Here is a 115343-nt window from a genome sequence, read left to right on the forward strand (position 1 = left end):
AGTTAACGACGGTACTAATGCTGATGTTATCTTCTATTTTTTTCTTCTTCTTTTGTTATTTATCGTTCCAAGGTATCGTCGCTAACTTCGTTAACTTCTCTAACTTCGTTAACTTCTCTAACTTCGTTAACTTCTCTAACTTCGTTTAACTTCTTTAATTCCCGATAACTTCTTTAATTCCCGATAACTTCAGGAAGTTGAGTTTCTTTGCGGGACCAGGCATTTATTTCAGCAACACCGACATGCCCGGACGCAAGCCTTCTATCTTTTCGATGGGCTTTGCTTTCACTTCAAAGGTCTTCATGTCGTATTGCCCGGTGGTTTTCGTGGCTTTCCATGCAGCATAACTGCCAAGGTCCTTCATGTAGAACACCTTGAACTTGTATGCCTTTTCTCCGAGTGCCGGGACGGTGGCTTCCACTATCTTGTTGATACTGAACTTGGACAGGTGGTCTTCACGCACATTGAAAGTTACCCAAATGTCGTTCATCAACGCCACGTTCATGATCGGTGCCCCCGTGCCTACGAGTTCGCCTACAGAGGGGAAGACGTCGGTTACTTCGCCGTCCTGCGTGGCGCGCAGGATGGTTTCGCGCTTGTACGACTGCACTTCCTGCACAGCACCGCGAGCCCGCTTCACTTGCGCATGGGCGGCGGCTTTGTCTTCCTGTCGGGCACCATTCACCGCCATGTCATATTGCGACTTAGCGGCACGTTCGTCGGCGATGGCGGCATCGAGTTTTGCTTTCACTTCGTCGCGCTTCTGCTCGGTCACGACGCCTTCGTTGAAGAGGTTGTCCATGCGCTGAAACGACTTTTGCGCAATGTCAACGCCCACCTTCGACTTTTCCCAAAGTTCCTTTGCACCGCGAATCTGTTCTTCACGTGCACCGTTGTCGGCTTTGTTTTCCACGGCTTGTGCGGCTTCCACGGCGGCTTCTGCCTGTGCCTGTTTCGCTTCCACTTCAGGCGCTTCCATCACGGCTAGCACATCGCCCGCATGAACAATGTCGCCCGCCTTCACACGCAGTTCCATCACACGCGACGGCACCTTGCTCGACACGCGGTATTCCGTCACGTCAGCCTGTCCCTGAATGGTCTCTGTCTGTTCGCGGAAGGCGAAATAACTGCCTGCTGCCACGAGCCCGATAATGCCGGCAAAGATGATGAGCGGCAGGAATATGTTGGGGCGGTTTTCTATATTTTTCTTCTTAGCCATATTATATATATTACCTCTTTTTCTTTGAATTTAACGAAGTTATTGAAGTTATCGCTGCGCTTGAAGTTAACGACATTTCGTTATGCTGATTTATTTGTCCAACGTATCGTCATTAACTTCATTAACTTCGTTAACTTCTTTAACTTCGAAAATCTTTTTCCTCTCTGTTATTTATCGGTCTAAAGTATCGTCGCTAACTTCGCTAACTTCATTAACTTCATTAACTTCGATAACTTAAGAAAGTTGTATTATTCTGTTAATAGTCCATGTTTGTAAGTCCGAGCGACTTGTCGAGCACGGCATGTGCCAGGCGCACTTCTATCTGTGCATCGATGATGTCGCTTTTAGCCTGCATCCATGCCGTGTGGGCAGCGAGCACATCGCTTGTGGCAATGACGCCTTCGCGGTGGCCCAGATTGGCAATGCGGAGGTTTTCGGCGGCTTTCTCCATGTTCTTTTTGCTCAGTTTCAGGCGCTTATTGGCTTCGTTGAGGCGGAAAGTGGACTGATTCACTTGCAGTTCTATTTTTTCCTTCGCTTCGTCGAGTCTGTACTCCTGTATCTTCGCCTCAGCCTTTGCCGCCTTTATCTTGCTGCGTCCCTCGCCCCAGTTCCAGATGGGCATAGTGCACGTAATGCCGAGCGCCCAGTTGCCGCGCAGTTTGCTCTCAAAACCGTTGTAGAGCGATGGTGTGGTGAGACCCGCACCACCAATGAGCGCCACGTGCGGCAGATAGTCGGAACGCTGAATGTTGACTTTTTCCTTGTAGATGTTCGTAGCGAGTTCCAACTGCTGAATTTCCGGGCGGTTGGCAAATGCCGTTTCTATATTAACCTGTGTTTCTGCGTTCTCAATGGGTATGTTATCGAGATTTTCGTCTTCGAGCACGATGGGCGCGTTGAGCGGCAGGCCTATGAGTTGGCACAGCAACATGCGCGAGAGCGACAGGCCGTCCTCTACCTTTGTCTGCATCATCTCCGCCTCGTTCACTTTTACATTCACCGTGAGCAGGTTGGCTTTTGTTGCCACACCATTCTTGAGCATGAGGTCCACGTCGTGTTCCAAGTGCTGGAGCATACCGAGGTAGTCGTCGGCGAGTTGCTTCTTGCTCACGAGCGACACCACCTGCCAATATGCCTTGTCCACATCAAGCAGTATTTCTTGTTCCTCAAGTCGCAGTTTCTCGCCGCTGAGTTGCTCGAGATATTTCGTAATGCGCTCGTATGCCATGATTTTTCCGCCCATGTAGAGCGGCTGTTTTAGTATCAGCATGGCACCGCCCATGTTGCGGTTGTCGGAGTCAAAGGCATCCACCACGCGCTGACCTGCAGCATTGAGTGCATCGGCTCCGGCGAGTCCCTGTCCGGAAAATTGTGTGAGCAGGTTCGTAAATTCGGGATATTTCTCGATGATAGGCTGCACCGCCTGCGAGAAGTTGCCCATATTGGCGCTCATGGCGTTATACACATTCGTTCCGAGGTTCGACAGCGCATTCTTCTGATCGTTGCTCAAGAGCGAAATCTCGCGCCCCAGCCTGACGTATGACACACTGCCCGACACCTTCGGCAGTTTGTTCGTCTCAGCCGCCTCGCGCTCGTAGGTGGCTTTGTTCACCTCCTCGCGGCTGATGGCAAGCGTCTTGTTGTTGCGCAATGCCATCTCGCGACACTCACTGAGCGAATACACCGTCTGTGCCTGCACTGCCACGCCTGCCAAAAAGACCATCAATAAAAGGAGTTTCTTGTTCATCCTTGTCCGTTATGCTTTATTACAAATGCAAAGTTATGTTTTTTTCAAAATTGTGGCAAAAAATATTGAACAGTGATTTACCTGAACTTCAAATAAACCAGAAAAAATGCTTATTTTTGCACCAATGGCACCATTCCTGTCCCCTCATGGATTATCCCGAACTGAAAAAACACATAGAGGCGAACATCCTGCCGCAGTATGCGCACTTTGATGCAGCACACCGTCTTGACCATGCTGATGCGGTGATAGCAGCCAGCCTGCGATATGCCCGTTCTTGCGGTGCCGATGAGCAGATGGCTTACGTCATTGCAGCATACCACGACGTGGGGCTGTCGGAGGGACGCGAGATGCACCACTTAGCGAGTGCGCGCATCCTGCTCTCCGACGAGGTGCTCCGCCGTTGGTTCAGCGAGGAGCAACTGCGCGTGATGGCAGAGGCTGTGGAGGACCACCGCGCCAGTGCCACTCACCCACCCCGCAGCATCTACGGCCGCATAGTGGCAGAAGCCGACCGACAGATTGATGCCGACACGGTGATACGCCGCACAGTGCAATACGGACTGACGCACTATCCCGACATGAGTCGCGAAGAGCACTTCGAGCGCATGTGTGCCCACCTCCGCGAAAAATACGGCGACGGCGGCTATCTGAAACTCTGGATTAGCGATAGCGATAACGTAGCAAAACTCGAGGAACTGCGAAAAATCATCCGCAACGAAGACATCTTGCACCGGAAATTTGAGGAGATAATGGCAGAGAGTACAGGGCTGCTACAACCGCTATAGTATCTATAGTTTCTATAGTTTCTATAGCTGCTATAACTATCTATTTCAAAAAAAAACATACCTTTGCGAAAACATTGTAAAAACTAAAAAACAGACACCATGAAAAAAATCATCTTATTATTATTGTTGGCAGTGGCACTGCCTACGATGCTTTTGGCTCAGATTAAGCCCACAGAAGCACAGTTTGCTGCCCTCAAATATAAAGCGCAGCAAGGCGACCCCGAGGCACAGTACAACCTGGGCTACTGCTACGAGAAAGGCTGGTTCGTAGGGCAACATTATGCCGAAGCCCTCGAATGGTACATGAAATCTGCCAAACAAGGCTATGCCGTGGCACAATGGAACGTAGGCTACTACTATGCCGAAGGTATCAGCGTGGAGCAGAACTACATCGAGGCCGTGAAGTGGTATAAATTGGCTGCCGACCAAGGCGACCACCGCGCCATGCACAACCTCGCCGTGTGCTACGAATGGGGACGCGGCGTAGGCGGCCCCAACGTGGAGAAAGCAGTGGAACTCTACAAGAAAGCCGCTGCATTGGGCGATATTCAAGCCATATACAACATGGGTGTGTGCTACGAAACGGGTACCAACGTGCCACAGGACTACTACAAGGCTGTGGAATACTACGAAAAGGGCGCAAAACTGGGACACGGCGCATCGCAGTACAACCTCGCTTGCTGCTACTACGACGGCACAGGTGTGGCAAAGGATAAGAAAAAAGCCAAAGAACTCTTCAAACTCGCCAAGAAAAACGGCATAGAAGAGGCCAAAGCAGCGCTGAAGAAAATAAAGTAGTGTTCTCCCTGCCACGCCTCAATAATGAATAAAAATAGTATAGAAAACTTCGGAAAAGTACTTTCGCGAACGTTGATTTTGGATTTGCGCCAGATTATTGAGCAGGCGCGAAACCATATTGCCGCCACAGCCAACTATGAGTTGACAATGATGTATTGGCATATAGGAGAGAGAATAAATAGAGACATACTTGACAAAAAGCGTGCAGAATATGGAAAACAAATTATCGAATCGCTTTCACAACAATTACAAGTTGAGTATGGGAAGAAAGGGTTTGAGACACGAAACATCAGGAGAATGATGCAGTTTGCTACACTTTTCCCTGAAGAACAAATTGTGTCGCAGGTGGCGACACAATTGACTTGGTCCCATTTTATAGAGGTTTTACATATCAAGAACGACATTCAACGTGAATTTTACATCACTTTGGCTGCCTCTGAAAGATGGGGACGGAATCGACTTCGCAAGGAGATAGACAGCATGCTCTTCGAGCGCACTGCCATCAGCGACAAACCCGAAGAATACATCAAGAAAGAACTATCTAATTTGCGAGATAACAACAAGATAAGTCCAGACCTTATATTTAAGAGTCCTTACTTTCTGGAGTTCACAGGCTTAACAGGAATGTATAGCGAAAAGGACCTGGAGGAAAGCCTTGTCGCTCATTTAGAACAATTTATCATTGAGTTGGGTAATGGTTTCAGTTTTATTGCCAGGCAGAAAAGAATGATTATTGACGGAGAGGACTTCTATCTCGACTTACTATTTTATCATCGTCGTTTACATCGTTTAATAGCCATCGACTTAAAATTAGGTCGCTTTAAAGCGCAATATAAAGGACAAATGGAACTATATCTACGCTGGCTTGAGAAAAACGAAATGGAGAAAGGAGAAGAAACTCCACTTGGGTTGTTGCTTTGCACTGAAGGTGGAGAAGAACAGATAGAACTTCTGCAACTTGACAAGTCGGGCATCAAAGTAGCACAATACATGACCGAGTTGCCTCCGCGAGAAATACTGATGCGCCAAATCCGGGAATCTCTTAAAGCGACAAAAGCGCGATTGGAAAACTATGAATAGACATTAGGAAGGAAGTAATCTGCCCTATAGTTAAAAAATGCAAGTTCCACTTTGCATTTTGCCATATCAAAAGTAGTTCGTATCTTTGCCCCGATGTGCGCTCGTTTTGAGCACCATCGGGGCAGTTTTCGCCACTAAAAAAGGAAAAGGATCTACATTTTTTCGATATGGCATCACGCAAAGAACATTACACGCGATGTACGAAAAAGGCGCTTGTCCTTGTTGCACTCCTGCTGTGTAGCATCTTCCCAAGTGCCGTTAGCATCAACTACTCCGCTAACGGTATCAACATCTCCGGAAAAGACATTCCCCGCGCTGCCGTGAACAAGATTGTCAGGATGACAGGTTATCAGGGCAACATCGTCATCAGCAGCGTGGCGCGTACCCCCGAGCAACAGGCACGTTGCATGCTCAACAACATCAAGAGCAACGGCATGGACGAGCAGCGCAAGACTTACAAGTACGAAGGTCAGCAAGTGCTCAATGCCTACAACCCTAACCTCTCCGACGAAGAGAACATCTGTCGTATGACGCAGAAAATCAAGGAAGTGGGGCCGCACCGCGTGTCGCGCCACTGTGTGGCATCGGGCAACCTGTGTGTCTTCGATGTAGAGAAAAGCAGCCTCTCGAATGTAGCCACTTTCAAGCAAAGCATACGCACGATAGCCGAGTTGGTGCTCGACGAGAACAACTGCGTGCACGTAGAAATGCGTCTATAAACAAAAACACAACATCAAAAGATATAAATGAAGAAAACCTTTCTTTTTGCTTTTGCGCTTATAGCAACAACCGCCTTTGCACAGACCGACATCGACGATATCGAGGTGATAAACATAGAGAACAAGGCTGTGCAGGACTACATGGCAGACAAGACCTACGAGACGAATTCCAACTATGCCCAGACGGTCATCAACAAGTATAACAAGACTGCCATCTATGGCAAGAAACTCTATTGGCCCAACGGCAAGGAAGTACGTTGGGAACCCTCTACTTCGGCAGCAAACATAGCCGAGATACGCATCACGGTCAGCGAGAACGTGAATTTCACCGACTCCGTTACCCACAACCCCGACAGCAAGGATGTCAGTTCCTTCGTCATCCGCAACACCATCCCCAACCGTATCTACTACTACAAGGTTGAGGAAATACTGAACAGCGGCGAAGTGAGATACCGCACCGACGGTGTGTTCCGCACCATCGGTCAGGTGCGCATGATTCAGGTGCGCAACTGCGGCAACGTGCGCGACCTCGGCGGTTGGCCCACACAGTACGGCAAGCCCGTCAAATACGGCTACCTCTACCGCAGCGCGAGCCTCGACCGCATCACACCCGAAGGGCGCCACGACTTTGCCGGTAACCTCAACGTAGGCGCAGAACTCGACCTGCGCTCCGAATCGCGCCTGAAGCAATCACGTTTGGGCAGCGACAAGGGACTACTCGTCCTGCCGCACAATGCCGGACTTGCCGGACTGAGAGACAAGAAGTACGTTTACGTGAAAGATCTGCGCTTCCTGAGCGAATACCTCAAGAAGGGTGTGGCAGTGAACTGGCACTGCGCCATAGGCTGCGACCGCTGCGGCGCCGTGAGTTTCCTCATCGAGGGACTGCTCGGCATGAGCGAGATAGACCTCTGCCGCGACTTCGAACTCTCCACACTGAGCCTCTCGGAGAAAAACCTGCGTCCGAGGAGCCACATCAGCAGCATGATGAAATACATCAAGAACTTCGGAGAGCCCGACAACCTGGCACAGTGTTTCTACAACTACTGGCTCAGCCTCGGTGTGGATAAGGAAGAACTCAACTGGTTCATACGCACCATCCTCGACGTGGACGACGAACAGATTGCAGCCACACTGCAACTCTACGAACCGAAGGACGCTGAAGAAGAAGCAGACTACGACGAAGTGAGATAAACCCTACACACAAAGACCAACTTTAGGTATGTTCTATTAATTATGTTGAGACGTTTTATAGAGTTGTTTTCAGTAGGTTGCTATTTTGAATGAGGGAGCGTAGCGGGCTACGTAACCGAGTGAAAAAGAGCAAGATACGGAAACAAAACATAACAACGACCAACATGTAACATATCTGAAGAATACAAACAAATATCAGAATTAATAGAACATACCTTTAATCACCAATCTTTAATATAACCATGTCATTCTTCTCTCTACGCCATACGGCCATAAGCCTTTCCACACTGACTTTGCTGGCTGCCCTGCTCCTTTCCTCGTGCGATGAAGCAGGCACCATCGACCTCACGCGCAGCGACGACTTCGACAAGGAAATTGTCATCAACGAAGTCATGGCATCCAACCGGACAGGTCTGCTCGCTGCCGATGGCAACCTCTACGACTGGGTAGAGGTAAAGAACGTGTCCGACAAGGCCATTTCCCTCGCCGACTATGCTCTTGCCACAGTGAAATACCCGAAAGACAAGAGCGCCAAGAAAAAGAAGAAAGGCGAGAAAGGAGAAGAGGCTGCCGACAGTGTCTCCAACGAGAATACTGAAAAGCACCACATGACCGATGCCAAAGGCAAAAAGGACAAGAAAGACAAGAAAGACAAGAAGGACAAAGCGAACGCCCCCGTTGTGGACAGCCTGGGCGGTGTGCTACTGACATGGGATTTCCCCAAAATGGAATTGGCACCGGGCGAATGTATGCTCGTCTTTGCATCAAAACTGCCCGAAAACAGTACGGATAAAGAATTGCATGCCTCTTTCAAATTAGGTTCGAAGAATGGCGTGGTACAACTCATCAAGAAAGGTAAGTACATCATGTCGGAAGCGAAATTCGGCGACCTCAATGGCGACCAATGCCTGCGCCGACTTACCGACGGTTCATACGAAAAGAGTTACATGCAGACACCTGGTACGGACAACGATGCGAAAGGTTACGAAGCCTACAATGTAACCATTGAGAAACAGCGCAAAAGTCCGCTCCGTATCTGGGAACTTCAGGCTAAAGGGAAAAAGCACGAAACATGGATTGAACTTCAGAACACGTCCAACACCCCCATCAACCTGCAGGAATACTGCCTCACCACCAAGCCCACGAAGGCAGACCGTTGGCAGTTTCCTAACCGGACATTGCAGCCTGGTGAAAGATATGTTGTCGATTGCGGCAAAGCGAATTTCAAGATTAAAGGCTCCTGTTGTGTGCTCTTGCTCAAGGGCGAACAGTTTATGGACGGTCTGTGCTCCCACCATGCCCCCTACGGCGTCACCATGGGGCGCGTGGAAGGCAAACAAGGTTTTTTCTACTTCACCTCGCCCACACGCAACGAAGTCAACACCTCAAAGGCATACCGCTTCATAGCCGACAAACCCCTATTCAGCGAACTGCCTGGCGTATATGCTGAGAAGAAAAGCCTGCAACTGAAAATCAACACCCACGGCTATACCGTACACTACACGCTCGACGGCAGTGAGCCTACAAAGGACTCACCCATCTACAAGGATGCCATCCGCATCGACTCATCGTGCGTGGTACGCGCCTTCTGCGAAGGCGACTCCACGAGCATGAGCAGCCACATCGCCACAGCCACCTATCTCATCGGTCAGGAACACGACCTGGCGGTGATGTGTATTTCCGTCAACCATAACGACCTCTACGACTATCGTAGCGGCATCTATGTGTCCGGTCCGGGCGGCGGTGGCCCCTACCCCCACGAAGGTGCCAACTATTGGAAACAATGGTGGAAAAAGGCGCATGTGGAATTCTTCGACGGCAAAGAAGGTTTCCAGGCTGACTGCGGACTCGCCATCTTCGGCGGATTCTCACGCACATTGGAAAAGAAATCATTCAAAATAAAGTTCAACGACAAGTTCGGGCCATCGAAAGTAACCTACGACTTCTTTGGCGACGGACAACCGCTTGAATTCAAAAACTTAGTACTGCGTTCCGGCTCACAGGACATGGGCGGAGTAATGGTGCGCGACGAGTTCTTCACCAGCCTCATGCAGCCAGAATGTCCCACATTGCTCACACAGAAGTATCGCCCCGTAGCGCTCTACATCAACGGATCCTACTTCGGGCTCTACTACATCCGCGAGAAAATAGACAAGCATTTCGTGGCACGCAAACTCAACACCACGAACGATTCCATCTCCATCATCATGTCGAAAGGCTACTGCGAAGAAGGCACCAAGACGAAGTTTACGGAACTCATGAACTTTGCACGCAACAACGACCTCTCGAAGAAGGAGAACTATGACCGCATCTGCCAGATGATTGACATCAACAGTGTCATCGACCAGAAAATTGGTGAAATCTATTCAAGCAATGTCGATGTAGGCAACATACGTTATGTCCGCTCCGATGATGCAAACAGCGATAAGAAATGGTACATCGTCTATTACGACCTCGACCTCACATGGTCCAGCAGCGGCACAAAGCCAGCGTCATTCTACCTCCGCCCGGGCGATTCCGAATCGGGCATACACAATGTGCTCGTAGGCAACTTACTCAAGAACAGCGACTTCCGACAACTCTTCCTGCAACGCCTCTCACACCATCTCCACAAGACTATCTCTGCCAATAATGCCACCAAAGTGTTCGACGGCATCACCGGCACCATCAAGCAGGAAATGAAACTCAACTGCAAGCGATGGCCCAAACTCCTCGTCTATGAGAAGTGGGAAAAGAATCTCGCCGATTTCAAGGAAAAAATCAACAAGAGAGACAAAGAAGTGCTCGACGACCTGCGCAAAGAACTCGCCATCACACCCGAAGAAAACAAAAAATACTTCGGCGACCTGGAATAGTCCTCACCTGTCCCCTTTGCTGCAACACTCTTGCAGCAAAGAATACAATAAAGGAAGAAAAAAGAAAGAAAAAAAGATGAACTGGGAGGAATTCGAGAAGCACAAGCCATTTGCCGGCGAGAAGAAATCCTCGATGCTTCGCAGACGTGTAGGCCACGACTACGAGAGCCGCCGCATCTACCTCATTACCATGACTACAGAGGGGCGCCGCCCGCTACTCGGCAAATTAGTGGGCAATGCCGATGCACCAAAAGGTTCTATTGATGCACCAAAGATAGTCTTAACACCTCTTGGCGAGGAAGTGCGCTCCTGTTGGCTTTCCATAGAGAAGCACTATCCTGACATCCGCGTCCTCGCCACAACCATCATGCCTGACCACCTCCATGGCATCCTTTTCGTAACACGAAAGATGGAGCAGCACCTCGGCATGGTCATCAAGGGCTTCAAAGCAGGCTGCAACAAAGCCTACCGCCGGTTGCAGAATCCCCTGTCCCCTATGCTGCAACACTGTTGCAGCAAAGAAAACAGAGGGGATAGCCGCAGCCATGGCCTCCTCTGGAGCCGCAACTACAACGACCACATCCTGGAGGGGCGTGGAGAACTGAACCGGTGGTTCCAATACCTGCACGACAACCCGCGACGTCTGGCATTGCGGCGAGCCCACCCCGACTTCTTCCGCGTTGTCTTCGACATCAATATAGCCGGTCAGACCTATGCAGCCATAGGCAACCGCTTTCTCCTCTCCTACCCGGAAAAGCAGCAGGTGCAATGTTCCAGAAGCCTCACCGATGAACAGATTGAAGACACCGTGAAGCAGATGCTGGCAAAAGCCCGTCGCGGCGCAGTGCTCGTATCGCCTGCCATTTCCAAGGGCGAGCAAGCCGTTATGCGAGCCGCGCTCGAAGCACACCTGCCACTCATCTTTCTCACACCATGGGGGTTCAACACTTTCAGCCGACCTGACCATCAATACTATGCTGCCTGCGCCGAAGGGCATTTCCTTATCCTTGCACCATGGCCTCACGAAAACCGCCGTATTCCGCTCTCACGCGAAATGTGCCTGACACTGAATGCCATGACCGCCATCATCTGCCAACAATAATATCATTTTTAAGATGCAGTTTGCATTTGTGACAGATGAAAAAATGAATCTAATATCCGTCCGATTTTAAACTCAAAAAACACACATACGGGATTTTTTCAGTATTTTTGCCTTTTGAAATTGGGTTATTGCGCCTTTTGCACAAATCTGCCGATTGGGACAAATAAATCGGTTTGACCCACACAACAGTTATGGAACTGAAAATTTTACCGAACATCAACACGCCTGAAGACCTCCGCCAACTGCCAGAGGAGCAACTTTCTGCGCTCTGCGAAGAACTGCGGTCGGACATTGTCAGTGAACTCTCTGTCAATCCCGGACACTTGGCGTCGAGCCTCGGTGTGATAGAACTCACCGTGGCCCTGCACTATGTGTTCAGCACGCCCTACGACCGCATCGTGTGGGACGTGGGGCATCAGGCATACGCCCACAAAATCCTCACCGGACGCCGCGACCTTTTCAAGACAAACCGCAAGTTTGGCGGGCTGCGCCCTTTCCCCTCGCCCGATGAGAGCGAGTACGACACGTTTGCCTGCGGTCATGCCAGCAACTCCATCTCGGCTGCGCTCGGCATGTCGGTGGCTGCCATGCAGAAGAAGGAAGAAGACAGGCACATCGTGGCTGTCATCGGCGATGGTGCCATGAGTGGCGGTCTGGCTTTCGAGGGACTGAACAATGCCTCCGACAAGCCCAATAACATGCTCATCATCCTCAACGACAACAACATGAGCATCGACCAGAGTGTGGGCGGCATGAAACAATACTTGCTTAATCTCCACACCAGCAGTACCTACAACCGCCTGCGCTTCCGTGCAGCGCGCACACTGCAGAAGTGGGGCATCATCGATGAAAACCGTCGCAGAACCATCCTTCGCTTCAACAATGCCATGAAATCCCTCATCACCCGTCAGAAGAACATTTTTGAGGGCATGGACATCCGCTATTTCGGACCCATGGATGGCCACGACATCAAGCAACTGGTGCGTGTGCTGAAGGAAATAAAGGACATGAAAGGGCCGAAGTTGCTCCACATCAAGACCACAAAAGGTAAGGGCTATCAACCTGCCGAAGAAGAAGCCACCATCTGGCACGCACCAGGCAAATTCGATGCCGAAACGGGTGAGCGCAAGGTGGATGAAACACCGAAGCCTCCAAAGTTTCAGGACGTGTTTGGTGAGACCATTCTCGAACTGGCACGTCGCAACCCGCGCATCGTGGGCATCACACCTGCCATGCCCACTGGTTGCTCGCTGAGTCTGATGATGAAAGAAATGCCCGAGCGCACCTACGATGTGGGCATAGCCGAAGGACATGCAGCCACCTTTGCCGGCGGACTCGCCAAAGAAGGCATGCAGCCCTTCTGCAACATCTATTCCGCCTTCTCGCAGCGCGCCTACGACAACATCATTCACGATGTGGCGCTCCTCGACCTGCCCGTCGTGTTCTGTCTTGACCGCGCCGGACTTGTGGGCGAAGACGGTCCGACCCATCACGGCGCATTCGACCTCGCTGCCCTGCGCCCCATACCCAACGTAACCATCGCCTCGCCCTACGACGAGCACGAACTGCGACGGCTGATGTACACCGCGCAACTGCCCGGCAAGGGCACTTTCGTGATTCGCTATCCTCGCGGGCGCGGCGAACTGCTCGACTGGCAATGTCCGCTCGAAGAAGTGCCCGTAGGCAAGGGGCGCACCATCAAGGAAGGCACCGACCTCGCCGTCATCTCGCTCGGACCCATCGGAAAGGACGCAACGAGAGCCATTGCAGAGGCAGAGCGCACACTCGGGTGCAGCATAGCCCACTATGACCTGCGCTTCCTCAAACCAATAGACGAGGAAATGCTTAGCGAAATAGGTAGCAAATTCAGCAAAGTCATCACCATTGAGGACGGTGTGAAAGCAGGAGGAATGGGTAGCGCTGTGCTCGAATACTTCAGCGACAAAGGCACAGTGCCGCACCTCGTGCGCCTCGGACTGCCCGACTCGTTTGTACCTCACGGCAGTGTGGCAGAAGAGCGTCGGCTCGTGGGACTCGACAACGATAGCATCGTTCAGACCATCTCCTCTTTGCTCAAAGCATAAGCATCATTGCGGCACATCAAAAACAGTAAGAAATACAACATTAGGACAACAAGTTTTTCATCATGAAAATCGTCATAGCAGGAGCAGGAGCAGTAGGAAAACACCTCGCCCGTCTCCTCGTAAAGGAACAGCACGACATTACCATCATCGACGAGAGCCAAGAGAAGTTGGAAAGCATCTCGAGCAATCTTGATTTGCGCCAACTACAAGGCAACCCCATGTCCATCGGAGTGCTTAAGACTGCCAATGTGCAGAATTCGGACCTCTTCATCGCCGTAACACCCGATGAGGCACACAACCTCACCTGCTGTATGCTGGCAGCAAAGATGGGGGCGGAAAAGACCGTGGCACGGGTGGACAATCCGGAATTCACACTCGAGGCTGAAACCACTTTCTTCAAGAAGATGGGAGTGGGCAGCATCATCTACCCCGAACTCCTCGCCGGCAAGGAAATCGTGTCGAACCTCAAGAGGAGTTGGATCAGGCAATGGACAGAGTTCCAGAACGGCAAACTCATCATGCTTGGCATCAAGGTCAGAGCCAATGCCAGCATAGTAACCGAAGACAAGCCCATCAAGGAAATCTGTGGTTCCGATGCACCATTCCACATCGTAGCCATCAAGCGCGGCAATGATACCATCATTCCGCACGGCGACGACTTCGTTTGCCACGACGACATCGCCTTCTTCATGACCACACCCGAACACACGGCGCACATCCGCCAAATCACGGGTAAGGAAGACTATCCCGAAGTAAAAACACTTATGATTCTCGGCGGCAGCGACACCACGAAACAGACCGTTTCTCTCCTGCCCAAAAGCATATCCACACGCATCTTCGAGAAGAGCCAGAAGCGTTGCGAAGAGTTCAACAGGGTGATAGACACCGACCACATCATGATGATTCACGGCGACGGTACCGACACCGACCTTCTGGAAGAAGAAAACATCGACAAATGCGATGCCTTTGCCGCCCTGACCGACAATTCGGAAAAGAACATACTCGCCTGCGTCATGGCAAAGCAGAAAGGGGTGCGCAAGACGGTGGCTATCGTGGAAAATACCGACTATATCAGCATGGCTGAAAATCTCGGCATCGGCACCATACTCAACAAAAAGACAATCGCCGCCAGCCACATCTACCGCATGCTGCTCAAGGCGGACACCACATCGGTGAAGAGCCTCACCGTGGCGAATGCCGACGTGGCGGAATTCCCCGTGATGGAGAACGCGAAAGTAACCAGGCACCCTATCAAGGACCTCAACCTGCCAGCAAGCATCAACATCGGTGGCATCGTGCGCAACGGACGGGGCATACTGCCAAACGGCAACACACAGATTCTGCCCGGAGACACGGTGGTGGCATTCTGCCTTGAAAGCAACATCAAGAAACTGGAACAGTACTTCAAATGATCAATTATAAAATCATTGCAAGAATTCTGTGTTCGATGGCGGTTTTGGAGACCATCCTACTCATTGTGGCTCTCGCCGTGGGCATCTTCTACGGCGAGTCAGGATTGAGTAATTTCTATTGGTCGGTCGCCATCTCATCAGCAATAGCCATCGCTTTGCATCTTTTCGGAAAAGACTCACAGGGAAGGATGACACGTCGCGAAGGCTACCTGTCCGTAGCAGCCACATGGACACTGTTCACCATTATCGGTGCACTCCCTTTCATCTTCGGTTGCTCCACAGAACGCATTTCAGTGGCATTTTTCGAAGCGGTGTCGGGTTTCACCACCACAGGTGCCACAGCACTCGGCAACCTCGACACACTGCCCCACTCCATCCTGTTCTGGCGGTCGCTGATGCACTGGCTCGGCGGTTTGGGCATCGTGTTCTTCACCGTGGCAGTACTTCCCTCGCTCGGCACGGGTGCCACAAAACTCTTTGCAGCCGAAGCCACGGGGGTATCGGTCGGCAAACTGCACCCGCGTGTGCAGACCACAGCCCGCTACATCTGGGGCATCTACATCTCGCTATTTGTGGCTTGCATGTTCTCGCTGAAAATAGCAGGCATGGGATGGTTCGATGCCATCAATCACGCCATGTCTACAGTGTCAAGTGGTGGTTTCTCCACACATCAGGAAAGCATTGGCTACTTCCACTCGCCTGCCATAGAATACGTGCTCATCCTCTTTATGTTCCTCTCGGGTGTGAGTTTCACGATGCTGTTCTTCTTATTCATCAAGCACAATTTCAAGTATGTGTTCCGCGATGGAGAATTGCGCACATATATCTATATCCTGTTGGGCAGCACGGCTCTCATCACTGTTTGTCTACTCTTCGATGGCGACAAGGTCTTTTCCGACTTCCGCAACGCCTTATTCCATGTGGTGTCGATTCAGACCACAACAGGTTTCACAACAAACGACTTCATGGTATGGCCGCGCCTAACATGGGTCATCCTTCTCGTCATCTCGGTGATAGGTTCCTGCTCGGGATCCACGGCAGGTGGTGTGAAGTGTGTCAGGCTTGTTGCGGCACTGAAAATCCTGCAGAACGAGTTCAAGCGTATTCTCCACCCTAAGGCAGTACTACCGGTGAGGATAGGTAGCCATACCATTGCAGAGGACATCATCCGCACCATCTTCGCCTTCTTCACGATATACATCATCATCGCCATAGCAGGCACCATGTGCTACACACTCATGGACATGCCGCTGCTCGATGCCTTCGGTGTAACAATAGCCCTTCTGGGTAACATAGGACCCGCCCTCGGACACACCATAGGCGCCGTGAATCCTATGGGCCTACTGCCCGACGAAGGGCTGTGGCTCGGCAGTTTCCTGATGCTCGCCGGACGCCTCGAAATCTTCGTCTTTATCCTGCCATTCATACCCAGATTCTGGAAAAAAGACTGAGAACAAAGGGCTGTCCCGACAAAACAGCAACCTTAACGCATTCAGCACCTTATGAGAGAAAAGATTTTCACCTTCCTTCGCCACATAGCAGCACACAACGACCGCGAATGGTTTAAGGCTCACCGCGCAGAATACGATGAAGCGCGATCCATCTTCGAGGACATGGCGCAGACGCTCATCAACCGCATCAGTGCCTTCGACCCCGAAGTGGCAAACGTACCGCTAAAAAGCACGCTCTACCGCTTCTATCGCGACACACGCTTCTCGCCCGACAAATCACCCTACAAACGCCACTTCGGCACATACATCAACACGATGGGCAAAAAGTCCTTCCACGGCGGCTACTATTTCCACATCGAGCCTGGCAACAGCATGGTGGCATGCGGATCCTACTGGTTGCCGGCGGATGTACTGAATGCCGTGCGAAACAGCATCATAGTGGACATCGACCGCTTCCGCAGCATCGTGGAAGACCCGGAATTCAAGAGCCTGTATCCCGTCATAGGCCTCGACACGCTGAAAACCCTGCCTAAAGGCTTCCCGCGCGACTTCCCGTACCCCCAGTATCTCCGCCCGAAGGACTATGCCACATGGACCGCCATGACGGAGGAAGAAATCCTCTCCGACGACTGGGCAGACATCGCCACATACCGGTTCAAGGTGGTGAAACCGCTCATCGACTTCATCAACGAGACCGTAGACGACTATCTATAGTATCTATAGCATCTATAACTTCTATAAAAACTAAGACAAAGTAAAAACCAAATGAAAAAAATACTGACAACAATGCTTATAGCAACTTCTGCGGTGGGAGCCACTGCACAGACAGACAATTTCAAGTACACCGACGAACAGTTTGCCGACATCCAGATGCTGCGCTACAAGGTGGAAGATTTCGACAAACTCACGCTGAAACAGAAGACCTACGTCTATTACCTCACGGAAGCCGCTCTCCAGGGGCGCGACATCCTTTTCGACCAGAACGGCCGTTATAACCTGCGCCTGCGCCGCGCATTTGAAGCGATTTATACCGACTGGCAGGGCGACCGCACGAGCAAGGACTTCGAGGCGTTTGCCGTATATCTCAAGCGTCTGTGGTTTTCCAGCGGCATTCACCACCACTATGGCTGCGAGAAGTTCCAGGCCGATTTCTCTGAAGCGTGGCTGAAAGATGCCCTGATGCAGGTGTGGCAGAAAAAAGGTCTTCAGTCGCTCTGCACGGCTGACAACGCCGAAGCCTTGAGTGCCGAAGCAGCCTGCACACATTTCTTCAACGAGATCCGCCCCGTCATCTTCGACCCCGCTGTCATGCCGATGCGTGTGAACCAAAAAGATGGCGACGACCTCATCCTGACCTCTGCCGAGAACTACTACGGCGAAGGCATCACGCAGGCTGAAGCAGAAGAATTCTACACACAGCGCAAACCTGCCAACGACCCGCGCCCCGTCATGATGGGGCTAAACAGCCGCTTAGTGAAAGAAGACGGCGTGTTGCGCGAAAGAGTGTGGCGCGAATATGGGCTCTATGGCACAGCCATCACTAAAATCATAGAGAACCTCGAAAAAGCAAAACCCTTTGCCGACCGTCCGGAACAGGTCAAGGTGATAGACCGGCTCATAGAATACTACCGCACGGGCGACCTGCGCACATTCGACGAATACTGCATCCTCTGGCTCAAGGACACAGAGAGTCTCGTTGACTTTGTAAATGGCTTCACAGAGAGTTACGGCGACCCGCTCGGCATGAAAGCCTCATGGGAATCCATCGTCAACTACAAAGACCTCGAAGCCACCGAGCGCACGAAGAAACTTTCAGAGAACGCACAATGGTTCGAAGACAACTCACCAGCCGACCCACGCTTCAAGAAGGAGAAGGTGAAAGGCATTTCTGCAAAGGTCATTACCGCCGCCATCCTCGGTGGCGATCTCTACCCCAGCACAGCCATCGGCATCAACCTGCCGAACTCCGACTGGGTGCGCCGCGAGCACGGATCGAAGAGTGTAACCATCAGCAACCTCACTGGCGCATACGCCAAGGCTTCGCACGGCAGTGGATTCGACGAGGAATTCGTCATCGACCAAGCCACACGCGACCTCATCAACAAGTATGGCGACAACTGCGACGACTTGCACACCGACCTGCACGAATGTCTCGGACATGGTAGCGGAAAACTCCTGCCGGGCACAGACCCCGACACGCTGAAGGCATACGGCAGCACCATCGAAGAAGGCAGGGCAGACATCTTCGCACTCTACTACCTTGCCGACCAGAAACTCGTGGACCTCGGGCTGACACCCGACCTCGAAGCCTACAAGTCGCAGTACTACACCTACATGATGAACGGCCTCATGACACAACTCGTGCGCATCAAGCCGGGCAACACCATCGAAGAAGCACACATGCGCAACCGCGCCTTCATAGCCCACTGGGCATACGAACACGGCAAGAAAGACAAGGTGGTGGAACTCGTAAAGAAAAAAGGCAAGACCTACGTCAGAATCAACGACTACGCCAAATTGCGCGACCTCTTCGCAGAACTTTTGGCTGAAGTGCAGCGCATCAAGAGCGAAGGCGACTACGAAGCAGCACGCAGACTGGTGGAAGACTATGGTGTAAAAGTGGATCCCGAACTCCATAAGGAAGTGCTCGACCGCTATGCACGCCTCAACCTGAAACCTTACAAGGGCTTCATCAATCCCGTCTATACAGCCGTAAAGGATGCCAAAGGCAACATCACCGATGTGAAGATTTCCTACGATGAGTCCTACGATGCACAGATGCTACGCTATAGTCGCGACTACAACACCCTGCCCGACATCAATGACTAAGACGACAGAAGAACAGATAATACAGATCCACCGCGAGTTCCACAGCATGATGAACGGTCCCGTGAGCCAGTCGATGCGCGAAAAGGGACTGAAATACAAGGTAATTTTCGGTGTGGAACTACCGCGGTTGATGGCATTTGCCGCTACCCTGCCCCACACGCGCGAATTGGCACAGGCGCTATGGAAGGAAAACATCCGCGAGAGCCGCATCATAGCCCCCATGCTCATGCCAACCGAAGAATTCTGCCCCGAAATGGCAGATATCTGGCTCGAACAGGCGAACTATGCCGAGGAGGTGCAGTGCTGCGTGATGTACCTCTTCCAACGTCTGCCCTACGCCCCGCAAAAGGCATTCGAATGGATGGCAGACGAACGCTCCATGTTCCAGATGTGCGGATTCCAACTCATCGCCCGGCTCTTCGCCAACGGCACGGAGGCATCGCCACGCGGAGAGGACGAATTTCTCGACCAGGCAGCAACAGCCCTCAACAGCAACGATTTCCATGTGCGCAAGGCAGCACACACCGCCATACTGAAATTCATGGACCTCAACCTGCGATGCGAACGACGCGGAGACAGCCTGCTCACTGACGCAGGGCTGTGATAACAAGGACATATCGTTACATATATATATGGCCGGTTTTATAAATGATAAACATGGAAAACAAATTGATGCCTAATGAAAATGGCAATATACTAATATATCAAAGTGAAGATGGCAAGACGCACATCGATGTGCGCATCGAACAGGAAACTGTATGGCTCACACAAGCACAACTGTGCGAACTTTATCAATCAAGTAAGTCGAATGTGAGCGAACACATCAAACACATTTTTGAGAACGGCGAACTTGAAGAAAATGCAGTTGTTCGGAAATTCCGAACAACTGCCGCTGATGGAAAATCATACGAAGTCAATCATTACAATTTAGATGCGAACGACGCGGCGACAGCCTGCTCACTGACGCAGGGCTGTGATTTTCAACAAAAAAAACAGTAAAAGTTCTTCCTCATGACCAACCGCCACATCCTCCCCCTGCTCACCCTCTCTGCCCTCCCCGTATCGCTCTGCGCACAGAGCCGCCCGAACATCGTGCTTTTCCTTGTGGACGATATGGGGTGGCAGGAGACATCTGTGCCATTCTGGATCGAGCGCACACCGCTCAACGACCGTTATCGCACACCAAACATGGAACGCCTCGCGCAGATGGGGGTAAAATTCACTAATGCCTACGCCTGTGCCGTGTCGTCGCCTTCGCGTTGCTCACTAATGTCTGGCATGAACGCCGCACGCCACCGCGTAACGAACTGGACACTCAGTTACGACAAACAGACTGACTCGAAGAGCAAGGTAATAAACGTTCCGGACTGGAACTACAACGGCATACAGCCTGCTAATGCCGACGCACACGACAGCAAGAACGCCACACGCATCACACCGCTGCCGCAAGTACTCCACGACAATGGCTACTACACCATCCACTGCGGCAAGGCACATTTCGCTGCAGAAGGCACGGCTGGCGAAGATCCATTGCGCATGGGGTTCGATGTGAACATAGCAGGAGCGGCAAACGGGGCACCAGCGAGTTATCTTGCTGAGAACGAATACGGCAGCGGACCGTTCCATGTGAAAGGCCTGGAAAAATACTACGGCACAGGCGTTTTCCTAACCGAGGCACTTACTCGCGAGGCTCTCGCTGCCATGCAGAAACCCATTGCCGAAAAGCAGCCGTTCTTCCTCTACATGTCGCACTATGCCATCCACGTGCCTTACGACGCCGACCCGCGCTTTACAGGCAACTACCGGCAGGCAGATGGGCAGGGTGTGTTCGACAATCAACTGCAAGCCCATCTCAGCGAGCCGGAAATAAACCATGCAGCGCTCGTGGAAGGCATGGACAAGAGCCTGGGCGACATCCTCGACTTCCTTCAGACGCAACCGGAAGTGGCGCAAAACACCATCATCCTCTTTACGAGCGACAACGGCGGACAAGCCATCTGGCCGCGTCAGGGTCGCCGGAACATCGACCAGAACTGGCCCGCACATGCCGGAAAAGGGAGCGCATACGAGGGAGGCATACACGAACCGATGATAGCCTACGTGCCGGGGCAGACCGAGGGCGGCACAGTTAACGACAACCGCATCATCATAGAAGATTTCTACCCCACCATCCTCGACATGGCAGGCATCAAGCAGACACAGGTCATACAGCACATCGACGGTGTGAGTTTTGCAGACCTGCTGAAAAAGCCCAGGAAGCACCGCGCACGCACTCTGATTTGGCACTATCCCAACATCTGGACCGACGGTGTAAAAATTGAGGACGGATACGGCGCCTACTCTGCCATTATGCACGGCGACTACCACCTCATCTACTTCTGGGAAACACAGGAGTACCACCTCTTCAACATCCGCACCGACATCGGCGAACAGCACAACCTCGCTGCATCGCACCCTCGCCTTGCCCGAAAACTCGCCAAGCGCCTCACTCGCCTCCTCAAATCTTCCAATGCCCAACGCCCCACACTCAAAGCCACTGGGCAACCCGTACCGTGGCCTGACGAGGCATACAGCACCTTTCTCAACTCATTATCATAAATATTGTCCCACGCCTTCTTGATTTTCAAAAAAACACTATTTATACACTAAAAGGAAAATTGGGAAGCACTTTCTTAAATTGTTTGGTCTATATTGCAAAAGCCGGCAACAGATTTTGCAATATAAATATATTAACATTTTTTAACATATAAGGGAGGGAAATATATAATCATGCAGTAATTTTGTACATCCGTTATCTGCTGGTTGTTTCCTATAATCTGTCCGCTTAACACCGCAGGTTCCTTCGAATACTGAAACGCAGGCAGATGCTTTTGCGCCAGTCCCGTCATTGCGACGAGGGCGAGCAGGAGGGTGATGATGGTTTTCTTATTCATCGTCTATTCAATATTCAGTGCTTTCTTGATGATGGGTTCCAGTTCTTCAGCATCCGTAGAGGTGGAGAGAATGGTGCCGTCACGGTCGATGAGGAACATGGCACCTCCGCCATTGCCGGCTCCGTTTTTGCGCCACACATCGTTTTCGTCGTTCAGTTCCAAGAGGCTCTGCCAAGGATATCCGTCTTTCTTCGCTGCGTTTTCCATATCCTCTCGCTTGCGTTCACGGGCAATGGCAACGACCGTGAATCCCTTATCCTTATATCGTTCATAGACGGGAATCATGGCCTTGCTGTGCCGACGGCAGGGACCACACCACGATGCCCAGAGGTCAATGAGAGCAACCTTTCCTCGGATGAGTGAGGAAATGGGAACGATTTGACCATCGGTGTTGCGGACATTGTAGTCGATATAGGGCTTGCCAGGCTGAAAGCGAAGGGCTGTCAGGGCTGTGGTAATATGCTCGTGAATGGGATGACCTTTGTACAAATTGTATAGTTTTGATTCGTAGAGTGCGACCATTTGCTCATGGGGAGTGGCATCGAAATTATGGTATACGTTTGCAAATTTGAGCATTTCGATAGACTGCAACACGTGGTAATAAGCCCACAGCATGGGATGTTCGGCATAGTATTCTGACCGGAACGGATAGGTGAGACTATCTAAACTATTGGCACGCTGGAACAACTGCCAACCTTCATCTGTGTAACTCTCGCGTTCGTTGTCATAGTAGAAATCCATTACATGCTCAATGCTGTCAACGTATGCCTTGGGCAGACTCTCTCTGTCAAGATTCTCCGCTATTTGCATGAGTGACAGAAATTCGGGCTTGAAGTATTTTTCCTTGTGTTCTTCCAACTCGCGGTTTATCCTCTCCATTTCGTTACGGAAACGAACACCTGCAACGCTATCCATCGCTTGATGCAATCGGCCTTCGTCGCCTGTACTCTCTATCTTTGGAGACTTGTCGCCGTAGATTTCTATCCTTACCGTTCCGTTCTCCACAAGGAACCATCCATAATAATAACTTGCGGTCTCTACATACTGTTTATAGGGTATGACCTCGTACATTTCAGGAACATCCGTTTCAATGTCGCACTCGAAGCGACCATTCACGGCCTTGTGGTGCCATTCTGGTGCATCATTGACGCGCAGGTCTGTCCCCATCTTGCAGATGACGACTTCATCGCCCCATTTGTTATCAACAAACTTGCCTTCAATGTGGCATTTCACTTGTGCCTGCCCCACCAAGGCGGCAAGTGCAAACAGTATGGTGATGATGGTTTTCTTGTTCATATTTCCTTGTTTTGCTTCTTCTATATTTATATATACGTAGGTTTTGCCCAAAATGTGGCGCCGATAGCGTTAAATATCGTTAATATGTGATAAAAATGGCGCGAGTCTGATTCTGTATCCGTTCCAGAGGCATCGCCAAACGCCGTTCTCTCAAATACAAGTATCAGCCCGCGCCAAAACGCGAGCATCAACTTCTATCATCTTGAGAGTTATTTTTGGCGAAATTTCTGGAACAAGAATCAAAAAGTCAACGCTTCCTTATGTCGTTTCTATGTTATGTTCTATCCACTCATGTCATTTTAAGAGGTTTCTATTATCATCATTCTCCAGCACACGCATCTGATTGATGGCTATCTGATTGAGGCGGACAAGGCGGTCGCCCTGTGGCACTCCCTCATCAATGAGAACTGCATTGATGTTCTCCATATTTGCCAGACAAATAAGTTCGTTGATGGAAGCATAGTCACGGATGTTCCCTTTCAGTTCAGGATGGGCTTCACGCCATTGCTTGGCCGTCTGTCCGAACATGGCTACATTGAGTACGTCTGCCTCTTCAGCATAGATGATGCTGGCCTGTGCTGCCGTCACCTCTTCAGGAATTAGGTTCTGCTTGATGGCATCCGTGTGAATGCGGTAGTTGATTTTAGACAGTTCACGCTTCGCCGTCCACCCAAGTTGCTTCTGCTCCTCGTCTTTCAGCCGTTGGAACTCACGTATCAGATATACCTTGAACTCTGGGCTTATCCACATGGCAAACTCAAAGGCAATGTCTTTGTGGGCGTATGTGCCGCCATAACGTCCAGCCTTCGAGATGATTCCTATGGCATTGGTTTTCTCCGTCCATTCTTTTGCACTGAGACGGAAACGATTCAGTCCGGCCTGAGATTTAATTATGTCGAATTCGGCACAATTAAAATTCGGATTCATCAACCGCTCCCATATTCCAAGGAACTCAATGGTATTGCGGTTGCGCAGCCAGTTAGAGAAGAAGAATTCACCATCTTTCGCCTTCAACATGTCTGTCAGGCTGATATAGTCATCTTCATTCTGCTTTATGACCGTTATCTGCGTATTCTGTACTGTTATCTTTGCCATATAGTCTGCCGTATTGCATACTTTGCGCTGCAAAGTTACTGAATTTTCATCAAAGTAGAGCTGGAATGACAGACTTTAACATGGAGCTGTGCCCCATTTTCTCAAAAATGAGCGAAAATGACATACCAGACTTGGCTTTGAATCATTAACTGCCATTGAATTCCATACACTTAGAGCATCCGAGATACAACTGCGGTACAAGAACCCTATTTTTCGTTGATTTTCGTGCTATCTGCAAAGCCCTATAATGAGCAACTATTGTCAGCCAGACTTAGCAAACGGCAAAATTGCCTCAAAATCAAAAGTTGAAAAATCTTAACCGATTGTTAAATCTTGCTCACTCTTGAAGGCTGGTTTTGCTCTACAAAACTCTTAGATTTCCCATTTTTCGCTATTGCACTTTTTTGTACCTTTCAACTTTGGAGTATATTCGTTTCTGTCTGTGTTACAGATACTTATAAAGTTGTTAAACACTTCCACATGAATTCTTCACCTATAATAACTCAAAAACCATTCAAGCCTAAATTTATAGAATACCCCATATATATATTTGAGGTTTTCCTTAAATCCAACACCTCTAAAATTTGTCACAAAACAAACATTTTTGTTGTGTTTGTGAAAAAAATACTATAAAAACATTGAAAAAAGCTTGTTTGATTGATTAAAATTTATAACTTTGCAAGCGAATTACGAACTATTTAAATTTACAGCGCATAATATACCAACTTTTGGTGCGACCGAGGTGTAAGATGTTGGTATCCATTGACTTATATCCTTTTACGGAAATACAATCTCTAACTGCGTTTTATTTCCCGGGATTCATAAACATAAGACTTCGCTGTTATAAAAAATCAGAATATTCAGGCTGAAACGACGGTGTCTCGTTGTGAGACATAGTATTTGTGTAAATGGTCTAAAAAGACGTTTTCTGAATGTCATTTAAGAAACGATGCGATGATTGAGGCCACACAACTGAAGACAAACTAACCAGAGAAAGGCATTATCCTACGGAGAAGCCCACCACAAACCAAGAAAAAAAGACGCTTCATGAAAGTGAGCGTAAAAACCAAATCTTTATCAATTAACCATTTTATCATGAAACATTTGTCAAAATGCATACTGACAGCAATAATGCTATTGGTATGCAATCCTGCTGTCCATGCGCAGTGGGACCTTGAAGGTGTGGAAGTGGATAAAACCAAGTGGAGGGACTATACACCACAATGGAATCCCAATCCCAACCTTCTGATTCCGGGTGCGGGTGTTGACGGAAATCCTTCTGTCAAAAAAAACACCTCATCACGTAACAGAATTAAAGCGTTGCAGCAAGGCAACGAACTACCTGACCATTGGGACAATGCCAAGACCCCTTATTTCCCTCCGGTATTCAATCAGGCAGGCGGTTCGTGCGGTGTTTCTTCACGCGTAGGCTACATGCTGACGGAAGAACTCAACGCCTACAGAGGGACTAACGCATCTCTCCCCGAAAACAAATTGGCTTGTAATTTCCAGTATCCGTTCTCCTATGACAACGGTACGCCAAAGGATTACATGGCAATGTTCGTGGGCTATCCTGATGCTGTAACCTATGGCGGTTTTCCATATAGCAACATCTATGGCTACACAGATGTAATGGACTACAATGGAGGATGGATGCAGGGATATGACAAGTGGTACAAATCCATGTTCAACAGGATATGGAACACAAGCAGCCTGCCCATAGGCGTAATTGGCTACCCGGAGAACAACCCCGAGGGTTGGGGACGCGGCGGTTACGGCAAAGGCGCCTTGGCTGCGAAACGATACCTTTACAACCACAATGGCGATGAATCATACCACACGGGTGGTCTGCTTGGTCTGGGTGTAGCCTGCGGCGGTCCCAACCTGGCAGTGCCTAAGACAACAAACAATGATGCCTTAGGCGTTACTGGCAAGAGATATTGGATAACCGGCACCAGTGTTGACCATGCCGTTACCATCTGCGGCTACGATGATCGCATTGAGTTCGACCTGGACGGCAACGGCATTGCCGGCGAGCGGTGCAATTCCGTGGGTCAGGATGAAAAAGGCGCTTGGATTATAGTAAATTCCTGGGGCGGCTGGGCGAACAACGGATTCATCTACATGCCCTATCCTCTTGCAGCGCCCAGGTGTACCAAGCACACCGAATGGCAATACACCTATGCAAACGACGGAGTAACCAAGGTGGACAGCGTACAGAAGGTATACTACACACCAACCGAGACAAATGGTTTCACGCCTGAAATCTACAACATCCGAAAGGACTATGCACCAACGCGTACCATCAAACTGAAGATGACATACAACCAGCGAAGTGCCATAAGTCTGAGAGCGGGAATTTCACGCAACCTGAATGCCACAGAACCGGAAAAGACCATCACTTTCCACCATTTCAACTATCAAGGTAACGGATGGAACGGCGATGACCCGATGATGCCTATGTTGGGACAATGGGCAGACGGCAAGTTACATTACGAACCAATGGAGTTCGGATATGACCTGACAGACCTGACGGAAGGCTACGACAGAAGCCAACCGCTTAAGTATTTCTTCATCGTTCAGAGCAACAACACTGCCGTTGGCACGGGTGGCATCCACGAGGCATCGATTGTCGACTACGATGTCAGCACAGAGGGGTTGGAAACGCCATTCCAAATTACGGGCGACAGCGTTTCCATTGCAAATAAGGGCGGACGCACCGTCATCAGCACAATTGTTTATGGAGAGGCATTGCTCCCACCAACAAGCCCCAAAATTGAGAGTACGACATTCACTTGGCAGGCGCCTCAAGGAACGATATACACTCCCTCATCCTATATTGTTTACAAGGATGGCAACATTATTGGAAGAGTTGACGGCAGCACGACACACTATAACATTGGAAACACACAAGGCAGTTACAGTGTAAAGGCAGCATACAACATCAACGGAAATGAACGCACTTCCATGATAACAGCCGCCATTCACACCACAATGCCTCTAACGCAAAAGTATATTAGCCACATAGGCAGCCCCATTTCCTCACTTAACGAGTTGACCGACGGAATGTATGTCATACTGTATAATACAGGCCGCAACCGCTATATCGTGGACAATGGTTCCCAACAATACAAACATGCAAACAGGTCGCCGCAGACCATGAATCCTGACGACTGCAAATTTGTTTTCAAGATTTCCAAATCGGGCAATAATTACCGTTTCACCTCTTCAAACGGCAGCATTCCCGCATTCACGAGCAACAACACTGCCATCAATGTCAGTCAGACAGCGGCAAACTTCACGCTTTCGGTTGCAGACCAAGCACAAAAGGCGTTCTTGATTAAGAATGGCAGTTATTACCTTAACGGCGTGGATAGCCATCCAGTAACATGGCATTCCGGCGACGCAAACTCCCGCTTCCACATCATCCCCGTCAGCTACAGCACGGCGGGCATTGAGAGTGTGGGTGACTATACTTCTTCCACCATCGGTAACCTGTTTGACGGACAGATTGTGGCACTCTACAACAATGGCCGTAAATACTACATGACAGACGAAGGCAACCAGTATCGCTCAACCACGACTGCACTTACGGCTTCAACACCTAATGCAGAAAAGTACCTGTTCCGCTTAGGGCGCAATGCAGATGGCACAGTTTCGCTGACCTCTCAAAACGGTGCCGTTCCGGTTCTGCCGTTTAACGTACCATTTGCTCCCAGTAATGAGGCAGACAACTTCACTCTGACATCTGCAGGAAGCGGTTTGTTCTATCTGCAGAGTTCGACTGCCGTACCTTCTGCAGGAGGTGCCATGGAGCGCCAATTCCTTGATGGTAACGGCACGTTGCCCGTAGGATGGAACACATCGAGCAGTGCAAATGCCAAATACCGCATCTATCCGGTTAACATGAATACGTCCGCTCCCAATGTGAGCATTGCAACGACTACCGATGTCCGTGCAGGAGTGCCTGCCAAGATCTATCTTACCGGTGAAAACGACCTGGTGTCGTGCAAATGGGTAATAGAAGGCAACACCTATAATATAATGGAACCTGTCGTTACGTTTACATCTTCCGGCAACAAAACCATACAATGCACGGCTGTAAACATGAAAGGAAAGTCCACAACACTGAGCCGTACTATCAACGTGCAAGCGGCTCCTGCCCTTACGGCTGACTTCCAGCCAAGCCGCACCTCCACAGTGGGTGGAACCCGCATCACTCTGAAGGCTGCCAACCTGTTGCCCAACTGTACATACAGTTGGAACATTCCCAACGCAGATGTGGAAATGCCAGAAGCGCGAAACACAACCGTTTCATTCCTTAAGGTGGGACAAAATCCCGTAACTTTGACGGTAACTGCACCTGACGGCAGAAGCGTAAGTGTCACGAAACAAATCACAGTGTCACTTGCTCCTCCAAAACCTGACTTTGAGCTGTCTCAAAGCGTCATTCTCAAAGGACAAAGCGTAACACTTCAAGACAAGTCTCTCTACAATCCAACCGACTGGTCATGGACCATAATTGCCGGAAACGGAAGTGTCTACCAGTCCAACGAGCAAAACCCTGTCTTCACACCTGAAGCAGGTAAATACGAAGTGCGCCAGACAGTTATCAACTCTGAAGGCGACGCAACATTGGTGCGTAAGTTGGCACTGCAGGTATGCAACGCTCCTTCATATAACGGACTGATGTTCTCCGGCGGCAACAACCGCGTTACCACATCCCTGCCCAACGGTATCTCAAACGAATGGACCATTGACTTCTGGCTGAAGCCTACATCGTTCCAGTCTGAGAGTTTCGGCATTTCAGGATCGGGAAATCTCAAACTTGTATCAGACCAGTTTGGAACCGTTTCACTCAAATTAGGCAATAATATTTTGGCAAAGTCCAACACAGGATATTACATACAAGATCAATGGCACCACTATGCTATCAGTTACCTGAACGGCAAGCTTTACTTTAACCGCGATGGTTCCGCCGTGCATGAAACCAACTGCTCTCAATCCGATTTCAGCGGTTTATTCAACACGCTGCAGATAGGAGGAAGCGATGCTCCTTGCTTCGGCATGTTTGATGAGTTCCGTGTTTGGAGTACGGCTCTGCCTGCTGCCAAGCTGAAAGAATATGCCGTTGCACCCATCTCAGACATTCCTTCAGCACAGGATCAGCACGGGCTGATGCTCTACTATCAGTTCAACCAAAACAGCGGCAACTGTACCGATGCCACATCCAATGGCAACACAGGAACGCGTCTTGGCTTCGGTCCTGACGGTGATGCCTGGAGCGAGTCAGCGGGTGTATTCGCCTTGAATTTTAAGCGTGGCGTCTTTGTTCCTCAAGGAGGACAGCTTAACCAGACACTCTACAGCGTTGCAGACAAGAGCGACGAGGAACTGGTTGCAGAACACAGACCTGCCACTAATGCCAATGACGGTGTACCAGGCTCACTTTGGCACAGCACCTACAAGGACTATCAGGCATCCTATCCGCACAGTGTTACTTACGACCGCTCACAAACTGACGAGATTTATTCCATCAAACTATTTGTGGATCGTGCAAACGACACCCGTTACGTACCTACCATGATTAGCGTTTATGAAAGTGACGACGCTCTCTCATGGACGGCTTTGTCAAAGAACACCCACCTGATTTTCAATGACAAGTTGGCAGGTATACAACTCAATAATCCAGCCACGAAGCGTTTCCTCAAGGTTGAATTCCCAACCGGCGGTACGTTCCTGGCATTGAACGAGATATATTTCTACGGACAGGACGGTCAGGTAATCGACAACCTCCCACTACCTGAGAATACGGAGGGACACACCGTGACATGGCGCATATACGACGAGACAGGAACAAAACTGTGGAAACTCTATCGGCAGCAAAACGTGCCAAACGGCACACTGCTCAATGCAGTACCAGATGAAATACACATCAACGGCTGCAACTACAGCCCTGTTTCAGTTGTTGTGAACAGAGACGAGGTCATTGATGTGCAAACCACTTGGAACCATTTCAGATTCAGCACTCCCAATGACACGACTTACTACAAGTTGCAACTCAACGGCAAGTATGCGAAATGGACTGCAGAAAACGGACAAATCGCACTCGTCGGGAACGCTTCGCAGGCAAACGACGCCTCGGCTCAATGGGCATTCTTCGGTAATCCTTATTCCGGTGTCCTTGTAACGAATGCTGCGGCTGGCGGCAAGTACCTAACCGGTAATGTTGCAAACAACGGCAAGGCATCTGTTGCCGAAGGCGGTACACGTTTCAATGTCTTCGCTTCAAATCATTCAAGCGGCGGATTCGTCCTCCAGGTTGAGAAGGACGTGGCTTACCTGAACGATTTTGCCAATGGCGGCATCCTTTCCACATGGAGAGACAATAATGCCATTTCCGGTTTCGGCTCTTCGTTTAAGGCTAACGAAGTGGCAGGCACAGGAAACACCGTGACCTGGCAGATATATGACCAGACTGGTACAACCTTATGGCACACTTACCGTGAGCGTGGTGTTGCCAACGGCAACGTGAAATCAGAATTGCCAGCTGCGTTGCGTCTCAACTACTGCGAATACGATTTCACACCGACAACCGTAAACGGCAACACGACGATTGCAGTTCGGGCATCGTGGAATCATTTCCAAATCAGCACGCCGCAAGACACGACCTACTACAACATCAAGCTAAGAGGTCGCTACATGAAGTATGATGCTGAAACGAACAAGATTGTTCTAGAGGATGAACTTGGCAATAATGCATCACCTGCTTCAAAGTGGGCACTCTTCGGTAACCCCTACTCCGGATTCCTTGTTACGAATGCTGCTTCGCACAGTCTCTACATACAGGGACAGACACAGAATGCCGCTCATGCTTCCATGAACCTCACAGGAACACGTTTCCTTTCAGGTCCTTCCGGATATAGCGGAGGTGGATTCTTGCTGCAAGTGGGCGACAACACGGCTTATCTGAATGACTTCGCCGGAAACGGCATACTGGCCACTTGGGCTGACGCGCGTGCAACGTCTGGTTATGGTTCGGCATTCCAGCCCACAGACCCGGGAGACTTCTCAGGACAAGTGCAGGCAGACCTTGCATACCTTCTTGGATCTGACGCTATAAAGAATTGTGTAGGAAGACTTTCGCAAGAATCGTTCGACGCTATGTCGCCGAGGTATGAAGAAGGCATCCAACCCTCCACAAACTACAGCCAATACTGGTCATTGCTCAACGATGCAAAAACCGCTATCCTGAAACTTGAAGACGGTAAGTACTACCTGCTCAGGAACGCTTACACGGGCAAATACATCGTGACAAATGAAACCAGCGGACGTCTGTTTACATCCAACATTGGCCGCGACAACGCTCAACAGCAGCCAGGCGGACCTGCACAGTTCATCATGAATGAAAACGGCACATGGCAGATACGATATCTGGATATGCCGCTGCGCTCACTCGCGAACAACAACTGCAGTTACACTGTAAATCCTGATGACAATTATGGATATCAGGAAGCAGAAGTGCAGATTTATCCATCCAGCGACATCACGTTTGCATTCTTCGGCGGTTGTCAGGGCGCACAGCAATATGGCTACCTGCACAGCAACAATTCTGCGAACGTCATTGGCTGGACCAGAGAAGGTTCGGCATCTCAGTGGCGCATAGAACCCGTGGATGCTGCATACATAGCAGCGCTTCAGAATTATACACCGGCATTTGGCATCATAACCGACGATGTAACAGGCATTGACGGTGTAGAGCAAACAGAAAACTGGAAATCTGTCAATATCTACGACCTCCAAGGCCGTCGTGTTACCAAGCCACAACGCGGAAACATCTACATCATAGATGGGCAGAAAGTAAAGTTCTAATATAGAAAAGAACCATTCCAACTGCGCTTTTCAAGCAGTTACCTATTTTGCTGTATGCATTGTTCACCGAGAATGATGCATACAGTTCTTTTCTGCCTTTCCCTTTGCTACAAATAACTACAAAAAAGAAACATGCACAAAACCTTAAAAAGGCAATCTATACATTTTTCCTGACTTTGCCATTGCGTTACCCTATAAAAAATTATTGCTGTCCGGTAAACTTATTGTTGTCCGCTAAAACGGGCTGAAAGTCCGTAAAGCCCATAGCCCAGGGCAACGCCCTGGGGGATAAGGTCAATGGCAATGGCGCACTGTAAGTGCAAAAGCAGAAACGAGATTAGCATTTATTTAATAATATGGCTTTTGTCCTTTCAGGACGCAAATACTCATACGTCCATATACCCAAGGCGTTGCCTTGGGCTATGAGCAGTAAGGCTTTCAGCCTTATTCAGAGCACTAAAACGGACGCAACAAAGTCAAAGAGTAAGCCCCCATAGATTACACCACCCATAAAACACCCAAACAGAAAGGCTTATGACTATGTCCATAAAACTTTTACCGGACACCAATAATAAAAAATAAGTTTATAACAATGCATTGTTGACGGCATACAAAGGTCGCTCTTTTGATACAGACAAGACAGACACCAAGTCATGGGGGAGATGGGTAGAAAGTGCCGTAAGAGCCCATCTTCCCAGCATGGCAGAAGTATTAGATTATAAAGTATTCCATTGGCGTAATCATGCCAAATCAGACAACAAAAAGGAAGAAGTGGATTTCATCATTTCAAACGATGGAGAAATTATCGCTATAGAGGTAAAAAGCGGACGGCGAGGCATGAACTCGGGTCTAAAATCATTTACCGGGCATTTTTATTAGAAAGATGAGAAAACCATCATTTTTTACTCCTCACAAAGTGGTTTATTGTCAAAATTTCTTAATTTTGCCATCTAAACTTAATCTTGAGAATAATTTGAAATGAAAAGAATACTGCTCTTTATCTGTGTCTTGTGTTGCTGCACCTTAGCAAGTGCCAACGACTCCAATAGCCGGAATAACGACTCCGGACGCTATCTTGGCGACTGCAACAACGATGGTAACGTTGACGTAACCGACGTGACTATGATGGTCAATTTCATCCTGAACGGCAGCCCCACCACCACAAGTAGTTACGCGTACGATTTTACCGCCTACAACACGAACAAGGACACAACTGAAGAAATAGACGTCAGCGACGTAACAGCCCTCGTAAACCTCATCCTCAACGGCACTTTGGAACTCACTGCCCCCACCGAACTACCCATCAAACCAGGTGTGGGTTCAGGCACCGCTTTGAGTCCGAAAAAATAAAACATTCCCCCTTGATATGATTATAAACTGCTCCTTATTTTTTATGGAGTAGTTTTTTTATTACAATTAAAAGTAGGATTGGATACCTCCAAAACCATTTTTTAATGTCTGTAATTTCATTTTATGTTCAAGAAGCGTTATCTTTGCCAACAGACATATATTGTTATATTTTCCATGAAGAGACTGCTTATTTTTATCGGTATTTTGTGCGGTTGCATGACCGCAGGAGCAAAGGTAATTCATCTGCTCCCTATACCCCAAGAAATTACAACAAACGAGTCTGCCTCTCCTTTCCAATTAGGCAGAGCGGTAAGTATTACCGATACCAACAACACTTGGCTCCTCAAGCAGGTATTCCTCGACAACGGCTGTACCATCAGCAACAGTGCCTCTGCCAATGTAGAGGTAGTGATGATGCAATCGCTCGGCACGTTCAACCACAATGTAGCCGAATTCCCCGATGAGGGCTACAAACTGAGTGTGTCGGAAAACAACATACAAATTCAGGCCACGACCAAGGTGGGCGTTATCCGTGCTGCACAGACCTTGCAGCAACTGGCTGAAGGCTATGAAGGCACTGCAGCCATCGAAGCCGTAGAAATCACCGACTACCCCGCTTTCAAGGTGCGAGGTTGGATGCACGACGTGGGACGATCATTCGTTAGTGTCGATGAAATCGAGAAAGAAATCCGTCTGATGTCACGTTTCAAAATCAACGTGTTCCACTGGCACTTCACAGAGAATCAAGCATGGCGCTTTGAGGTGAAAGCCTATCCGCAACTCACGTCGAGCAGTTCGATGACACGTTTTCCAGGTCTTTACTACACACAAGAAGAGTGCCGCTACATCGACTCCATCGCTGCGCTCTATGGTGTAACTATCATCCCCGAGATTGATATGCCAGGCCATAGCGAAGCCTTCACGCGCGCTATGGGCTTCAACATGCAGACCGATCAAGGTGTGGCAGTGCTAAAAACTGTGCTTACCGAAGCCTGCGAAGTATTCAAAAATGCGCCTTATATCCACATCGGCGGCGATGAAGTAACAATCACCTATTCCAACTTCCTGAGCACAATGGCACAGGTCATTCACAATAAGGGCAAGAAAGTGATTTGCTGGAACCGCCTCGTGAGCGGTGCGCCAAGTTCGTCCTACTGCGACATGACACAGATGTGGGCCTCGTCAGGAAGGGCTGTTTCAGGAATTCCAAACATCGACTGCCGATACAACTACACCAACCACTTCGACGTGTTCGCCGACCTCGTGGGTATGTTCAAGAGCAACATCTACTATCAGCAGCGCGGCACTACAGAAGCAGCAGGTTTCATCAGTGCCCCCTGGAACGACCGCAAGACACCTACACAGGACGACATCATCGCACAGAACAACGTATATGCCGTAACAATAGCCACAGGTTGGCGCGCTTGGCGCGGCGGTGGTAAGCAATACGTGGAAAAGGGCGGCACCACACTGCCAAACAGCGGAGAAGAATACGAAGAATTCAAGGACTTCGAGAACCGCTTCCTCTTCCACAAGGCCCATTCGCTCAGCACATGCCCCATTCCTTACGTCAAGCAGACCAATGTGCGATGGCGCATCACCGATCCATTCCCCAATGGCGGCAGTGCATCGGCAAAGTTCCCGCCCGAGACCGACCAAAGCGACATCCTCCCCGAGTCGTTCAGCTATCAGGGCACGACCTACAACTCTGCCATGGCAACCGGTGCAGGCATCTACCTGAACCACACATGGGGCAACAACACAGTGCCCACATTCTACGGCAACACTGTGCCTTCAACCAATCAGACGGCATACGCCTGGACTTACGTATACTCGCCCGAGGCGCAACAGGTAGGCGCACAAATCGAATTCTACAACTACGGACGCTCCGAAACCGACCGCGCACCCGAAGCAGGTAAGTGGGACCGCTACGGGTCAGACATCTGGCTCAACGGCACACGCATAGCACCTCCAGTTTGGAACAATACCGGTGTGAACATCGGCAGGGAAGTAGACCTGAAGAACGAAAATTTCCCCGCACGCAGTCCCATCCTCGTCAACCTGAACCAAGGGTGGAACAAAGTGCTTATCAAACTGCCCTACAACCCCGACGGCACACAACGACTGAAGAAATGGCTATTCACATTCGTGCTGACCGACCCCACAGGAACGACTGCCATAGACGGACTGACCTATTCGCCGGAAAAATATCCGGAAGAGACGGCGCAAATCCTTGCGGCAGCAGTGGCTGATGCCAAGAGCACACGCAACAGCATTGTAGGCGTCGATCCCGGTTTCTATCCCGCTGAAGCAGCAGCGGCGCTCGATGCAGTGATTGCAGAAGTGGAAGCCACTCTTACACAACAACTCGGCGAAGAAACGCGTGCCCAGCAAATCGCCCAAATGAATGCTGCTGTGGAAGCCTTCGTGGCTTCCTATAAGAACTATCAACAGATTATACAGCCGAAGGCATCTAACAGAGATACGATATACTATTATTACCTGCGCACTCCCCAACGTGGAAACCGCTATGCCACATCACAAGGTACCGGCAATGCCATGGTGGGTAACACGAGTGCATCCGACGCTTCGAAATGGTACTTCATGCGTCGCTCAGACGGCACGTATGACATCGTCAACAACGACGGATCATACGTTTCTCCGAACAGCAGCAATAACACCGCACTGACCACAACAAGCACCCAACCATCAAGCGGATGGACACTTCAACCAACCGGCGAAACCGGATTTGTCATCATTACCAATGGCACGGCAGAGTTCAATCAAACAAACAACTCCGGTCTCGGCTATAATATTTACAACTGGGGCAATGGTACGAACACAACAGACACGGGCTGTAAATACCGCGTGGAACTTGTCGATATCGTTACCACAGGAACCAACTATGAGGGGGTTGTTACCATTGATCCTTCCAAACTATATTATATTCACAACAGTTATTCAGGTTGGGGCAACAGAACTTACTTGTATGCCAACAATGGTGTAGTTTCGCCAGGAACGAAGGTGGCAGAAAACCGCAACTATCTCTGGCGATTGGTTTATGATCCGGATAGCGCAAAGGTTCAGGTGGTCAACGTAGGAACCAACCAAAAGATTTACATTGACAACAATGCGGCAGACCAAAACCTCAAGTTAGGCAACAACGAATACAAATGGTTATTTATTGAAGGCGATGGCGGCGTGATGATTAACACCACTGACCGTTCATATAGTTGGTACTCCAACCCAACTGCTTGGGCAAACAATATCATTACTAAAGCCCATTGGGGATATGGCTGGATATTCGAGCCAGTAGACAACTATGCCGATACTGTCTCAACGAACCTTGCCGGATATTTCACAATACCTACAAACGGATACGTTGGCACACTGTCATACGCAGACAGCCTTTCGCTCAAAGCCACATACGATGAATATGCAGTGGCATGTACCCCCGCACAGTATGCGAACCTCGCTGCTAACATCGATGATGCTACAATCAAGATTGAGAGCGGTAAGCCATACCGCCTGCTGAATGCCAACTACAACAACCACTGGATGGCGCTCAATATGGCAAACGACGGCAGCAGCACCGGTTCAATCATCAACACTACCGACCCAACAGGCAACTTAAGCACCATTCTCATATTTACGGACAACGGGGACGACACTTGGACTGTAACGATGGACGGACTCTATCTGACACCAGTACAAAAGATGTCGGGTAAGAACCAAGGTACAAGAGAAACCCTCTCGGCAAACGCTGCCGATGCAGCACCGATTGTGGTCGAAACCTATTCACCTGCCGTTTTCACCCTTTGCACACAGACCAACGTTGACGACAAGGGATACCTGCACGACAACAATTATTCACAGGTTGTAGGTTGGAACGGAACAGCCGGAGCATCCCATTGGTACATTGTTCCCGCTAACAGCATTAAAATTGGCATGAACGTGGTGAATGGCGCATCGTATGGCACACTCTACGTGCCTTTCAGTGTAACGCTGAATCAGGAAGATGTCGAAAACCATCTCGTCAACTTCTACAAAGTGACGCAACTCAACACAAGCAATATCGTAGCACGAAGAATTGACAACAACGTCATTCCTGCAGCCACACCTGTCATCTTGAGAGATGTGAATGCTTCCACGACCCTCACCCTCGGTGTAGGCGGTGAAGGATCACCTCTTTCTGACAATTGCCTCTTGGGAACATACGTCAACAAGACCATTACCGATGCTGCAAATACCTACGTACTGACTTCGCTTGACGGCGGTAAAACATTGTCTTTCGGTCGCTGTAGCACAGCATACATTCCTGCCAACAAAGCCTACTACATTTATAGTGGGACAGGCACTCCGAAGTTTGGTTTCGACGAAGGCGATGGAAGCATCACGTGGATTGATGCTCTGAGATTGGAGGGCATTAACTCTGATAGCGACATCATCTATGATCTCCAAGGGCGCAAGGTCAACAGCAAACGTGCAACTGTTGGCATCTATATAGTCAATGGCAAGAAAGTACTCGTAAAATAATCTTCCAAGATTACACACGAATCAAGAAGCCCGCGGCAATTTTCCGCGGGTTTCTGTCATGTATGCCCCTGAACGTTGTTTGAAATATACCCATGTATTTTGGGCTTAACGTCAGAATATGTTATCTTTGCAATTTAAATATACAACATTGCTATTTAACCATGAAAAGACTACTTCTTCTTATTAGTTTTCTATGCGGTTTTATGACCGCTGGTGCAAAGGTGAGTCATTTGCTGCCCATGCCCCAAAAGATTACAACTAACGAGTCTGCCTCTCCTTTCCAATTAGGCAGAGCGGTAAGCATTACCGATGCCAACAACACTTGGCTGCTCAAGCAGGTGTTTCTCGACAACGGCTGTACCATCAGCAACAGTGCTTCTGCCAAGGTGGAGGTAGTCATGATGCGCTCGCTCGGCACGTTCAACCACAATGTAGCCGAATTCCCCGATGAGGGCTACAAACTGAGTGTGTCGGAAAACAACATACAAATTCAGGCCACGACCAAGGTGGGCGTTATCCGTGCTGCACAGACCCTGCAACAACTGGCAGAGGGCTATGATGGCACAGCCGCCATCGAAGCCGTGGAAATCACCGACTATCCTGCCTTCAAAGTACGCGGATGGATGCACGACGTGGGACGATCTTTCGTTACCATTGATGAGATAGAGAAAGAAATCCGTCTGATGTCGCGTTTCAAAATCAACGTGTTCCACTGGCACTTCACAGAGAATCAAGCCTGGCGCTTTGAGGTGAAAGCTTATCCGCAACTCACGTCGAGCAGTTCGATGGCGCGATTTGCAGGAAAATACTACACACAGGAACAGTGCCGCTACATCGACTCCATCGCGGCGCTCTATGGCGTAACAATCATTCCTGAAATCGACATGCCGGGCCACAGCGAAGCCTTCACCCGCGCCATGGGTTTCAGCATGCAGACCGACCAGGGAGTGGCTGTACTGAAAACCGTGCTTGAAGAGGCATGCGGCGTATTCAAGAATGCTCCTTACATCCACATCGGTGGCGATGAAGTGCAGATAACTTATTCGAACTTCCTGAGCATAATGTCACAGGTAATCAAAAACAAGGGAAAGAAAGTCATCTGCTGGAACCGCCTCTTGAGCGGACCGCCGAGTTCGTCCTACTGCGACATGACACAGATGTGGGCATCATCGGGTTCGGCAATATCGGGCATACCTAACATCGACTGCCGCTACAACTACACCAACCACTTCGACGTGTTCGCCGACCTCGTGGGTATGTTCAAGAGCAACATCTACTATCAGCAGCGCGGCACCACAGAAGCAGCCGGATTCATCAGTGCACCCTGGAACGACCGCAAAACACCTACACAGGACGACATCATCGCACAGAACAACGTATATGCCGTAACAATAGCCACAGGTTGGCGCGCTTGGCGCGGCGGTGGTAAGCAATACGTGGAAAAGGGCGGCACCACACTGCCCAACAACGGCGAAGAATACGAAGAATTCAAGGACTTCGAGAACCGCTTCCTCTTCCACAAGGCCCATTCGCTCAGCACATGCCCCATTCCTTACGTCAAGCAGACCAATGTGCGATGGCGCATCACAGATCCATTCCCCAATGGAGGTAATGCATCAGCAAAATTCCCACCAGAAACCTATCAGGGAGACATACTGCCAGAGACGTTCACCTATCAGGGCACGACCTACAACTCTGCCATGGCAACCGGCGCAGGCATCTACCTGAACCACACATGGGGCAACAACACAGTGCCCACATTCTACGGCAACACTGTGCCTTCAACCAATCAGACGGCATACGCCTGGACTTACGTTTACTCGCCCGTGGCGCAACAAGTAGGCGCACAGATAGAGTTCTACAACTATGGCCGCTCCGAAACCGACCGCGCACCCGAAGCAGGCAAGTGGGACCGCTACGGATCAGACATCTGGCTCAACGGCACACGCATTGCACCTCCAGTTTGGAACAATACCGGTGTGAACATAGGCAGGGAAGTGGACCTGAAGAACGAAAATTTCCCCGCACGCAGTCCCATCCTCGTCAACCTGAACCAGGGGTGGAACAAAGTATTCATCAAACTGCCCTACAACCCCGACGGCACACAGCGCCTGAAGAAATGGCTATTCACATTCGTGCTGACCGACCCCACAGGAACGACTGCCATAGACGGACTGACCTATTCGCCAGGACAGTATCTGGAAGAGGCGGCACAACTCCTTGCCGCAGCATTGACTGATGCCCGAAACACACGCAACAGCATCGTTGGCATCGACCCGGGTTTCTACCCCACTGAAGCGGCAGCGGCGCTCGATGCCGTGATTGCAGAAGTGGAGTCCACACTCACGGAAGAACTTGGCGAGGAGCGGCGCGCAGAGCAAGTGGCGCAAGTGAATGCAGCCATAGAAGCCTTCAAAACCGCATACAAAAGTTACCAACAAATCATGCAACCGAAGGCATCGAACAGCGACACCACATTTTACTACTACCTGCACACCCCCCTGCGCGAAAACCGCTATGCCACTTCGCAAGGTGCCGGCAATGCCATGGTGGGCAACACGAGTGCTTCTGAGGCTTCAAAATGGTACTTTCGCAAACGCACCGACGGCACATACGACATTATCAACAGCGACGGTACATACGTTTCACCCAACAGTAGCTACAACACCGCACTGACCACGACAACATCTCAGCCCTCAAGCGGCTGGACACTCAAACCTGCCGACGAAACAGGATTTGTCATCATAACTAACGGCACAGTGGAATTCAACCAAACGAACAACTCCACCCTCGGCTATAGGGTTTACAACTGGGGCAACGGCACCAACACGTCCGACACCGGCTGCAAATACCGCGTAGAACTGGTTGACATCGTAACTACAGAGATTTCGGGCCTCAATGTGGAAAAACGCATAGCGGAAGTAGAAGAAGCACTTGCCACTTTCGACATCAGCGAAGAACTGGGATACTATTCACCTGCTGAAGCCACAAAACTGAAAAACACCCTCAACAGCATCCGCGACGCGCTGAACAATGGTGCCACCGACTATGCAGATATGATTACAAGCATAGATGAAGCCTTCACCTACTTCAAAGAGAACGGCTTAAACATGCCAAAAGTGAGTACTGCCGACAGCATCTTCATCTACTCGATGAACACTCCCCTACGCGACAGCAAATACCTCACTTCGCAAGGAGTAGGTAGCGGACTGATGGGTACTACTGCCTCAGGCAACTACTCCCAAAAATGGAAATTCCTATTGCGCAATGATGGCACACTCGATATTGTCAACATCGCCGACAATAGTTACGTTTCGCCCTCTGCCGCACACAACACTCAAGTAACGACCTCAGCCACATCGCCCGGTGCTGGTTGGACACTCAAACCCGCTAACGAAAGTGGCTACTTCATCATTACAAGTGGCGAGGCACAACTGAACCAAACAAATGGTGGTCTTGGCTATAAGATTTACAACTGGGGCGATGGCACTAATACCAGCGACACGGGATGTAAATACAAAATAGTGGCTGTTGAGAGCATTGCAACGCTCATCGAAGCCCTCATCGACGGTGCTTCAACTCAACCCGCCTATTTCTCCATCGATGGACGCCAAATACCTCAACCACAGCAAGGTGTGAACATCGTACGTGAAAAAGGAATAACCAGAAAAGTACTTATCAGATAGGGGCTGAAACATACCTGAAAACAACGGATCAAACAGCACCTGTCTGCATCACGGCGATTAAAGGTTCTTGTCTGTACTCAAAAAAACAGAAAGACATAGCCGCGTCGCCTTCATAACAAAATCCTGTGTAAATAACAATGAGAAAATGAGAAAAAGAGATATATTCCTTTCAGCCCTTTCAGTTGCTTCAGGCTTGCCTGCTTTGGCACAGACGTCCGCACGCCCGAACGTCATCCTGCTTGTAGCCGACGACTTGGGCTACGGTGACATCTCTTGCTATGGTGCCACACGCGTGTCCACACCCTGCATCGACAGCATAGCACAAAGCGGCATACGCTTCACCGACTGCCATGCGGCAGCATCCACCTCCACCCCGTCGCGCTACTCGCTGCTCACAGGCGAATACTGCTTCCGGCGCACTGACACGGGCATTGCCACAGGCGACGCACAAATGATAATCCGACCGGAGCAATACACCATTGCCGATATGTTCAAAAGTGTGGGTTATCAAACTGCCGCCATCGGTAAATGGCACCTCGGACTGGGCAGCAAGACGGGCGAGCAGACATGGAACACAAAACTCGATGTCGGTGTAAACGACCTCGGTTTCGACTATAGTTACGTCATGGCTGCCACAGCCGACCGCGTGCCCTGCGTGTTCATTGAAGACGGCAAAATAGCAAATTTCGACCCATCAGCACCCATACAAGTGAGCTATTCAAGCAACTTCGCAGGAGAACCAACAGGAGCAGCCAACCCCGAACTCCTCACAAAACTCAAATCAAGCCACGGACACAACAATAGCATCGTCAACGGCATAGGACGTATCGGCTACATGAAAGGTGGCGGCAAAGCACTCTGGCGCGATGAAGATATTGCCGACTCCATTATGGCTCACGCCATCAAATACATTGAGGAGCATAAGGACGCGCCTTTCTTCATGTACCTCGGAACGAACGATGTGCACGTGCCACGCTACCCCCACGAACGCTTTCGCGGCAAGAGCCCTATGGGACTTCGCGGCGAAGCCATTCTGCAGTTCGACTATTCAATAGGACTTCTGGCAGATGCTTTGCAGCGATTAGGTTTGGCAGAAAACACGCTGCTCATCATCACGAGCGACAACGGACCCGTGCTCGATGATGGCTATCAGGACCAAGCCGTGGCATTGGCTGGCTCGCACAAACCGGCTGGCGATTTCCGCGGCGCAAAATATAGTGCCCTTGAAGCAGGAACCACTGTGCCATTCATCGTAAGTTGGGCTAACGGTGCCGAAAGCGGAAAAGTGAGCAATGCACTCACTGCACAAATCGACCTCATCGGCTCCATGGCAGCACTCGTGGGAGCGGAAATACCCGTAGCAAAGGCTGCCGACAGCCAAAACCAACTCGACACATGGTTAGGACGCAACGAAACACCGCGCGACTACGTGCTCTGCATGGCACAGAACCGCACGCTTACACTCCGCAAAAACGAATGGAAATACATTGAGCCAAGCAACGGAGCAGCCATACAGAACGGACCAAGAACCGAAACTGGCTACCTCAGCACACCACAACTCTACAACCTCTCCACAGACATACACGAGGACAACAACCTTTACTCATCAAACGCAGCGAAAGCCGCTGAGATGGAAACACTTTTAGCAAAGATTCGCCGTCCATGGCTCTCAACAGCCGACACCGTGTTCTGGTACCGCCTCTACACACCTGCACGCGGACCACGCTATGCAAGAGCGACAGGAGTGGCAGCACAACTCACTGGAACACTCACACCCTCCACCGACGAAAGCGAACAATGGAAATTCGTTGACCGAGGCGACGGCACATTCGACATCATCAACCGAAAATACAACAGCTATGTCGTGCCCTCAACACCCGTAAGACCTGCCAACCCGCTGCAAACCTCGCGCACAAAACCTGCCACAGGATGGCAAATCACAACAAACGGCATCATGAACTGCCTCTATGTCTTCGCTAACGGCACATCAGAGTTCAACCAAAGTGTGAACGGACCAAACTACCCCGTACTGAACTGGGGCGACGGCACCAACACCACCGACGTGGGATGCCGATATGCTGCCGAACTCTTCGACGTGGAAATAACACCACCCACAGGCATCTCCGAGGTAAAAACCACTGCACCCAAGCAGCAACGCCTCATAGTCGTAGGAAATAAATGGCAAATTGCCGAAACAGGTGAACGCCCAGCCGTGTTCAACCTTAGCGGAAAGCAAGTAGCACCGAAAAACGTGGCAACCAACGAACCCGTTGTAGTAAAAACCAGCACTGGCACATTCATAACCAACACAACAAAATAACATACTAACGACGGGGCATAGAGCAAAACAATAAGTTGCCCCACCCCGCCACATAAACAAACAAAACAAACAAAAAAAAACAAAGAAACATGAAAAAGTATCTTGCAGAAATGGTGGGCACCATGGTGCTCGTATTGATGGGCTGCGGCGTTGCAGTCAGTCTGAATTGTACCTCTGATTGCAGCACAGTGGCTAATGCCGGCACAGTTATCGGCACGGCACTTGCTTTCGGTCTCAGCGTAGTGGCGATGGCATACACCATCGGTGGCATATCCGGTTGCCACATCAACCCCGCCATCACACTCGGTGTATGGCTCTCAAAGCGCATGAGCACTAAGGACGCACTGATGTATATGCTCTTCCAGGTTATCGGTGCCATCATCGGCGCAGCCATCCTCTACGGCCTCAGCAATGCCGGAACAGGACTTGAAGGCAACGGACTCGGCGCTAACGGACTGCAAACAACAGCGGCAGGAAGTACGGTAAGCGTATGCGCCGGCCTGTTGGCTGAAATCGTATTTACCTGCGTATTCGTACTCGTTGTATTAGGCGCAACAAGCAAGACAAACGGTGCAACGAACAACTTCGCAGGTCTCGCCATCGGCCTGAGCCTCGTACTCGTTCACCTCGTCTGCATCCGCTACACCGGCACGTCAGTCAACCCCGCACGCTCCATCGGTCCCGCACTCTTCGCAGGCGGCGACGCACTCTGCCAACTCTGGATCTTCATCGTAGGTCCGTTCGTGGGTGCCATACTCAGTGCACTCATCTGGAAGGTCATCGCACCCAAAGAAGACTAATACCACATTTTTATAGGCAACACTGCCTAAAACAGAACATACAAAAAAAAACCATGCGAAGCATTTTCCGCTCCGCATGGTTTTTCTTATAACAAATCTTACACAAATCAAATATAATCCTTATATTTGCACCCAACCCATTAGCCACAAAAGGTAGTGGGTAATTACTTTGGTGCTTGCTTTCTTAACATGCGAGAAGAAAGTAAAATGAAAGAAGTTCGCGCAATCGCAATCAAGGCATTGGATGTGTTAAAGAAGTATTCAAAGCAGTCATATAGGAATGCAGAGAATGACTTCAACACATCACTGTCGTTAGTTGAAAAACGCACAGTACTGGTTGCATTGCATAAATTGGGAATTCCAATAGGAATACCATCTGACGAGGCTTTCAATATCCGAAAAGTTTATTTTGTGGATACGATGATTGATGAAGATGTTATTGAAGACATTATTTTACAAGTAAGGAAAGGGTATTGCGATCATCTATTCTATTTAGATCCAGACAAGCATTTTACAGCAAACTATGCATTATACGCATTGAGGAATGCTGCCAAGAAATACGTAACGGAAGTACTTGCGAAAAGTACATTGGACATTTCTCATAATATAATGTCATCCCCTACCAATTGGGAAAATATGTTTTCTCTTGGAGAATTGAAACCAATAATGGTGTTTAAAGATCAAGTGAATGTTCCTTTAAATTTTGATGTGCGTGGCAATCCGAGAAAAGATACGATTGAATCCATGCTAAAAGAAATTGAACTGGGTTTGTGGGATACCTATCTGATGTGGAATTATGAAGCGTATCAGAATGCGAGGAGTCAATTACAACTTGGTCAAATGTTCACTAAGTTGCCTTTAAATATGCAAACGCCAACAAGCAATGTACAGACAGACCCATTAAAGGAGTCAGATAATAGGAGAACCAAAAGAAAACGCTAATCGCTGAATAGGTTAACAAAAGATTCTGTAGAATTTACAAACGAAGGAATCATATTTTGCAGGCTACAAGCGTTATATATAAAGTCGGATTAACAAACGTACAAAGTATGACAGAGAAACAGACAAAGGAGTTTAAGAGCATTAGAAAGATACGCTCTGGCGACAAAGGGTTCAAAGACCTTTCCGTAACTTGTGTGGCATTGGCAAACGCACAGGGTGGTACGATATATGTGGGCATTGAAGACGAGACTAAAGACCCATTGCCAAATCAGATTGTCGAAGATGAAGAAATCAATGATACCATATCTCGACTGAGGAGCCTCTGTTTCAATGTGAGCATTGCAGCATCAGAACGACTGATCCATCAGAATGGTGCTCAATACTTTGAAGTGTATGTGGCTCCATCGCTGAAATCTATTGCCACCACTTCTGATGGCAAAATATACATGCGAGTAGGTGATAAATGTGAGCCTGTAAGAAACGAGGACCTGCAAAGATTGTCTATAGAGAAAGGTGCCTATCAATGGGAGCTACTGCTGACAAGGAATAAGCTGGAGGATATACCGAATGAGAATGTTGCAAGATTTGCTAATGACATCCGCCATTCTGACCGTGTGAAAAGTCATGTGAAGCAGATGTCCGACATAGAAATCCTTGAGCATTACAATCTTATGGATAATGGCACGATGACCAACCTTGGTGTGCTATGGCTTGGCACCGCAAAACAACGGGGACGAATATCATTCCCCATATCTGTGCAATATATTGTATATGACCAACTGGAGCACAAGGTAAGAAAGATTGAGTGGCATGACAATCAATATAACCCAAAAGAACTTCTGCTTGAAATAGAGAAGGAAGCCATTGAACTCGAATATTCGTATGAGTTCCCCGATGGCTTGTTCCGAAAAACTATCAGACATTACCATCCAAAGGTGATAAGAGAGTTGCTGCTGAATGCTTTCGCTCATAAGAGTTTCACGATTTCAAGCGATATAATGATTTGTGTATATCCTGATAGACTGGAAATTTCGAACCCCGGTGGTCTGCCTCTTGGTGTTACAGTTGACAATCTGCTGCATCAGCGCCACCGCAGGAATCCTTATCTCATTGCTATTATGAGTGACCTCGGACTGATGGAGGGGGAAGGATCTGGCTATGACCTCATCTATGAACTAAACTCAATGGAAGGCAAACATCCACCAATACCTGAATCTTCTTTCAATGAATTCAAAGTGACACAATATTCTGAAATACAGAATACAGACATTCTGCCTCTTCTGGATTATACCTTGAAGAACTATGAGCTAACTCAAAAGGGATATATCACCTTCGGTGCAATAGCAAACGAGACGAAGATGCTAGCAACCAAATTGTCTGCATATCTCCAACTTTCTAACGAGGAACGCCTAAGAAGTTATATTGACCCATTGCTTAATCTTGGACTTATCAATAAGCGTGGTACGGGAAAGGGAACTACTTATTTCATTAATCCGAAACTGATTGCCAATTCTAAGGCCAATGTCAAAACTACGCTAAAGAATATTGAGCCATACGCTCTGAAAGCATTGATTATTGAAGACTTGAAAATGCATCCTCAAAGCTTAATGTCTGAGATAGCCGGAAGACTTCCTGATGTTGAGAAGACAGACTTGCGAAACACTGTATATAAGATGGTTGGAAAGGAATTAGCCGCCACTGGAGGTAGAACATACCGTAGATATGAGTTGAGTGATGGCAGAAAAGAAAAGAAATAAAAAAGAAAACGATAAAAGATGTTTGTAAATTATTGATAATCAGATAGAAATTTCTTTTCCAAAAGTTCTGTTATAACCTAAAAGAGTTGTTGTGTGATTCTATTAAACAGTATTAATGTGTAGATGGAGTCCGGATACAGTAAATCGGGAGCAGGTTAAATTCAATTATTGCTGTCCGCTAAATTGGGGTGAAAGTCCAATTACCTAATAGCCCAAGGACTGCATGTGGGAGAAATACCGCTTCGGCACGCCCGATGCGCTTACCAAATATTGCTTCCGTACCAATTTCGGCAAGGACGGATATACCGATGAATCCGTGCTCGGTAGGAAGTTGACCGAACTCGACCCTGAGGACTGCAGACAACAGCGGCAGGAAGTACGGTAAGCGTATGCGCCGGCCTGTTGGCTGAAATCGTATTTACCTGCGTATTCGTACTCGTCGTATTAGGCGCAACAAGCAAGACAAACGGTGCAACGAACAACTTCGCAGGTCTTGCCATCGGCCTGAGCCTCGTACTCGTTCACCTCGTCTGCATCCGCTACACCGGCACGTCAGTCAACCCCGCACGCTCCATCGGTCCCGCACTCTTCGCAGGCGGCGACGCACTCTGCCAACTCTGGATCTTCATCGTAGGTCCGTTCGTGGGCGCCATCCTCAGCGCACTCATCTGGAAGGTTATCGCACCGAAGGAAGACTGATGCGACCTGTTGGCTGAAAAAGCCAAAACAAGAACAAATCCTGGGAAATTCTAAGATTTTATAGAATTTCTCAGGATTTTCTCAATCAACCACACACCTACGCAAAAGTAAGCAAAAAGACATCTGCATGTTGCAAATCGTATGCAAAAACAGAGTTTTAATGTTAAAACATTCTTTTTTTTGAAAAAAGTTGCATTTGATATGAGTAAAATTTATTAAACTGCAGCAGAAAAGACTTAACATACATTCTTTATTTAATTATTTATCAACCCTAAAAAAACAAAAAGACCATGAAGAAAAATTTTACTCTTCTTGCTTTGCTGACGATGTTTATCATCGGAGCAAACAGTGCGTTAGCACAATGGCACGTTCCGAACGTAGGAATGGACTATTTCAGTACGGTTGAGGACCTCAAGGAGGCAATATCAAAAGCAGAGACTGACGGCAAGCCCTGCTATGTGGCATTGCAGAACCACACGAGTTCCGCCAACAACTACTTTAGTGGTGATGCAAAGATTGAATCGACCTTCGACAGCGATGGTGGTTCAACCTGGATCATTGAATATGACTCTGCGAAGGACAAATTCCTCCTCAAGAGTTATATAAAAGGTCAGTACATCCAGACGGTGTATGAAGACGGCAACAAACAGCCTGACTTCACTTCAGACAAGGCCAGCGCGATGCGTTTTTCTATCGAGGAGCCCGGAAACTCTCCGGCAAACCTGGCTGCCGATTTCGTAGGCCATAAAGGTCTTTGGTATAAGACTTCAGACGCGTCCAACAACATCGTTAACACCAACACTGTTTACATGAAGCGTGCCGGTGGTAATGCAAACTGGACCCGAATCTTTACCTATCCGGTTGCTTTTGGCGACCCTACTGCACAGCAAATTATTGACTTGGCAGTGAGCAAGTATGCCATCACAAACCTTGCTTCGCTTCCGGTTGGTGTAGTTGGCGGTTATGACCAACAACTGATAGAAATATATACCGCAGCTTACGAAGATGCTATTGATGCTCAAATCATGTATGAAGACGAACCAGACTATCAAAAGCAATGCGCTGCTGCTCTTGAAGAGGCATACAACAACCTGATGAATAGTCGCATCACTCTTGACGAATCAAAACTCCCTAAGGCAGGTAACTACTACCTCGTAAATTCCCGCTCAGGCGAAACAGCCACACAGATAAGTTTTGATTTGGTTAACGACCCTGTTGCCATTAACGCAGCTTATTCAGATGGCGATTTAGCCCTTTGGTCTAAGGATTTTGACGCTACTGTAACAGGCGAAAATGCAGATCCTAAATACATCTGGATCGTAGAAAATGCGTCCGACACAACCTACACAATCAAGAACCTTGCGTTCAACGCATATTTAAAGAACGTTACAGCAAACAGCGCAGTTTATTCGCTTACTACTAAAATCGACGAGGCTGCCAAGTTCTATTTTGCATGGGCTTCCGGAACTACAGGCTCAGCAGACGACGGCTTCACGGCAGTTTTCAACATCGACGCTCCCAAAAATCTCAGTTTGCACACAGGCTTAACCAACAAGCAACTTATCAACTGGGACACTAAGGCCGTAGCAAACGGTTGGTACTTTGTTCCCGTAAGCGACGAGACCATTGCTGCACTCCAAGACAAAATCATAGAGACTCAGCAACAAAAGATTCAGGACGACCTTAACAATGCGCTCTCTACGCTGACCAACACCGCAACAAACACTCGCGACAGCGGCAAGAGCTACACCTTTGCTCCCGGTACAGACGATGGCTCGTTCGCAAACGTTGACGGTCTTGTAACCGATGCTTCTCAGTTCTGCTCTAACGCCCGCGAACTTGGCGAAGGTTCTTACGCCGGTCTGTTGGACGGTAAATTCAATAGTGCTGAAGACGGCACCTGCTTCTTCCACACCGCATGGGGCAACAGCCTTAAACCTGCAAGCGAACCTCACTACCTACAGATCGACTTAGGTCAAAGCATTGAAGAAGTTATCTTGAAGTATGCAACTCGTTCAAATGCCGGTACTCCTGACATTCCTTACGAAGTTGTTGTGTACGCTACCAACGATGCTTCCAAACTCACGAAGGAAGATGCTGACTCTTTAATCGAAGTGCCCTGCGCACAATGGGACAGCCTCGGTACATATACCTTCACCTACGACAAGCAACTCGTTGACGAAAACGGCAATGATATAAATGTAGCATGTAAGCGCGCGAGTGCTCCTATAATCAAAGGCGCCGGTCTTACCAGAATCGACTTAGGCTCAGGCTATCGCTACATTCGCCTTTCTGTAAGGAAAAACGTACAGAGCTATCTCAACAATGGCGGTCGTGCATTCCAAGGCTACGTTTACTGGAACCTCGCAGAGCTTCGTGCTTACGCAAGTACCTATGACCCCGAGTGTATCTATGAAAACATGGATCCCACAGCAAAGGAGAACCTCAACAATGCTATAGCAAAAGCAGAAGCCGAACTTGCCAATGGCAAAGCCACACAAGCAACTATCGACGAACTACAGGCTGCTTACGATGCGTACATGGCAGTATATCCCAACAAGGATAAACTCCTCGACCTTATCAAGACAGCCAAGACATGGACCACTCCTGCACAGACAGGTTCGGAAGTAGGTAACTATCCCGATGGCGCAGTAAACGAACTCAGCGCTGCCATTTCCACAGCAGAAGCTGCTGCCGACAAACTGACTTATGCTTCCTACACAGCCAACATGGCTGCCTTGGAATCAAGTATTGAAACTTTCATCAAGAAGGTGGTTACTCCAGAAGATGGTATTTATCTGATTCAGAGCCGCACAATTGGCGCTGCCAAGGGCGCATACGTTTGCACAGATGGTACTGGTACTACAGACAACGCTTACTCTAACGTGAAGTGGAACTACCAGAACGACACTGAAATCCTGAACCGCCTGAATGCATACTGGGAACTTAAGAATGTGGATGGTGGCATCACCCTCCGCAACCTCGCAACAAACCGCTATCTCAGCAACGAACAGGTTAAACTGAGCGGTCGTCTCGCACAGACTGCTGATGCTCACGTACTCGGCTTGCGCAGTGCACGTGTTGACACAATCCCCGCTGCTCTGAACATCACGCTCTACAATGACTCTGTGAAGTACTTCGCTAATGCTCAGCCTGGCGGCTCTGTAATGGTTACATGGAACACTGCAAAAGGCACTGACAACTCTGCATTCGAATTCGTACCTGTAACAGACTTCTACTCAACAATGATTCTCGAACACCCGACACCTGCAACTATCCACCTGTTGCCATTCGACATCTCTGCTCCTGCAGATCCTGTAGCAATGACCGTTACGGGTATCAAGGATAATGCTGTTCAACTCGAAGCTGTTTCTGGTGACATTATTCCTGCCGGCACTCCGTTCATCGTAGTGGAAGACACTGCCATTGCCAAGAACTTCTCTGTTTACCTCACTGTTTTCGATGCAGCGTCTATCGTTTACGACTATAGCGATGGTAAACTCAGCAAAAACGGCTTCACAGCAGTTTGGGAACCTGAGACACTCAACATCAATGCCCATGTAATCGGCAAGAACGCTCAGACTTCTGAAGTGGCGCTCGTTGAGGCTGCCAAGGAAGCTGTTATACCTGCAAATGAAGGCTACTTCGTAATCACAGGTATGCCTGAAGCAGCAACTGCCGGTGACGCTAACATTCCTCTCGTTAAGGCAATCGTTGACGGTGTAGAAAAAGTAACTCTCGGCGACGTAATCGTAACGAAGAAGGGTACTTACTCACTCAGTGGTGTAAAGGTTAACGGCAACAACCTGCCGAAGGGCGTTTATATCATCGATGGTAAGAAAGTCGTTAAGTAATAACTGACTTATCAATCAAAAATAAAGGTGCAGAATTCTGCACCTTTATTTTTTGGTAGTCTATAAATTCAGATCCTGACCTATATTGTTTCCAATTCAGGTAATACAACGGCATTCGTATCTGTTACATCTTTCTTTAGGAACATACAGTAATAGATTGGCATATAGGTTATGCCTTTCTTCTGAAAAATCTCTCTTTCGTTTGAAAATACGATAGCACGTTCTATTCCATATTCCGGAGTAGCCAAGAACTTTGACAGTGCACTATGTTCAGTGTAGTCCTTTCCCGACTTTATTTCCAAAGGAAGCACCTGTAGTCTCTCATAATTATCTATTAGGAAATCCACTTCGCCCTTCTGCTTGTTATCATAATAACGAAGAGGAAAACCGTGAGCCTTCAACTCCTGTGCCACTACCGACTCGTAAACTGTACCCAGATTGATACTTCTTATATCCTGCAGGACAGCATTGACATTCAGTCCGTAAAGCAGAGAAGTCAGCAACCCAACGTCATTCAGATAGAGTTTTACCAAATGTTTCTGCTCTGACTCAGCCAAGGGGAAACGCGGATTACTGATAGCCAACACTTCTATAGCCACGCCAGAGTTGGACAGATACTCAAATTCATCAGCATAGTCCGAAAAATGCTTGCCGGTCTTGTTCTCTATTTTCTTATAGACGACACGTTTCTTCTTGTTCTCAAGATTACTTGGTATCATATCATAGATACGGCGAATCTTCAATTTGTGCTCCGCGTCGTACTGTGAACTATCAATGCGATAGAGATTATGAATATCCTGATGCACCTTGCGCACCTTTAACATATTCCGGTCTTCCAGATAAGCGTTAATGGCTTCGGGTAGTCCGCCGACTAAGAGATAATACTGAAATCGTTTCAACAAAAGGTTATGCGTACTCTCATCAAGCGCCTCCTCGTTCACGTATTGGCTGTGAATACTTTCAATCCACTCTTTACTGATACCAGTTGCCCAAAGAAACTCCTCAAAGTCGAGAGGATACATCTCTTGAATTTCTATGCTGCCAAGCGGCACGGAGGGTGTCTGCGCCAATGCCACACCCAACTGAGAACCACTCGCTATAAAACGATATCTTCCTTCCTGATTCAAGAACTTGAGCATTGTCATCAGATGCGGATAACTCTGTATTTCATTGAGAAAAACAAGCGTATTCGACTTGTCGCCTAATGGCTTTGAGTAGAAGTTACTCAGGCGCATATACAAATCATTGGTAGTATGCACAGCAGCAAACACTTGCTCACCCTCTTTGTCTTCCTTCAGGTTTATCTCGACAAAATTAGCAAAGAGCCGTTTACCGACATAACGGATCAAATACGATTTTCCTATCTGACGCGCACCATTCACCAACAGTATCTTATTCTGATTTTCCAAGAGAAAATCTTCAAGGACGGATGTAAACTTACGTTCAAGCATAACAGATAATAGTTGTTTCGACTGCAAACATACTCATTTTCAAGGAATAATCCAAACAAAAACCACTTATTCCGTTTTTTTAGCCATTAAAAATAACACTTATTCCGTTTTTTTAACCATAAAAAATACCACTTATTCCGTTTTTCGCAGCCAAATTACATAATGCAGATATTATTTATCGGTCTAAGGTATCGTCGATAACTTCGTTAACTTCATTAACTTCGTTAACTTCGAGCGAAGCGTTAACTTCTTCTATTTCTTCAACTTCGTTGACTTCAGAAAATTGAGTTAAAAAAGTCTTGCCCTCAAATCTTCACCCCCACAATAACCTCCGTATAGTCCGCCTTGGTGAAGTGCGCCTTGACGTTGCAGGCGAGGAACAGGCCATGCAACTTCGGGAAGGTGTATTTCACACCTATGCGCTCGTAATAGGGTTTCTCCTCCCATTTGGCGGTGTTTCCCATACGGCGGAACACGTAAAAACCGAGCGAAAGGTTTAGCGAAAGGTTGCCGTAGAAGGCTTCGTGCTTCGCCGCAAGCCCCACTGACCATGGGCTGTGCCGCAAATTATAGCCATAATACTTGTCAAGTTCTTCTATGCGCTTGGCACCCGTGGAATAGAACACGTCGGCACCCACGCCCGAAGCCCAGCGGCGCGCGTAGCGGTACATCATGTCCAGTTGTGCACTGTATTGCGGACGCAGGCGGAAATGCGGCGTGCGATAGTCTTTGTCCTCCGGCGGCGCATTGAACTGCGTATAGAGCCAGTCCTCAAGGAGCACCTTGCCGCCCACACCCACAGCCGCCGTAAAGTAGAGATTCTTCTTAAAACCTTTAAGATTAACATTTTCCGCATCACCATGCTTCAAGAGAGCATCCTGCGCCTTTGCATTTTGCGGCTCGCGATAGACGACACCCAGCATGGGCGCGAGCAAGTTGCTGCCCTTGTTGGGACGATTCATGCCGCCGTTGCTGTTGTGTGCAAATTCAAGACCAGCCCTTATGCCCCACTGCGGATGGAAGAAATAGGTGCCGTGCATACCCAGACCGACGTATATTCCCCATCGCGAACCGATGAGTTCGTTGTCCACATTATTGCCCGGACTGTAAGGGTGCGCTGTATAGGAAACGCCGAAATTGAGCCGGTAATCCACGAGCCATCGCTTCTTCCGGAGCAAGGGGCGCTCAAAGAAGCCGTATGCCGTCAGCACGTTGCCCATACGCGAATCATAGCCCGCCTCCGTCCAGTAAGGTCCCCAGTCGGGCGCAGGGCTCTTGTGCATCGTCACACCGCGATAATACCCGTAGCGCACACCGGCACCGAGCACGGGGTAGCCATAGTCCCTGTCGAAGGCATTGCCATCGGTTGGCAGCGTCTGATACCTCACCTCCGCTCCTGCCGTGAACGCGCCATTGTCCTTCAGCCACATGCTTTCATAGTCGTCTGCCTTCAGCACGATGCCCGGTGCCGCATCGACAGCAACACCCCAGTGCCCAATCGTAGAATCAGGCACCTCGGCACATACCATACATGCCACAAATGCAGCCAAAATAAAAAACCTTGCTCTCATCAAACGCAAAGGTAAGACGAAACCGCAACAACACCGAAAATTCTCCCCGTTTTTTTGAGTTTTCGAAAAACCGCGCCAAAAAATTTCAATATGTAAAAAAAAAGCACTATTTTTGTACCTTTCAATATATATTTGTCCTAAAATAGAGTCATTAGTCATATTTTGACAAACAAATTTAATAGAAACATCATTTTTTAGATTATCATGAAGAGAGTACTACGTATTCTGACGCTATTGGCGTTATTTGCAACTCTGAGTCCGTCTTTAACTTTTGCTGTCGTAACGCCGGAGAGCGGTAAGGCATACACCATCAAGAGCGGTGCAGCCAATTTCTCCACAAACTACTACGTTTACGACAACGGAACGGGCTATGCCGCAACAAACGAGTCGTCCACTACCATCACAGACACCTACGTCTGGGTATGTGTGGAAAAAGACGGTGGTTTCTATTTTGTAAACTATTCCACAGGACGCTTCATGGGATTCCATGACTCAAGCGGCACACAAGTGGCACCCCCCTCATGGAAATGGGACGTACAAAGCGGCACCACATCGGAAACGAAAGCCATGTATGGCTATGCCTCGCAGTCGAGTGGAAACCGTTACCTCACAATTGGCAGCAGCGGCACCTTCAACCGCAATCAAGCAACGACAGATGGTGCCACATGGTCCACCAATTTCGTTTTTGAAGAATACACTTCCGCAAATGCAGGCACAATAGCCTCTATTGTCAACATGGTAGCCCTTAACAGCGGGAGTGCTTACATGATTAAGACTTCGAACGGCTATTATCTGATAGACGATGGTTCAAAAGTGAACGCAACTCCCATTCCTACAACAACAACGAAGCCAGAGACCAACCCGCAAGGTTGGTGGACACTTACGATTAACAGCAACGGAGCGTATAGTTTTGTGAATATGGAATCAGGTCGATCCTTGAACTGCTCCAATGCAACCCTGATGGCATATTCAGGCGCAGGAGCCAACTATACACGTTACCCCGTAGGCAACAACGCATCTGGTGGAATTTCGCTGAGTCTGAACAATTGGTTCATGACATTCAATGCTTCGGGTACAGCAGTAAAAGCATCTGCCCCAAATACCAGAGGCAATGGAAGTTCCACCATTACAGACTTCTTCTTTGAGAAAGTAGAAAAGTTAGCCCCCATTTTCTTCAGCACCAACTACGGTGACAAGTGGATAAGGCTGACATTCGGACCAAACAACAATTATGTTATGTCACTGCCTTCCAGCACAAACTATTCGGGCGTTATACCAAATACAAAGCCCATTGACGTAAGTGATGAAAACCAACTCTGGTGTTTTGTAGGTACTGAGGACAATTTCAAGATTTACAACAAGGCTGCAGGACCAAACCTTACACTCACCTACTCCACGTATGGCACGAACCAGAATGTATCAATGGGTACAACTCAAACAGCATGGATGCTTGATGGCACATATCTCGATTATAGCAACGCCCCAGGCTACTTCATAGTTCCAGTCAACGAAACGACAAAATATAGTCTCAATTCAGGAGGCGGTGCGGGTGGAAACATTCTATTCTGGCACGCAGGATCGAGTAACGGGGGAAGTCGCTGGCTTTTCAGCGATGCCTCAGGAAAGTTGACCCTCAACGCCCTCGTGGACGGAAGTTCTGATATTGACGACTATCGCCAGAAAATAGGAAATGTGAACGTAACCTATGGTTCGACCACATCTTCCGTCATACTCTCGAAAGATAACCTCAGCTTTACCGTCTATATACCGAGTAACACGGCATATTCCATTTCTGCCGGTTACAACTGGTACGGTTACAATTTCAGCAATTTCACAGGAAACACCTCCGGCACACTGACCCAAGGAACACCTGTAACTGTTACTGCCAACTACACACTTGCTAACGACCGCGTGCGTTACCTGTTCTACGACAACGATAAATGGAGCCAAACCACCGGCAAAATGATTCCTTACCGCATACCAGCCATCGTGCAGGCGAAAAACGGCGATTTGATTGCCATTAACGACCGTCGTTGGCGCGGGCACGACATTGGCTTAACCTACAACAACCGCTATTCACAAAGCATCGATGTGATTGCACGCCGTAGCAAAGATCACGGAAAAACGTGGGGAAATGAGCAACTCCTACTTCAAGGAGACGGAGTGGCAAATTCCAACTCATGCGCATACGGCGATGCTGCTGCAGTGGCAGACACCTTAAGCAATAAGATTCTCATCATGACGGCAGCAGGATCCATATCATATGTCAGCGGTTCTCCCACCAACCACCTCCGCATAGCTCGCATCTGGTTGGAATATGACGCAGCGAACGATGAATGGACTGTTAGCGGTCCCACAGACATATCAGACGACATCTACGGCTTGTTCAACAGCAGTAGCAACGCTCAAAACGGTATGTTCTTCGCCAGCGGACGCATCACACAGTCGAGGATAGTGAAAGTGGGCAACTATTACCGTCTCTACGCAGCAGCTCTCACGAGAGCCGGAATATTTGCATTTTATTCCGACGACTTCGGTGCGACATGGAATGTACTCGGCAGTGCATCGACTGCTGCTTCATCCGGCGACGAACCAAAGACAGAAGAATTGCCTGACGGCTCTGTATTGCTCAGCGTACGCAAGGCTGGCGGCCGTATCTTCAACAAATATACCTACACCGCCGACGCCATCTCCAATGGCACATACGACGCAGGTGCATGGGGTTCAGAAACTGGCTCAAGCGGCATAACCGCAGCCAACTGCAACGGCGAAGTACTCGTACTACCAGTTACCCGTGTTTCTGATGATAAAAATATGCACATCCTACTGCAGTCCGTGCCTGCAGCATCAGGACGCAACAATGTCAGCATCTACTACAAGCCCCTTGAAAGTTCTTCCGACTATGCAAATGTATCAACGATAGCAGGCAGTTGGAGCAACAACAACAAGTTGCAACTTAGTACAGCAACATCAGGCTATTCCACAATGGTACAAATGGATAACGACTCTATTGCATTTTTCTTTGAGGAAATGATTAATCCAACAGGATTGGGTTACGACATGTGCTACGTGCCACTAAGCATCGAGGAAATCACCAACGGCGCATTCAAGCCATATAAGTCAGATAAGGTTACAGACCGCTATCTCGGCGACTGCAACTACGACGGCAGTGTGGATGTGACAGACATAACAATGATGGTCAACTTCATCCTCAACGGCAACCCGACTACCACAAGCGGCTACAAGTATGATTTCACAATATACAACACGAACAAGGATGCATCGCCCGATATTGACGTCAGCGACGTGACTGCACTCGTAAACCTCATCCTCAACGGAACATTGGAACTCCCGGAAGGCGACGACACGAACCCCACCAACCTGCCCATAACACCAGGCAACGGGTCAGGCAATGCCTTCAGTCCGAAAATGTAAACAAACTCTGAAAAATCCCAACATAACTAACTACCGCTCCTTAAGACTATAAGGGGCGGTTGTTTTTATCAAGTGTTCAGAGTCTTCAGAATTTTCAGAACATTCAGAACACTCCGAAAACAACTACTACTCCAATCACAAAGCAGAAAAAGTAATCCTTTTTTCTTACCTTTGCAGAAAAGACTATCTATAGATGCGACGCAGCCTCTTTATTGCCATATTAACCCTGCTCTCCTCGGGTAAGATGTTCTGCCAGACCGACAGCGCACTCGTGCGCATGCGCGACTTCGTGAAAAATATCAGCGTCTTCAACCGTATCCTGCCACAGGAGAAGGTGTATCTACACCTCGACAACACAGGCTATTTCCAAGGCGAACGCATCTGGTTCAAGGCATACGCCATACGCAGCGACCGAAACCGGCTCGGCAGCGTGAGCAAGGTGCTTTACGTAGAATTGCTCAATCCTTTCGGAGAAATTGAAGCCACACAGAAAGTGAAACTGGAAAATGGACAGGGACACGGCGACTTCGCGCTCGACAGCCTACGCACAACTGGCTTTTACGAGATACGCGCCTACACACGGTACAACACCAACTTCGACTCTACGGGCATCTTCTCCCGCGTCATACCCATCTACAGAAAACCTGCCACCGACGGCGATTTCAGCAAACAGGAAATAGACGAAGTGTACAATGTTTACCGCAGCGCTTCTGCCACAGACACGCTCTCTGCCTATAAAACACGGAAATTCCGCAAGGCGCAGCCCCTCGACGTGGCATTCTATCCCGAAGGCGGACACCTCGTGCGCGGACTGACCACGAAGGTGGCTTTTTCAGTCAACCTTGCCGACAGCACTTCGCTCGATAGTTGCACAGGAACCCTTTGCGACATCTCCTGTACACCCATCTGCGAAGTAAAGACCACCCGCGAAGGACGCGGCACTTTCGTCTGCACACCCGGCGAAAATCCCCTCTGCCTGAAAATACTATACGATGGTAAGGAAAACCTCTACCCCCTCCCGGATATTGAGGAAAGCGGTGTGGCGATGACTGTCAGGACAGACGAAGAGAAAGTGGTACGAATTCATATTCACGCCACACCCGACCTCCGGCAGCAGAGATTGGGTCTTACACTCATCAACGGCGGCGATGTCATCAAGTTTGAGAATTTCAGGATTACGGCATCGGGACACGCGATTTCGTTTCGGCGCGACGACATCCCGCGCGGTGTAAGTCAACTCACACTTTTCGACAGCGACGGACGCATCTGGGCGCAACGCCTGTTCTTCATCGCACCAACTTCCGGCGACAACAGCACCATCGGCGTCAGCACCACCCTCTCCGACAGCACAGTGGCTCAGACGGGTGAAATGACGCTCACCGTGGAATCCGCCCCGCAAACCACAATATCTGTGGCTGTGCGCGATGCCATGACCACCACCAACGACCATCGCGCCAATGCTGCAACATGGCTACTGCTGAGTTCCGACCTCAAAGGTTTCGTACGCAATGCGGAATACTACTTCGAGAGCGATGATGCCGCTCACCGCGAAGCAGCCGACCTGCTCTGTCTCGTACAAGGCTGGACGCGCTACGACTGGAAAATGATGTCGGGAAATGCACCTTTCGTAAAGAAACAGCCAGTGGAAGACCAACTCTACCTCGACGGACGCCTCGTGCCAAGAAACGACATGAACGGCGCATTCTGGGTATCAGGCAAGGAAAAGAAACGCCGCAAGGACGTGGCGGACGTGCAACTCTCCGTTAATTTGTTTTCACGAACCGGCGAAATAAACAAGGGCAAGACACAGACCGACGAACAAGGCTATTTCGCCTTTGCTGTACCCGACATCAAGGGAAAGTGGACCACGATAATGCACAGCATGAAAGATGAGAAAGACACGCCCTATTTAATCACTATCGACCGCTGGTTCCACCCTACCCCACGCAGTTACGACCCTGACGAGAAAGTGCTTACGGCAGCATTGTTGCAATCGGATGTCAGTGTGAAATATGTGACATTCAGTGAAAAAACAACTTCTGCGTTGGAAGAATCGCTCAAGAAAGGGGGCAAAGCCGAATCGGCAGGACGCGCCATAGTGAAAGCCAAACGTCGCTACGACTGGCGAAACGCTTCGCGCCGCGACTGGCAAGTAACACGCAAACGTGCGGCAAAACGCTCGCAATTCCACTTCGACATGCAGGCAGAGGCAGACAACTACCTCGACCAAGGCAAGGAACCGCCAAGTTTCATCAGTTGGTTGCTCAGCAAACCGATTTTCCACGAAGAAATCTATAAAAACAAACGCGCACTCGGCATAGTGGGAGGAGAAAGTCAATGTGCCGCCTATATGAGACACGCTAGCGACATAGAGGACAGGGACAACTTAGGAGTAAATGACGAGACAGATGAAAACAATGAGAGAATAGATTACTATGAAGATGCCTACATTTCTTTAGAGCACAACATTTATACTTATATCTGCCCACAAAGCGCCAGCGATTATGTTACGGTCAGCAACCACGACCCCATCCACGCCTTCATCTATCCGCTCATTATGCACAAGGTTGTCAAAAAAGGTTGGAGGCAGACGTCTTTCCTCGGCTACAACAGCCCCGCCACTTTCGTACAGCCCAACTACAGCGAACTGCCACCCGAAGAAGACCACCGCCGGACACTCTACTGGAATCCCGACCTCACCACCGACGAAAACGGCACAGCCACCATCGGATTCATACCCACCCCGGGCTGCCGCGCCGTCTTCATCTCAACAGAAGGCATCGCCACAGACGGACGACCTATCGTCAAGGCTGAATAAAACGGCTACCCCCGTAAGTTTCGCAGCCTTAAAACTCATTATTATGAAAAATAATTCGTAAATTTGCATTTTAAACTGAAACGAAATATTTTTTGGATAATCGACAAAAACGAACCATTATGAGCGACAGACTATACATATTCGACACAACATTGCGCGATGGCGAGCAAGTGCCTGGTTGCCAACTGAATACCGTAGAGAAGATTCAGGTGGCTAAGCAGTTGGAGAAACTGGGCGTTGACGTGATTGAGGCGGGCTTCCCCATTTCGAGCCCGGGCGACTTCAACAGCGTCATAGAAATATCGAAAGCCGTAACGTGGCCCACCATCTGCGCCCTGACACGCGCCGTGGAAAAAGACATCGACTGCGCAGCAGAAGCCCTGCAATTTGCCAAGCACAAACGCATTCACACCGGTATAGGCACGAGCGACTCACACATCAAATACAAGTTCAACTCCACACGCGAGGAAATCATAGAGCGCGCCGTGGCGGCCGTGAAGTATGCCAAGCGCTACGTGGAGGACGTGGAGTTCTATGCCGAAGATGCGGGCCGCACTGACAACGAATACCTTGCCAGAGTGGTGGAAGCCGTCATCAAGGCGGGTGCCACAGTGGTGAATATCCCCGACACGACGGGCTACTGCCTGCCGCGCGAATACGGTGAGAAGATAAAATACCTCATGGAACACGTGGACGGTGTACATAACGCGATACTCTCCACCCACTGCCACAACGACCTCGGCATGGCAACTGCCTGTACACTCGAAGGGGTACTCAACGGCGCACGCCAGGTGGAAGTAACCATCAACGGCATCGGTGAGCGTGCCGGCAATACGAGCGAGGAAGAAATCGCAATGATACTGAAGTGCCACCACGACCTCGGCATCGAGACAAACATCAACACACGCCGCATAGCAGCCACCAGCCGCATGATAAGCAGTCTGATGAACATGCCCGTGCAGCCCAATAAGGCGATAGTGGGCCGCAACGCCTTTGCACACAGTTCGGGCATACACCAGGACGGTGTGTTGAAGAACGTGGAGACCTACGAAATCATCGACCCCAAGGACATCGGCATCGACGACAACTCCATCATTCTCACCGCACGTTCGGGTCATGCAGCACTGAAGCATCGCCTCGAAGTACTCGGCATAGAACTCGAAGGCGAAAAACTTGACAAAATCTACGAAGAGTTCCTGCGCCTCGCCGACAAGAAGAAGGAAGTTACCGACGACGACATCCTTATGCTTGCCGGAGCCGACCGCGCCGCCAGCAACGCCATAAAGATAGATCAACTTCAGGTAACCAGCGGCACGAGCATGCACCCTATGGCAGCCCTCACGCTCAACATCGCCGGCGAGAAATTCTCTGCCGCAGCAGTGGGCAACGGTCCTGTGGATGCAGCCATCAAGGCACTAAAGACCATCATCCGCCGCGAGATGACACTCAAGGAATTCACCATACAGGCCATCAACCGCGGCTCGGACGACGTGGGAAAGGTACACATGCAGGTGGAATACAACGGCCACAATTACTACGGCTTCGGAGCAAACACCGACATCGTCGCAGCGAGCGTGGAAGCCTACATCGACTGTATCAACAAATTCAAGGACTAATCAGCGGTCTTCAGCATGAAAACCTCCGTTACACAACTCTATCCCGTTTGGCTGCTCATACTGGCAGGCATAAACCTTCTCTCGCTGCTTCTGTCCGTGTTTTTTCTTTTCGGAGGTTTTGGCAACGGGTTTTGGTCGTACCTGCTGTGGCAACTCGCATGGATTGCGCCAATATGTTGCTTCTTCGGCAGCCTGAAGTCGCACGACATGGGAAAGACATGGCTCGCTGTAATAGTAGCACTCGCTGGTATAGCCATCATGTGCTTCGGCACCATGACCATCTTTTCAAAATAAAACAACTGTTGCACTCAGAACGACGGGTGCAATTTGAAAACAGACAGAACAATGAACACACTTTTCGACAAAATCTGGGACCAGCACGTTGTACAAATCGTTGACGACGGCCCCACACAGTTATACATCGACCGCCTCTATTGCCACGAAGTAACATCGCCACAGGCTTTTGAGGGCATGCGCAGCCGCGGACTGAAACCTTTCCGCCCGAAGCAAATCTTCTGCATGCCCGACCATAACACACCCACCCACGATCAGGACAAACCCATCGAAGACCCCGTGAGCCGCAAGCAAGTGGACACCCTCGCACGAAATGCAGAGGAATTTGGACTGACCCATTTCGGCATGCTCCACGAAAACAACGGCATCATCCATGTCGTAGGTCCCGAACAAGGTCTGTCGCTGCCGGGTATGACCATCGTCTGCGGCGACTCACACACGTCCACACACGGTGCTATGGGCGCCGTTGCTTTCGGTATCGGCACGTCAGAAGTGGAAATGGTCATGGCATCGCAGTGTATCCTGCAAGCCAAGCCGAAATCGATGCGCATCACGGTCAACGGCACACTCGGCAAAGGCGTAACCGCCAAAGACCTCGCACTCTACATCATGAGCCGCATCACCACAAGCGGCGCCACGGGCTACTTCGTGGAGTATGCGGGAGAGGCTGTGCGCAACCTGTCCATGGAAGGTCGCCTCACACTCTGCAACCTCTCCATCGAGATGGGAGCACGCGGCGGTTTCATAGCACCCGACGAAAAGACCTTCGAATACATCAAAGGACGTCCCTATGCGCCAAAAGGCGAAGAATGGGACAAGGCACTCGCCTACTGGCGTACACTCCGCAGCGACGACGATGCCGTGTTCGACAAGGAAGTGCTATTCGACGCTGCCGACATCGAGCCAATGATCACATACGGCACCAACCCGGGCATGGGCATCGGCATCTCTGCCACCATTCCCGAACCGCAAAACCAGAGCGATGAGAAAGCACTGCAATACATGGGTTTCAAGGCCGGCGAGAAGATGACCGGCAAGAAAGTGGACTACGTATTCCTCGGTGCCTGCACCAACGGCAGGATAGAAGACTTCCGCGCCTTCGCCGGCATAGCACGCGGCAGGCAGAAAGCAGAGGGCGTCGTGGCATGGCTCGTGCCGGGGTCGTGGAAGGTGTATGAACAAATCTGCAACGAAGGACTCGACAAGGTGCTCGAAGAAGCCGGATTTGAGATACGCCAACCCGGATGTTCGGCATGTCTCGCCATGAACGACGACAAAATACCCGCCGGAAAACTGAGCGTATCTACAAGCAACCGCAATTTTGAAGGCCGCCAAGGACCTGGAGCACGCACCTGCCTCGCCAGTCCGCTGATGGCTGCTGCAGCTGCTGTAACAGGTGTTATCACCGACCCACGCGAGCTACTCTAAAAAGTACAGAATACACCGAGACAATCAAAAACCAAGATACCCATCCGATGGGCATCCTCTAAAACCAAAAAACATGATTATCCGAAAACTGACATTCTTAGTTGTTTCGACTATCTTCGTTTTGACAGCCTGTGCAGGAAATGGAAGAAAAATCAAGTGGGAAAACGTGGACAGCATGACCTACCACTTTGAGGGAATTCATTTTCAGCCAGAAATGCAACGCAACTATAGCATTACGCTTACTCCTAAAAAAGTGTCTGTAACCATAGATAGTTACGGTTCTTTGGTAATGAGAGAAGAATTTGAGAACACACCTGAAAAGTTCCAACAAGCCATCAACGTTCTCAAAGCCAATGGTCTCAAGCCAAACAAAATCAAAGAGTCCGACCCCTACCAAGAGCAAGGGTGCCATCATCTTATGGTCTATTCTGCAGATCAAGTTGTTTTCAAAGGCTATTGCTTCGATGGTTATTCCACTTTCTCTTACAAGGAAGATCCCATCAAAGCGACGAGTGTTTTCCTTAATGCCGTACCTAAAAAGATTGACTCTATGGTAGAAGAATCACGTAAACCAAAAGAAAAGCCTATCAAAAAATGCAATATCAACTGGGACGAGGTGGACTGCGCTGAATACAAGCACTCCACTGGAACTATAGCCCCAGAGTATTACCGTTCATATTTGATTTCCATAACGCCCGATAGCATGGTGCTTACCGTGTACGACTACAGCGAGAAACTCCTCAGACACGCACATCCCAACACACCTGAAGCCTTCAAGGCCTTCTTGGAGAAGTGTAAGGAACAAGGCTACTATTCCACTGAAGAACAAGATTTCAGAACTGGTGGCAGTTACGAGATGGTGGGCTTCTACAAAGGAAATAAGGCACTTTTCAAGAGAGACACGGAATACGGATTGAGCACAAAGAAAGGCGGTATAGGACAAGCATTTTTGGCTGTATTCCCCGAAAGTGTGCATGATGCGATAGAAAGCACAATGAAGCACAGATAACAAGGACACTCAAAGCAAAAAAACTATGCGACGCATTCTGCTTATACTCTCGGTATTCGTTCTCACGCTCGTTTCAGCCAACAGCATCCATGCAGAGTCCATCCCATGGGACAAACTGACCAAACTCTGCTACTACTTTGGTGATGCTTCCAAGCCAGCCGATGAGAAGCGCGACTACAGCATCATCATCGATGAGAAAAACGTATGGCTCTCTGTACGCTGCGAAGACAAAATCCTTATAGAACGCAGATACGACAACACGCCCGAAGCGTTCCACAAGACAATCAAGGCGCTCCGCAGTCAAGGAATAAAAAAGACCGAAGAAGGTGGCACACGCAAGAGAGGATGCTCAAGTGAGCAAATCACGCTCTATGCAGGCGACAAGTGCGTATTCAGTGCATACCGCGAAGGCGAATACGGCAATCTCTACCTCAAACATGGTGAACCAAACGATGCTTTCGAGGCGGCAGTGCCTGAAAATGTGCACAACATTATTCTGGAAACGTTTTACTATCAGGATAAGAAGTAATAAAAAGTAAGCTTCCACCTAACCTAACAAACAAAGATCTGAACGACATTATGAAACAAAAATTCGATATCATCCGAAGTACGTGTGTGCCCCTGCCTTTAGAAAATGTGGACACAGACCAAATCATCCCGGCACGCTTTCTCAAAGCCACCGACCGCAAAGGCTTCGGCGAGAATCTCTTCCGCGACTGGCGATACAATCCCGACGGTACAAAGAAAGATTTTGTCCTGAACGACCCCACCTACAGCGGTTGCATACTCGTGGCAGGCAAGAACTTCGGCTGCGGATCGAGCCGTGAACATGCTGCATGGGCGATAGCCGACTATGGCTTCCGCGTGGTGGTGTCCAGTTTCTTCGCCGATATCCACAAGCAAAACGAACTTAACAACTTCGTGCTGCCTGTAGTTGTCAGCGAAGCGTTCCTGGCACAACTCCTGGCAGACATCCAAACCAACCCAAAGACAGAAGTTACCGTTGACCTGCCCAACCAGACAATCACTAATGAAGCGACAGGCGAGAGCGAGCACTTCGACATCAACGGCTACAAGAAGTACTGCCTGATGAATGCCCTTGATGACATCGATTTCCTTTTGAAGAACAAGGAGAAAATCGAGGCATACGAAAACAAATGAACCACCGAATCCAATAAAGACATGGCAAAGCCTGCTCCTACACAGCGCATAGAAATCATGGACACCACGCTCCGCGATGGTGAACAGACGGGCGGTGTGTCGTTCATGCCGCACGAGAAACTGCAAATAGCCAAGGCACTTCTTCGTGATGTCTGCGTAGACCGCATTGAAGTGGCAAGTGCGCGTGTGTCCGAAGGAGAGAAGAAGGCAGTGACGAGCATCTGCGGATGGGCGAGTGCACGCGGTTTTATCAACCGTGTGGAAGTGCTTGGTTTCGTGGACCACCACGTTTCGATAGAATGGATTATAAGTTGCGGTGGAAAAGTCATCAACCTGCTTTGCAAAGGTTCACAAAAGCATTGCGAACAGCAACTGCGAAAAACACCGGAAGAGCACATCCGCAACATCATTGAAGAAGTGGAGTATGCCTATGCGCGTGGACTGGTAACAAACGTATATCTTGAAGACTGGTCGAATGGCATGAAGGACTCGCCCGAGTATGTTTTTGCCCTTGTGGAAGCACTGCGACAGACACATGTGAAACGCTTCATGCTGCCCGACACGCTCGGTGTGCTAAACCCACTCACCACAGTGGAATATATGCGCAAGATGCGCCGACGCTTTCCCGACCTGCATTTCGACTTTCATGCCCACAACGACTACAACCTCGCCATAGCCAACGTATCGAGTGCTGTATTAGGCGGCTGCAACGGCATACACACCGCCGTGAACGGACTTGGAGAACGTGCGGGCAATGCGCCGCTGTCGAGTGTGCAAGCCATACTTAAAGACCATTTCGGTATCAAGACAGGCATCGACGAGAGCAAGCTCTACACCATGAGCCTGCTCGTGAGCAGTTGCTCGGGCATACCGGTGCCGCAAAATATGCCCATCGTTGGCGGACACGTGTTCACACAAGTGGCTGGCGTACATGCTGACGGCGATAACAAAAACGGTCTCTACCAGAATGCCCTCATGCCCGAACGTTTCGGCAGACACCGCGAATATGCCCTTGGCAAGAACAGCGGGAAAGCCAATGTGCTGAAAAACCTTGAAGCACTCGGACTTGAACTCACACCCGAGGAGACGAAACGCGTAACAGAGCGCGTCATCGAACTTGGTGACAAAAAAGAAGTGGTAACACCCGAGGACCTGCCCTACATCATCGCCGACGTGCTGAAGCACGACACGATGAAGGAGACTGTGAAACTGGAGAGTTATCTCGTTACAACAGCATACGGACTGAAGCCCTCTGCCTCGCTGCGCATAGAAATTGACGGCAAAAGTTACGAAACGAATGCCACGGGCGACGGACAATACGATGCCTTCATGCACGGTTTGCGCGATATATACGAGAACCGGCTGCATCGCCCCCTTCCGCTACTGACGGACTATGCCGTAAGCATCCCGCCGGGCGGACAGACCGATGCCCTCGTGCAGACCACCATCACATGGGAACTCAACGGCCGCACATTCCGCACACGCGGACTCGACGCTGACCAGACTGATGCTGCAATAAAAGCCACCATCAAGATGCTCAACAGCCTCGGATAAAGAGAAAGAAGTTTTTCGAAGTTAACGAAGTTAATGAAGTTAAAGAAGTTAACGACGATACGTTGGACCGATAAATTACAGAAAGAAGAAGAAAGAAGTATTTCGAAGATAATGAAGTTAGCGAAGCTATAACTTCAAAGAGAAAGAGGTAACGTCGTTAACTTCGAGCGAAGCGATAACTTCAATAACTTCGATAACTTCAAAGAGAAAACTATAACTTCAAAGAGAAAGAGGTAACGTCGTTAACTTCGAGCGAAGCGATAACTTCAATAACTTCGATAACTTCAAAGAGAGAGAACATATCATAAAAAAAACTAACATACAATGAAACTGAACATAGCAGTTCTTGCCGGCGACGGCATAGGCCCCGAAATTTCTGTACAGGGCGTGGCAGTAATGAGCGCTGTAGCAAAAAAATTCGGACACGAAGTAAACTATACCGATGCACTCTGCGGTGCGGCAGCCATCGACGCTGTTGGCGACCCATTCCCCGAGGAGACATTCAGGATTTGTGAAGCGGCAGATGCCGTACTCTTCTCAGCAGTGGGCGACCCGAAATACGACAACGACCCCGAAGCGAAGGTGCGCCCCGAACAAGGTTTGCTCGCCATGCGCAAGAAGTTGGGGCTCTTTGCCAACATACGCCCGGTACAGACATTTGAGTGCCTCATCCACAAATCACCGCTGAAGGATGAACTCGTGAGAGGTGCCGACTTCGTTTGCATCCGCGAACTTACCGGCGGTATGTACTTCGGAGAGAAACAGGAAGGCACCGAAGAGGCATACGACACGAACAAATACACTCGCCCCGAAGTGGAGCGCATACTGAAAGTGGCATACCAATATGCCATGCAGCGGCGCAAGCACCTCACGGTGGTGGATAAGGCTAACGTGCTCGCCAGTTCGCGCCTATGGCGCAAGGTGGCACAGGAGATAGCACCGCAATATCCCGAAGTAACGACGGACTACATGTACGTAGATAATGCTGCCATGCGCATGATTCAGGAGCCTACATTCTTCGACGTGATGGTTACGGAAAACACGTTTGGCGACATCCTCACAGACGAAGGGTCGTGCATCAGCGGAAGCATGGGATTGCTGCCAAGTGCGTCCACAGGTAGCAGCACACCCGTATTTGAGCCAATCCACGGCTCATGGCCGCAAGCCAAAGGTATGAACCTTGCCAATCCATTGGCACAGATTCTGAGCGTGGCGATGCTCTATGAGTACTTCGGTCTGAAAGCGGAAGGCAAACTTATCCGTGATGCCGTAGATGCCAGCCTCGATGCCAATGTCCGCACCCCTGAAATACAAGTGGAAGGCGGCGGAAAATACGGCACGAAGGAAGTTGGCGAATGGATTGTCAACTGGATAGAGAACAACGCTTAAACAGCATTCTGACTCTCACACGATGCGCCCGTCCCCAAACAGGGGCAGGCGCATTAGGCATTATTTCATAAAAGATTTCAGATGAAAATCTCCGATTTCAACTATCCCTTGCCCGACGAGCGCATAGCAAAATACCCTCTTGCAGAACGCGACTCTTCCAAACTTCTGATCTATAAGGACGGCAATGTGAGCGAAGATGTGTTCCGCCACCTGCCCGACCTTCTGCCCGCTGGCGAACTGATGATTTTCAACAACACGAAAGTCATTCAGGCGCGCCTGCATTTCCATAAGGAAACAGGTGCCCTTATTGAAGTGTTCTGCCTTGAACCACACACACCGCACGATTATCAACTTTCGTTCGCACAGACGCGTCGTTGTTCATGGACATGCCTTATAGGAAATGCCAAGAAATGGAAGGAAGGACGACTGGAACGCATCATTCGTGTAGGAAATCGCGACATCACACTCACTGCCGAACGTGGCGGAACAAGCGGAACAGGTTTCGAAGTCATCTTCGACTGGCAAGATGAAAGCATCACCTTTGCCGAAGTGCTCGATGCCATCGGTGAACTCCCTATCCCACCCTACCTGAACCGCAACACGGAAGAAAGCGACCTGCGAACCTACCAAACGGTGTATTCCAAAATCAAAGGCAGTGTGGCAGCACCTACGGCTGGCCTGCACTTCACCGACCGCGTACTCCAGGCGCTCGACGAGAAAGGCATCGACCGTGAAGAAATCACGCTCCACGTAGGAGCCGGAACATTCAAGCCTGTCAAGACGGAAGAAGTGGAACAGCACGAGATGCACGCTGAATGGATTGCCGTGAACTGCGAAACCATCAATAAACTTCTAAAACACAACTGCCAATGTATAGCAGTTGGCACAACAAGCGTACGCACGCTCGAATCGCTTTACTACCTCGGCAGAAAAGTTTCTCAAAATCCTGAACTCCAACCGGACGAACTGCACGTCAATCAATGGGAGCCATACGAACAGGAAAATGAGATGACCACACATGACAGCCTCAACGCGCTGATTACGTATATGGACAAGCACCAACTTAATGTGCTGCACGCCACAACGCAAATCATGATAAAGCCGGGCTTTACCTACCGCATCGTCAACCGCATGGTAACGAATTTCCACCAACCGCAATCCACCCTCCTGCTCCTCGTCTCAGCATTCGTCGGTGGAAACTGGCGAACCATCTACGACTACGCCCTCGCCCACGACTTCCGTTTCCTGAGTTACGGCGACAGTTGTCTCCTCATCAGAGAATAAACACAAAACAACGGAAACACTTCCGCTCGTAACAACGAATAACGGGCTGGCGATCGATTTCGCCAGCCCGTTTCTTTTGTCTCAAGGTTTATCAAGCCTTTGGTTGCCCGAAACACCTTGTTACCAAATCACTTTCTTGCCGTTGCGGATGTAAACTCCGCCTTTTTGCGGATGGATAACGCGGCGTCCTTGTAGGTCATAGAAAGCATTCTTCGTGCTGCCGGAAGTTTCTATGCCGTTCAGACCTGTTATGGACAAGTCGTCAAAGGCAAGCCCTGCCGATGCTGAAGCGGGAAGCGAGGTAGCCGGTATGTGCGCCCTGTTAGCCCTTATGCTCGTTACTGCGGACGATGGTTTATAGAAACCAGGCTTGCCGTCGGTCGTTGACCTGCCGAAAATGAGATAATTGGCGCGATTGGCATCTGTCAGTGCAATGGCTTCGCAAGAGCCTTGCAAAACATTTGCAGGAAGTGCAGCAAGTGTTTCATCGGAGAGTGTCAGTGTGAGTGTAGAGGCACTTGCCGACTTGAGAATAACTCCGCTGTTTGCCGGTATGGCTGTCAACGGATCAGACAAATCTACTCCTGTTCCTCTGCTATTAAGTGCGGCTGCATAAACGCCTACCTCACTGTTTGCAGGCACTTCGGTGTCAAATGGCAAGTAGGTCGTAGCATAGTAATAGCCATCGCCGCCATCGTTCAGCGAAATGACTGGCACGTCCTTAATTACACGCAACACCGAACCTCCTGCATTCGTAGCACCGCTATTGTTCCAAAAGGCGAGATTGCCGTCGCGGTAATTGATGTATTCGTTCGTACCCCCGTATATTTTAAGGTTAAATCCGCCCGAAACACCGGAAACGGCAGTTGGCGAGATGTTCCAAAGATTTGTATAGCCGCTTCCAAGCGCAGCATTGGCATCTGCAAGGTGTGGATAGGTGCCACCACCATTAGAGCCGCTCATCGTGGTAGAAGTGATGAGAATTTTGTCTTCCTGTGCATTGTAGATGCTGATACCACTGAAAGGATCGCCCTTGAAATACCACACACAGCCTTTATCTACTTCTGTAATGTTTGTTTGAAGAACTGTTTTCGAAGCATCACCATCGTCCACATACCTTATAGGGTCGTATGTTCCACCCGTACCTAATTTAAGGAAATAATAGTGCTTTTGCAAGTCGTTGCTGATTTCAAAAGGCAGGCTCAGGGTGCACGGAATGTTCACCGTTGTATCATTATTGACAATGCCTTCAGGAGTAGTGGCCACCACGTAGTCCGGCACGTTTATGGCCGGAAGCAACCTGCCTTTGCGCACATCTTCCTGTGTAGTCAGTTTCACCTGTCCGTCAAGCATATAGTTGTAAGTAACGGTATATGTGGGACTAACTTCAGAGGGCTGCACATAGGTAACGCGGTAGAAATCGAACACGACGCACGTGCCTGCCGTACCGATAGCACCATTGTTGTCCCAATAACTGAGGTTGGGCAGGGTGTTGGCGGCTTGATTCGCATGAATGTACAAGATATTTGAGCCATTAGTATAGTTCGTTTGGTGCATCGTTTTATCCGAATTCCAAACGAGGTTAGCCGTTTCTGTGCCTGAGAAGTTTGTATTTCTGGATGCGTCAGCCACGAAATAAACCGACGGGTTAGCCAAATTCTGCAATGTGAATGTCGTGCCGTCGTTACTCTTCTTAAGTCGCCATACGTAATTGAGGTCCGTTACTTTATCAGAGAAGTCGATGCCCGATGTGTTTGCGCGGTATTTCCTGTTGCTTGCAGAAGAATCGTAGTAGATATACCCTTCGCCCTTATTCGATATGGCATTGAGCACGTAGAGCGTATCTTCAAGAGCCGTAGCGGCTGTCTGCTCCATCTCGTAATAAGGCGTAACCACACTGGTTGCTGAAGGTACACCATCATACGCAACCACCATGAACGGGGGCAGCGTGATGTTAATGGTTTTGTCAATATCCAACACCGCGTTGCTGAGCACCGTGGGTGTTTGGTTAGCATAGACATCTGTCAGCGCGATGTAGCGGTCAGTAATATATGAAGGGATTTCAAAAATCTTGCGGAGCGTTGTGGTCAGCGTCTGTTCCGTACCGCACGGGTTGCGGAGCGTAACCGTGTTCTTACGCTCATTCCATGCCGCCCATCCGTACATGTGTGAAGTGCTACCATCCCATGGTGCACCACCCACCCAGTGGGTGTCGCCCAACACATCCGCATTCCTCTTGTGCCATTCGATACTCTCTGATAAATCGTCCCAAAGTTTTCCGTTGTTGATATTATCGAGCTGCAACGTATCCATATAGAGTTCTACCATGGCTGAACCTGAACCGTAAGCACAACGGATTTCGCGCACTATACCGTCATAATTGAGCGGCATACTCGCTGCGCCTGAACTTGAGTTCAGATTTCCAAACTTCGAAACGATAACGCCGTGTGTCATCAGGTTATTGATGGGTGTGAGTGGCGAGTTGGTCACGAAGATGTCATGCACCATGGAGTCGCGATAGGTAATCCATTTTTCGCGTAAGTCGCCTGCAGCACCTGAAACGGTTTCCCAGTCGTTACCTTGCTTCCAGATAGCGTCAGTATATTTGAACCAGAATGGTGATGCCCATGTCCCTACTGTGGTATAGATGAATACATCAGGGTTCACTTTGCGCAATTTGGCTTCTATACCTATGATACCCTCACAATCTTCAAGGCCGGCTTCCGTTGTGGCAGGTCCTTCGCGGTTTACTCCAATTTCTCTGATGCCGTCGAACTTGAAACAGTTGAAATTGTAATTCTGCAAGAAGTGAGAGCATGTATCAAGGAACAGGCTGTAATACTCGGGCTCGGCAAGTCCCATAGTTTTGCCCTTGTCAGTCCAATACTTCTTTCTTTGCGCTCCAGCCGTATCGTATCCACCTTTCGGACCGAGCCATGCACCGATGTTCGTGTTAAAACTGCCTGCAAGGTTGCTGAGATTGGTAAAGCCGTTAGGGAAGCCGGGGTTGAATCCCCAATTACCGTATGTATCCCATCCGTCATCCCAAACAAACGACTGAATGCTCTGCCCACGTTTAGTGTAAAGACTATCCTTCCAATGCTGAAGTATTTTCATACATTGAGCCTCGGTCATACAATGTGAATAGTCGCTGTATTTGTTGGTACGATTGATATTGACTTCGTACCATGAGTTATAAAGTGAGAAACTGCGCCAAGGCACAGCACGTTCGCGCTCCACGTATGCAAGAACGGAACGACGGGCCTGGTCTTGGTTGTCGTCTTGAGCAATCAGACCGACAACAGCGCCAACGTGCCAATCATCGTTGGGCTTAAGCCATTGCGGACGACGCCACACACCTTGTATAGTGGAAGTTGGAGTAGCGACTGCATCATCACGCTTAGTTATGGTTGCTCCACTGACAGTAATAGTACCTGCGTCGCAAATGCTCGATTGCGACTCGTGGTCAATAATATATCTAAGCGTATAATTACCGGCTTCAACACCCGTCAGTGTATAAACATGGTTTACTTTCCTACCACCAGAGAAACCGGTGTGATAGTCGTGAGCCACTACAGAACCGTTTGCATTCAAAAGTTGTACACCAACGGTTGCAAGACCGCAACTTCCGCTGCCGTAAAGGAACGTAAAGGAGACCGTACCATTGTTCGTCAGGTTAGAAACCGTTACAGGTCCTTCTGCCGCAGAGAATGATGTTGAAGAAAAGGACGTAATATTCTCGTATGGAGTCAAAGACAACAGTTCGGAAGGCACCTCACTGGAAGCGAGGTTGCTGAAATAGGAGTTTTTCCAGGAATCCACCTCAAAACTGTTTGTACCTTTCTTTATGGTTGCTCCACTGACAGTGATGGTACCTGCATCGCAAATGCTTGATTGCGATTCGTGGTCAATAATATATCGGAGCGTATAATTGCCTTCTGTAACGCCTGTCAGTGTATAGACATGGTTCACCTTCCTACTACCCGAGAAACCCGTGTGATAGTCGTGAGCCACTACAGAACCATTTGCATCCAACAGCTGTACGCCAACGGTTGCAAGACCGCAACTTCCGCTGCCGTAAAGGAACGTAAAGGAGACCGTACCATTGTTCGTCAGGTTAGAAACCATTACGGGACCTTCCACTGCAGAGAAAGATGTTGAAGAAAAAGATGAGAGGTTCTCATAAGGAGTCAAAGACAACAGTTCGGCAGGCACCTCGTCTGAATCGAGATCGTTGAAATAGGTATTCTTCCAGGAACCCACTTCAAAATCTGCCGCACCTACCACCGTGTTGAGTGCAGTAGGTGTTTCAAGTCCTGCAAAGATATGGCTTGTTACGAGGGGACTTCCTGCCACGGGTTGGCCATTTCTGGTCGGCACACCGTGCCGATTGTTCACATAGAACTGCATCGGCGTGATGGTCTTCATTTTGACGTCGTGCGTCGTAGAGAAATCAACGGTGGTCCTCAAGTAATGCGAACCGTCGCGCAATACTGCACGCCATGTGGCGGTCAGTGTTTTCCCCGTTTCGAAGTTATACGTATATACTGCCTTAAGGGCATATCCATTCGCACGGCTCTCACTTGCTGTACGCACAGCATTATTCGGTGTGAGCGTCTCCATCGTCACACTTTGAAGCGTCATGGCAGAAGCCTTGACTTTTGTACCGTTGTAGAGTTGGAACTCGAAGAGTTCTTTTGCGCCTTGAATGTCGAGTGCTTCAGCACCAACGAAAGAAAGCACACCATTTCTTTTTGCAAACGTGGCAGAAAATAGGTTGTTCCCTAATGTCCACTGGTCTGTACCGGAAACTGTCAGCGAAGCCGTTCCGGGTTTTGTGGCAGCAGGATACTCTGGTGTTACCCCTATCGTATTGTTATTGTCATCCCCGCCGATGGAAGGATCAGATGGTTCGCCCACCATTCTTACGGTTATTCTCAGGTCTCCATCCACGATTTCAGCAGGCAAAGTCAGTTCGCCGTCTGTAAGATCTGCACCTGTATAAGTTGTTGTGAGCACTTGAGGCACACTGTGTATAATGGCCGGATTAGCATCAAGAACACCATGGGTAACCAGGATTTCCTCCACCTCGTACCCTGCATTGGGTACCACTTTCAATGTAAGTGCCTCATTGTAGGGAACAGTGGTGCCACCAAGAGTTTGATTGGAAACATTGAGCACTTCTCCGTATCCACTGACCACGCTGACATTTACTTCAGAACCGCTGAAAACACGCAGACGATAGTCGGCTATGCCACCGCCATTGGAAATGATGTGGTTATTAGAGGTTACGTTTCCGCCGGCATCGATTTCATTCCAGTCCACCTTGAAGCGGATGCGGTAGAAACCATCGGCAAGGTTGGGAATGGTGAATGATGGCGGGTTGAGCACGTTGCGTGCAGAACCTGTAAGGTTAACGCCGTTGCTGTTGTAGCCGGATTGTCCGTTAGTGTTATTACCACTCCAGAATGAGAAAGTCATAGCATCGCTGTTCTCGCCGATAACACCGTTGGTAATGTTGCCTGTATCAAAAATACCATTTTGGTTCTTGTCGATATATACATAGCCATGCATCGGACCGCCTGCGTATCCAAATGTCGGAGTCATAGCATCGCCTGGCGCAACGAAGAAGGTCTGCGACATGTCTTCGTGATACACCTTTTTGTCGTTGGCGATATCAACTCTTTTGCCAGCCATAGTAACGGCATTGAGGTAGCGATCGGTGCGGCTTATGGTTGTGTCCTTATTTAAATTAAGGAGATAGTCGTACGAGATTTCCGTACCTTTTTCCACGAAAAGACCTTCGATAACGATGTCGCCGTCCACCCATTCTGCAGGAATGGTGTAGCAGTCATTCTCGTCGAAAGCATTGCTATATACAATGTCATCCACATACTGAAGTGTGCCGCGTATGAGTTTGTCACCGTCGAGGTTGTAGCCGTGGCGTACACGCATGCCGTTGTAGGCAAATCCGTTCTCAGGATTGAGCTTCACGGTGAATGCCTGTCCGAACGGTGTGGTTGTCATGAGCGCGCTGCCGTCTCCGGAGAGCACCTCACCATTGCGGTTGTCTTCCGTAACGGTAACGTTGTCTTCGTGTACATTGAGGCGTACGTCCACTATACCACCACCATTAGACACGATGGTCGGTGCACCGCCCGGGTCAATGTCGTTCCAGTCGTCCTTGAAGCGCATGCGGTAGAATCCCTTTGGTGTACCGGCGGGGATAGTGAATGACGGCATGGCAAGTGTATTGTTGGAACTATTCGTTACACCTCGACTGTTCTTGCCGTTGTAGTTGGAGAAGGTCTTGATGTCGCTGCCTTCTGCAGGTGTTCCGTTTGCATTAAGACCGTAGGAGAATTTTCCGTCCTGTCCGTAGTCAATGTAGAGGTAACTGTTCATCCAGTTGCCTTCGATGGTCATGGATGCCGTAACTTCCTGACCTGCCTTGACGGGGAAGGTGTTCTCCATCATGTCGCGATAAACGGGATCGCCGCTTGACGGGTCGGACGATACGTTCACAGTCTTACCTGCCAATGAAACTGTTTTAATACCTCGGTCATTGCGAGTGGATTTGGTGCTTTTCTTGTCAAAGTTGGTGGGATAGTCGTCATACTGTAAAAGCGGAGCAGGACTTGTGTTCACCACAATCTGATCGATGTATGCCACGAAATCCTGATTGCGGTCATGCGGAGATTCGCATTCGGGCACAACGACGAGGCTGTAGATGTCCACACCCGATACACCCTTGATGGCGAATACTGCGTCTGTCCATTTGTTGGGTGTTATCGTAGTGGTGGAGATTTCCCAGAACTGCTCTGTTTCAGGACTTTGTCCTGCCCAATCCTGTTCGCGGTGCTTACCGAGGCCCATGAGCATCACACGTCCTTCTATGGGACGGTTGATGAGTACGTGTACATACTGCGGGGTTGGTGAGAGCGAAAAGGGGGTCTTCAGGTCGATGCGTGCACCGAACTGGTTTGAGCCGAAACGTGAGCGCTGTACACCGAGTATCTTTGCCGTGCTGTTTGGTGCTTCGCCGAGAAAATCATCTACTTGGTTGAGGTGGTTGTCAATGACGGCAACATTACCTTGCAGCGTTCCTTTGCGGAAGGGTGAGTTTTCCCAGGAGTCGTACACGCTGACGGACTTGTAGTCGTCGGTGTCGAATGTTACGCTTGCTGTCTGTGCTGCGGCAGCCATAGGCAGTGCCAATGCTGCGATGAGGGTATATTTCTTGAGTTTCATGACTTTGTTCATTTTTTAAGGTTAATATACCGATACCGTATGCAGCAGCGGACATGCGCGGCTGTCAGTGATCTTGATACGTATTCCCTTTACATTGAAACCATTATCGTAACTGTTCGATGTGCTGCCATTGAGAGGGATAATTCTCTTATAACCGATGGTCGTGGTCTGTATGTTCGACGCACGCTGTGTCCATGTGGTGCCGTCGGCTGTGGTTTCTATGGTGAAACCTTTCACGCGCTGTCCCTTGCGGATGTACTCCTGAAGGGTTACGTAGTGCACGTTCTGCGGCTGATTCCAAGTAAGGGTAATGGTAGCCGCCTTCTGGCCGTCGTTGGTTGCCCAATAGGTGTTCTTGTCGCCGTCTATAAGGTTGCTTGCAGCGTAGTTGCCACCTGAACGTGTAACGTTTGCAGTAACGGTGGCTGTCTTAGCGAGGTCGGTGCCGAAGCGCGTTCTGAGTTTTTCGCCCAAATCGCAGAGTTGCACGGAGTCGGCATCAGTGAGACGTCCGGACATGTCGGGTGGGAAGTTGAGGATGAGTGTGGCGTTCCGTCCCACGGTCTTGAGATACATGTCGAAGAGCGTCTCGGAGTTCTTGGTGGTTTCGCCATCATGCCAGAACCAACCGCCGCTTGTGGCTTTGGCATCGCTTTCGCTGGGCTTCCACTGCCATGCGGTCTCGCTTCCGCTAAGTCCGGAGCCCATGGACCACGTGGTTTCGTTGGTGTAGCCTGATTCCGTACCGCACCAGCGTGCTTCTCCGCCCACGCCCCAAAGGATGATGTCCGGGCAAACTTTGTGTACAGAGTCGCGCAAGTTGGGGATGTCGTAATAGTAGCTTTCGTCGATGGAACGGTTCTCATACGCACCTCCATAATAACCGGAACCTCCGTTGGCGCCGTCGAACCACATTTCAAACTGGTCGGTGCCGTACTGTGAGAGTTCGAAACACTGCTTGAGGAACACCTTTGTTACGTATTCATCAGTGCCGTAGTAGGCACTGTTCCTGTCCCACGGCGATATGTAGAAGCCATACTTCATATCCAGTTTCTTTGCTGCCCTTACGAAAGCCTCAGGAATGTTGGTTTGCTTGGCGTAGGCATTGGATGAGTTCTGACAGTGGTGGTCCGTCGTCTCTGTTGGCCACAAGCAGAAACCGTCATGGTGCTTCACTACTGCGATACCGCCTTTCATCTCTGCTTTCTTGCAGAGGCGGAGCCACTGTTCCGGATCGGGCAACCTTGTGGGCGCGAAACGGTTGACATTCTCGTCACCATTGCCCCATTCCAGACCGGTGTAGGTGTTCATTCCATAATGGAAGAAGGCATAGAATTCAGTCTCCTGCCATTTCATCTGGCGTTCCGAAGGCACGGGGAATACTTCCGCCGGCTCATTGTTCGGATTGCTCGGCGCTTCGTCTATCATCTCCAACTGACCGAACAGGGCAGACGGTCGAACGAATAGTCCAAACACGAGGATAAGAGTAATTCTTTTCATGTTTTTTTCGGATTAATGTCTCTTCAGATTGTTTTATAACCTTAATAAAAAAATATGGGGCAAATTTAATAATTTATTTTCATTCCATGAATAGTTCTTGCAATTAATCTTTCACCATTGTGCAAAAGGTTGGGCAAAAACTTACAATGGGTTTGAAAAATCATCAACTACTTCCGCCTGCTGGCAAAATACTGATAGTCGCGCCAGACTTGGGTGAGGTATTGCCCGGTATAAATGTTGCTGCTGGGCGGCGGACCGCAGATGGGCACTACCTTTTGCGCCAGGCTGTTGATTTGCTGGTTTGTCGATTGACTGTAAGAAGTCAGCACGGTGTGGATAATCTCTGCCTGACCCTCTGTAAGGTTCTGCGCAAGCGGATAAACGGGCACATAGCCGACCTGCACCGTATAGAAGTCGTTCAGTCGCACCATGCGGTTTGCCGAACGTTCCGTGCGAATCACCATCGTGCCGCTCGCCATGTCGCCCAGCCGCTGAGAACGGTCGGAAAAGACGAAGAGGCAGAGCGTAACGGGCGGCAACAGGAGGTAGTCCACCGGTTGAAGTGCCCAGCGCAGGAAAAAGTCGCCCACACTCGGTGCCTCGCCTTCCACGCGCACCACTTTCAACTTCAGTGCCATCTTGCCGAACGTCTGACCATGAAAAAGCACCTCCGTGATAAAAGGATACATCATGATGGCTATCACAATTACAAAGACTGCAAATTCACCAAAGGCTTCAACTAACGGTATCATATAAGCAGCTGACAACCAGATGATAGCAAACATCACCAGCAGGTCAATCAAGCCCGACATCAGGCGTAGCATGAAAACCGCCTGACGGGTTTCCACGCGAACATTCTGACTGGTAATGATGTAATTGTTCATTGCAAAAGCGGCTGTCACAACTGATTTTCCTGCTACATTTGCTGTTGCGGCAAATTGTCAGTCATTTTTCTGAAAGTTTACTCTGCAAATTTATCAAAAATGTTTATATTTGCCACTAATTGAGCCTAAAAGTTCAGAAAATTAAGGGAAGCATTCTGCCTATACGATGTTAGAATCTACGTTCATACAGAGAAATCGCGAGAAGTGGTCGCAGTTTGAGCATGTCTGCTATGCCACGGACCATTATCCGCCCTCACAACTTGCCGACGTTTACGACGAGTTGATGGCAGACCTTGCCTTTGCGCAGACCCACTATCCCGACTCGAAGGTTACGACCTACCTGAACGACATGACACTCAAGATCCACCTCGCCGTGTACAAGAAGGGAAATACGAGCATGAAGCAATCGTTCGTCAGGCTGGTCAGGGAGAGCATCCCCATGGCGCTCTACACACATCGCCGCATGCTCCTCTATGCCCTAGTCCTCTTCGCGTTCGGCACATTCGTCGGCGTGGTTTCACAACTGGGCGACCCCGACTTCAGCCGACTCATTCTCGGCGACGAATATGTGGATATGAGCCTGCAAAACATCAGCAAGGGCACGCCGACGGATGTGTACAGCAGCAGCAACGAAGCCACGATGATGGCACAAATACCCACCAACAACATCATGGTGTCGCTCCGGTGCTTCGTCATGGGCATACTGACGCTTTTCGGCACGGGTGTCATGGCGTTCTACAACAGTGTGATGCTCGGCTGTTTCTGCACTTTCTTCTACCAGCATGGCGTATTCTCCGAAGCCATGCAGGCGGTGTGGCTGCACGGCACGATAGAAATCAGTGCCATCATCGTCGCCATCGCAGCAGGTTTCGTGCTCGGTACGGGATGGATTTTCCCGGGCACCATGAGCCGCCGGCAAGCCTTCCGGAAGAATGCGAAGCAAGGGCTCTACATTTTCCTTGCCACTGTGCCGATGCTCCTCGTGGCAGGTTTCATCGAGTCGTTCCTCACGCGCCACGTCCCGGAGTGGCCCACAGGCCTCAATGTGGCTTTCATTATCCTCTCGCTCGTGCTGGTCGTACTCTACATCATAGTGTGGCCTGCAATGGTGGCTAAAGCAAGAAAACGCAACCATGAAGAAGATTGAACTCTACCGCATACGCACCTTCAGCGACATCTTCGAAGACAGCATACAGTGGCTGAAGGACAACCGGCGCGCCGTGCTGAGATACATAGTGCCGGTGGCAGGTGTGTGCGTCGTCATATTGTCTTCAGTCTTTCTTTGGGCTTACATCATGTCGGAAGAGTTTTACGAAATCGATTTTTGGGATAAAACATTATTCGCAACATTCACCATAATCTTCATTTCCCTTTGGTTGCTCCCTACCATGTTTTTCACGCTCTACGATCTCTACCGGCAACGGGAGAATGGGCTGAAAGACCTCTCTGTCAAGACGTTCAGAAAAGCATTGCCCGCCATGACAAGACGCATGCTGGCTATGCCTGTCGCTGCTATAGCAATCATCGCCTTTATCATTTTGCTCTTTGGCTTCGAAACCGTATTATCTTTCTTCATATTGCCCATAGGTATCATGGCAATGCCGCCGCTGTTTATCTATCCCGCCGTTGTGGCACTGAGCGGTAAAGAATCGGCAGGAAGCATAAAAGAAACATTTTCATTAGGCTACAGCGACTACGGCACTATATTCAAGGTCTCTGTCGCACTGCTTTTCTTCAGCATAGCCCTCTTCATCCTGAGTTTCACATCGCTGGGAATCATCGTGCTGATTGAGGATTATCTGCCGGACAGTCTCCTGCATGGTGTGGGAGAAGAGATATTTAAATATGCCATCTTTTTCATCACCTTCGCCCTCCTCACCGCTTCGGCATATTTCCTCGCCCTGCTGGCACTCGTGGTTGGCGCCCACACCTACGGATCCATCAAGGAGAGCGAGGAAGGCATAAGCATTGATGCTAAAATAGAAAACTTTGAAAACCTCTGATGACATGCCAGACAACGCACAACATACCATGCATATCGACACCGCCCTCATCAGAGAATGGCAACAGAGCGGCGACTACAACTACCTTGACGAGGTGGTGGAAGTGGATTCCGCCACAACGAATAGCACACAAGTCGTTACGAAGAAAGGCACACCTTCCACATCTTTCTCCATACCTCCGCTGGCAGTCTGGTGCTGCGTCGGTGTCCTCGTCCTCGTGATCTTGTTCTTTGCCGTCAGGAACGGATGGTTCATGGGATTTTCCAAAAAGAAAAGCAAGAAGAAGGAAGTAGAGAAGAAGAAAAAAGAGGAGGAAGAAAACGAAACGACAGAAGGCACACTCAATCAGGAAGAAGTTTTCGGTTTTGATTTTCAAAAACTGACCGCCGAGGCACTTGCGGAAAAGGACTATGCTGCCGCACTGAAATACACGTATATGCAGGCATTCAGGCTTCTCTGCGAGGCAGAATTGCTGACATGGAGAAAAGACGCCACACCCTCGGAATATGCCGCACTCGACACAGGTGTAGCATCAGAACCGTTCAGGCGAATCACTGCGGCGTACGTCCGCGCACAGTATGGGCATTACGAAGTAACTGAAGACAATTACGCCGCAGCAAAGGCTGACTTCGAAGAACTGAATAATCATGTCAATGCCATCACGGCAGAACGCCGGCGCAAAGCGCAGGAAGAAGCAGAAGAAGGGGAAAGGACTGCAAGAGAGAAAGGAGGCGAAGCATGAAGTGGAAAAACATTCTGGTGCCTGTGCTTATCTTTTGTGCCTTTGCTGCCGCCTTCATGCTCTTTCTCAGCAGAGAGCGCCACTTCGATTGGGACCAACGCTACCTGAGCAGGAGCGACGAGCCATACGGTCTGAAACTTTTCGACAAACTCATGAAAGAGTCGATGCCGAAAGGCTACGAGGTGGTGCGCTTTCCCGACACGAAAAGCAAGGACTACAACCTGCTGGTCATTGCAGAAAGTTTTAAACTCAGCAGACGAAACACCATAGCCATCTACAATCACCTCAAAGCAGGAAACGACGTGATGATCATTGCAGAACTGCCGAATGTTGTCGAACAAAAAAAAGATGAAAACGACCTCGCAAGCACACAGTACGATGAGTCTGACACTAACGACAACTCACGCTACAGCAAGGTTATTCAGAAGGCCAAGGAGATTGGACAGCGAGGCAAGACCATTGAAAACCTGATAATAACATTGAGAGAAGGGGTTACCTTTGGAGACGAAGCGGAGACACCACAACAACTCAGGAAAAGCCCGACACTGCAACTGACCAATCCTCTCACGCGCGTGAAGGACAGAAAAACCGTTACGGCACGACAAGGATTCTGCACGACATTCTTCGATGAAGACATCGTAAATAATCAAAAAGGTTGGAATAAATGGAATCTCCACAACAAGTACACCATCCCTGCCAATAACACCACATCTAAAGAAGTGAAGGCTGCCCTCGCAGCACACGCGAAAGTGGGAAAAGGCAACCTCTACGTAATCAGTGCCGCACACTGCTTCACCAACGCAGGAATTCTGGACGACAAGACGCTGCCCTTCGTAGTCAGCACCATGGACATGATTGCCGACAGGTCCGTGGTGAGAGTAACTGAGCCATACAACATAGGCATGGATCCTTCCGAAGCAGCAGAGGAAGAAGAGCAAGAGGCAGAATCTATTTTTCAGTTCTTCCACAAGCAAAAGGCGCTCAACCTGATGCTCTACATCACGCTTGCAGGCATCCTACTCGCCATTTTCTTCAACGCGCGACGCCGACAGCGTGCCATCAACGTGAGAAAACCAGAGAGGAACACCACCCTCGCCTTCATACGGCAAATAGCATCGTTGCACATGATGCACACGGACTATCGCGAACTCTATGTCAACAAACTCTATGCCTTCGCCGAACTGGTAAGAAAAAAAGTGGGAGCCGACATCTTCAACTGCACCGAAAAGGATATAGAGGCCATCGCGGGCAGAACAGGACTGTCGCAAAACGAGATAAAAACACAAATCGCACTGCTCATGAACTACAACAGGACAGAGGGGAAGAAGAGGCTGACTTTTGAAGAGTTTACCACAGCAGCAAACATCATCAGAAACATCAAGAAAAAAATAGTTGAAAGTCGTTGACAGTTCTTCGGACCAATCCGAATACTCCGATTATTCTGACAACTCTGACAACACTCAACAATCAAAAAAACAACAAAAAACATCATGGATACAAGAATCGACCTTACAACATTCAACCAGAAAATGGTGCTCATACGTCAGGAAATAGCCCGATACGTGGTGGGGCAGCCTTTCGCTGTGGCACAACTCCTCGCAGCCATTATAGCCGACGGACACGTGCTCATAGAGGGTGTGCCCGGTGTGGCAAAAACGCTTCTGGCAAAGACTGTGGCACGACTGCTCAATGCCGACTTCTCGCGCATACAGTTCACGCCCGACCTCATGCCGAGCGACGTACTGGGCACATCAGTGTTCAATCCCAAAACTCAGGACTTCAATCTCCACAAAGGTCCCGTGTTCTCGCAAATCGTCCTCGCCGACGAAATCAACCGCGCACCGGCAAAGACGCAGGCTGCCCTCTTCGAGGTGATGCAGGAACGTCAAGCCACCATCGACGGCATCACCCACCCCATGAGCGAACTCTTCTTCATCATCGCCACACAAAACCCCATCGAACAGGAAGGCACCTACAAACTGCCTGAAGCACAACTTGATCGCTTTATCATCAAGATTACAATGGGATACCCATCACAGGCAGAAGAATTAGAAATACTGGAGCGACACCAGAAGAAGGAGCGCATGGACATCAACGCCATAAAGCCCATATTCTCCGTGCAGGACATACTCGGCATGCGGCAGATGATGGACAATGTGGTGGTAGATGCCAACATTCTCGGCTACATTACGCGCATCGTGCAGAACACGCGCAACAACGCAGAAATCTATCTGCCGGCATCACCGCGAGCCGCCATAGCCTTGCTGCAAATCAGTAAGGCGTATGCCATGATTTCAGGCCGCGACTTCGTAACACCCGACGACGTGAAACTTCTTGCACCAAGCGTGCTCTCCCACCGACTGCAACTCACGGCAGAAGCCGAGATGGAAGGACTAACCATCGAGCACGCCATCAGGCGCACACTCGAAGAAGCACTTGTTGATACCAACCAGCAACGCGCCATGTTCTAAGGCAAACGTTCACGGCACAGACAAACCCCATAGCACGGAACAGCATGTATCTCACACCTCGCTTCTTCGCTCTCCTCGCCATTACGGCACTCCTCGCGGCAGTGGCTTACTGGTTGCCTGCGCTTTACCCTGCGGCCATCATCGTGCTCATTGCCCTCGTCGCGCTGACCATAGCCGATGCCATAACAGCCTTTGCAGCCATACGGGTGAAGGCGCGGAGAACCATGCCACAACTCTTCTGTATCGGAAGCAAAAACAAGGTGAGCATAGAAGTGGAGTCGGAAGCCAGAATAAAGGTGCACCTGCGGATACAGGACGAACTGCCACCCGAAATGTGCTACCACGATGCACAGTATGACACAAGCCTTTCAAGTCGGGAAACAGCAACATACAACTATACACTCGAGCCCAAGGAACGAGGAAAGTTTTCCTACGGCGACATCATCGTCTTCGCACGCACACCACTGCAACTCATAGAGCGAAAAATCAGAATAGCCACAGATCGCGCACACATCGAAGTATATCCCAACTTCAAACGACTTGAACACGTAGAACTCGCTGCCATCAGCACGACACAGCACGAAGGCGAAAAACGACAACTGAGACCCATCGGACAGACCGACTTTGAACACATACGCGACTATGTGCCGGGCGACGAATACCGACACATCAACTGGAAAGCCACGGCACGCACAGGCAGGCTGGAGGTGAACACCTATCAGGAACAGCGCGCGCAAAACGTAATGTGCATCATCGACAAGGGACGCACCATGCAGCGGACATTCAACAACATGGCACTTCTCGACCATGCCATCAATTCTACCCTCGCACTGTCCTACTGTGTGCTGAAACACCACGACATGGCAGGCACAATGACTTTCGATGCCAAAATAGACACCACAGTGCCGCCATCGCAGAAGAAAAACCAAATAAAACTCATTCTGCGATCACTCTACGACCAACAGGTAACCTACTCCGAAAGCGATTTCTCGCCACTACCAACGCATCTTGACAAAGCACTACACAGTCGTAGCCTCGTGGTGCTCTTCACCGATTTCAACACACTGAACCAAATGCGGCGACAACTGCCCTACTTCAGGATGATTGCACGAAAACACTGCCTGCTCATCGTATTCTTCAGGGACAAAGAGGTAGAAGCACTTGCCGACATCACACCCTCGAACGACAAGGAATACAAGCAACAGGCCATCGCCGAAAACTTCATCCTCCAACAACAGACCATCGCCGCAGAACTGCGCCAAAACGGCATCTACAGCCTCCACACCACAGTGAAGGACATGCCCGCCAACACCGTACGCACATACCTCACGATGAAGCAGCAGGGGGTTATATAGCAGAAAAGCACTGAAAACATTGACGTGCCCTGAATAACAAAGCGTCAACTATGCAGCAACATTGTTGCTGCAAAATTCAAAAGCGCAGAACCGTCAAAACAATCTTCTTTTTCTTACCTTTGCACGCGCAAATAAAAAAATCACCAATTCCGGCAGATGCGAAAGCAAGTATTTTTTCTACTTTTTTTCCTCATTGCAGTAGGACTACAGACTCTCAAGGCACAGACAGCAAAGTCGATTCTGCAAGAAATCAACACCCTTCGACTTGAAGCCAGGGGCGACTGGCAACATGACAGCCAGGTCAAAGACGAGCGCGGATTCAAAGGACGTTACCTCAATTTCGTCCTCACAGGCAATATAGGCGAAAAATTCTCATACGCCTACCGCCAACGCCTCAACAAGTTCAGCAAGTCGTCGTCCTTCTTCGATGCCACAGACTGGCTATACATCAACTATTCACCAGTTAAGCAACTGACACTATCCGCAGGTAAACAGGTAGCGGCAATAGGTGGATATGAGTACGACGCACCACCCATCGACATCTATTTCAGTTCGGAATTCTGGTACAACATTCCTTGCTTCCAATGGGGTGTGAGTGCAGAATACGCACTCGGCGGTAACGACGCACTGAAACTGCAAGTAACACAAAGCCCCTTCGATGGTTTCTACGACCACGAGGATATGTACGGCTACCATCTGATGTGGAGCGGCAGACACGGCATCTGGTCCACCCTCTGGTCTGCCAACCTTATGGAATATGCACCGAAGAAATACATCTCCTACATTTCGCTGGGCAACCAGCTGCAACTGGGACGCGTGAAACTCTGCCTCGATTTCCTCAACCGCGCCGCCAACCACCAAACCTATTTCTTCAAGGACTGCTCGCTCGTGGGCGAAGTGTCCTACAAGCCTAAAGACTGCCTCAACCTCTACGCCAAAGCGACCTACGACGTAAACAAGACGCACACCGATGCCGACCTCGTCATACATAAAGGCACCGAACTGACACGTGTGGGCGGCGGTGTGGAGTTCTATCCCATCAAGAACCACGACGTACGTCTTCATGCCGACTATTCATACGCATGGGGAAAGAATACGAACCCTGACGGAACAATGCAGGACGACCAGTCGCTCGTAAACGTAGGCGTAACATGGAAAATGAACCTGCTTTCCATAAGACTGAAAAAGAAAGATTAGCAGAACAAACAGATTAGCAATAAGCGAAAAATGAAAAAATCATTGTCCGGCATCATCTGCCTCGTCATCATCATAGGACTTTTCACCTATTTGGGTCACAGCATGGGAGCAGCCAATATGCTTAACACCGTGATGAAAACGGCTCACGACCTGTTGCTCAACACCGTGTTCTACCTCATGGCGATATGCGTGCTCACAGGCGCCATAGGCAAACTGTTCGTGGAATTTGGCGTAGTGGACCTGCTGGAGAGATTGCTGAGACCACTGATGAGACCGCTGTTCAATCTGCCCGGTGTGGCATCGCTCGGTGCCGTGATGACATTCCTTTCGGACAACCCCGCCATCATCACCCTCTCGCGCGACAAGCGTTTCAGTAGTTATTTCAAGAAGTTCCAGTTCATCTCGCTGACCAATTTCGGCACGGCATTCGGCATGGGACTCATCGTCATCATCTTTATGATTGGCAATGGCTACCTCGCCGGACCGCTCATCGGATTCTTTGGCGCTTTCTGCGGCTGTGTTGTTTCCACAAGGCTCATGCAGCGCTTCGTACTGAAAGCCTACCCGAAATATGCTGAAGAAAACGCCAACGACAGCCCTGGCGGACAAGACACACTCGTACCGGAAAAGGAACGCAACGAGGAGGAAGAAAAGAAGTCGCTCTTCCTGCGCATTCTGAATGCCCTGCTCGACGGAGGACGATCCGGCGTGGACATAGGCCTCGCCATCATACCGGGTGTGCTAATCATCTCAACACTCGTCATGGTGCTCACCTTCGGACCCGACGCAAGCGGCAACTACACAGGTGCAGCCTATCAGGGAACGGAACTCCTGCCGTGGCTCGCATCGAAAATAGATTTCATCTTCAACTGGCTCTTCGGTTTTACCGACCCGCACCAGATTGCCTTCCCCATCACAGCACTCGGAGCCGTGGGCGCAGCACTGAGCCTCGTGCCCAACTTCATCGCACAGGGCTGGATAGATGGCAACGCCATAGCCGTGTTCACAGCCATCGGCATGTGCTGGAGCGGATACCTCAGCACACACACCGCCATGCTCGACTCGCTCGGCTACCGGGAACTCACCTCAAAAGCCATACTCTCACACACCATAGGAGGCATCTGCGCAGCCATAGTGGCACACTGGGGGTATATGCTCTATTCACTGATCTGAACATTGAAAAAAAGGACTTTGTCGCTTAGTAAAAAAGATGACAGATAACAATGGCGCGCTGTAAGTGCAAAAGGTAATATACAAAGAAGGGCTTTGGGGAAAAATGTATTTTTCTACCAACTTCTATTATCAATCAAACACTATCATGTCAGCCAACTGAAGGAAGTAGTCGTTTGACCAGATGTCGAGTTCGTGGGGGTCTTCCACAAAACCGGCCACGTCGTTCTTTACCTGTTCTATATTAGTTGAAGCCAGTTTCTCGCGTAGCAGATTCATAAAAGTCTCCTTGCTTATTTCCTGCCCGCTGAACTCGCGTATGCGTTCTTGTAAATGCTGATAGTTGAGTGGAGTTTGGTGACGTACATACCACTCAAAGTCGTACCAGTCGCGACCCTTCACCCGCATTTTCCAGTTGCGGAAGACCAAGGCATGCATTTTCCCTGCAAAAAGATCAGGAAGTGCAACACAGCGCACCATAAAGGAAAATGGTTTGAGCAGCATTCTCTGTTCACATCCGAAACCCATAGGCGGACAAGTGTCCAACTCAATCTTAACCTTTACATTCTTCTCTGTCTGAAAGGAAATGTCGTATGCATCAGTGTCTTCTTTCAGAAAGGCTGATTCAACCTTCCCAAAAGTCTTCTTGTCCTTCTTCTTGATAGTCACATCCTTGCCTGTCAGTTTGAATGCCTCGATAATTGAGGGGAAGTAGGCTTCAAGATGTATGTTAGCATCTTTCTCGGTCAATGTGAAGTCCAAGTCCTCTGAAAAGCGACGGAGACCGTGAAAAATTCTCAGGCATGTCCCACCATAAAACGCTGCATGACTGAAGAAATCACTTCGTCCTAAACCTGCCAGTGTGATTTGTTGCATTACTTCATGCTTCGCGTTTACCCTCTCGTTCGGTGTTGATGGTGACAGGGCTTCAACCATTTCGTCAAATATCGTCATAATCTTGTCTTTAACTCTGTTAGGAACGACCCATAATCTTTAATAAGTTAGCCAATACGTTCTTCTTCTTTCCCGCTTCCATACATGCCTGTATGATTTTCCTGTCCATACTTCGTATGTCGCTAATCTCAATACGCATATCTTCCTCAAAAAAAACTTCAAGACTTGCTATGGACTGGGACGGCACATAGCGTTCGCTCATCAGCATGTCACAGAGTGCTTTCTCAGGGGTTGCTATCATATATGCAATGCCTTCAGCAAGTTCACTTCTGACACCAATCGGAAAATATGAGGAAGAAACGCCTCGATAAGAAAAACGACCGAAGAAATTCTCAAATCTACTGGTGTGGAGAGTGGTTACAGACGTGATTTCATAAACTCTCTCGGGAATCAAACCATAGTGGCAAAGCGCGTAGTGCGCAGAGATGTATGAAGGACAATAGAGATGGTTAGCCACCAACTCAACCGACACCATTTTACCACTAATGTCTGGAGAAACCACAAACAACCCGCGTTTCAGTTTGATGAGCATTCCTGCACGCTCCAGTACCTGCACTTTCTTATCGGGTGAACGATAGTCGCGGAAAAGGCTCTTTAGTAGTCCACTACTCACGGGTACATTCCCTAATTGCTTCAAGGCATTGAGTTCTTCTATTGAAATCATAAATCCCTGTTTTGGTGCAAAGTTATAATTTTTCGCTTAGAAAAAGAAGTAAATCTTCTGTTTTTATACGAAAAACCACAATTTTTACATCCCGACACCTCCCACATCTACTCCCCACCACTAACGTCAAGGTGAAGCACGCGGGGGATGAGTGAGGGCGTGACTGGACCTTCAACATGGATGAGTAAGAAGATACAGCCGTCCATAACGATGAGCAGGTCGTCCACCTTGTTGTCCGTTACTTTCCGGACGTAGGCAGAAAATCCTTCTTCTTCATTGAGCAAGGCACGCAGCATGGGCGGAATGGTGAAATATTTGGACGCATCGGTTTTTTCATAGCCCCGAAGCGCAGTAATATCGCCACGCATAGCACTGGCAAGACTATCGTTTTCTTCCACTGAGAGAAACTCTATGCGCATCGCCTTCAATTCGGAAAGGAGTGCAGGGTTAGTCTCTTCCGCGAAGCGTTTGGGAATGGAGTCGTTCTTTTGCTGGGTCATGTCCTCATACGCCACGTCCTCCAATGTTTTATATTTATCAAACAGTGCTTGCACACCAGAGGGATGTTTCTCCCTCGCCTTCCCAAAAACTTCCTCAAGCTTCCCGTCAAGCATCTTTATGGTGCCGAGGTCTTTGTCGGTCATAATCTGCAATTCCTCCATGACGGACTTAGTTACCACGGATTCTTTTTCCCTCCTACTGCATCGAAGTTCCATGTGAATGATATCAGGCAATAATGATGGAGTTTCTTCTCTCCCGTTTCTAACCGTTCGAAGGCACTGACCGTAGCATGGTAATATTTATCCTTGTTGAGGATGTCGTCCAATTCAATACTGAGTTTGCCCTTTCCTTTCAGGCATTTCCACGCTGCCGATGCATTCCACAACAATCTGTCGCCGTTATAATCGGAAGAGTTGTATCCGCGCCTGCCAAGGTTATAAAATTTTGTGTTTAATGTCCACTTGCCAAGATTAAGGCGCAGTTTTGTTCCATATTCGTAGTTCCAGAATTTATTGTTCATGCCCGCTTCGTGATTCTTTGCTTTAATGTAGTTGAGAGAACCGTACAGTTCGGCAGACAGGTAGTTCCTCTCGTATGTAAGGCTGTAGTTCTCATTCAATGAAAACTGTTGCGTACACATTTCCGTTACGTTTTCTGTTGTGCCCGAATTTGCCAGAAAGCCATAACTCTTCTGATGCGAAACATTAAGTTTGTTTGAAGTGTGGAAATGTGCACCAAGTCCTTTGTCCAGTTCGAGTATTGCTTTCCATCTATAGCCGTTACGTGCGTTGGCACTCCATGTTGTGTTCACGCCTGTCTGAGGATTAAACGCCCAGACGCTCACGATGGGATCTGCTTCTGACGTAAAACCTAACGTAGAGTTCAGCATGAGTTGGCTTTTAGAAAAAGTAGCATCATATCGCATGTTTGCTTCCCACTGCTTTGAATTATGAAGATTGGGATTGCCGAGTTTCACTGACAGCGGGTCGGTGGTGTCAATGTAATTGAGTGTATTCAGAAGTTTGGGCTGATTCTGGCTGTGCGACAGAGTCCATTGCACCGAACTCGCCTTGTTCATTCGCAGTTTGACATCCAGGCTGGGCGATGGCTTCCATAATGTGCGAGTGGCTGTAGTGTCGAGACTTCCACGCCTGTACGATTCGCGCTCGGAGACTGATTCTATGGACATCCCGGGTCTGAATTGCCATGGACCTGCCTTCAGCATCATTCTGGCATCAAAACTGTTTTCAAAAGTCCGTTCATGGTCATAATAACTGTTGGCAACATCCTCCATCCACGTATCGCCGTCATCATAAGACAGAAGATGATTGCTGTTTTGAGTGGTTGAAGTATGACTTAAATTATATGACAGGTAAAAACTGAAGTTCTTGCTCAGATTCTTATTATAACTTACACTCACACCAAACCTTCCGGATTCGTCATCATTGTCGGATCTACGCAGAGAATAGTCGCGGGTATTCATCTTGAGATAATCTATGTGATAGGATTGCAGATTTTTATTGTCTGATTTAGAATAATCGAATCTTGTTGTCAGCTCAAGCATTGAGCCATCTGCAAAAATATAATCAAAATCGGCTCCAAATCTCCCCCTCCCCAAATGACTTTGACTTGACGTATAGGTGCGGTTGCGCGTAAGCAAATGCGCTTTTAAGCTATCGTCCATAGTTGGCAAGAATGGTTCGAGCCTTGGATTCGCACTGTAATTGTAGGGCTGTTCGTCAAAGATGGATGTCCGGTGTTCGCTGTTGGCATCGGTGTATTTATAATCTATGTCTCCATAGATTTCTAAATTCGTCTTTTTATTGAAATCACGCTTAAAATGCAGCGAAACATTTGGATTAAAATTATGCTTGTAGTCTCTTTGGTCTGTAAGCGTAAAGGTGTGGAGTTGCCCTGGAGAGAAATTTTCCTTGGTGGAATAAGTACTTGATATTTCATCGAAATGCGGTAGAGAGACACTACCTCCTAAGCGTCGGCGAAGAGTTTGCGAGCCTCTCACACTGTCAGCGACCGTCGTGTCATTTCGGTGCTCTATCGAAAAAGCGCCAGTCTGCGCCTTACCTTCTCCACCAAGTGGCATCCACATACTGAATTTCATAGATTTATCCCTTAGGTAGTCTCTGTTATTGGCATTGGCAAAGACGAGAGTGGGAAGATGGTTGCTCAGACGCATGGCATCAAGCGTCCCTTCGTATCTGTCCGTGGTCTGATAGCCTGCTTTTGCCGTTCCATACCATTTTTCGAACCATCCGGGCTTTATCTGCAGATCCAGCACTTTATCCTCTTTTCCGTCAGCATTGCCCGTGCGCTCTGTGTACTTGCTTGCCTTGTCATAAACCTTAATCTTGTCAACAGCAATGGCAGGCAGCACACTCACAATCCCATTTGCACCGTTCATGAAATCCTCGCCGTTGATCAATATGCGCAATGGTTTTCCCATCCACGACATCTCTCCTTTTTCATTGATGGTTACGCCGTCAAGTTTTTCTATCAGTTCCTCAAGACGTGCACCCTCTTCAAGTTTGAAGGCCTTGGGGTTGAAAATCACGGTGTCGCCTCGCATGATAAAGCGCTTGTAATGCCCTTTTACCACGGCAGTGTTCTTCAGGATGTCGCTTGGACGAAGGCGGAGCGTGTCGAGTCGCAACGTGTCGCTTTCATTGCCCGAAACAATGAATGACTTACGCATGGTGTGATAACCGATATAACTCAATTCATATTCCAAACGCCCTTGATAATGGTTGTCGAGTGTAAAAACACCTTCAGAATCTGTTTTACGACTATAACCTAAAGTGCCCTGGGAACGCCCGTCATGACGTATCTCTAATGACAATCTAACGCTTGCTTCGCTCAGGGGTTCACCGGTCTGTTCATCCACAACAACACCAATTATATGCTGTGCCGAACCGCAGATTGAGGTTGTAAAGAATAAGATGAATAAAATATATCTACAGTTTTTTAATACCATGGCATCGTTCTTTTAAGGGGTGTTCTATAAATTAGGTTTGAATGATTCTTGAATTATTATTAGTTGTATTTAATTTTGACGTGGTGCCTTATGTAAACGCCATGCGATGCTGAAAAGGAAGTAGCGCGGGATGGTGTTGTACCATGTCTCCGTGCGTCCCTGTGCATTCAGCGTGCGCTGGATGTTGCTGCGCTGGGCGAGGAGGTCGAATGCCGTGAACTTCAGCGTCAGGCTCTTGTTGCGCAGCAGGTGCTTCTCGACCGACATGTTCCATACCCATTCGTCGGTGTTCATCGTCTCATCTTCGTATCCGTTCCGCGTATAGAACGTCAGGTCTGAGTTTACATCAATGTCCAAGGGCAACTTCGCCTGCGCTGTAAATGAATAAAGGACATTCAAACTGTTTATCTTTTGAAAATCTGTCCTTTTACTTGTTGCATGTTGCCAGTCGAGGGTGGTTCTGAAGCCGGCATTGAGGGGTTTGCTGCGATAACGCAAGCTTAAAGTGGCTTCAGATAAATAATTGTGGACAATGCTTCTGTTTATTGCATCTGACTGGTTTGTCCATTCGAAATCAACGCTGTGGTTGTAATGCACCCTGCCATCGACAGAGACATTCCAGTGATTTGTCTTGTTGAGATTGCGGGCAAAACTGCCTCTCAGTTCTGCCTGCCAATTACCATTTATGTTCATTGGCTTATAGGTGTAAACTCCTGTGTTTGGGTCATAACTGCGAGTTTGCCCCACGGCATTTCGTTCAGCATAATACTCAAATGATGCATAAGCGTTTTGTGCGTATTCTTTTATATTAAGTTGCCACGACCCTTTCAAATGATATATATCGGTAGTTTTTAAGTTTTCGTTACCCATGAATATTGCCAAAGGATTGCTGTTGTCAATAACGTTCAAGAGCAGATGCAAATCAGGAGTTTTGCGATCAAAATTGGCAAAGAAATCAAAGCGTTTATATTCCAGTCTTATCAAGGGTTCAAACTTCAGGACCTGTTTCTTTACATGTAAATTCTCAAGACGCAAATCATTCAGGCGGACATTTTCTATTATAAACGGAAAAAACATGAATAGCTGAACATCATCTCCCAAAAGGCAAAAACGTATTTGGGGAGTGTGTTGCCAATGGGTTTCATTCCGGTAGTAACTGTTTATCCAATCGGTCGCCAAAGCGAGCGAATCGACCGTGGAAGGCAAGGTACCGAATCGGTAGAGCCCTTGTTCATCCCATCCGTTTCCCAGTCTGTCAAGGCGATACAGCAACCTGTCTCTTTTATTGTGTTCATACGTTCCTTCATACGTCAAGTACAACTTCTTTTTCCAATTATCGCCCTTTTCAATCAGGCAGTAGTCTCCCCGTAAACTTAAAGCAAATCCTTTCTTCGGCTCAGAGATAAAGCGGTTGTTGAATGTCGTTTCGTTTGAGACGGAGGGAGTCCTGAGCAGATAATTTGAAAATGTCCTGCTTTTAGTTTTATGGTATGTTGCAACGGCAAATATATTCAAGTTCTTGTCCCATGGTAATTGAATGGTAGAATTCAACATCCCCAGATAGTTCAGCCGGTCAGACTTCTTTTCCTGAAGGTCACTGTAATAGTTTGTAACATAGGGAGACATGGAATACCCGGACAGCGAAAAAATGCTGTCGAGCGTAGCAAGGCGATATTGCTCCACAGGTTTTTGGGAAAGTTCTGCACTCAGGATTGAAGAGGACGTGTTTGCAAAAGAACAATCAAAATGATGCTGATAGTGCCAATAGGTCTTTTTTCTCATTAAGGAAAGGCTTCCGTCCCATTGAAATCCCCTGTTGCAGGTGCGTGTGGCTGTTTGAGAACGGTTATGGATGTTGCCGGAATTGAGGAAACTTTCCGAAGCGGTAAAAGCAGTTGTGTTCTCTTTATCGTGGAATGCCTCGATAGTCGTATTTATCTGCGTTTTATTGTCTTTTGACGAAGTGAGGAAAAAGAGCCCGCCCCTTTGCTGCATCCTCTGTCCTGAAATAGGATCTCCGGCACTCCAGTTGCCATCATGGCCGGGCTTGTGGTTGTCATTCAGATTATTGAAGTTGGTATATACTCCCAGACGGAAACGGTCGTTGAAGAACATGCCGAAACCCTTTCCCAAGTAACGTTCTTTCGTCCCGGCTCCGACTTCTGCATTCACCAGCAGACCTTCATGGTATTCCTTTTTCAGGTTGACGTCGATTACCCAAGGGTCATCGGGATGCTTTTCACCCTCTCTGCGCGTCAGGTAGGCATTGTCCGGTGCCTTTTGGTAAGCCTTGACTTTGCTGACCGTATAGGCGGGCAGGTTTTCCAATGCCACGGCAGGATTGCCCTGAAAAAAGTCTTTGCCGTCGATCAGCAAACTGCTTATGGGATTGCCGTTCACGGTAATCACACCACCAGGCTGCAGTTTGACACCGGGCAACTGCTCTATCAGCGCATCAAGCATCGACCCTTCGGAAAGTTCAAAGATGTCAGCATTATAGACTATGGTGTCGCCGTGCGTCACCATCATGATCTTTGAAGCGCGCACCACGGCTCTATCGAGTTGTCTGGGTTTCTTGCGTAACAGGATGGGGTCCGGCGTTATTCTCTTGGCAGATTCAATGCGTAAAATAACCGTTTCATAACCTTGCTTTGAAATTTTTAACAAAAAATAAGGATGCTTGTTCTTAAATTCACAGACATACAGATAATCATCTTCTAAGTCTATCATCATGCAAGTATCCATCAAAGCAGAGTCGGGCGAAAGTATATCGACCTGCACATCTTTTAAAGGACGATTAAAAACACTATCACGCACATACACGCTGAATGACGTTGTTTGAGCAACTGCAATGTTGCTGCATATCAGAAAGAGAAGAAAAACTATCTTATTACGCATATTTTTATCATTGATTATCGAAGGCAAAGTTTATTTATGATGCTATTAATGATTTTATGTAAAGAAATAGATGACCGTCATGACTACTTCTTTCTGAACCTCCAAGTAAATCCCAAAAGTACGTAAGGTGGAGTCTGTTCTCGAAATGTCTCCGTACGTCCCTGTGCATCCATCACGACAGAAACACCTTTGTTTTGGTGTAGTATGTCATTCGATTCAAGCGATAAGGTAATATTCTTTCCAAGGTTGCGCTCTATCTTCGCATTCCATAAGAAATAAGTCTTGCATAGGCTCTTATCGGCAAACCCATAACGCGAATTAACGTTTAATGATGAATTGAAATTGAAGTTGCATGGCAAATTCATTCGGGCACTAAAAACGTTATTGATGTGATATGAATTGATGGTTTTAAAATCGCTGCGTGTTCCGGAGATGTTGTTCCAGACAGATTCAACCTGATAATTAAAAAGTAGTTTTCTCGTGGGTTTGTATAATAGCCTAAGGCGAAGTTTTGACTGTGATGTTCCCACGCTGTTATTATTAAGTGCCTTGTCTGTTTCCGTAAGTGAATATACAGTATTCAGGTCCTTACTATGATTGTATGTCCAAAACAGTCCTCCATCTAATATAATTTGTTGATTCTTCTTCAATGGACAAATGAACGAATTTGCCCAATTTATAGCCCAATTACCATCAATATTCTTTGGTGTTTGTGTGGTTACACCAGTAGACAAATTATAGAATCTTTCATACCCAACGGCATTATTTATAATGGCATAGTGAATCCTTGACGAAAAATGTCGCATCCTTTCTTGTTGTTCAAATTTAATCTCCCATTTAAGATTGTGTGTCAAAGCATTTTTAAGGTACGGGTTCCCTTGAGTAATGACCAGCGGATTTGCTTCATCTTTGAAGTTCAGTGTATTTAACAAATCTGCTACTTTATTATCGATATTGTAAGAAATACTCATAGTATGCTTCTTGCCTTCCCTGTCATTCGGTGTTAAAGAAATCCGTGCAGAAAGATCTAAATTGACAAATCGATGAGTGCGGTCTGTATGAAAAGGTTGGTTAAAGCGGAAATAATCTAATTTGCCGTGCCAGATTTCCAATGGCAGTTTGCCATTAAATCTGACCCATGTCTTACCCCCTATACGTACGTCACTACGAAAATCCAAGCCTGTTTCAAAGCGATTGATATGCTGCCTGTATTCGAAGCTATTGGCAGGATCTAACGTGTTTAGCAATACTTGTAAATCAGTTGGCAAAAGCACAAGGTCTGATACGATGTCTGTTTCTGCCCAGTCCAGACGATAGAGCGGGTTGTCGGAGTGGGTATAGTCTTTCCTGAACTTCATGAAAGGCTTCAACCAACCTGTAAGAGGTTCACCGCGTTCAAAAGCAATGGTATAGTTTGCAGTTCCGTTAATTGAGTACTGTTTGCTCTCTTTATCGTTAAACCTATGACGGTAGTCATTATCCAATCCTGAAACAGGATAATCTAAATGAAACAAGTTATAACCTTTGTCATCAGAATTATTGTGATTGAACTCAGCATCAAACGAAAGTATATTCTTCCCGAAAGCTTTTTTTGCCGATATGCTACCTTTGTGCTGCTGACTGTGTAAACGTTGTAAAGCGTCTTGCTGCTGCCGTGTCTGAACCCACCTTTTCAACAAATCATAATCAGAATGCCATGTAAATACAGTATCTATTGAGCTTGCGCTGAACATTCCATCGGGATTGTCGAGAGTGGAGAAACTACGAGAAAAGTCTGTTATGTAGTTCTTTTGAAAACTAAAATCGTAAGTACCCTCCAATTTTAGGCTTTTCATGGGTTTATAATCCATGGTAAGCCTCATATCGGCCGTTGTTTCAACAGCACGCCCTTGGTTGTAACTCCAATTGTAATTGTTTGATGATTCTAAGTAGGATTCTACGGAAGTTCGCTGGAATGTGTGTTCTCGTTTGTGCTGGACACTGCCGCTCATACCAAACTTAAAGTTCCTGTTGGGCTCAAACCGATAGTTGGCATAGGCAGAACGTTCATAGATGTTTCCGACAGGATTATTGTTCATCCATATTTGTGAGGAATTAAAAGTATGCACAGACTGTCCTAAATTGTTGGTTTCTCCTACAAGTCCGAATGATTGCTGGTCATCAAAGTAGAACAACCGTCCTAAAATCTTGAAGCGGTTATTTGTTCCCCCTGCCAACACAATCTCCCCAAACTTTTGACCAAAATATTGCTTTTTCATAATGACATCCATCACGAACTGCTTGTCGCCCATATCGTACCCCGTTAGCTCTGAAGCATCACCCAGCATTTCGTAAGTCTTGATTTTTCCTACAGTATATGCAGGCAGTTGTTGCAATGCCATGCTGATGTCGCCATTGAAAAAATCTTTACCACTGATTAGCAGTTTGTCAATATATTTCCCGTTTACATATATTTTTCCATTTCGGAGTTCTGCACCTGGAAGTTTTTGAATTAAATCACCTAACATGTCGCTTTCTGTAGTAACCAAGGCGGCGACGTTGTAAATCGTCGTATCTCCTTTGTTAACCATCAGCAAGCGCGTTCCCTGCACGATAACTGTTTCCATTTTTGATGTCTCCCGTGTCATCCAAACTTCGCCTAGGTCCATTATATTATCGCGATTAGAGAAGTCGGCAGTTATGTGAATATATTTAGTTTCATACTTATCACTCTCAATCTTGACGATATATTTTTTACCACCTTGAACATCGCCTATCCTAAACCAAAAAGGGGCCTTCATGTCTTGTCGCCCATTGTCATCTGATGCCCACCAAGTATGTTGTTCTTGAATCAGACTACTATCAGATGATAGTAATTCAATTTTGGCAGCCAATCCTACTTCACGTATTGGGTCATACACACTGCCTTTTATCGTCCCTTTTTGTGCTGCTCCGTGAAGCGTAATAATAAACGCAAGACAAGCAATTATAAATTTATTCATAACTAATCAGTTTAGGATTCCAATGGGAGATAACTCCCATTGGAATTGGTTATAAATGTTAACGTTCGTGAACGTTTCAGATTATCGCTTTACTATTCCACTGCAGGTTACATCAAATTCTTTGCCGTCTTTAGAAGATTGACATGTAAAGTATTCATCTTTAGGTGTACAACTATCACAACCTGATATAAGTTCACTAATAATGTTTCCGTTATCGCATGTAAGGAAGCAACCACTACCTGTAACAGAACTGCCGCCAAAAACATGTTTCATTTCATCATCCGTGAGTTGCTTAGCTTCTTTCAAAGACACTTTTTAAATAGTTTTCATATTTACTATTGTTTTGATTGTTAATTTATCTTATTAAATACCAGAAGGACACCGAATCGGGCTGTACCGCTTTTCGGCACAACCCAATTCCATTCACATTATCAACCAAATCTTTATAAACGTATCTTTTTCAATCATGGCAAGGGCTGCGGCTGTTCGAGTACTTTCACAGCAAGGCGCAGATAGTCCAACGTGGCTTGGGCATTTTGGTCGTAAGGCTTCGAGGGCAGTTCCGCGGAGGTAATAGCGCGTTTGAGTTGCTGGCTCACAATGTCGCGCTCCTCTTTCGTCAGCAAGTCTTTATCTACGGCATCCTTGATCACCTTATAGAGAAACGGCGCAACGACGTATGCATCGTCTGGATCTGCATCTATGAGTGCCATGCGAAGGGCATTGATGAGCGGCATCACCTCGCCCATCTTAAGAAATTCTTTAGGAAGAGTCTGTTTCCATTTATTGAGCAGATCGAAAGAGTATTTATCATTTTTTACATATACTGTATCAGGACGTGGTATGCGGGCATAGGTAATGATGACTCTGCCGTCAATCTTTTTCATCCATTCGCGCCATTCTATGCAGTAGCATGTGCGATACTGCGACGCTGTAGACTTGTCGGCTATGTTTACGAAAGTGTAATTATAGACATTGTTCTTACCTATTTCAATCCCGCTTGTAGCATCTTCCCCATAAACGAGGTTCCATGCGCGGGGTTTCTGACTGCTCGAAGCGGTATAGCCTTCAATGCGATAACAGTCGGGATTGTCTTTCTGGGCATACATCGCCTGAACGATGTCGTCCACGAGTTTAGCGTCCTCCGCTTTCATCGTGAAACTATAGGTCTCAAGCATCGACTTCATGCTGCCTGCTGTACCTAACTGTGCTGCAACAAGGTCGCTCGTCGGGCGGCTATAGGAGACGGAGTGTGCCACTTTGGCTTTCTTGCTTTGTGCAAGGCGGTCGATGGCTGCCAGGAGGTCTGCCTGTGCATGAGTCTGCGTTGCAACGGCTGCAAGAAGCACCGTAACGAGGAAAAACTTCAGTGTTCTCATATTCTTATTGGTTTTTGTTGGTTTGTTTCTTTCGTTTTAAATGTTCTAAATGCCTCTGACAATGCGGAGAGATTTTCGCGGACGATGATGCGTTCCACCGCGAGTCGCTCGCTTATGGTATTGAATTTTCTATTGTCAGCCCGCTCAGCACAGGTCGCCAGTAAACGAGGGTCCATACGCGGGCAACCGGACTAAACGGAGCGGAATTGCCTTCAATGCGTTTGCAGTCAGGAGTGTTCTTTTGTACATAAAATTTCTTTACATTGTTGCCCTCAGGTTTTACATCTTCAGACTTCATCGAGAAATTATTCTTTTTAAGCATCGACTTCATGACATCGGTTTTTTCTGATGAAACAGTAAGGTTGCCCGTCGGACACATAATGGCTTTTATGCTTTGCGCAAGGCTGTCGTTGGCAGCAACGAGGTCATTCTGCGCACTCATCTGCATAGAGATGGCTGTTAGGAGCGTTGTAACGAGGAAAGACTTCAGCGTTTTCATATTCTTATCGGTTTTTGCTGTTTTGTTTCTTTGGTCTTAAAGGCATCGGGCAACGCGGAGAGTTTCTCGCGAAGGATGATACGTTCCACTGCGAGACGTTCACCCACAATGAGGCTGGCTGCCCTGTAGTCTGCCTGCTCGGCACGTGCGTCAAGTCTGCGCTCTGCCAACGTAAAGTTTGCCGTAACATCGTGTTGTGCGGTTACCGTCGGCTTCACTTCTATCCTTCCTGATGTAAAAGGATTATTCTGAGAATTAACGGCTATCAATCCTGTAGCAGGCGTTCTCTGCATATTATCCAAAACGAGTCCCGATACAGGGATGGGCATCGGCATTCTTTCTGTTATCTGATTCTGATTCACCTCTGTCCGCTTCAATAAAGAAGGATTATTCTGCGAATGCACGGCTATCAATCCTGTAGCAGGCGTTCTCTGCATATTATCCAAAACGAGTCCCGATACAGGGATGGGCATCGGCATTCTTTCTGTTATCTGATTCTGATTCACCTCTGTCCGCTTCAATAAAGAAGGATTATTCTGCGAATGCACGGCTATCAATCCTGTTGCAGGCGTTCCCTGCATATTATCCAAAACGAGTCTCGAAACAGGGATGGGCATCGGCATTCTTTCTGTTATCTGATTCTGATTCACCTCTGTCCGCTTCAATAAAGAAGGATTATTCTGCGAATGCACGGCTATCAATCCTGTAGCAGGCGTTCCTTGCATATTATCCAAAATGAATCTCGGAATAGATATGGAAGCAGGCATCTCTTCTTTTACCTGATTCTGCTGCACTTCTGCCAGTTGCTGAACTGGCTGTACGGTACGTATCGGTTTCTGTTCAGAGGCTTGCTGTGCGAAAGTCTGCTGAGTAATGGGTTGGCGAGCCTTTAGCGATTCAGACTTTGCTGCCATTTCTGCTTTAGGCGCAGTCGTAGTCGTTTCAGGCAGAGCGGGTGCTTCTGCCATTGCTGGTGTTGAGGTTTTTTGTATTGGTTGAAGTGTTGAAGATGTGGTGTCTTCAGTCTGCGACCGCCATACTATTGCAGCCGCTACCACTACTGCTGCTGCCACAGATGTCCAACGCAATACCAGACGTAACGTGCGACGTGGGGCACCCTGATGTTGAACAATGGCTTGTTGTTCTTTTTCTTGCACTTGTTCAGTTGCCAGTCGTGCTATGAAGCGCTCTGCCATACCCTCGGGAGGAGACGGCTGCCTCTGCGCCATATTGGAAAGGGCTTTGCGAAGAGCGACGTCGGATTTCGATTGATTTGTCATTGTGAACAAGTAGTTAGTTGGTTGTACAGTTTCTTACGTATGCGCGCCAGGTGCGAACTGAGTGCAGCGATGCTGCGGTCCGTGATGTAACTGATTTCCTGCATGGAGCAGTCTTCGTAGTAGAAGAGCGTGAGCAAATGTTGTTCTTCCGGTGGCAAAGTCTCAATGGCTCGGGTCAGTTGCTCGGCACGCGTTTCAGAGGGGTCACTAAAAGCCTGATTGATAAGGCTCTCTGGCACTGCCACGTCGTCGGCTCCGTCGTCGAGCGACGCTGTGGGTGGTGGTCTGCGGCTGCGAAGGTGGCTCACGCTCTCATTGTAGGCTATACGGCTGATCCAGGTGCTGAACGATGCCATGCTTTTGTCGAAAGTATCAAGACACCTGAAGGCTTTGATGAACACATCCTGTGTGAGTTCCTCAGCCTTGCCTTCATCACCCGTAATCCGCATCACAGTAGCATAAACGCCTGCGCTATACGCTTCGAACAAACGCCTGTAGGCTCTCTGCTCGCCTTTACGGGCGGCTTTGATGTCTCGGATAGTGTCTGTCGGCGATGTCATGCGTCGTTTTTGCGTTTTGATAAGCGTTTTGTTGAGCCTTTACTGAACTTTTATCGGACTTTTATCGACCTTTCTACTTATATATACGCTTTTTCTGAGCAAAATCTGTCGCAAGAAGCCGTTTTTTTTCATTTTTTTCAAAAAAAACATAGTCTATAGCATCTATAGCATCTATAGCATCTATAGTTTCTATAGTTTCTATCCCCAAAAAAATCACTGCTCAAAGTTGAGGATGCCGCCGCCCTGCGTAACACCGCGTGCCGAGATGCGAAGGGTCTGCGAGCGGTTGGCATTACTGAAGAATACCGCCGTCGCCTTGCCCGATGCATCACTCTGCACGTTGGGGTTCCAATAGAGTGTGCGGCGCAGGTCGGTTTCTACTGGTTTGTCTATACCATGATAACTAGGTGAATAGAAAAGTTTGGGCTGCACATAGCCATGAATGGAACGTTTCTCTACACCTTTCTTGCTCCTGAAATACTTGAAGTCGGGGCGAGTGTAGATGAACACGCCGATGGGGTTGTAGTTGGAGAGGTCGTCCCCCACCCTCGCGGAATAAATTTCGGGTGAGAAGCGGTCCCAGTCTTCGCGGTCTTTCATTATGACAACACTCTTCACTTCATCTGCAAAAATAATAGGCGTGTCGCCCTTCTTGCGCTGCATGAAGAGTTCATTGTCGATAAATATCATACACGGATGACCTGAATAACGGAATGTGTAAGTTTCAAGATTGCTGATACCGGTACCGACGGTGTCGCCAATGCTGCTCAGGAATCCCATGTAGTGCTTGTCATTCGTATCGAGGTCGGTCATATAATCGAACTTGCGGTCCTTCTCTGCAAGGACATCCCAGATAAGATTCACGCTCTTGCCTTCGTCCTTGGCGCGTTCCACCTGTGCTTCGATGTTATAGTAGATGTCTGCATGCTCCATGCCCGCTTTCTCACCGCCTTTGTAACTGTAGCGGTCGCCACGAAGACCCTTGTAGCGCTTCTTGGCCTTCACCACAGCCACACCGTCATCGAAACCATTGCCGCCACCGGATGAATAGACAGGTATCGTGTCTTTCCAGGCAAACGTGTTTACTGCATTTTGCATAGCGATGACATTGGCATCGTCGTCGCCTTCTGTAGGCTTCAGGTCGAACTCGCGGCTGTCGAAAGTCCTTGGATTCACGCCAAACCATCTGTCGAGCGCCACACGACTCCATTTGAGTTTGTCGTCCACCTTTGTGGAGAACTGTGCCACCCAGTCGCCCATATAGTCCACACTCGACGCAAAGGCGAATCTACCCACGCTGTCGGTAATGCACTCACTCTTTAACACAGAGCCATCCTTGGCAAACATATTGAGCGAAAGTTTCGCACCTGCACGCGCTTGCTCCTTGTCATTATCTTTCAGCACACGGCCGTTGATAATGAGTTGGTCTTCTACGGGCTGTTTCAGATTGAAAGATTCGAGACCATTCTGCACTTCAAGACTGTTTGCAGTCCATCCCTGCACCATAAGCAGAGCATCGAGTGCCTGAACACGCTCGGGGTCTTCGTTTTCGAAATAATATTGCGGATTGTGGATATAGCCTTTCAGTTCGCTCGACAGGAGGAGGTCGGTGCAGATGTCTTCTTCGGGATTACCCACGAGATTGCTGTTGTTTTCTCTCACTGCCAACGAGAAAGTAGTTTCCACGGGCTTTCCGGAAGCGTCCTTGAGTTTCATCTCAAGCGCCACGGGACTGAACGGATCATACACCTTTGCATTCTGCTTTACTTCCATATTCACTTTCCTTGCGTCCGAACGATGGAACACGAAGCGGCTGGCAAGACTGTGACCGCGATAGTCGAAGAGTTCCACGCGATTAACACCATCGCCAAGTTGGGCATAGTCTATTTCAAGTGCCACTGGCTCTGCACCCACCGTAAGTGTGTCGAAATAGCACACCTGGTCTCTGCAAGTTACCACTACTGCAAGCAGGTGGGGTTGCACATCCTGTCTTCGCTGCACGATGATGTCGAGCCCTTCTGCCCGCTGTATCGTCATGGCATATTCACCAGTGCCTGGTTGGGGCAGGAAGAATTGTTCCTTACCGCCATTTTCCATCTGTAAGTATGGTTTGCTCCCTGCATCCGCAGGTAAAAGAAATGTACCAATTCCTTCGTGCAGTGTAGCAACATCAGCGATAGGTGTACCATTTTCTGCATAGAGTTTTCCTTTCCCTTCCATGGGTACACCTTTGCGGTCGGTCATACGGAATGCCACCATTTGTGCCACACCAGCCACTCTGTTGCCGCCTTCAGGATAGAATTCCACCTTGCAACCACCACTCTTCGAGAAGTCGTATTTCCGTGGATGGCTCGGCGAGAGGTCTGTGGCGTCCTGAGGACGCGTGATTTCAAGTTTGGAATAGTCGCCGGCTTCCTGTGGTTCACGGAAGACAGGCACCACACGCGAGAAACAGGCATCTTCGCCCCAGTTAATCATCTCGCGCGTGTAGGCGCGAACTTCGTAGTAGCCATTCTTCACAGGCAAGTCGAGTTTAAATTCGCCATTGGCTTGCCCATTGTCCACACGCAGCACCTTGCGCTCCACAAGTTCACCACTCGCATCGAGGAGTTCCACATAAAGCACTCGGCTGAGCGTGGTAGGTTCAAGCGAAGACGCTCGCATGACGTATGCCTTGAACCACATCGTTTCGCCCTCAATGTAAGCATAGTTGTCGAGGTGGAGGTACACCTTCTCACGGGGATAGTTATAGTCGAAATTCTTGATGTTGGAATAGAATTTCACGAGGCGGGAAAACTCTGCCTTATTCTGTGCAACAGAAGAAGAAGAAGAGAATAAGCCCATCATGACAAACAGGACAACAAGAATTCTCTTCAGGGATATTTTTGTCTTCATAGATAATTTATTTTTTACCAACCATTATAATGCACTTTTGCGGCATCATATTTATCCTTCGGTTTAGATGCACCATTGGGGTGCCCGATGGCGATGATATTGAGGGGTATGATTTTTTCGGGCAAGGCAAGTGTACGCTGCACTGTCGGCACCCTGTCGCCGTAAGGATATACACCGAGCCACACTGCGCCGAGTCCCATGGCTTCGGCAGCAAGCAGGGCATTCTCTGTAGCAGCAGAGCAATCGAGCATCCACGCGCCGGAAGGTCTGCCATCCTTATCTGTCACCGTGCTGTCGCCACAAACCACTATGGCGGCCTTGGCTTGAGTCAATGGTGCCATTTTGGGCAAGGCTTCACTGAGTTTCTTTAGAACCGACGCATCGTCTATGACGACAAACTGCCAGGGACGCATATCTTTACCCGTAGGTGCCGCCATAGCCATCCTGACGAGCGTGTCAAGGTCTTCGCGGCTCACTGACTGTTCAGTAAAACTCCTCACACTTTTTCTTGAAAGGATATTTGCCTTCACGGCTGTCGCTCGGTCCTCTCCTCCATCATTCCCCAGTGTCAAAGCCAAACGTGCACTGACGGCGAGAAGCGCCACGAGAAGCACAAGCGATACAATCTTGTATTTATTCATTGTTTCTATGTTATTTTCCCAAAATTGTTTGCATAATGACTTTCAGTCCTTCCGCTGACTCAAATTGAGTGCCTCGCCCATCACGCAGAAGCACTTGCACCACACATTGGGCACAAACACGCTCGCCACGATGAACACAACGGCAAGGATAATGACTGCCGGAGCAGCAGTAGTAATGAGGAAAGCGCTGAAAGGCTCATAGTCGAGTATGCCGTCGATGGCTATGCCGGTCCAGGCAAGAAGCATGAGCAGAAGGAACACCGACAGGCGCACATAACGCATCACCTTGTATGCCTTCGGCTTCAACTTCACCTTGGGCAGCGGCAAACGGTAAGCGAGTTCCTGAAGACTGCCCAACGGGCATACCCACGTGCAGTGGTGGTTGGGCTTACCGAGAAAGCCCAGAATAAGGGTGAGCACGAGCATGGCAAAGGCTGGCAGGACAGCAATGAAGTCCACACCATCAGCCACCCAGTCGCGTATCATACCCAGAGAAAGGAACTGTCCACAGAAGAAACCAGTAACAACGACGTTGAGCGCAAGGACGGCAACACGAACCTTCTTGTTCTTCTTGAAACGGTAGCGAGCCAGAACGCCTGCCGCCAGGATGACCAACACGAGAATGGTCTTCAGCCAACCGATAACGGGAGAAATATCATTGTCTGCCGTTTCATGCTGATAGCGAGCAAGCGTTGTGCGGACATTTTGTATGACGGCTCTGCTTGAGAACGTGGCACCTGTCACAGCATCCACTTCCGCCGCCGTGGCCTCTGATATGGTCATGCCGTTCCATGCAGCAAAAAGTCCTTTCTCTTCCAACTGTCTGAAAAAATCAGGAGTCTCTTCGTTCGACATAGGTAAGACGCTCTTTATTTTTCCATCAGCAGAAATAAGCAGGTATAACGGTGTCGGACCATGATAACCTTTGATGTTTTTTGAGAAAGGTGCACTGCTCAACAACGTACCGACGCTTCTGCCGTCGCGTGCCTTGACGTTCCACACTCCTGTGTCTGCCACTTCCAGCAATACATCCTGCAACCCAAGACGCACCATTTGCTCCGCATCCGGAGCCTCTGCGCCGTATGCGGCATGCGAAGCGGATTTTGCGGAAGGCACAGCATTAGGTTTGTCGGCAACAGACTGACTGTCCGTATCTGTTTCCTTGGCTGCAACGGACGGATCTTCTTGCGGCGAAGGCTTTTTCTCCATCGGCACTTGTTTTGTATGGTCTTGCTCCGTTTCAGGTTGGCTTAAGGTGGATTTCGATTGGACTACTTCAGCGGACTTTGTGGGCTTTGTTAAGACCGCTTTCTCTTCTGTGCCTGTTTTCTTTGCTGAAGTATTGGCATGATAGTGTTTGAGCGCAGCCTGCACATTCTGAATGACAGCATGACTTGAGAATGTGGCACCCGTTATGCCGTCCACCTGCATGGATGCTGCAGCAGAAGTTGTCTTGCCATTCCATGCCTTGAAAAGCCCTTCATCGGCAAGCGCGGCAAAAAAATCGGGCGTCTCGGCATTGCTGGCTGCCACAACAGCCGACACCGTACCATTGGGCTTTACATAAATGAAAACGGGAGTGGGGCCTGCATAACCTTTCACACCTGATGCGAATGGTTCACTCGCCACTATAGTACCATTATCTTTCCCCGCTGCATTAGTAACCTGCCAAAGTCCTTTGCCGTAGGCCGTCAGCACGACATCGGCCAACCCCATTTCGGATAGTTGCGCCGCACTCGGGGAGGACGCTCCTGCAGAAATCGATGGCTCTGACTTTGCAGAAGTCTTTTGCTGTACCGATTTCGTGTTCTCTTCTGCCTTATTGACTTGCGGCTGCACATCTTGCACCTTTTTTTCTTCCGCACTTGCCTTTTCAGAACGCGCTTCCTTGTTCACGACATCAGCGGAAGAGTTGATAGCGCTACTATCCTTCTGACTGGCAGCCAAGGAGTCCTCCGCACGGAGTTTTTCGAGCGTCATGTCGCCATGAAAAGGTTTTGCAGGGGACTCCGCATTACCCGCAGGCAATGCTTGCGCCACGGAGTCTGTTTCCTGCATCTCACCGATTTTCTTACCGAAAAGGTAGCCACCATAGACCACGGAAGCCACCAACATCAGAAAGACGACCAGCAGCGAGAGCAGCAGTTCTCCATATTGTAAAAGTTTGTTCCAATTCATCCGTAAAAAACTCTGAAGATCAGCAACCCTCGCGATAGAAGTCAAGCATTTCTTCTATTTCTTCGCGTCGGGCATGGCTGTCAAGACACAGGTCGCCCACTTCGGAAAGTAGAGTAAAATTGATGACGCCTGCCACGTTTTTCTTGTCGTGCGTCATGTAGTTGTAGATATCCTCGTAGTCGTCGCAGGTGATGGGGAAAGTGCCGTAGTTTTCCTTGATGAAATTCACCGTCTGACGCATCTTGTCCACAGGAAAACCGGTCTTTCTGGCACTGAGGTAGAGTTCACAGGCTAGTCCCCAAGCCACTGCATAGCCGTGCAACACGGGTGTTTGCCTTGCAAGGGCGAGACTCTCGAAAGCATGCCCGGTGGTATGTCCAAGATTGAGTGCCTTGCGCAGACCTTTTTCGTGCGGGTCCTGTGCGACGATGTCTTCCTTTACGGCGATGCTGTCAGCCACCATGCACTGCAACTTTTCATAATCGGGATTTTGGAGGTCGAACGTCAGATGCTCTGCCCACATTCTCTCGTCTTTCAAAAGGGCATGTTTGAGCATCTCGGCATAACCCGAACAGAGGTTTTCAGCATCGAGAGTGCGCAAAAACTGTGTATCGACAAGCACTGCCTCACTCTCGCGGAAAGCACCTATCTCATTTTTCAGACCATTGAAGTTGATGCCCGTCTTGCCACCCACGGCAGCATCGACCATCGACAGGAGTGTGGTGGGGATATTGATAAACTTAATACCGCGTTTGAACGATGCGGCTGCAAATCCGCCGAGATCGGTTACCATGCCGCCACCAAGATTGATGAGCAGGCTATGGCGTGTGCCACCTGCCTCGCCCATCGCGGTCCACACCTTTACAAGCGTTTCTACATTCTTGTACGTATCGGTAGCACCGATGACGATAGATACGGCTTCACTCAATGGCTCGCAACTATCAATCAAAGGGCGGCAGACCACCTCTGTCGTTTCGTCTGTCAAAAGGAACAGGCGGTCGTAATCCAGCGAACTAAGCAATGTGCTCAATTCGCTGCAAATATCTTTACAATAAATTACCATCTCGAAAATATTAACTTAGTCTTCCCTGCCCCTTTCATACGCCTCTATCTGAAAGCGATAGTTCTCGGGGATTTCCACAGATTTCTGCTCCTTGAGCGAGAAACAAACCATCGTCGTGGCACACTGGCTGCAAACTGTGCCGTCACGCTTAACGGCGCGCTGCTGAATAACAAAACTCTTCTCGCCAAGATGGGAAATGCGTGTTTCCACACCCACTTCGTCTTCATAGAACACGGGGTGAATGAAGTCGGCGTTGATATTGACGATGACGGGCGCAATGTTGCTCGTGAAGACTTCCCTGCCGAACACCTCAAGCATGTAAGCCTGCTTGCCGATGTCGTAATAAGCGAAATAGGCATTGTTGTTCACATGACCGAAACGGTCCACATCGCCAAAACGGATTTGTACGGGCGAATAATGACGATAATACCCTTGATCGAATGCTTTTGGTTCCATAATATACTTCTTTATTCTTGGAAATAGTTGCGCGCCAGGCTTTCAATCCTGCCCCTGTCGGGCACGATGTCCATCGTAGCCTCGTCTATGCGGCAAAGGCTGCGAATGGCGTAGATGTCGTGCTCCTCATCGGTGCCGAGTTTGCCCACATTCCGGAACAAGGCGTTCCGAGCATCGACTACCTGCACCGAATCGGAGTTGTAGTCGGCAGGCTCGCTGCCGGACACCAGTTCGCAACGGACAAACTGCTCCAACGCATCAACAAAATCCTTAACATATTCTTTCACATTTGCAAAAATACAAAAAACAACATTTAATCCCAAATCTGTTATCACTCCCATCACAAGATAAAAAAAGAAGGGAACTTTTTGACGCTCCCTTCACTATGATGAAAAATTATTTCTCTTTGACAATTACCTTGTTGCCGCGATGGATATAGACACCGGTATGCGTGGGCTTGCCCCTTAACTGAATGCCTTGCAGTGTCCACCAGTCATCATCGTCGTCGGTGTCTGTGACTGTCGCATCGTTTATTCCGCTAAGCAGGTCCGACAGATTGATGACATAAGGCTCCCACGAGGTACCGATGTTGTCGTCGCTGACAAACGTCTGCAGTTCGTCGATAACGACTACCTTGCCATCCAGGCAGGAACGCAGCACCATAGGCTGTCCGGAGCCTTCACCAGCAATAACGAGGTAATAAAGGCCATTGCTGCTGCAGCGTGCCGCGCCACGACACTCATCGCCTACGAATGCTGCCACCTCTGCGGTATCAATGACAGAAGCCGCATCGCGAAGCTGAATAACCATCGTCATGTTGTTAGGATAGAGGTGTTTGTCAACCGGAGTAAAGACACTCAGTTCATTACCGAGAATGCGTCGGGGTGCTGCGTTGCGGGACAATCCGGACGCAACGAAGGGATAGACAAACGATTTTTCCTCATCCGACGTGCTGTAATACATATAGCCGTGTCCACTCTCCATCGCTTGCAAACTGCCTTCCCAACTGCCGTTTCCATAGATAGACACACCCGTCTGCGATTTCACGATGTCGCCCTTTTGCGGATTGGCACCAGCCAAAGCCTCGCCAACAGCCATTGTAACCAGCGGAGTGTACCCTATCCAGTTCCAGCCCTTGTGAAGCGAAACGGGCATTTCTCTCAGTGGCAACTGACGGCCCGACACGGAGAACTGGGTATTCAATTCCGAAGTCGTTGTGGGAAGTCTGTCCACCTTCAACTTATACATGGTGTTGACGGCAGGCACGAGCGTACCATTCCATTCGGCACCATTGTAGTCGCTAAACACATCACGCGTCTTAATGAGCAGCATCCAGTTGGCATAGTCGCTGAAAACATGGTCGAGGTAGGGAGATTGAGGCTCCACACCGAATGCAATCCAATTCCAATTCTCATGAATGGGAATGAGTTGTTCCACATGGTCAGTCTTAGTCCAGATGGCTGGCTGGTCGAAGTTGCCCATCATCTGGTCCTGCTTGAAGGTAACAGCCACAGCAGAACCGGCAACTACAAGTTGAGCATCGGTATATGCCACACCTTTCGAAGCGTCCCAAATGCGGAAGGTAACAGCCTTGTCTTTGTCCTTCGTCTTGGTATCGTTGCCATAGACGTTCAGGGTAACGTATGCCGCACCGCGCACTTTGGCAGGTGATGCGACACCGCGGCACTCATTGCCGATGAATGCTGCCACCATGCTCTCTTCGTTCTCCATCAGGATACCGTTGACATACACCTGTCCGATGATGGTCATGCCATGATCGTACTTCGTTGGATCCACCTTCCAGTCTGGTTTCTCACCACTCACCTTCATCACGATGCGCAAGGGTTCAAGAATCTCGTTGTTGCCCTGCAACCCAATGGTAACGTCGTAATTGCCAACGGCCACAAGAGGATTTACCTGAAAGCGCAGTGTCTTGGTCTTCAGAGCCTGCAAGTCATCACTGCGACTGCTGCCAACAAGCGTGAGCCACTGCGGCATATTATATAAGGTATAGAACTCTGTCTGTCCGCTCTTGTTCTCAATGTCCACATCGAAGATGTAATCATCGCCGTACTTCTTGACGACATTCACCGAGTCCTTGGCCCACTTCAAAGTGTTCCGCTGCACATACGCTGTCCACTTGATGGGCTCTGAAGTGTTGCCGTGCCTGTCGCGGATGTCGGCCAAAGTGATGTTGAGGGTGGTGCCCTCAATGTCCCGTGCCGACACTGTTGAGCCGGTCAGACCAATGACAACCTTGCGTTCAGATGCCACTGGCGTGGCTATAAGGCGCGTCTCATCGGGAGCATTTTTCAAGGGGAAGCTGGAACCAGAGAGGGCGGAGATGTCTATACCGCCAAGACGCTCTCCGAGATTGCCCGGAGCCATGTTTTCAAGCGTTTTCACCTTTGTGGCAGTACCATTTTCAGTGCCGGCCTTCTCAAAGGGATAGTAGGCAACGAGACCGCGTGAATAGACTTCAGCCGTGTCGAGCGCATTATACATGTTGTTAAGCAAGCGATCTTCTGAAAGGGTGGCTTTCCAAATGCGCAATTCGTCGATAAAACCGTTGAAGCCCTCGCCAATCTTCATCACAGCGCCCTCCATCATCGGCATGTCCGCCTCTGCAAGAACTGCAGTGCGCTGTCCGTTGAAGTAGAACGAAGCCGCCTGACCTCTGACCACATTAAGAGCCATTTGGCGTGGACGGCCAATTTTGGGGAAGTCGGCAGCGGAAGCCACAACTGCACTCTTCTCACCATAGTCTAACCACAGATTGCTCTTGCTGTCGTAGTAAAGGCGAAGGCGGTTATGAATCGTGCTGCCTGTCTCGAAGAGTGTGCTTTCTCCCTCACTTGCTTCATTGACGATACTCCACAACTCTATTGCATAACTGTCTCCCCGACTTGTGTTGATGCGCGAGATATCTGCCTCAGCAGTTTCATCGGATGCGATGTGAAGCATATAGTTGGTATTCTCAATGGACCAGGTGTCTCCGAGTATAATGTCGTGTGTTTGGCGCATATCGTTGGCGATGTCGCCGTGCCCCTCATTCATGGGCCAATAATTAACCAGTCCATAGACATAATTATCTTTCGACTGATACTTCTTTGCCTCCGCCTCATTCACATCACGATAAATACTGAAGAGGCTGAGGTCGTGAATCTTTGCACCGATAGGTCCAAGGTAGAGACAATTGTCACTGGTATAGCGGATGGCTTCGGTGTTGACCTGCGGAACAGGTTCATTCTCGAAGAGATTGACATTGTTCGTGTCCCATTGCGCCAGCATGTCGAGCGTATGGTCGGCGGAGTTGTAACTCAGCACACAGTAGGTCCACACATTGGCAGGCACAGTGGCATTGCTTACCAGTTCTGCTCCTGCGATGTAAACATGTGCATGAC

At 48.9% G+C, this 115343-nt stretch carries 70 protein-coding genes and 4 pseudogenes (1 of these 74 cut by a window edge); 46 read left to right on the top strand and 28 right to left on the bottom strand.

Annotated elements, in window-relative coordinates; all coding sequences use genetic code 11:
* Nucleotides 1–223 precede the first annotated feature (223 nt).
* Entirely contained in the window at nucleotides 224–1219 is a 996-nt protein-coding gene (locus C7Y71_RS04085; RefSeq protein WP_111898447.1) for an HlyD family secretion protein, read from the bottom strand.
* Between the two features lie 256 nt (nucleotides 1220–1475).
* On the bottom strand, nucleotides 1476–2969 hold the full coding sequence (locus tag C7Y71_RS04090) for a TolC family protein (RefSeq protein ID WP_111898448.1): 1494 nt from the start codon (nucleotides 2967–2969) through the stop codon (nucleotides 1476–1478).
* Between the two features lie 146 nt (nucleotides 2970–3115).
* Between C7Y71_RS04090 and C7Y71_RS04095 the strand changes: the two genes are divergently transcribed.
* The 15 genes and pseudogenes from C7Y71_RS04095 (at nucleotide 3116) to C7Y71_RS04165 (ending at nucleotide 21876) form a co-directional block, all read left to right on the top strand.
* Nucleotides 3116–3754 carry an HD domain-containing protein gene (locus C7Y71_RS04095; RefSeq protein ID WP_111898449.1) on the top strand — a complete coding sequence of 213 codons (639 nt, stop codon included), beginning with the start codon at nucleotides 3116–3118 and terminating at the stop codon, nucleotides 3752–3754.
* Nucleotides 3755–3853: 99 nt separating this feature from the next.
* The gene (locus C7Y71_RS04100) at nucleotides 3854–4552 is read left to right on the top strand and encodes a tetratricopeptide repeat protein (protein ID WP_111898450.1); all 699 of its coding nucleotides are present in this window, start codon (nucleotides 3854–3856) and stop codon (nucleotides 4550–4552) included.
* 24 nt (nucleotides 4553–4576) lie between these two features.
* On the top strand, nucleotides 4577–5632 hold the full coding sequence (locus tag C7Y71_RS04105) for a PDDEXK nuclease domain-containing protein (RefSeq protein WP_111898451.1): 1056 nt from the start codon (nucleotides 4577–4579) through the stop codon (nucleotides 5630–5632).
* A gap of 167 nt (nucleotides 5633–5799) precedes the next feature.
* Complete coding sequence (locus C7Y71_RS04110) at nucleotides 5800–6351, top strand: hypothetical protein (RefSeq protein WP_111898452.1); 552 nt, start codon at nucleotides 5800–5802, stop codon at nucleotides 6349–6351.
* Between the two features lie 27 nt (nucleotides 6352–6378).
* Nucleotides 6379–7545: a tyrosine-protein phosphatase gene (locus tag C7Y71_RS04115; RefSeq protein ID WP_111898453.1), complete on the top strand. Its 1167-nt coding sequence runs from the start codon at nucleotides 6379–6381 to the stop codon at nucleotides 7543–7545.
* Nucleotides 7546–7787: 242 nt separating this feature from the next.
* Nucleotides 7788–10400 (top strand): CotH kinase family protein, encoded by a 2613-nt coding sequence (locus C7Y71_RS04120; protein ID WP_111898454.1) that lies wholly within the window; start codon nucleotides 7788–7790, stop codon nucleotides 10398–10400.
* A 76-nt stretch (nucleotides 10401–10476) separates the two neighbouring features.
* Nucleotides 10477–11502: a transposase gene (locus C7Y71_RS04125; RefSeq protein WP_111898518.1), complete on the top strand. Its 1026-nt coding sequence runs from the start codon at nucleotides 10477–10479 to the stop codon at nucleotides 11500–11502.
* 191 nt (nucleotides 11503–11693) lie between these two features.
* Nucleotides 11694–13586: a 1-deoxy-D-xylulose-5-phosphate synthase gene (gene dxs, locus C7Y71_RS04130; RefSeq protein ID WP_111898519.1), complete on the top strand. Its 1893-nt coding sequence runs from the start codon at nucleotides 11694–11696 to the stop codon at nucleotides 13584–13586.
* A 62-nt stretch (nucleotides 13587–13648) separates the two neighbouring features.
* Nucleotides 13649–14998, top strand: coding sequence for a Trk system potassium transporter TrkA (gene trkA, locus C7Y71_RS04135; protein WP_111898455.1), 1350 nt, complete (start codon nucleotides 13649–13651; stop codon nucleotides 14996–14998).
* Nucleotides 14995–16449, top strand: a complete 1455-nt coding sequence (locus tag C7Y71_RS04140; protein WP_111898456.1) for a TrkH family potassium uptake protein — start codon at nucleotides 14995–14997, stop codon at nucleotides 16447–16449. Before trkA ends, C7Y71_RS04140 begins: the two co-directional genes overlap by 4 nt.
* 51 nt (nucleotides 16450–16500) lie before the next feature.
* Complete coding sequence (locus tag C7Y71_RS04145) at nucleotides 16501–17163, top strand: DUF2461 domain-containing protein (protein WP_111898457.1); 663 nt, start codon at nucleotides 16501–16503, stop codon at nucleotides 17161–17163.
* Nucleotides 17164–17214: 51 nt separating this feature from the next.
* The gene (locus tag C7Y71_RS04150) at nucleotides 17215–19278 is read left to right on the top strand and encodes a dipeptidyl-peptidase 3 family protein (RefSeq protein ID WP_111898458.1); all 2064 of its coding nucleotides are present in this window, start codon (nucleotides 17215–17217) and stop codon (nucleotides 19276–19278) included.
* A complete protein-coding gene (locus C7Y71_RS04155; protein WP_193215964.1) occupies nucleotides 19271–19882 on the top strand; it encodes a DNA alkylation repair protein in 612 nt (203 codons plus the stop codon). The genes C7Y71_RS04150 and C7Y71_RS04155 overlap by 8 nt, the downstream gene beginning before the upstream one ends.
* A gap of 53 nt (nucleotides 19883–19935) precedes the next feature.
* A pseudogene (locus C7Y71_RS04160) lies at nucleotides 19936–20211 on the top strand (cell filamentation protein Fic); the annotation flags it as partial.
* A gap of 78 nt (nucleotides 20212–20289) precedes the next feature.
* Entirely contained in the window at nucleotides 20290–21876 is a 1587-nt protein-coding gene (locus C7Y71_RS04165) for a sulfatase (RefSeq protein WP_111898459.1), read from the top strand.
* 131 nt (nucleotides 21877–22007) lie between these two features.
* Here the strand turns inward: C7Y71_RS04165 and C7Y71_RS04170 are convergent, their stop codons facing one another.
* The 3 genes from C7Y71_RS04170 to C7Y71_RS04180 form a co-directional block, all read right to left on the bottom strand.
* Entirely contained in the window at nucleotides 22008–22211 is a 204-nt protein-coding gene (locus C7Y71_RS04170) for a hypothetical protein (RefSeq protein ID WP_111898460.1), read from the bottom strand.
* Between the two features lie 3 nt (nucleotides 22212–22214).
* Nucleotides 22215–23507 (bottom strand): TlpA family protein disulfide reductase, encoded by a 1293-nt coding sequence (locus C7Y71_RS04175; RefSeq protein WP_146739418.1) that lies wholly within the window; start codon nucleotides 23505–23507, stop codon nucleotides 22215–22217.
* 294 nt (nucleotides 23508–23801) lie between these two features.
* Complete coding sequence (locus C7Y71_RS04180) at nucleotides 23802–24602, bottom strand: KilA-N domain-containing protein (RefSeq protein ID WP_111898462.1); 801 nt, start codon at nucleotides 24600–24602, stop codon at nucleotides 23802–23804.
* A gap of 1095 nt (nucleotides 24603–25697) precedes the next feature.
* Between C7Y71_RS04180 and C7Y71_RS04185 the strand changes: the two genes are divergently transcribed.
* The 12 genes and pseudogenes from C7Y71_RS04185 (at nucleotide 25698) to C7Y71_RS04235 (ending at nucleotide 52418) form a co-directional block, all read left to right on the top strand.
* Nucleotides 25698–32474 carry a LamG-like jellyroll fold domain-containing protein gene (locus C7Y71_RS04185; protein ID WP_193215965.1) on the top strand — a complete coding sequence of 2259 codons (6777 nt, stop codon included), beginning with the start codon at nucleotides 25698–25700 and terminating at the stop codon, nucleotides 32472–32474.
* A 597-nt stretch (nucleotides 32475–33071) separates the two neighbouring features.
* Nucleotides 33072–33353: a DUF4143 domain-containing protein gene (locus tag C7Y71_RS04190; RefSeq protein ID WP_111898464.1), complete on the top strand. Its 282-nt coding sequence runs from the start codon at nucleotides 33072–33074 to the stop codon at nucleotides 33351–33353.
* Nucleotides 33354–33452: 99 nt separating this feature from the next.
* The gene (locus tag C7Y71_RS04195) at nucleotides 33453–33824 is read left to right on the top strand and encodes a dockerin type I domain-containing protein (protein ID WP_111898465.1); all 372 of its coding nucleotides are present in this window, start codon (nucleotides 33453–33455) and stop codon (nucleotides 33822–33824) included.
* Nucleotides 33825–33998: 174 nt separating this feature from the next.
* Nucleotides 33999–38360, top strand: coding sequence for a family 20 glycosylhydrolase (locus C7Y71_RS04200; protein ID WP_193215966.1), 4362 nt, complete (start codon nucleotides 33999–34001; stop codon nucleotides 38358–38360).
* 161 nt (nucleotides 38361–38521) lie between these two features.
* Complete coding sequence (locus C7Y71_RS04205; protein WP_111898467.1) at nucleotides 38522–42046, top strand: family 20 glycosylhydrolase; 3525 nt, start codon at nucleotides 38522–38524, stop codon at nucleotides 42044–42046.
* A 145-nt stretch (nucleotides 42047–42191) separates the two neighbouring features.
* Nucleotides 42192–43703 (top strand): annotated as a pseudogene (locus C7Y71_RS04210) (sulfatase family protein); the annotation flags it as partial.
* A gap of 749 nt (nucleotides 43704–44452) precedes the next feature.
* A pseudogene (locus tag C7Y71_RS04215) lies at nucleotides 44453–45166 on the top strand (MIP family channel protein); the annotation flags it as partial.
* Nucleotides 45167–45373: 207 nt separating this feature from the next.
* Nucleotides 45374–46108 carry a hypothetical protein gene (locus C7Y71_RS04220; protein WP_146739419.1) on the top strand — a complete coding sequence of 245 codons (735 nt, stop codon included), beginning with the start codon at nucleotides 45374–45376 and terminating at the stop codon, nucleotides 46106–46108.
* A 107-nt stretch (nucleotides 46109–46215) separates the two neighbouring features.
* Entirely contained in the window at nucleotides 46216–47865 is a 1650-nt protein-coding gene (locus tag C7Y71_RS04225) for an ATP-binding protein (RefSeq protein WP_111898522.1), read from the top strand.
* A 223-nt stretch (nucleotides 47866–48088) separates the two neighbouring features.
* Nucleotides 48089–48250, top strand: coding sequence for a hypothetical protein (locus C7Y71_RS11800; protein WP_193215967.1), 162 nt, complete (start codon nucleotides 48089–48091; stop codon nucleotides 48248–48250).
* Nucleotides 48241–48564, top strand: a pseudogene (locus C7Y71_RS04230) (aquaporin); the annotation flags it as partial. The gene C7Y71_RS11800 and the pseudogene C7Y71_RS04230, both read left to right, overlap by 10 nt.
* A gap of 290 nt (nucleotides 48565–48854) precedes the next feature.
* Nucleotides 48855–52418 carry a hypothetical protein gene (locus C7Y71_RS04235; protein WP_111898470.1) on the top strand — a complete coding sequence of 1188 codons (3564 nt, stop codon included), beginning with the start codon at nucleotides 48855–48857 and terminating at the stop codon, nucleotides 52416–52418.
* Nucleotides 52419–52498: 80 nt separating this feature from the next.
* Here C7Y71_RS04235 and C7Y71_RS04240 read toward each other — a convergent pair whose 3' ends face one another.
* Both C7Y71_RS04240 and C7Y71_RS04245 read right to left on the bottom strand, forming a co-directional pair.
* Entirely contained in the window at nucleotides 52499–53869 is a 1371-nt protein-coding gene (locus tag C7Y71_RS04240; RefSeq protein ID WP_111898471.1) for an ATP-binding protein, read from the bottom strand.
* Nucleotides 53870–54174: 305 nt separating this feature from the next.
* The gene (locus C7Y71_RS04245) at nucleotides 54175–55440 is read right to left on the bottom strand and encodes an acyloxyacyl hydrolase (protein ID WP_226943556.1); all 1266 of its coding nucleotides are present in this window, start codon (nucleotides 55438–55440) and stop codon (nucleotides 54175–54177) included.
* A gap of 204 nt (nucleotides 55441–55644) precedes the next feature.
* Here C7Y71_RS04245 and C7Y71_RS04250 point away from each other — a divergent pair, with 204 nt between their 5' ends.
* The 11 genes from C7Y71_RS04250 to C7Y71_RS04300 all read left to right on the top strand — a co-directional run bounded on the left by C7Y71_RS04250 (nucleotide 55645) and on the right by C7Y71_RS04300 (nucleotide 71428).
* A complete protein-coding gene (locus C7Y71_RS04250) occupies nucleotides 55645–58875 on the top strand; it encodes a hypothetical protein (protein ID WP_146739420.1) in 3231 nt (1076 codons plus the stop codon).
* A gap of 193 nt (nucleotides 58876–59068) precedes the next feature.
* Entirely contained in the window at nucleotides 59069–61693 is a 2625-nt protein-coding gene (locus tag C7Y71_RS04255) for a hypothetical protein (RefSeq protein ID WP_111898473.1), read from the top strand.
* Between the two features lie 119 nt (nucleotides 61694–61812).
* Nucleotides 61813–63309 carry a 2-isopropylmalate synthase gene (locus tag C7Y71_RS04260; protein WP_111898524.1) on the top strand — a complete coding sequence of 499 codons (1497 nt, stop codon included), beginning with the start codon at nucleotides 61813–61815 and terminating at the stop codon, nucleotides 63307–63309.
* A gap of 15 nt (nucleotides 63310–63324) precedes the next feature.
* The gene (locus C7Y71_RS04265) at nucleotides 63325–63603 is read left to right on the top strand and encodes a hypothetical protein (RefSeq protein WP_111898474.1); all 279 of its coding nucleotides are present in this window, start codon (nucleotides 63325–63327) and stop codon (nucleotides 63601–63603) included.
* A 51-nt stretch (nucleotides 63604–63654) separates the two neighbouring features.
* Complete coding sequence (gene leuC / locus C7Y71_RS04270; RefSeq protein ID WP_111898475.1) at nucleotides 63655–65031, top strand: 3-isopropylmalate dehydratase large subunit; 1377 nt, start codon at nucleotides 63655–63657, stop codon at nucleotides 65029–65031.
* A gap of 73 nt (nucleotides 65032–65104) precedes the next feature.
* Nucleotides 65105–66040 (top strand): hypothetical protein, encoded by a 936-nt coding sequence (locus tag C7Y71_RS04275; protein WP_146739421.1) that lies wholly within the window; start codon nucleotides 65105–65107, stop codon nucleotides 66038–66040.
* Between the two features lie 25 nt (nucleotides 66041–66065).
* Nucleotides 66066–66569 carry a hypothetical protein gene (locus C7Y71_RS04280; RefSeq protein ID WP_111898477.1) on the top strand — a complete coding sequence of 168 codons (504 nt, stop codon included), beginning with the start codon at nucleotides 66066–66068 and terminating at the stop codon, nucleotides 66567–66569.
* 50 nt (nucleotides 66570–66619) lie between these two features.
* The gene (gene leuD / locus C7Y71_RS04285) at nucleotides 66620–67201 is read left to right on the top strand and encodes a 3-isopropylmalate dehydratase small subunit (RefSeq protein ID WP_111898478.1); all 582 of its coding nucleotides are present in this window, start codon (nucleotides 66620–66622) and stop codon (nucleotides 67199–67201) included.
* A 21-nt stretch (nucleotides 67202–67222) separates the two neighbouring features.
* A complete protein-coding gene (locus C7Y71_RS04290) occupies nucleotides 67223–68755 on the top strand; it encodes an alpha-isopropylmalate synthase regulatory domain-containing protein (protein WP_226943558.1) in 1533 nt (510 codons plus the stop codon).
* Nucleotides 68756–69079: 324 nt separating this feature from the next.
* Complete coding sequence (leuB, locus tag C7Y71_RS04295) at nucleotides 69080–70144, top strand: 3-isopropylmalate dehydrogenase (protein ID WP_111898479.1); 1065 nt, start codon at nucleotides 69080–69082, stop codon at nucleotides 70142–70144.
* Nucleotides 70145–70225: 81 nt separating this feature from the next.
* Nucleotides 70226–71428: an S-adenosylmethionine:tRNA ribosyltransferase-isomerase gene (locus tag C7Y71_RS04300; protein WP_111898480.1), complete on the top strand. Its 1203-nt coding sequence runs from the start codon at nucleotides 70226–70228 to the stop codon at nucleotides 71426–71428.
* Nucleotides 71429–71548: 120 nt separating this feature from the next.
* Here the strand turns inward: C7Y71_RS04300 and C7Y71_RS04305 are convergent, their stop codons facing one another.
* From C7Y71_RS04305 to C7Y71_RS04315, 3 genes are all read right to left on the bottom strand, one after another.
* Nucleotides 71549–78679, bottom strand: coding sequence for a GEVED domain-containing protein (locus C7Y71_RS04305; protein ID WP_146739422.1), 7131 nt, complete (start codon nucleotides 78677–78679; stop codon nucleotides 71549–71551).
* Between the two features lie 21 nt (nucleotides 78680–78700).
* Nucleotides 78701–80179, bottom strand: a complete 1479-nt coding sequence (locus C7Y71_RS04310; protein WP_111898482.1) for an alpha-L-fucosidase — start codon at nucleotides 80177–80179, stop codon at nucleotides 78701–78703.
* Nucleotides 80180–80346: 167 nt separating this feature from the next.
* Entirely contained in the window at nucleotides 80347–81063 is a 717-nt protein-coding gene (locus tag C7Y71_RS04315; RefSeq protein ID WP_111898483.1) for an RDD family protein, read from the bottom strand.
* Nucleotides 81064–81229: 166 nt separating this feature from the next.
* Between C7Y71_RS04315 and C7Y71_RS04320 the strand changes: the two genes are divergently transcribed.
* The 8 genes from C7Y71_RS04320 to C7Y71_RS04355 all read left to right on the top strand — a co-directional run bounded on the left by C7Y71_RS04320 (nucleotide 81230) and on the right by C7Y71_RS04355 (nucleotide 90004).
* A complete protein-coding gene (locus C7Y71_RS04320) occupies nucleotides 81230–82210 on the top strand; it encodes a stage II sporulation protein M (RefSeq protein ID WP_111898484.1) in 981 nt (326 codons plus the stop codon).
* Nucleotides 82197–83066 (top strand): hypothetical protein, encoded by an 870-nt coding sequence (locus tag C7Y71_RS04325; RefSeq protein ID WP_111898485.1) that lies wholly within the window; start codon nucleotides 82197–82199, stop codon nucleotides 83064–83066. Before C7Y71_RS04320 ends, C7Y71_RS04325 begins: the two co-directional genes overlap by 14 nt.
* A gap of 4 nt (nucleotides 83067–83070) precedes the next feature.
* Nucleotides 83071–83808: a DUF4129 domain-containing protein gene (locus C7Y71_RS04330; RefSeq protein ID WP_111898486.1), complete on the top strand. Its 738-nt coding sequence runs from the start codon at nucleotides 83071–83073 to the stop codon at nucleotides 83806–83808.
* Nucleotides 83805–85214 carry a DUF4350 domain-containing protein gene (locus tag C7Y71_RS04335; protein ID WP_111898487.1) on the top strand — a complete coding sequence of 470 codons (1410 nt, stop codon included), beginning with the start codon at nucleotides 83805–83807 and terminating at the stop codon, nucleotides 85212–85214. Before C7Y71_RS04330 ends, C7Y71_RS04335 begins: the two co-directional genes overlap by 4 nt.
* An 84-nt stretch (nucleotides 85215–85298) precedes the next feature.
* The gene (locus C7Y71_RS04340) at nucleotides 85299–86279 is read left to right on the top strand and encodes an AAA family ATPase (protein WP_111898488.1); all 981 of its coding nucleotides are present in this window, start codon (nucleotides 85299–85301) and stop codon (nucleotides 86277–86279) included.
* Nucleotides 86280–86323: 44 nt separating this feature from the next.
* A complete protein-coding gene (locus tag C7Y71_RS04345; protein ID WP_111898489.1) occupies nucleotides 86324–87634 on the top strand; it encodes a DUF58 domain-containing protein in 1311 nt (436 codons plus the stop codon).
* 156 nt (nucleotides 87635–87790) lie between these two features.
* Nucleotides 87791–88831, top strand: coding sequence for a porin (locus C7Y71_RS04350; RefSeq protein ID WP_111898490.1), 1041 nt, complete (start codon nucleotides 87791–87793; stop codon nucleotides 88829–88831).
* A gap of 30 nt (nucleotides 88832–88861) precedes the next feature.
* Nucleotides 88862–90004, top strand: coding sequence for a nucleoside recognition domain-containing protein (locus C7Y71_RS04355; protein ID WP_111898491.1), 1143 nt, complete (start codon nucleotides 88862–88864; stop codon nucleotides 90002–90004).
* A 129-nt stretch (nucleotides 90005–90133) separates the two neighbouring features.
* On the opposite strand, the gene C7Y71_RS04360 is transcribed toward C7Y71_RS04355, so the two are convergent.
* From C7Y71_RS04360 to C7Y71_RS04445, 18 genes are all read right to left on the bottom strand, one after another.
* Nucleotides 90134–90955, bottom strand: a complete 822-nt coding sequence (locus C7Y71_RS04360) for a nucleotidyl transferase AbiEii/AbiGii toxin family protein (RefSeq protein WP_111898492.1) — start codon at nucleotides 90953–90955, stop codon at nucleotides 90134–90136.
* Nucleotides 90956–90974: 19 nt separating this feature from the next.
* Nucleotides 90975–91619, bottom strand: coding sequence for a type IV toxin-antitoxin system AbiEi family antitoxin domain-containing protein (locus tag C7Y71_RS04365; RefSeq protein WP_111898493.1), 645 nt, complete (start codon nucleotides 91617–91619; stop codon nucleotides 90975–90977).
* Between the two features lie 107 nt (nucleotides 91620–91726).
* Nucleotides 91727–92299 carry a hypothetical protein gene (locus C7Y71_RS04370; protein WP_146739424.1) on the bottom strand — a complete coding sequence of 191 codons (573 nt, stop codon included), beginning with the start codon at nucleotides 92297–92299 and terminating at the stop codon, nucleotides 91727–91729.
* Nucleotides 92293–95019: an outer membrane beta-barrel protein gene (locus C7Y71_RS04375; protein WP_193215968.1), complete on the bottom strand. Its 2727-nt coding sequence runs from the start codon at nucleotides 95017–95019 to the stop codon at nucleotides 92293–92295. Before C7Y71_RS04375 ends, C7Y71_RS04370 begins: the two co-directional genes overlap by 7 nt.
* A 159-nt stretch (nucleotides 95020–95178) precedes the next feature.
* On the bottom strand, nucleotides 95179–98007 hold the full coding sequence (locus tag C7Y71_RS04380; RefSeq protein WP_111898496.1) for a porin family protein: 2829 nt from the start codon (nucleotides 98005–98007) through the stop codon (nucleotides 95179–95181).
* An 83-nt stretch (nucleotides 98008–98090) separates the two neighbouring features.
* Nucleotides 98091–100988 (bottom strand): outer membrane beta-barrel protein, encoded by a 2898-nt coding sequence (locus C7Y71_RS04385; RefSeq protein ID WP_111898497.1) that lies wholly within the window; start codon nucleotides 100986–100988, stop codon nucleotides 98091–98093.
* Between the two features lie 81 nt (nucleotides 100989–101069).
* On the bottom strand, nucleotides 101070–101294 hold the full coding sequence (locus C7Y71_RS04390) for a hypothetical protein (RefSeq protein ID WP_146739425.1): 225 nt from the start codon (nucleotides 101292–101294) through the stop codon (nucleotides 101070–101072).
* A gap of 158 nt (nucleotides 101295–101452) precedes the next feature.
* A complete protein-coding gene (locus tag C7Y71_RS04395; RefSeq protein ID WP_111898498.1) occupies nucleotides 101453–102367 on the bottom strand; it encodes a hypothetical protein in 915 nt (304 codons plus the stop codon).
* A 112-nt stretch (nucleotides 102368–102479) separates the two neighbouring features.
* Nucleotides 102480–102866, bottom strand: a complete 387-nt coding sequence (locus C7Y71_RS04400; RefSeq protein WP_111898499.1) for a hypothetical protein — start codon at nucleotides 102864–102866, stop codon at nucleotides 102480–102482.
* Nucleotides 102863–104146, bottom strand: coding sequence for a hypothetical protein (locus tag C7Y71_RS04405; protein ID WP_151908882.1), 1284 nt, complete (start codon nucleotides 104144–104146; stop codon nucleotides 102863–102865). The genes C7Y71_RS04400 and C7Y71_RS04405 overlap by 4 nt, the downstream gene beginning before the upstream one ends.
* Nucleotides 104143–104706 (bottom strand): RNA polymerase sigma factor, encoded by a 564-nt coding sequence (locus C7Y71_RS04410; protein WP_111898501.1) that lies wholly within the window; start codon nucleotides 104704–104706, stop codon nucleotides 104143–104145. The genes C7Y71_RS04405 and C7Y71_RS04410 overlap by 4 nt, the downstream gene beginning before the upstream one ends.
* A 213-nt stretch (nucleotides 104707–104919) precedes the next feature.
* Nucleotides 104920–107601, bottom strand: a complete 2682-nt coding sequence (locus C7Y71_RS04415; protein WP_146739427.1) for a hypothetical protein — start codon at nucleotides 107599–107601, stop codon at nucleotides 104920–104922.
* Between the two features lie 14 nt (nucleotides 107602–107615).
* Nucleotides 107616–108242, bottom strand: coding sequence for a nitroreductase family protein (locus C7Y71_RS04420; protein ID WP_111898503.1), 627 nt, complete (start codon nucleotides 108240–108242; stop codon nucleotides 107616–107618).
* 42 nt (nucleotides 108243–108284) lie between these two features.
* The gene (locus tag C7Y71_RS04425) at nucleotides 108285–110420 is read right to left on the bottom strand and encodes an FMN-binding protein (RefSeq protein WP_111898504.1); all 2136 of its coding nucleotides are present in this window, start codon (nucleotides 110418–110420) and stop codon (nucleotides 108285–108287) included.
* Between the two features lie 19 nt (nucleotides 110421–110439).
* Nucleotides 110440–111483 (bottom strand): 3-dehydroquinate synthase, encoded by a 1044-nt coding sequence (aroB, locus tag C7Y71_RS04430; protein WP_111898505.1) that lies wholly within the window; start codon nucleotides 111481–111483, stop codon nucleotides 110440–110442.
* Nucleotides 111484–111498: 15 nt separating this feature from the next.
* Entirely contained in the window at nucleotides 111499–111939 is a 441-nt protein-coding gene (locus C7Y71_RS04435) for an acyl-CoA thioesterase (RefSeq protein ID WP_111898506.1), read from the bottom strand.
* A gap of 11 nt (nucleotides 111940–111950) precedes the next feature.
* Nucleotides 111951–112226, bottom strand: coding sequence for a hypothetical protein (locus C7Y71_RS04440; RefSeq protein ID WP_111898507.1), 276 nt, complete (start codon nucleotides 112224–112226; stop codon nucleotides 111951–111953).
* A gap of 109 nt (nucleotides 112227–112335) precedes the next feature.
* Nucleotides 112336–115343: the final stretch of a LamG domain-containing protein gene (locus tag C7Y71_RS04445; protein WP_111898508.1), read on the bottom strand. The gene runs 6697 nt beyond the window's last position; 3008 of the gene's 9705 nt are visible here — the last part of the coding sequence; the start codon falls outside the window, past its right edge — the gene reads right to left on this strand; the stop codon is at nucleotides 112336–112338.

Origin of the sequence: Pseudoprevotella muciniphila, from assembly GCF_003265305.2 — a bacterium.
GTDB classification, from domain to species: domain Bacteria; phylum Bacteroidota; class Bacteroidia; order Bacteroidales; family Bacteroidaceae; genus Alloprevotella; species Alloprevotella muciniphila.

What these genes read in the sequence shown, in the direction of transcription:
- C7Y71_RS04085 (WP_111898447.1), bottom strand. Translation starts at nt 1,219, where the DNA reads ATGGCTAAGAAGAAAAATATAGAAAACCGCCCCAACATATTCCTGCCG.
- C7Y71_RS04090 (WP_111898448.1), bottom strand. Translation starts at nt 2,969, where the DNA reads ATGAACAAGAAACTCCTTTTATTGATGGTCTTTTTGGCAGGCGTGGCA.
- C7Y71_RS04095 (WP_111898449.1), top strand. Translation starts at nt 3,116, where the DNA reads ATGGATTATCCCGAACTGAAAAAACACATAGAGGCGAACATCCTGCCG.
- C7Y71_RS04100 (WP_111898450.1), top strand. Translation starts at nt 3,854, where the DNA reads ATGAAAAAAATCATCTTATTATTATTGTTGGCAGTGGCACTGCCTACG.
- C7Y71_RS04105 (WP_111898451.1), top strand. Translation starts at nt 4,577, where the DNA reads ATGAATAAAAATAGTATAGAAAACTTCGGAAAAGTACTTTCGCGAACG.
- C7Y71_RS04110 (WP_111898452.1), top strand. Translation starts at nt 5,800, where the DNA reads ATGGCATCACGCAAAGAACATTACACGCGATGTACGAAAAAGGCGCTT.
- C7Y71_RS04115 (WP_111898453.1), top strand. Translation starts at nt 6,379, where the DNA reads ATGAAGAAAACCTTTCTTTTTGCTTTTGCGCTTATAGCAACAACCGCC.
- C7Y71_RS04120 (WP_111898454.1), top strand. Translation starts at nt 7,788, where the DNA reads ATGTCATTCTTCTCTCTACGCCATACGGCCATAAGCCTTTCCACACTG.
- C7Y71_RS04125 (WP_111898518.1), top strand. Translation starts at nt 10,477, where the DNA reads ATGAACTGGGAGGAATTCGAGAAGCACAAGCCATTTGCCGGCGAGAAG.
- dxs (WP_111898519.1), top strand. Translation starts at nt 11,694, where the DNA reads ATGGAACTGAAAATTTTACCGAACATCAACACGCCTGAAGACCTCCGC.
- trkA (WP_111898455.1), top strand. Translation starts at nt 13,649, where the DNA reads ATGAAAATCGTCATAGCAGGAGCAGGAGCAGTAGGAAAACACCTCGCC.
- C7Y71_RS04140 (WP_111898456.1), top strand. Translation starts at nt 14,995, where the DNA reads ATGATCAATTATAAAATCATTGCAAGAATTCTGTGTTCGATGGCGGTT.
- C7Y71_RS04145 (WP_111898457.1), top strand. Translation starts at nt 16,501, where the DNA reads ATGAGAGAAAAGATTTTCACCTTCCTTCGCCACATAGCAGCACACAAC.
- C7Y71_RS04150 (WP_111898458.1), top strand. Translation starts at nt 17,215, where the DNA reads ATGAAAAAAATACTGACAACAATGCTTATAGCAACTTCTGCGGTGGGA.
- C7Y71_RS04155 (WP_193215964.1), top strand. Translation starts at nt 19,271, where the DNA reads ATGACTAAGACGACAGAAGAACAGATAATACAGATCCACCGCGAGTTC.
- C7Y71_RS04165 (WP_111898459.1), top strand. Translation starts at nt 20,290, where the DNA reads ATGACCAACCGCCACATCCTCCCCCTGCTCACCCTCTCTGCCCTCCCC.
- C7Y71_RS04170 (WP_111898460.1), bottom strand. Translation starts at nt 22,211, where the DNA reads ATGAATAAGAAAACCATCATCACCCTCCTGCTCGCCCTCGTCGCAATG.
- C7Y71_RS04175 (WP_146739418.1), bottom strand. Translation starts at nt 23,507, where the DNA reads ATGAACAAGAAAACCATCATCACCATACTGTTTGCACTTGCCGCCTTG.
- C7Y71_RS04180 (WP_111898462.1), bottom strand. Translation starts at nt 24,602, where the DNA reads ATGGCAAAGATAACAGTACAGAATACGCAGATAACGGTCATAAAGCAG.
- C7Y71_RS04185 (WP_193215965.1), top strand. Translation starts at nt 25,698, where the DNA reads ATGAAACATTTGTCAAAATGCATACTGACAGCAATAATGCTATTGGTA.
- C7Y71_RS04195 (WP_111898465.1), top strand. Translation starts at nt 33,453, where the DNA reads ATGAAAAGAATACTGCTCTTTATCTGTGTCTTGTGTTGCTGCACCTTA.
- C7Y71_RS04200 (WP_193215966.1), top strand. Translation starts at nt 33,999, where the DNA reads ATGAAGAGACTGCTTATTTTTATCGGTATTTTGTGCGGTTGCATGACC.
- C7Y71_RS04205 (WP_111898467.1), top strand. Translation starts at nt 38,522, where the DNA reads ATGAAAAGACTACTTCTTCTTATTAGTTTTCTATGCGGTTTTATGACC.
- C7Y71_RS04220 (WP_146739419.1), top strand. Translation starts at nt 45,374, where the DNA reads ATGAAAGAAGTTCGCGCAATCGCAATCAAGGCATTGGATGTGTTAAAG.
- C7Y71_RS04225 (WP_111898522.1), top strand. Translation starts at nt 46,216, where the DNA reads ATGACAGAGAAACAGACAAAGGAGTTTAAGAGCATTAGAAAGATACGC.
- C7Y71_RS11800 (WP_193215967.1), top strand. Translation starts at nt 48,089, where the DNA reads ATGTGGGAGAAATACCGCTTCGGCACGCCCGATGCGCTTACCAAATAT.
- C7Y71_RS04235 (WP_111898470.1), top strand. Translation starts at nt 48,855, where the DNA reads ATGAAGAAAAATTTTACTCTTCTTGCTTTGCTGACGATGTTTATCATC.
- C7Y71_RS04240 (WP_111898471.1), bottom strand. Translation starts at nt 53,869, where the DNA reads ATGCTTGAACGTAAGTTTACATCCGTCCTTGAAGATTTTCTCTTGGAA.
- C7Y71_RS04245 (WP_226943556.1), bottom strand. Translation starts at nt 55,440, where the DNA reads ATGAGAGCAAGGTTTTTTATTTTGGCTGCATTTGTGGCATGTATGGTA.
- C7Y71_RS04250 (WP_146739420.1), top strand. Translation starts at nt 55,645, where the DNA reads ATGAAGAGAGTACTACGTATTCTGACGCTATTGGCGTTATTTGCAACT.
- C7Y71_RS04255 (WP_111898473.1), top strand. Translation starts at nt 59,069, where the DNA reads ATGCGACGCAGCCTCTTTATTGCCATATTAACCCTGCTCTCCTCGGGT.
- C7Y71_RS04260 (WP_111898524.1), top strand. Translation starts at nt 61,813, where the DNA reads ATGAGCGACAGACTATACATATTCGACACAACATTGCGCGATGGCGAG.
- C7Y71_RS04265 (WP_111898474.1), top strand. Translation starts at nt 63,325, where the DNA reads ATGAAAACCTCCGTTACACAACTCTATCCCGTTTGGCTGCTCATACTG.
- leuC (WP_111898475.1), top strand. Translation starts at nt 63,655, where the DNA reads ATGAACACACTTTTCGACAAAATCTGGGACCAGCACGTTGTACAAATC.
- C7Y71_RS04275 (WP_146739421.1), top strand. Translation starts at nt 65,105, where the DNA reads ATGATTATCCGAAAACTGACATTCTTAGTTGTTTCGACTATCTTCGTT.
- C7Y71_RS04280 (WP_111898477.1), top strand. Translation starts at nt 66,066, where the DNA reads ATGCGACGCATTCTGCTTATACTCTCGGTATTCGTTCTCACGCTCGTT.
- leuD (WP_111898478.1), top strand. Translation starts at nt 66,620, where the DNA reads ATGAAACAAAAATTCGATATCATCCGAAGTACGTGTGTGCCCCTGCCT.
- C7Y71_RS04290 (WP_226943558.1), top strand. Translation starts at nt 67,223, where the DNA reads ATGGCAAAGCCTGCTCCTACACAGCGCATAGAAATCATGGACACCACG.
- leuB (WP_111898479.1), top strand. Translation starts at nt 69,080, where the DNA reads ATGAAACTGAACATAGCAGTTCTTGCCGGCGACGGCATAGGCCCCGAA.
- C7Y71_RS04300 (WP_111898480.1), top strand. Translation starts at nt 70,226, where the DNA reads ATGAAAATCTCCGATTTCAACTATCCCTTGCCCGACGAGCGCATAGCA.
- C7Y71_RS04305 (WP_146739422.1), bottom strand. Translation starts at nt 78,679, where the DNA reads ATGAAACTCAAGAAATATACCCTCATCGCAGCATTGGCACTGCCTATG.
- C7Y71_RS04310 (WP_111898482.1), bottom strand. Translation starts at nt 80,179, where the DNA reads ATGAAAAGAATTACTCTTATCCTCGTGTTTGGACTATTCGTTCGACCG.
- C7Y71_RS04315 (WP_111898483.1), bottom strand. Translation starts at nt 81,063, where the DNA reads ATGAACAATTACATCATTACCAGTCAGAATGTTCGCGTGGAAACCCGT.
- C7Y71_RS04320 (WP_111898484.1), top strand. Translation starts at nt 81,230, where the DNA reads ATGTTAGAATCTACGTTCATACAGAGAAATCGCGAGAAGTGGTCGCAG.
- C7Y71_RS04325 (WP_111898485.1), top strand. Translation starts at nt 82,197, where the DNA reads ATGAAGAAGATTGAACTCTACCGCATACGCACCTTCAGCGACATCTTC.
- C7Y71_RS04330 (WP_111898486.1), top strand. Translation starts at nt 83,071, where the DNA reads ATGCCAGACAACGCACAACATACCATGCATATCGACACCGCCCTCATC.
- C7Y71_RS04335 (WP_111898487.1), top strand. Translation starts at nt 83,805, where the DNA reads ATGAAGTGGAAAAACATTCTGGTGCCTGTGCTTATCTTTTGTGCCTTT.
- C7Y71_RS04340 (WP_111898488.1), top strand. Translation starts at nt 85,299, where the DNA reads ATGGATACAAGAATCGACCTTACAACATTCAACCAGAAAATGGTGCTC.
- C7Y71_RS04345 (WP_111898489.1), top strand. Translation starts at nt 86,324, where the DNA reads ATGTATCTCACACCTCGCTTCTTCGCTCTCCTCGCCATTACGGCACTC.
- C7Y71_RS04350 (WP_111898490.1), top strand. Translation starts at nt 87,791, where the DNA reads ATGCGAAAGCAAGTATTTTTTCTACTTTTTTTCCTCATTGCAGTAGGA.
- C7Y71_RS04355 (WP_111898491.1), top strand. Translation starts at nt 88,862, where the DNA reads ATGAAAAAATCATTGTCCGGCATCATCTGCCTCGTCATCATCATAGGA.
- C7Y71_RS04360 (WP_111898492.1), bottom strand. Translation starts at nt 90,955, where the DNA reads ATGACGATATTTGACGAAATGGTTGAAGCCCTGTCACCATCAACACCG.
- C7Y71_RS04365 (WP_111898493.1), bottom strand. Translation starts at nt 91,619, where the DNA reads ATGATTTCAATAGAAGAACTCAATGCCTTGAAGCAATTAGGGAATGTA.
- C7Y71_RS04380 (WP_111898496.1), bottom strand. Translation starts at nt 98,007, where the DNA reads ATGCGTAATAAGATAGTTTTTCTTCTCTTTCTGATATGCAGCAACATT.
- C7Y71_RS04385 (WP_111898497.1), bottom strand. Translation starts at nt 100,988, where the DNA reads ATGAATAAATTTATAATTGCTTGTCTTGCGTTTATTATTACGCTTCAC.
- C7Y71_RS04395 (WP_111898498.1), bottom strand. Translation starts at nt 102,367, where the DNA reads ATGAGAACACTGAAGTTTTTCCTCGTTACGGTGCTTCTTGCAGCCGTT.
- C7Y71_RS04400 (WP_111898499.1), bottom strand. Translation starts at nt 102,866, where the DNA reads ATGAAAACGCTGAAGTCTTTCCTCGTTACAACGCTCCTAACAGCCATC.
- C7Y71_RS04405 (WP_151908882.1), bottom strand. Translation starts at nt 104,146, where the DNA reads ATGACAAATCAATCGAAATCCGACGTCGCTCTTCGCAAAGCCCTTTCC.
- C7Y71_RS04410 (WP_111898501.1), bottom strand. Translation starts at nt 104,706, where the DNA reads ATGACATCGCCGACAGACACTATCCGAGACATCAAAGCCGCCCGTAAA.
- C7Y71_RS04415 (WP_146739427.1), bottom strand. Translation starts at nt 107,601, where the DNA reads ATGAAGACAAAAATATCCCTGAAGAGAATTCTTGTTGTCCTGTTTGTC.
- C7Y71_RS04420 (WP_111898503.1), bottom strand. Translation starts at nt 108,242, where the DNA reads ATGAATAAATACAAGATTGTATCGCTTGTGCTTCTCGTGGCGCTTCTC.
- C7Y71_RS04425 (WP_111898504.1), bottom strand. Translation starts at nt 110,420, where the DNA reads ATGAATTGGAACAAACTTTTACAATATGGAGAACTGCTGCTCTCGCTG.
- aroB (WP_111898505.1), bottom strand. Translation starts at nt 111,483, where the DNA reads ATGGTAATTTATTGTAAAGATATTTGCAGCGAATTGAGCACATTGCTT.
- C7Y71_RS04435 (WP_111898506.1), bottom strand. Translation starts at nt 111,939, where the DNA reads ATGGAACCAAAAGCATTCGATCAAGGGTATTATCGTCATTATTCGCCC.